Below are 115,343 nucleotides of genomic sequence, written 5' to 3'. Positions count from 1 at the left end.
TTAGCAGCCGATAAAAGAGCTCCAACACCGACTGCTGCCGCAGAATTTGCTGTACCGGTACGATCTATTTTAAATAATACGCTACAATCTTATGAAAGAATATTATTGAATAATACTAGCCGGTTAATGAAATATCACGAACAAAATATAGTAAATTACGATAAAATACACAGATATCTCTCTCACTATATAAATAATAGGCAGCAATTACTGGACGAAACCGGTTTTAATTTACTAGATGCTTTACCGTGCTTTATTGAACTACAAGAAACAAAGATTAAATCTTTTTCTAAAGAAAGAGTTAACCCTGCTAAAATAATCAATTACAAAACATTAGAATTAACACATCAAACAGCTTATCTATCAAAATCGGCAAATAATACTTTGAAAAACTTTGAGTATAAATTAGAATTAAATAGTACGTTACTTGCAAGCCTTGATTATCACAACGTATTAAAACGAGGTTTTGCTATAGTTAAAGGAGAAACTGGTAATTTTTTATCTTCTAAAATTACTGCTGCGAATGAAAAAATTTTTAATATTAAATTTTCTGACGGTGAAATTAAAGTAGTTCGTGCTTAAAGGCTTTGGTTTTTATCGTCATTGCGAACAGCCGTAAGCTGCGTGGCAATCTCATGAAATAATGATAAGCTCCTGAGATTGCTTCATCGCATTACTGCGTAATTCTTCTCGCAATGACGACTCGGATATCCACGCAACAACAACTGTTCGCAATGACGATAAAATATTGCTACAGAATGACATTTTAATTCTAAAAAAATACAGACCATGAAAAGTTTAAAGCTTTTTATTTTTATACTTCTCATTTCTAAAAATTTGTATGCTTTAAGCATAGGCACGAACGAACAACAAGCAATTTTAGAATGCGAAGGGACAGCTGATAAAAAAACTTTGATAAATGCATGATATGTAAATGAGCCTTATCAATCATTAATTGCTGCTTCAAACGGTCATACTACCGTTTCCGGTATGGATATAGAATTAATGAACGCTATTGCTGCAAAAATAGGTATCAATATTGAGTACAATCAAGATAGCTGGTATCAAGATCAATTAGATATTCAAAGCGGCAATGCCGACGGAGCTACTTATACTACTGAGAGGAGTTGCAATGGTTATTATTCACAAAATTGAGCCTCTAAGTTTTTGGGGACCGTTTTTTGCTTTCATTACAGCTAATTGCGGTGCAATATTACGAGATTTTATTATGAAAGAAAATTCAATTAAGAGGATACCAAGAGGAGTTAGTATTGAAATCACTGTATTTATGGGTTATAGCTTTTAGCATATTATTAGATATGTACAGTAGTAATCCAAATTATCATACAAATATTCAATGAATATAGTAATTGCCGGAGCATTTATTACTAGTCTCTTAGTTTATCATTTTGGTTTTCTTGAGTGGCGATTCCGTAATGCAAAATTAGAAGATATAGAAAAACAAACATGAAGATAGCTACTTGGAATATTAATTCCATAAAAACAAGACTTAATTTATTGCGTCATTTTTTATCTAAAGAAAATCCGGATATTTTATTATTGCAAGAAATAAAATGTGAAACCGCAAAATTTCCTTTTGATGCATTATCCGATCTACCTTATAATTCTTATGTTCACGGACAAAAATCATATAACGGTGTTGCTATAATTTCAAAGTTTCCTGCCGATGAAATAATTAAGGATTTTCCGAATAATGACTGCAGTGATCAAGCAAGATTCTTAGAAATAAAATTATCATTACCTATAGGGTTTTGTAATATAATCTCGCTCTATGCTCCTAACGGTTCATTTGTCGGTAGCGATAAATTTGTAGCAAAACTAGCATTTTATGATAATTTTATCAATTATCTATCAACTAAAAAATCTTTTGACGAAAAAACTATCATAGGCGGTGATTTCAATATTGCACCGTTCGATATAGACGTATATTCACCTAAGCTACTGGCTGAAACTACTTGTTTTACTGAGGTTGAACAAAAAAAATTACGCACTATTCTAAATTCCGGATTTGAGGATTTATACAGATTAATGCATCCGAGTAAGCAAGAATTTTCATGGTGGGATTATAGAGCCGGATGTTTTGAACAAAATAAAGGTATGAGGATTGATATGATTCTTGGTTGTAATAATACTATTGACTATTTAGAAAATTGCTATATGGATTATAATTTAAGGACTCAAGAAAAACCTTCAGATCATATACCGGTAATTGCGAGTTTTAAGGGATAGTCAATGTGGAATGTTGCTATCTTAGCCGTATGTCATTCCCGCGTATGCGGGAGTCCAAAAAAATAGCTTTAATATTGATATAGGAGTTACATAATTTGATAAAATAACCATATAAAAACAAGTTTTTATATGATTTTAATGGATTCCCGCCTACGCAGGAATTACATAGACCACTTTTTAAAAATAAATATATGTCTCCAAAATTCATGACATTTTACGAAAAATATATGATGATTGTCGGTACAATCGGCAATTTTATGTTCTATGTACAGGCTCATAAGATTTTCACCTGCCAATCTTCGGCTTCTGTTTCTATGCCCGCCTTTACTATAAGTGCTATTGCTCTTTGTAGTTGGCTTATATACGGCATATTAATAAAAAATACACCTATTATAATAGCAAATATAGTAGGTGTTATCGGGGCATTATTAGTTCTCTTAACCATAATAATATATTAATAATGACTAAGAAAATCATTACTTTAGTTGGTCGTCCGAATGTAGGCAAATCAACGCTTTTCAATAGATTAAGCATACGTAAAAAAGCTATCGTGCACGATTTGCCAGGCGTCACTAGAGATAGAAAATATACAGACGGCAAAATCGGCTCTTTTGAATTTTTGTTAATTGATACCCCAGGACTTGACGAGAATCCTAATAGTATTGGAGAGAGGTTAATGGAGCAGACTACTAAAGCAATTTTAGAGGCAGATTTAATTTGCTTTATGGTTGACAGTAGAAGCGGAATATTACCTGATGATAAGCTACTTAGTAGTTTTGTTAGAAAATATAATAAGCCGGCTATATTGGTAGTTAATAAATGCGAGAAAGCTTTTGATTTTGATAAAGAGTACTACAAATTAGGGTTTGATAGTATGATAGCTATCTCTGCCGAGCATGGCACAGGCTTAATTGATTTATATGACGAAATTATTGCCAAGTTACCTGAAGAAGAATCAATCGAAACAAATATAGCCGATCCAATTAAAGGAGATTGTTTGCAGATAGTAGTTAGTGGCAGACCTAACGCCGGAAAATCTACTTTTATAAACGCTCTTATTAATGATGAAAGATTATTAACCGGTCCTGAAGCCGGCATTACTCGTGAATCAATTGAAATTGATTGGCAATATAAAAATAATCATATTAAATTGATTGATACGGCGGGACTCCGCAAGAAATCTACTATTACAGAGTCTTTAGAAAAATTATCGGCATCGGATACTATTAACAGTATTAAATTTGCTAATACCGTAATCTTAATGATTGATGCTTTAGCTCCTTTAAAACAGCAAGATTTAAATATTGCAAGCCATGTGGTAAATGAAGGAAGAAGTATAGTTATAGTAGTGAATAAATGGGATTTAGTTAAAGAATCCGAAAAAGAAGCATTTCAGGAAGAATTTTATTATCAGATAAATACTCATCTGCCTCAGGTTAAAGGTATCCCCGTTCTATTCATTTCAGCAATAAATAAACAAAATATTGAACAAGTGCTAGATGCTTGTCTTAAAATTTATAAAATTTGGAATAAGAAAATAACTACTAGCAAATTAAATGAATGGCTTAATTTTACTACGGAAGCACATCTGCTGCCTTTACAAAAAGGCGGCAGAAGAGTGCGTGTAAAATATATGACTCAAACAAAAACCCGCCCTCCTACTTTCAAGCTATTCTCCAATAATCCAGAAAAGATTACCGATAGCTATACTAGGTATTTAGTAAACAATATGCGTGAGGCTTTTGACATGCCGGGCGTTCCTATTAGATTCATTTACGTAAAAACTAAAAACCCGTATGTGTAGTTTAAAATTAATTAATAACAGTTTAGTTATTAGCACCGAAAAATCTGAATTAGATATATTACTAGATAATATTACTGATTTGTCATCATGAATTTATTAAGTAATGATAAGACTAAAGGTAATGAAATATGGTAACTTATATACTTTAACCAAGCTGTAAATTAGATAAGTTCGCTATTCCAACTACACTTATTTTTTCTGTTTTTTTATATGTATTATTCCCGGCGGTAACAATATATAAATGTTCTAACTGCAAATCGGCAAGAACGGTATGCATTGATTTAGTAATCGGAGCATCAGCATTTTTTACTTCAAAGCCGTATTTCTTACCATTCTTAATAATTAATAAATCTAATTCTGCTCCTGTTTGCGTGCGCCAAAAAAAATACTCTGCATCCGTTTTAAATTTACGTATTAACTCCTCTATTACAAACCCTTCAAATGAAAGACCGCGTTTTGGATGAACATACCAATCATGTTCGTGAATCCCTAATAATGCATGTAGTATTCCGCTATCTCGTATATAGACTTTTGGTGCTTTCACTTGATGTTTTGAGATATTTTCATACCAAGGTTTTAATAACCGAATCATAAAAGTTTGCTCTAATATTTCAGTATAACGTTTGATAGTCATATCCGTTAAACCGAGCGACCTTCCAAGCTCGTTATAATTTAATAATTGCCCATGATTATGAGCAAGCATCATCCATAACTGCCTCATTACATGTGCATTAAGAGATATTCCTAAACTAGGCAAATCACGCTCGATAAAACTAGTGATGTAGCTATTACGCCATCTAAGCACTTTGGACATAATTTTTTGCTAAATATGATTTAGGAAAACCACCTCTTAACCATAACTCCCTAAAATCATTTATCTCTATTAAATTGAACGGAGTAAGCTCCGTATATTCAATACGGCCGGCTAATGATTCTGAAGATTGTCGCAATAATTCTCCAGAAGCACTACCTAATATTAAAAATTTTTTGTTTGAATAGTCAGCAAGAACTCTTAAATAAGGAAAAATTTCAGGTTGTCTTTGAATTTCATCAATTACTATTAAACCGTTTAAAGGCTCAAGAATTGTTTTAAGATTCTTAAATTGATCTAAGTGAGCTGGATCCTCAAGGTCAAAAAAGTAGCTCTTTTCATCTTCTTTAAGCTGTTTAATATAAGCGTGAGCTAAAAAGTAGTTTTACCATATTGCCTTGGACCGAGAATGGAACAAATAGGGAATATCTCAAGGGCACCTGTGATATGTGTTAAATAATAATTTCTTTCTATCATCCTTGTAATTTCATAATGACACTTTGAATTTACAATATAATTTTAATCAAATAATAGCAAGATGTTTCTAAGTCCTGTGCACTTTTGATTAATGGGACTGTTGCGAGATAATTTTTAATAGTAAAATGAGAGGAAAACAGATAAATAAATATTTAGCTCTGTCCAAATATTTTTAAAAAGAAATTCTGTTTAATATTGAGATAAAATTTATTCAATAGTATAGTAATTTAATAGAGATTTGTTTACAGAGTTAGGATTTTTATTAACAAATTTCTCTAAGCTATTAAAGTTGTTAAAACCACTAATCGTTTTAAATTAAAACATATGGCATTCATAAATTCAGAGAATTGATTTTTGGCAATTCCTATATATCTAACCCGTTTATTATCTTTTGAAAATACCCTCTCAAAAGGTGCTCTGATTTTCGTATAATATTTATCAAGGTCAAAATTCTTATCTTTCATATTATTTTTCTTTATTGAGCAAAGATGGAACCCCTTTTTAGCTGCTGCATTCTTGGCAGAGATTGTACAATAACCTTTATCAACATATGTAGCACCGGAGCTTGGCATAACATGCTTAAAACCTTTGCTATCAGTAACATTTGCAGGGGTAACTGCAACCTTATTGATCATTCCTGATTGAATATCGACACTCACATGTTTTTTATAACCATACCAAAATTTATTTGCTCCCTTACAGCCAATTTTAGCTTGTTTATCCTTTACAACCTTAGGCAGAGTCTCATTATTCAATTTATCATATTTTTGTGTTCTTAGTTTATCACGTTCCTCCCAAAGATTAGCTTTTGAGATTAAATGAGAAGCATCTACAAAGGTAAATACTTCACCCATATAGCCTTGTGCTCGTAGTTGATCTCGGAATTTTACAAATATTTTTGATAGTAAATTAGTGCCTATTTTTTTACGTATTTTACTAAATACACTATAATCAGGCGTCTTCTCTGTAAGAGCAAAATCACAAAACCATTTTGCCGCTGTGCTATCAGCTAAATAACGTTCCAATTCCCGATCCGATAAGTCTTCCATAAATTGCAGCAGCAAACATTTAAACAGCCTCACTATACCATAGCCTTTATAGTTAGCTTCGCATTCTACTGCTAATAACTCAGCTTCAACTGCTTTAAAATTGAATAAACTTTTGAATTTACGATATTGATGATCCACACTTATTAACTCATCTAAACTTACCATTATCATTTGATACTCAGACATATGAACATATTTTTTGTTTTTTTTAATTATACCTGCTATCCTCTCATCTCGCAACAGTCCCTAATGATTATAATTATTAGATCTTTTTAAGCGAAAATTAATAAGATTTTTGAAGGAATAGTTATGCATATTTCAAAAAAATTTGATAATTTCCAACTAAAAAGAGCCATAATTATGATTATTCTATTAAAAGTGCACAGGACTTAGGCTCCTCTACCGGATTTTCCTATCTCTCTTTGTCTTTCTTCTAATACCTTACTTGTATGCGGTCCTACCGCTTCTTTATCTTTACTAAATTTACTTTTTCCTAAATTAACTATAGTTTCTGCTACTACTCCTAGCACTTTTGGATCTGATAATAATTTTAACGCCAGCAATAATAATTTTACCGTATTCATGTTTGCTAAATTTATCGGCAATTTGAATTAATTCAGGTTTAGCGATTTTTTGTGCTTTATTATTGATTATATTTTCCGTAATTTGAACTAACCCCTTTTGATTATCAGGATTTTTTAAAATTGTACTAAATCGTGATTAAGAAGGGGTTTTACTTTGTCTGAAGTAATTTTGTCTAATACATTTATTTTTTCTGTTTCGGAAGTTTGAAAGTTTTTTGTTATTTTGCTAAGCCTCTTATTTAAAATAGGCGTGAGAAGATATGGGATAACTTTAGACTGTAAAAGAGTTTCTTTTGAACTATTGGATATAGTTTCGGAATGTAAAACAGAAGCACATTTTTTTATAAGCGATGCTGCATCTGCTATCATCTTGCAACCAGCTTCAATAGAACCTACACTATTGGTAGCACTTCTCGCTTTTCTGAGGTTATTAAGCTCCAATGCAAGATCAGGTAAAACTTGAAGTCTTCCAGGTAAACTGCAATGCACTAGGAACATTCCCGACTGCTTGGATAACACTTTGTATTATACCTAAATTATCTTTATTAAGATCTAGATATCGTTTATTTAACTCATCATATTTTTTGTTACCTGTGTCAGCTCCAAGCGCTAAATATCCAACTTGAACCCACGAAAGGTTTTTATATTCTTCATCAAGCTGTTGCCTTATATTATTAATGGATTCCTGCTCTTGCTCTTGGCTTTTAGACATTTAAATACCTTTATATAATTTAAGGGACTGTTGCGAGATGAGAGGATAGCAGGTATAATTAAAAAAAACAAAAAATATGTTCATATGTCTGAGTATCAAATGATAATGGTAAGTTTAGATGAGTTAATAAGTGTGGATCATCAATATCGTAAATTCAAAAGTTTATTCAATTTTAAAGCAGTTGAAGCTGAGTTATTAGCAGTAGAATGCGAAGCTAACTATAAAGGCTATGGTATAGTGAGGCTGTTTAAATGTTTGCTGCTGCAATTTATGGAAGACTTATCGGATCGGGAATTGGAACGTTATTTAGCTGATAGCACAGCGGCAAAATGGTTTTGTGATTTTGCTCTTACAGAGAAGACGCCTGATTATAGTGTATTTAGTAAAATACGTAAAAAAATAGGCACTAATTTACTATCAAAAATATTTGTAAAATTCCGAGATCAACTACGAGCACAAGGCTATATGGGTGAAGTATTTACCTTTGTAGATGCTTCTCATTTAATCTCAAAAGCTAATCTTTGGGAGGAACGTGATAAACTAAGAACACAAAAATATGATAAATTGAATAATGAGACTCTGCCTAAGGTTGTAAAGGATAAACAAGCTAAAATTGGCTGTAAGGGAGCAAATAAATTTTGGTATGGTTATAAAAAACATGTGAGTGTCGATATTCAATCAGGAATGATCAATAAGGTTGCAGTTACCCCTGCAAATGTTACTGATAGCAAAGGTTTTAAGCATGTTATGCCAAGCTCCGGTGCTACATATGTTGATAAAGGTTATTGTACAATCTCTGCCAAGAATGCAGCAGCTAAAAAGGGGTTCCATCTTTGCTCAATAAAGAAAAATAATATGAAAGATAAGAATTTTGACCTTGATAAATATTATACGAAAATCAGAGCACCTTTTGAGAGGGTATTTTCAAAAGATAATAAACGGGTTAGATATATAGGAATTGCCAAAAATCAATTCTCTGAATTTATGAATGCCATATGTTTTAATTTAAAACGATTAGTGGTTTTAACAACTTTAATAGCTTAGAGAAATTTGTTAATAAAAATCCTAACTCTGTAAACAAATCTCTATTAAATTACTATACTATTGAATAAATTTTATCTCAATATTAAACAGAATTTCTTTTTAAAAATATTTGGACAGAGCTAAATATTTATTTATCTGTTTTCCTCTCATTTTACTATTAAAAATTATCTCGCAACAGTCCCTTTAAAGGTTTATAAAATTTTACTTTTTAATTTTAAAAGTCATGGTTATCTTGCAATGGTTTTTTACTATAATTTTTCATTTACCGGTAAATCCATACTAACCTCTCCACACAATAAAACAATATTCTCCATTACCTGAGGATCTATATCCGGGTTGTTATACTCTTTATTTTTCTGAATCCAGTTGTAATAGTAAGGGTCAGGCCATAATTCCATGATTTTCGGTAAAGATTTTTGCTGTATAGTACCGACATTATACTCGAGTTTTAAAACTTCAGCCGGCATTCACCCTACATCACCGATAAAATATATTGCTGAGAAATGCAAAATCGATTTAATATTATTATCGGGATCTATATGGATTTATAATATTCACGTTGTACATCATTAAGCAATTTCGCTACTATAAGTGGTTTATCAAGATATTTTTCTATACTTACTAAAGCTATATTTTCTAAGTTTTCGGGGCATTGAACAATTTTATCTAAAGCCGTTAATTTTTCAAACTCTTCCTCTCCTATTTTTTCTTTTAGGTCTCTTTTATATTTTTGTTCTTTATCTGAAGGAAATACTAATTTATCATTTTTACAATCAACCAAAAAAGGAGTAGTAATAGGATATTTAATAAATAAATCTTTTAGTTTCATAATAATAAATTTCTTAATATATAAGGCTATAATATTAATCATTTTTATATTTCAAATAATATCCTCTAGACTATCTAGGTCATGCTTTACCAATCGTAACAACTTCGCTTCAGGGCTTAGATTTTTCACGGCCCATTTTTTAATCCAAGGTTCGGCGAGCTGCCACATATTAACATTACCGTCTAACTGTCTGCCTATCCCTTCCACCATTATTAAAGTCTTTTGCAATAGCAACAACTCCGGTTGTACTTCCATGCCGAAATCTTCCGTGATTTTAAATAAATGTGCAAGCAGCTTACCTATGGAAATATTTTTTATGGGCATCCCTACTATAGGCTCGGTAACTGCTCTACAACTTTGAGCGAATAAAGCTAAATCGGTATTTGATGGGATGTAGCCGGCTCTTAAATGTACTTTAGCAACTAATTTATAATCACGCCTTAAAAAGCCAAATAAACTTTCGGCAACGGCTAAACGATCTTTTTCTTTAAGTCTGCCCATAATACCGAAATCAAGTAAAATTATCTTACCTTGCTTATTCACTAAAATATTCCCTGCATGTAAATCAGCATGAAAAAATCCGTCTCTATAGGCTTGATTGAAAAACATTACGGCAAAATCCTGAGATATTTTTGCAGGCTCTAACCCCATTTCCTTTAGTAGCAAAGTATCATATATAGAAGCGCCGTCTAACCACTCGGTGGTTAATATATTTTCTGATGTTAAATCCCAATATATTTTAGGGATTATCACATTAATATCATTTTGCATATTATCCGTAAGCTCAGAAGCTGCTGCCGCCTCTAAACGTAAATCAAGCTCAAATTTCATAGTTTCATGAAATTTATCGACTACTTTAATCGGTTTGAGCCTTTTTGCTTTAGAAAATTTTGAGATAATTTTTGCAAGAAAATATAGCAGCTTAATATCTCTGTTATATTTTTTATGAATACCCGGACGCAAAATTTTTACCGCAACATATTCACCGGTTATAAGTTGTGCTTTATGTACCTGCGAAATTGATGCGGCAGCGATGGGGGTATAGTCGAGGTGTAAGAAAGGGAGGGCGTCATTGCAAGCAGCCGTAGGCTGCGTGGCAATCTTTTGTTTGCTTGCTGAGATTGCTTCGTCGACATAAATGTCTCCTCGCAATGACGTTATCAACCTTCTAGCCACCCCACCATCAAACGGAGGTAGCTTATCTTGCAGTAACCTTAAATAACCTGCTATCTCTGCTCCTACTAAATCGGCTCTTGTCGAAAGAGTTTGTCCAAATTTTATATAAATAGGTCCAAGATCACTTAAACAATCTATTAAGCGTTTGCCGTAATCTTCCCGTGATTTTTTTATTAACGAGACCGGAGCAAAAAATAAGGCTAATATATAACCGATAAACCTAAAATATTTAGGGCTTCTTGAATCAATTAAGATTTGTTTTTTACTGATGATACGAAAAATACGTATTAAATTAAAAAAATTACTTATCATCTATTATATACTCCGAAGTAAAATAAAGAGTAGTATACGAAGATCAACTTCAAGAAGAGCAAGGAGTTCACAAGTCGAGGAGCGGAGCGTATACTTGAGTACCACAGATCTTGTAGAACGACGTAGCCAATTTTTGAAGTTCATCGAGTATACGCACTGTGGATAGCAACTATTCCGCCACTTAGATTTTTATAACCGACTTCCTCAAAACCGGCGTCTTTAATCATTATTCTAAACTCGTCTTGTGAGGGGAATAAAGCTATACTTTCGACCAAATATTCATATGCCTCTTTATTACCCGCTATCATTTGACCAATACTCGGTATAATATTAAATGAGTAGAATTTATAGAAATCTTTTATGTACCCTTCCTTTACTTTTGAAAACTCAAGACATATAAACTTGCCCATTGGCTTTAAAACCCTACATGCTTCCTTTAAAGCCTTATTTATATCAGGTACGTTTCTAATACCGAATGCTATAGTATAATAATCAAAACTATCATCCGGAAACGGTAGTTCTTCAGCACTGGCTACAGTAAATTGAAGATTTTGAAATAAATTCAGATCTATTGCTTTTTTCTTAGCTTGCTTTAACATTTCTTCATTAATATCACTTAAAGTTAAAGAGATATTATTAACTCTATCTCTTGCTTTTTTAGCAAGTTTTAAAGCAATATCACCGCTACCGCTAGCAACATCTAATATATGAGAGTTAAGATTTGGAATTTGCCTAATAAATTCATCTTTCCATAAGCGATGTAATCCCAAACTCATTAAGTCATTCATTAAATCATACTTATCAGCGACATTAGAAAAAACGTTATTTACTAAACCTTGTTTTTTAGTGTAGTCTACTTTTTTAAAGCCAAAATTTGTTTGGTTCATAGTTTTTTATTATAAATATTAGTATCAAATGCCGGAACTTCCTGAAGTAGAAACTCTTAAAAACTCTCTAAAAGATAAGCTAATCGGGCTTATTATAGAAAATGTAGAGTTAAAAAGAGATAATTTACGTTATAAGCTATCCACGCTTTTAGCTATAGAAATCTTAAATACTAATATACTGGATGTTAGGCGTCGTGCAAAATATTTAATTATAGATTTTAATAATGATTATTCTTTAATAGTTCATCTAGGCATGAGCGGTAGATTTACTCTGCAATCTGCTAATTATAAAACTCAAAAACACGATCATGTGATTTTTGATTTAAGTAACGGCGAAAAGTTAATTTTCAACGATACTAGACGATTCGGTATGATTTATAGTTTTAAGACTGATCTCTTAGAAAAAGAATTTTTTAATGATTTAGGCATAGAGCCTTTTTCTGATTTATTGACGTTAGAATATCTAAAAGATAAGCTACAAACTAAAAAAATACCAATAAAAAACTTGATTATGGATAATAGAGTTATAGTCGGAGTCGGTAATATCTATGCTTCCGAAAGTCTTCATTTAGCTAGAATTCATCCGGATAAATCAGGTAGCGATTTAAGGGATGATGAAATAGAAAATTTAATTAAATCGATTAGAGATGTGTTAACTAAAGCTATAACTGCCGGCGGTACTACTCTTAAAGATTTTGTAAACGGCGATAACAAACCTGGTTATTTTACTCAGCAACTTACGGTTTACGGTAGAGAGGGACAAAGTTGTTTAAGCTGCTCTAGCACTATTATCAAGACAAAGCATTCAGGCAGAAGTAGTTTTTATTGTAAAACTTGCCAATATAGTTAATTGACTTGACATATTTTTTAAAACTATTTATAAAGCTCTTTATTATTTATTCAGTTAATAGCTGTAAAATATATGAAAGTAGACTCCTTGCATAACCTATCTTATAAAGAGGAGTTTGAAGGAGGCACGAAACGCAGCACCGCAGCATACAAAAAGGTACGTGAGGATGCGAGTATTGGATCGACGTATATCGCAGATACTTCAAAAGTTGGGAGTCAAATAAGTGGTGAGCCTGTACAGCGTATAAAAATACGTGAGCACAGACAAATCCCAAAATTTAACTTACCAAATCTTGAAGTATCAAAGGTATACAAATTACCTTTAGAAAGAGGTTATGCAAGGAGTCTAATAAAGCCGGTGATTATGGTAGGAGGTAACAGTAAAAGACTATGGCCTTTGTCATCTAAGGATAAACCGAAACAGTTTAAAAAAATATTGAGTGATCTAACTTTACTTCAGCAAACATTAAACTGAAATAAATTTTTAGGACAACCTACTATTATTATTTCCAAAAAATATGAATCAATCACTAAAGAACAAGCAACAGAAATAGATGTAGAAATAGCATTAATTACTGAGCCTTTACAAAAAAATACTGCCGTTTGTGCCATTATTACGGCATTATCGGCTACAGCACAAGGATTTGATATTGTAGTGTTACTACCTTCAAACCATCATATCATATAGCGGATGATATAAATTATCTTAATACCATAAATAAAGCTTTACATTATGTTACTGAATTCGGCATTTGCACTATGGGTATTCCTATAAATGTTATAAGTGCCAAGTATGGCTATATAAACACAGGATTATCAATTGCAGAAAATGTTTATCTAGTTGATCATTTCATTGAAAAACCTATATTAGAGCAAGCAAACATTTTCAAAGTAATGAATATTTTTGGAATTCAGGAATTTGTGTATACGATGTTAACTTCTTCTTAAACTTAGCAATGAACCTTCAACCTGATTTATTCTGTATTGCAGAAAAAGCATTTAATACTGCCGTAAAAAATGAGAATAGTTTGGCCATAGACAATGAGGCTTATAATGAAATCGCAGCAATTTCTATAGGCAATGCCATAATGGAATATATTTCGGGAATGGTCATGATAAAAGCCGATTTTGCTTGGAACAATCTTGGTACTTGGCATTCCTTATTACAGGTCAAACACCGGAATATAAACGATAATTATTGCGAGGGAAACGTAGTAACAAGCAATACTACAAACTCTTTCATTAGTTCTAATAATAAATTAACTACCGTAGTAGGTCTTGACAATGTCATAATTATCGATACTATGAAAACGGTCTTTTGGTTGCCGATAAATCAAAAATGAATGATCTAGAGAAAGCTACAATCCTATTTACTGCTCTTTTTAATGGAAAATCTGATTCATCACCGAATTATGAAATATATGAAAAAGCTTTTCTAAATAATATTTTATCTTCTGAAGAAATAAAATTAGAAACTATGAAGGGAAATAACGAAGCTTGTTATATTCTTGCTAAAACTTACGAAATAATTAATCGTAACCCCCAAGATGAATATAACTCTATGTTATTAACATTGATTGGAAGTAAATTAGGAAATACAGAATGTACACAGCTTGTTTATTCATATCCTATAAAATATACAAACTTTGAATCTACTGTTAACAATTTTATTCTATAGGACAGCTTAATATCACTTTTGATGATGCTATATTATCAACTGCTTACTCCGATACTTTAAATACTTCAATGTTAGAAGACTCAAATTATAATAATATGTATAACCTTGGTTGAACACCACTAATATTCAAGGCTATTGACATAGCGTTATTGCTTATATATCCTATTTTTATGAGTTTAAACCTCATCATTCAAATATAGCTAATCTTATAAACTTCAAAAATCTGTAAGTTATAGGAACAACTTAGTAATAAAGCGGTTCATTTTAGTTGAGTTACAACATGGAAAATACTACAGAAAAACAAATAATAATATCTGAAGTCAAAAATGATGAAGACATAGATGAAAAAGAGAAAAGGTTAAAAGCAGAAGATTCACGAAAGCAACTTAAAGCAATACTAATAACATTTGGTATTATTTTGACCGGTTTTTTAACTTTTACTTATTTCTTTTTTAATTACATCGAAGAAAAAGCGGAAGAATACAAACAACAACAACAAGAAATTCAAAAAACTAATAAGAGTTGAATATTAGATTACCACACTTCTCCTTTAATTATGATCTTGTTGTATGGCTACGATGTCATTCCAGCAAGGTATTGTTGCGTAGATCCCACCCCGTCATTGCAAGCGACTGAAAGGAGCGTGACAATCCAGAAAAAATAACACAAAAATGCTGTAAATCAGCATTTTTTACTGAATTGCTGCGTCAATTACTTACGTAATTTCCTCGCAATGACGAAAAAAACAATCCACGCAGGCAATGCCCGCTCGTAATGACTATTTTTAAGTTTAGATTGCTTGAAATTAGTTTTATCAAAATCATAGATAAAATCTTTGATAATAGGCACTATAAAATGTTTAAATTTTCTTCCGCTAAATACCCCGTAATGCCCTGCCCCTTTTTGTAAATGGTATCTTTGCATTGATTCAGGTATATTTGAACAAAGTTTTAAAGCAGCTTTTGTTTGCCCTACCGCTGCAATATCATCTAATTCCCCTTCAATACCGAGTAAAGCACATTTAGTAATATGTTTTAAATCGATCGGACGCTTCTCAGAAACTAATTTACCTCTTGCTAACGAAAATTGTTAGAATACTTCATCTATAGTTTGTAAGTAAAACTCTGCCGGCATATCCATACCTGCTAAATACTCATCATAAAATTAATAGTATGATCGGCTTTTTTATAGTCAGCATTTAATAAACTTTGCCATAATTCTAAATGTGAATCTATATGACGAAATAAGTTTAAACTCATAAAGCCGGCAAGTTGGAAGAAGCCGGGATATACTTTTCTACCATGTCCGGGATAGTTTGACGGCACCTGCATTGTAACCATTTGGCAGAACCATTCTAAACTTTTACTTTGAGCGAATTCATTAACTGCCGTGGGATTTTTTCTAGCATCTATAGGGCCGCCCATCAAAATCATCGAACTCGGCACATTTGGACTATTACTCTCCGACATTAAGCTAATGGCGGCAAGCAGTGGAACAGTAGGTTGGCAAACTGCCATAGTATGAACATTCGGTCCTATAAAATTGATAAACTCCATTACGTAATCAATATAATCATCCATATCAAAATGCCCTGCTTCAAGCGGCACATCACTGGCTTCCGTCCAATCTGTAATATGAATATCGGTATACAGTAATAATGCTTGTACTGTTGTTCTAAGTAAAGTAGCGTGATGTCCCGCTATGGGTGCTACTATTAATAATTGAGGTAATTCTTTTTTAAAACCTATTTTCTGAAAATGCCTTAGTTCACAAAAAGACTTTTTTAGTATAACTTTTTCATTAATGTTATAGGCTTTTTATCTCATGGGACTGTTGCGAGATAATTTTTAATAGTAAAATGAGAGGAAAACAGATAAATAAATATTTAGCTCTGTCCAAATATTTTTAAAAAGAAATTCTGTTTAATATTGAGATAAAATTTATTCAATAGTATAGTAATTTAATAGAGATTTGTTTACAGAGTTAGGATTTTTATTAACAAATTTCTCTAAGCTATTAAAGTTGTTAAAACCACTAATCGTTTTAAATTAAAACATATGGCATTCATAAATTCAGAGAATTGATTTTTGGCAATTCCTATATATCTAACCCGTTTATTATCTTTTGAAAATACCCTCTCAAAAGGTGCTCTGATTTTCGTATAATATTTATCAAGGTCAAAATTCTTATCTTTCATATTATTTTTCTTTATTGAGCAAAGATGGAACCCCTTTTTAGCTGCTGCATTCTTGGCAGAGATTGTACAATAACCTTTATCAACATATGTAGCACCGGAGCTTGGCATAACATGCTTAAAACCTTTGCTATCAGTAACATTTGCAGGGGTAACTGCAACCTTATTGATCATTCCTGATTGAATATCGACACTCACATGTTTTTTATAACCATACCAAAATTTATTTGCTCCCTTACAGCCAATTTTAGCTTGTTTATCCTTTACAACCTTAGGCAGAGTCTCATTATTCAATTTATCATATTTTTGTGTTCTTAGTTTATCACGTTCCTCCCAAAGATTAGCTTTTGAGATTAAATGAGAAGCATCTACAAAGGTAAATACTTCACCCATATAGCCTTGTGCTCGTAGTTGATCTCGGAATTTTACAAATATTTTTGATAGTAAATTAGTGCCTATTTTTTTACGTATTTTACTAAATACACTATAATCAGGCGTCTTCTCTGTAAGAGCAAAATCACAAAACCATTTTGCCGCTGTGCTATCAGCTAAATAACGTTCCAATTCCCGATCCGATAAGTCTTCCATAAATTGCAGCAGCAAACATTTAAACAGCCTCACTATACCATAGCCTTTATAGTTAGCTTCGCATTCTACTGCTAATAACTCAGCTTCAACTGCTTTAAAATTGAATAAACTTTTGAATTTACGATATTGATGATCCACACTTATTAACTCATCTAAACTTACCATTATCATTTGATACTCAGACATATGAACATATTTTTTGTTTTTTTTAATTATACCTGCTATCCTCTCATCTCGCAACAGTCCCCTCATGTTAATATGCTTCTTTTAGAATTTTTATACCTAAATGCATTGGAGCAATTTGTGCTCTAAGCCCCTCTAACATATAATATGTATAATTAGTACTTAAATCACAGTTAATCATAATTTATCCACAAATTTAAAAATAATTAATATAAATTTAGTTTAACACTAAAAATTCTCAGTACATTAATTTTAGGACTCACGGCTTAAATTTTTATAAATGCGTGATAATAATGGTCTATATATAAATATGTTTATTTTTTCTTCTTATTTTGCTTAGGAATTTTATTTACGTGGTCATTTAATATTAAACCAAGTACTATCATTTACTTTCTGTTTTTTATAGAATGTATCAATATTATTTATATAATTTTCAAAATCTTTATTCTCTTCTGCTAACCTATTAGCCATATTCCAATCTATTTCCGGTCTTTCTCTAGCAGGAATTGATATTTTACTATCTTCAGGATTTTCTATATCTACTAAAATAAATCCTATACCATGCCTAGTATCATTTTATCTACTTTCAATTAAATCAGCAGCAACTAAATAACCATAATGTGCCCATGAGGAATTTGATAAAGCCTGAAAAAAAGATTCTCGTAAATTACTACGATTGATAATTTTTTTGCTTAAAAAGACCAAAGCCTTGCTTGTTTTCATGCATAATATTTAGCACAATCTTTAATTAGTAAACTCCACTTTTCATTAAGAACTTCCATACCTACTCAATCTGGGGTAACCATTTATTATTACCTTTAGTTCCTTGTTTATTTAAAGAAAAATTATGTTTAATAGGCATATTATGAATCTTCAATTTGTTTTGAAGATATAATGCCAGTGCATCACATACTTACACTGCGGTTATTTTATCTTCTTTATTTGCATTTATTTTAGGTTCTGTGGCTTGTTCATTATTGACATAGTAATCAGGGTTTTGTGAATAATAACACTTTAGCTTAGGTTTTAGCTCTATTCTAATATTAGGTTCTTGTCTTCGTTCAGCAGAAAGCTTACTACTGCTAATTTCACCTGCATCAATTCCTATAATCTCCTTATCTTTTTCTTCTTGAGTCTTGCTTCGTCAATGTGATTTTCTATAAGCCATTCAGCTATGCCATAAGAAGTAAATTTCTGATCTTCATGTACTTTTAAAAAACCAATGATGGTATTTTTGCGATTAAATTCCATATTAAATATACTAATAATTGAAATGCTATAAAATATACATGTTATTTTAAAAATTTCAACTTTAAATTATCAAACTTGATGTTTTCATAAAGTATTATTTATATATTTTTCAAATTTAGAAAATAATGTTTTGAAGTTATGAGTAGTAACATTTGCTACTTCTTTTGATGTTATATTTTTGAGTTCGGCAACTTTTTCAGCGACATACCTAACAAATGCCGGTTCGTTTTGTTTGCCTCGCATAGGCGTAGGAGCTAAGTAAGGAGTGTCGGTTTCTATTAATAACCTATCAAGCGGTATATATTTGACTATTTCTTGTAAATCAGTAGCATTCTTGAAAGTTATAATCCCTGACATTGAAATATATAAACCGATATCTAGCATTTTTGCCGCTAGATTTTTTGAAGAGGTAAAGCAATGTATTAAACCTGGAAATGTGCTGTTACGCATTTCTGAGGTTAAAATGTCAATAGTATCTTCGTCTGCTTCTCTTGTATGAACAATAACAGGCAGGCGTGTACTAGACGCCGCATGTATATGTGCTACAAACAAATCTTTTTGTAATTTTTGATCGTAAGGCTGATGATAATAATCAAGCCCCGTTTCACCGATTCCGATAATTTTCGGATGCTGGGTTAGCATAATAATTGCCTCAGCATCTGAGTTCGGGAAGACGTAGTCTTGACGTAGCAATCTTGTCCAAGCTTCCTGAGATTGCCACAGCACTTGCAGTGCTTCGCAATGACTAATAAAAGAATTCACTTCACACGGATGCACCCCAACACTCGCAAAAACATTTTCATATTTTTCAGCTATCTCTAAAATAATAGGTAAATCTTCAATTTTAGTGCAGATAGTTTGCATATACTGCACATTATTTTCTAATGCTCTTTGGATGACAGAATCTAAAAGCACTGCGTCATACCATGGTTTGACTACGGTATCTAGAAAACAACTAATATTAGTTGTTTTAATACCCTCACTAGATCCCGCGATGCGATCGCGGGATGACAAGTTACTACGTAAATTAAGATGACAATGTGAATCTATTAACATATTATACTCTTAGTAGGTGTGTCATACTGCGGTCTCGCCACGGTATGACACACTATTCAAATTTTGGAAATATTATGGTAGGTTCTAAAATATTGCTACCCGCTGTTAAAGTATAATCACGTATTAAATGCTTAAATAGACGTTCTTCTTTATTTACCCCTAACTGATCAAGCATTTTATTTGCTGAACTCGGTATAAACGGCAGAAGCATTATCGCAATATAGCGTAAAACTTCTAGTAAAGCGTATAACACTTCTAACGTTTTATCTGGATCGGTTTTTTTCAAATTCCAGGGTGCTTCGCTATCAATATAGATATTTGCCTCTTCGGCCAAATTAATAATATTTTCAAGAATTTTATTAATCTCTGTTTTGTCCATCAATAAAATATTCTGCTCGACAAATTTACTTGCGGTTTTTAAAATCGGTAGCTCATATATTTTATCTATAACACCTTGCGTAAGCAAAGGCACTTTGGCGTCATTATTCTTATAAACAAAAGATGTAGTACGCTGTAATAAATTACCTATTTTGTTTGACAACTCGCTATTAATACGGGTAATTAAATTACTACGAGCAAAATTGCCGTCCGCACCAAAAGTTACTTCACGCATCAGAAAATACCTAACTTGATCAACACCGAATTCATCAATTAACTTAATCGGATCAATGGTATTACCAAGAGATTTAGAGATTTTCTGCCCCTCATTCGTCCACCAGCCATGAGCCATAATTGTTTTCGGCAGCGGAACTTCTGCAGCCATTAAGAAAGCAGGCCAATAGACGGCATGAAAACGCAAGATATCTTTACCGACTACATGTAAATCAGCCGGCCAAAACTTACCGTAATTACTTTGTTCATCAAGATAACCGAGTGCTGAAATATAATTAGTCAGTGCATCAAGCCAAACATAAATTACATGTTTTTCATTATTTGGCACTTTTATTCCCCAATTAAAAGTAGTACGCGATACCGATAAATCTTTTAAACCTGATTTAACAAAGCTAATTACTTCGTTACGCCTTGATATAGGTCTGATAAAATCAGGGTTTGCTTCATAAAACTCAAGCAATTTATCCTGCCATTTTGAAAGATTAAAGAAATAGCTAGGCTCTTTCACCCATTCAACTGGAGCACCCGTCGGTGCTAAACCGTCCCTCGTAAGTTCCGACTCATCAAAAAAAGCCTCATCTCGCACTGCATACCACCCTTCATAAAAACCTTCATAAATAGTGCCGTTATCTAGTAATTTCTGCCAAAAAACAGCTACAACTTCTTTATGCCTGTGTTCCGTTGTTCTGATAAAATCATCATTGGAAATATGCATAGCAGTCATCAGATGACGAAAACTCTCTGATGTTTGATCGGTAAATTTTTGTGGGTCAATATTTTTATTAATAGCTGCTTTTTCTACTTTCTGCCCATGTTCGTCAGTACCTGTTAAAAACATTACATCGAAACCTCGAAGTCGCATGAAACGAGCGATTACGTCACTTGCAACGCTAGTATAAGCATGACCGATATGGGGAATATCGTTAACGTAATATATAGGGGTAGTAATGTAGTAAGTATTGTTCATAAATGCTTTTTTATTAACTCATGTACTTCAAGTGGACTTAAATCTGAAGCTTTAATTGTTTTTATTCTCTCAGGAAATCTATTACTTAATTCTTTAAAGCAATAATAGATTTTTTTATAAAAATCTATACCTCTTATGTCAAATTTATTGTTCATATTTCGTGAATTGACTCTCTTAATAGCAGTATCCGGCTCTACGTCAATAAAAAACGTAATATCCGGCATAAGAGAAGGCATTAAAGTTTTGTGCAGATTATAAACTAAATCTATGCCGTTTTCTAGCCCTAATCCTTGATAACATGCAGTTGATTCAATAAACCTATCACATATTACAATATGTCCCTCTTGTAGAGCTGGTATAATTTTCCGTGCCATATGATCATAACGTGCTGCCATAGCTTGTAATAGCTCGGACATGGGTAGTAATTCTTCATGTACTAGAATTTCACGCATTTTTTCGGCTACAATAGTACCACCGACTTCACGAGTTAAAATAACGGGAGCATTTTGAGATTGTAAATATTCATAGAGCATTTGAGATTGAGTAGATTTGCCTATCCCTTCCCCTCCCTCAAATGTAATAAACTTTCCTTGTTTCAAATTATTCATTCATTACAATTACTTTAAGCTATAACTTTATAATCATATCTCTTAAAAAAATATTTACAAGGAAGATTACATACTTATATACTCCTACAAAACGAAGAGCTGTTATACGAAGATCAACTTGGGAAAGAGTAATCGGTCTGTAAGCCGAGGAGCGGAGCGTATATTAAACGTTCAGCATCCGAGGACTTACAAAGACATTGTCACCAATGTTCCAAATTCATCGAGTATAATCCATTATAAATTTTAAATTATTAATATATGAATAATTCATTAAGTAAAAGGGATTTTTCGATCCTAATCGGTAATGCGATGGATCATTTCGATACTGCACTTTATGGGTTTCTTGCTCCGCTACTTGCTGGTATTTTTTTTCCGAATCATGATAAAGGCGTTGCTTTAATACTTACCTATAGTGTTCTTGCTGCGTCTTTATTTACACGTCCCATAGGCTCTTATTTTTTTGGCGTAATTGCTAAAAAATACGGCGGTGTTTTTGCTTTATCTTACTCTTTAATCGGCGTTGCTTTAACAACTAGCCTAATCGGTTTAATACCTTCACATGCTCAAATAGGCTGGCTTGCACCGCTATTATTAGTGTTGCTTAGAACATTGCAAGGAGTATATTCCGAGGGTGAATGTGCCATTGCTAAATTATTTATTTTAGAGAATAAAGAAGAAAAAAAAGCGTTTAAAGCTTCTTACCTTTATCAAACATCTACTATGGTCGGTATTATTCTTGCTTCATTTATCAGTACTATAGTTTTAAATGTAGAGTATAATACATATTGGCGTTTATGTTTCATATTTGGCGGGCTTACAGCACTGATAGGTTATTTTTTAAGAAAGCGCGAGGATATTGTAGTCAAGCCCTCATTGTCATCCCGCGGCTTGACCACGGGATCCAATAAAAAAGATAAAATTACTTTACGTAATTTTTGGATACTGTGGTCAAGCCACGGTATGACACCTGGGTCCTCTCCTCGCAATGATATAGTATCATCACTATTACAAGACTTAACTACAATTTGGAACTGTAAACTAAGTATCTTACGCATTAGTTTTGCCATAGGTTTCTCATATATGACTTATATAGTGCCTTTCGTCTTTATGAATAGTTTTATTCCGCTTATCACTGATATATCACTCGAAATAATGATGAAATTTAATACTGAATTTCTGATTTTTGATATGATTATGATTCCGATAATAGGGCATCTAACAAAAAAGCTACATTACCTTAAAATACTAAACTGTACTCTTATTTTAATGAGTTTAAGCATAATTCCTTTATGGCTCTGCTTGAATAATGCATCTATATGGTATGTTAATTTTGTACGTATTTGGATTATAATACTCGGTGTCGGGTTCTTGGCACCTTTGAACTGCTGGCTAAATGATTTATTTAAAACTGCCGATAAATATATGTTAGTCGGTATCGGCAGTAGTATAGGTGCTTCATTAATCGGACGTCTTACTCCGTCAATCTGCCTAATGCTATGGTATGTAACCGGCAACTCTTTATCAATTGCGGTTTATATAACCGCAATATCGATGGTCACTTTATGGGCTGTTAGAGGAGTTGTTGCACGGATCAATGTCATTCCTGCGAAAGCAGGAATGACATCAAGAACATTATCTAATCCCGAACAAGACTGTTATTAGGAAAAGAATTTAATAAAACACCATACTCAAAACTAATCCGATATAATTATTAGCTCTGAATCTTGTCATACAATTGGCAGGATTTTCAATATCAAGAGTTGCTACTTGCAATATCAGTAAAATTAAAGCAGCTAAAATAGGTAAATAGTCGATATTATGATTAGCCATTTTTGTTGCTAGAATAAATAACAATATAAAACCTATATAACATATATAAAGCCAAAGCTTAAAATGCTTGTTCTCTAAATATATACTTAACGATTTCACTCCTATTTTCTTATCATCTTTTATATCCATATATCCGTAAATCGTATCATAACCGATGGCCCAAAAACAGCATGCTAAATACATAATAATCGCTGCTATATCAAGTGTATCCTGAACTGCCGCATAAGCTATTAAGGCCCCTAGCTTAAAGGTAAATCCCAAAAAGATTTGCGGGAAATACGTAATACGTTTCATTAACGGGTATAGGCTAATCATTATTACCGCAAAAAAACCTGTATATATGGCTGTTTTGTTTAAAAGTAGCAAAATACAAAGTGAGATAACGCTAAGCATAAAGAGTATCAAAATAGCATAAGAAACAGATAAAGCCTTGCTAGCTAAAGGTCGCTCTTTAGTCCTTGCAACATGCTTATCAAATTTTCTATCAAATATATCGTTAATAATACACCCGCTACTTCTAGCTGTTATACTACCTAAAATAAATAATGGTAATAAATGTATTAACTCCGTTCTTGAGGGGTTTGCAAGCAGTAACCCAAATAAAGCAGGAAAAAAAACCAGCAAATAAGCTACCAGCTTATCTGCACGCATTAATTTTAAAGTAAGCAAAAGTTTGTTCAGGATTAGCATATTAAACCTTAAATTTAAATAAATATGAATATTATAGATAATTTAAGATAAAATACACCACGAAATAAAGCTACTAGATTTTTATGGCTAAAAAATTAAAACATGATTCATTAGTAAAAATAATAATGAACGACCCGGTAGCAGCACAAGAATTTTTGGAATATTATTTACCCGATGATTTTAAGAGTTTAGTAGATTTATCAAAAATAACGGTAGAACAAGAAAGCTATATTGAGGAATCTTTAAATAAGAAATATAGTAATTAGCACCAATAATAAAGAAGAAGCATTTGTTTATGTATTAGTAGAAGCCCAATCAACAATTGATTATTGGACGGCTTTGCGGTTATGGAAATATACACTATTATTATGTGAAAGACATAAGCAAGGAAAGGATAAATTACCGCTAGTTTATAATTTAGTTATTTACAACGGTAAAGAAATTTATAATGCTCCAAGAAATCTGTGGAGTTTATTTACTGATAGTGTGATGGCAAAGAAATTAATGGCGGGAGATTATCAATTAGTAGATTTGCAAGCTATGACAGATGATGAAATCGTCAAGAAAAAACATTTAGGTATGCTAGAATATATGATGCAGCATATCCATATGCAGGATATGATAAAACTATGGGAGAAGTTTTTAACAGAGTTTAAGCATATTATAATATTGGATAAAGAAAAAGGTTATATTTACCTAAGATCGTTCTTATGGTATACTAACACAAAATTATCAAAACAAAAACAACCGGAATTAGTAGAAGTATTGGATACACATCTATTACCGCAAGATAAGGATACTATTATGAAAACTATCGCTGATACATATAGAGATGCAGGAAAGGTGCAGGGTATTGAGATAGGCAAAGCTGAGGGCGAACATAATAAGGCAGTAATTATAGCGAAGGAAATGTTCAGTCAGGGCTTTAAAATTCCTGTTATTGCCAAAATTACAGGTCTTCAAGAAACTTTTGTTCGCTCAATTGTAAATAAGTCATTAATCATGCAAGCACCACTTGCACAAATCCTAAATATCCATATCCTCCCAAAGAAAAGCATCTATTGTCATAATCACATATAACCTTTATAATAATATTCTTGAATCAACTACAAAATCTATGAAAGAATTTCCAAAAAATTATAATTTTACCGAAAATGAAAAAAAGTGGCAGCAAATTTGGCAAGAGAAACAAATTTATGCTTATAATCCAAACGTTGCAAAAGAAGAAACCTATGTAATCGATACTCCGCCTCCGACAGTTTCAGGGCAGTTACATATCGGTCATGTTTATAGCTATACGCAAACCGACTTTATTGTACGTTTTCAGCGTATGATGGGTAAAAATATCTTTTATCCTATGGGTTTTGACGATAACGGGCTACCGACCGAGAGACTTGTTGAAAAGCAGAAACAGATCAAAGCTTATAATATGGATCGATCTGAATTTATAAAAATTTGCGAAGAGGTAGTAGAAAATGAAGAAGAAAAGTTTAGAAGTCTATTTAACCAAATAGCTTTATCGGTTGATTGGAGTTTAGAGTACCAAACTATTAGTCCGTTATCACGAAAAATATCACAAATGTCTTTTCTTGATTTAGTACAAAAAGAGGAAATTTATCGTGCTAATCAACCGATTTTATGGGATCCGGTAGATGGTACAGCTCTTGCCCAAGCCGATATTGAGGATAAGGAAAAAACCTCTTTCATGAATTATATTACGTTTAAAACCGAGCAAGGAGACCCGCTTACTATAGCCACTACCAGACCTGAGTTATTACCGGCTTGCGTAGCCGTATTTTATCACCCTGACGATGAACGTTATAAGCATCTAGCAGGTAAATCAGCTATAACCCCACTTTTTAATGAGCAAGTTCCACTGCTTGCTGACCCTTTAGTACAACAAGATAAAGGTACGGGACTGGTAATGTGCTGTACGTTTGGTGATCAAACGGATATTACTTGGTGGAAGACGCATAATCTACCTTTAAAAACTATTATCACTAAAAAAGGTACAATAGACTTCCAACATGAAACTTCTATAGATGGGTTGAAAATTAAAGAAGCTCGAACAAAAATAATAGATATTTTAAAAGAACAAGAGTTGCTTATTAAACAAGAAGACATCACTCATACCGTTAAATGTGCCGAAAGGTCAGGTGCTCCTCTTGAAATACTAACTGTACCGCAATGGTTCGTTAAAACTATATCACATAAAGAAGAATTGCTTAAAAGAGCGAATGAGTTAAATTGGCATCCTAAAAATATGAAGATTCGTTTAGAGAATTGGATTAATGCCATTAGTTGGGATTGGTGTATAAGTAGGCAGCGTTATTTTGGTGTGCCTTTCCCTGTTTGGTACTCTAAAAGAGTAGGTGAGGAAGGAAAAATCTTATATGCCGATGTTACGCAGCTGCCTATCGATCCGTTAAAAGATTTACCTATGGGTTATAGTAAAGAGGAAGTAGAACCTGATTATGACGTAATGGATACTTGGGCAACAAGTTCCGTTTCGCCTCAACTTTCTACTCATGGGATTTCTGACGATTTCGCTGTTAATAAAGATAGGCACGATAAATTATTTCCGATGGATTTAAGACCTCAAGCACATGAAATTATCAGAACTTGGGCATTCTATACTATTTTAAAAGCTCATTTACACCAAAATACTTTGCCGTGGGAAAACATCATGGTAAGCGGTTGGTGTTTAGCTGAAGATCGAAGTAAAATGTCAAAATCTAAGGGCAATGTTTTAGTTCCTGAAAAACTGCTAGAACAATATGGTTCCGACGTGATACGTTATTGGTCGGCAAATTCAAAGCTAGGTGCTGATACCGCCTATTCTGAAGACGTTATGAAAAACGGCAAAAGGCTTGTTAACAAGCTATGGAATGCCGCTAAATTTGTTTTTATACATTTTGATAAACTGAAAGGTGAAGATAAAAAAGCGAGTTTACTCGATATTAAAGAAAAAATCACTAACGAGTTTGATAAATGGATGGTTAATAAGCTAGTGGAATTAGTTAAGCTAGCTACAAATGAGTTACAAAACTACGAATATGCAAATGCTATGCATCTGACGGAAAAATTCTTTTGGGTGATATTTTGTGATAATTATTTAGAAATAAGCAAAACAAGAAGCTATGATGAGGAACACAAAAATCCACAAGGACAATATAGTAGCATATTAACTTTATATCATGTTATGCAAACGTTACTGAAACTATTTGCACCTTTCATGCCGCATATTACCGAAGAATTATACCAAATATTATATAGTGAAAATTCTATTCATGTTAAAGGTAGCTGGGTTAATTACAGTGACTTAAATTATGAAATCAATGCAAAAGGAGCAGAAGGGCTGCTTGAAATACTAGATATCGTCAGAAAATTCAAAGCTGAGAAGCATCTATCTATAAAAGCTCCAATAAAATTGCTTGAAGTTAGCGGTATAGTATTATCTGCAGAATTAGCAGAAGATTTAAAAAACGTCACATCGGCAGAAGAAATACAATTTGAGATGAAAGATGATAAAATTAAAGTCAATATTATCCTTTAAAAATATTATAGGTTTAATATTAATTATATTTGCCGGTATATTTTTTTATGCTTATATATTAGAACATGACTGGCGATATGTAACCTTAAGTGATGAACAAGTGAAAAAATACAGGATTAGTGAGAAAAAAGCTATTGCCCTTTATCAGTTAATGAAAGACACTCATGAGCTACTTGGTAAGAATAATATTAATTATTGGATAGAAAGCGGCACTCTGCTTGGAGCCGTTAGACATCAAGGCATAATTCCTTTTGACGATGATTTAGATATCGGCATTATGCATGAAGACGAAATACGTTTGCAACAAATATTACCGCAATTTGAGCAACTCGGTTATACTGCTTCCTATGAGAGAGCTTATAATATATGCAAAAAAGCTTGTTTAGATATTTTCATTTTTCATAAAGAACAAAACAAATTTATATATACTAATTTAGCGGCTCGAAATAAGTATCCTAAGAGTTCATTTTATGATAATGAATTATATCCTTTAAAAAAATATAAATTCGGTAGTATAGAGGTTTACGGTCCCGCTGATCCTATAGGAAATCTAAATAGGCAATATCCAGAATGGGATAAGTATGCAGTGATAGAGCAGTCCCATAGCTTACATTTACCTTTGTTATCGAATATCGAGAAAAAAACTAAATTTATATTAACTCCGGAATTGTTAAAACCTGCTCAGCCTTTTAGTCCTTTAGAGGATAGAATAAACTTTTAAACAAATTGAGATAAAAAAGCCATAACCGGTTATTTTATATAGATTAAAAAATGTTATATCCGCATGGGAAATGTAATTTAAGATTCAAGGTGATAAAATTAAAGTCGATATTATCCTTTAAAAATATTTTACGCTTAATTCTTACTATTTTCGTCGGTATATTGTGTTATGCTTATCTACTAGAACATAATTGGCGATATGTAACCTTAAGTGATGAACAAGTAAAAAAATACAGGATTAGCAAGAAAAAAGCTATTGCCCTTTATCAGTTAATGAAAGACACTCATGAGCTACTTGGTAAGAATAATATTAATTATTGGATAGAAGGCGGCACTCTGCTTGGAGCCGTTAGACATCAAGGCATAATTCCTTTTGACGATGATTTAGATATCGGCATTATGCATGAAGACGAAATACGTTTGCAACAAATATTACCGCAATTTGAACAATTAGGATATCGTGTTAAACATAATAAAATTTATGTAATTTGCGGGGAAAGATGCTTAGATATTTTCGTATTTCATAAAGAAAATGATAAATTTGTTCATTTTAATCAAAGTATGCGTAATAAATATCCAAATGATTTTTTTTATGATTATGAGCTATATCCTTTAAAAAAATATAAATTTGGTAGTATAGAAGTATATGGGCCATCTGAATATAAAGAGAATTTGAATAGACAATATCTAGAATGGGATAAATATGCAATAATATACAGCCCTCATAGCTTAAATTTACCTTTTTTATCGAATATCGAGAAAAAAACTAAATTTATATTAACGCCGGAATTGTTAAAACCTGCTCAGCCACTCGGACCGCTAGAAGATAAAGTGAATATAGTCAATTCAGCTAAATTTAGTGGTATGTGCGAGGATACAGCTTATAATTAAATGTCGAATTGGCAATGACTATTTCGATATAAGCAACGAAATAGTCATATGATTTACATTTGCCTAGATTACCTTTTTTGCAAAAATTCATATCAAACAAGTTGAGATAAGAAAGTAATAGCCGGTACTATCCATAAATCCGGTTTATCAAAGCAAGAGCCCGAAATAGCTTGTTTATTTTGAATTACTTGAAAACTAAACTCAGGGTTAAGTAATTCATGAAAATATTTTAAGCTTGAAGAAACGGTTGAGTCACTTACTTTTGCTTCCACTAAAATCCACGGTTGGTTATCTTTTGTTATTACTAAATCGACTTCACGTTTTTGTTTATCACGCAGATAGTATAAACCAAAATCACCAAGCCCTGTTTCGTTCCAAAAATATACGGCTTTTAAAAGGTGAGAAGCTACAAGATTTTCAAATCTCGTTCCTATATCTTTTATTTGCGACCAATCCCAAAGGTAAATTTGTGGCTCTTTTATCAAACTTTTTACAACATTTTTAGACCAAGGTTTGATAGCAAAACAATAATAATGCTTTTCTAGCAAAGAGAGCCATCTTCTTATTGTTTGGTCTGAAACTCTAACTTTGTTAGCAAGGTTTGTATAGCTTATTAATGAGCCTGCTTGCTCATTTATAATGCTAGTAAGTAATGATAACGCATAAATATTGTTGATATCTTCAGTATTTCTTACATCTTCTCTAAATAATTGCTTGAATCTTTGATTACTCCATATTCTATGAAATTTAGCAGTTGCTTTTAAATAACTTTCTGCAAATCCTCCAAAATTTATTAAAGCTTTAAATTCATCTATAGTGATATTTTGGGGGCTTTTTATATAATCAATGTCATTATCAAAATTTTTAGCTATTTCAGATACCGATAACGGATGCACGGTTAAACTTATATAACGTCCCATTAGGCTATCACCGCCTTTTTTATATATATTTAATTTGGCACTACCTGTTATAATAAATTCAATATTTTCTCCGAATTTATCATAAAATCCTTTTACAAGACTTTTCCAATCTTTATATTTATGAATTTCATCTAATATTAAGCACGGTTTCTTATCGGATATAGTAGAAAGTAGATTTTTAAAAAGTTCGGTGTGTTTGTTTAAGATTTTATTTCTATCTTCTAGATAATCCCAATTTAGGTAAATTGAATTAGGATTAGGTTTAATTACTTGTTTTGATATTGTAGTTTTCCCTACTTGCCTTGCTCCACTTATAAATACAAGCTTACCGTAATTTGTTAGATATTCTTCAACTTGCTTTTTATATAACCTATCCATTATAATATTTCTATAAGTTTATAAAAATATTATAGGCTAATATCGAAATAGTCTTACTTGTAGTATTGAAATTGAGCATTGCCTAGAAAAAGTTGTTTTATAGTTTAGCCTTCCGATGTCATTCCCACGAAAGCGAGAATACTTTGTTGCGTGGACCAGTTTCCTAATTGTCATCCCGCGACTTGATCGCGGGATCCAGTTTAAAACATTAAAATTTTAGTATTTTAAGTTGTGTTTTTGGATATCGTGGTCAAGCCACGGCATAACACCGAACGGGTTTTTCAGTCCACACAACAAGACCTGCGCAGACATGACATAAAACGAGCCATGCAACAACACCTGCAGTAACTCGCAATGACTATATCAACCTTTTCTAGGCAATGCCAAAATAATTAGTGCAAATTATGCGGTACTTTAGTATTATTTAACATTAAACTTTGCTTCATTCTATGCCTTATTTATTACCAACTATTATAACTACGCTACTTATTTTATTAGCGCTAATAATTTGGTTTTATGTAAAAACTCAAACCTTAAGGACACAGCTACAATTTTTATCAGAGCAGAATCTAGAAATTAGCAATAATAACCAATTATTAAATCAAGAAAAGATAGGATATTTACAGAAAATTGAGCAATTGAAGTGTAAAATAGAATATCAAGCACAGACTATTAAGGATTCAGAAAAAATAAGAGAAGAGTCATTTTCATCGGCTAAAGCTGCGTTATTTGATTTAGGTCAAGATTTGTCTAAGCAATTAATAGCGATACATAAAATGGAAAACACGGCAGCAAGAGAGCTAGCCGAGAAAAATATCGCTACTGCTTCAGGAAAATTTAATAGTGAGTTTGAACGGTTAATTACGATGGTGGGAGCATTAAATAAAGATATAGAGCAATCAAAAGGTACGGTTGATTTGATAAAACAGTCTCTGCTTTCTCCGATCGGGGCGGGGCTACTTGCTGAGATTACCCTTGAGAATATCTTAAAATCTTCGGGCTTACGTCCTAATTTAGATTTCATTATGCAATACGGTCTAACTACCTCAGATAGCGGAAAGCTAAGACCTGATGCGCTCATTTTTCTTCCTTCCGGTAATTTAATGGTTATTGATTCTAAAGCTTCAAAGTTTCTTGTAGACGAGCAAGATAATAACATGAGTCTTAATAAAACTATGAATTACCATTTAAAATCTTTGGCGAATAAAGACTATGCCGCAAATATTTTAACTAATCTAAACAAAAAGGATCAGAGCTTTAACAATGTTATTACTTTAATGTTTTTGCCGACTGAACAAGCGGTTGAGAAAGTTATTGCAGCCGACCCTGAATTTTTACAAAAAGCTTGGGGCTGTAATATCTTTCCGGTAGGACCTAGCGGACTTATGAATATGCTATCATTTGCAAAATTTCAAATTACCGATCATCGCCGCTCAGAAAATTATAAGGTAATCATTGAAGAAGTGAGAAAGCTATTAAGCTCCATCGGTACTATAGCAGATTATTCTCAAAAGATCGGTAATAACCTGCATAATATGGTTACTAATTACGATAAATTTGCTGCCTCGTTTAATCGTAATTTTATGTCAAGAGTAAAGAATATTCAAAAACTCGGTATTGATTCAGGGAATAAAGCCATGCCGGCTACCTTAGAGCGTTATCAAATCGTTTCCTCTAAATCTGAGATTATTGAAGTGGAAGCAGAAAATCCACCACAAATAGCAGAAAAATTATAAATAAATTTTTCTCGTAATAGGTAATTTAAATGTTAAAAAAAACTTTCCATAATTTGTATAGCCATATTATTACTATGTGTAAGCATATAAGATTAAAGCTCCTAAAACAGAAAACAAACATGCTATAAGAGTGAGCTTTATTAATATGTGGCTGGGCTTTACAATAGACGAGCTACCGATGATAAAAGAAATCATTGAAGAAAACGGACGAACAATTGTTATAAATCATAACAATTATGACCTTATTATTGATAGTGTTTTTGGTCAAAGAACTATTAGTAATAAAGATAGTATAAAGATATTTTTTACCGGTGAATCCGTTAGACCAAAGCTAGAAAATTATGATATATCTATAGGTTTTGATTATATAGATCATCCAAATTATATAAGAATACCTTTATATATGTATTGTACTAATGACGTCAGTACTGAATATAAACGCTCAAAATATAATCCGAATAAAACGTATTTTGCTTGTTTCTTAGTCTCTAAACGGTATAGAAGATCCTGAGAACGACGGCTGCATAGCAAGAAATCGATTTTTTCATAAATTGTCGCTGTATAAAAAAGTAGTAAGCGGCAGTAAATATTTAAATACTGAATCTACAATTATACCAAAAGAAAAAACTCGTGAATGATTATCTAAATGTAAATTTGTTATTGCTTTTGAAAATAAAACATATGAGGGGTATGTTACTGAAAAACCTTTTCAAGCTTATTTAGCAGGAGCAGTACCTATTTTATATATTATGCAGATAAAAGTTATATAAAAGATGTAAACCCTAATGCAGTAATATTTGCTAAAGATTATTCAGAAGAAGATTTATATAATTATATTATTTCTGTTGATAAAGATGATGAAAACTATTATAAGATATATAATAATAAGCTTGTACCGACTTCAGAAAATAATTACCTTTATTAAATACAAATTAAAAACTATTTTTATAATATCAATTATAATTATTTGTTTATCATTGCTTTTTATATTTTTAAAAACTTATCAAATAGGTTCTGCTCCACTTGAAGCAAAAGATATTAAAATTTTTATAGTAAACCTACGCAGCACTGATAGATATAACAATATTAGTAAACAATTCGACAATAATAATTTATTCTATGAAAGGTTTAGTGCAGTAGACGGTTATAATTTATCTATAACAGATGCAGGGGGAAAAAGATTTACCGGCTTAGATGTAAAAAATAACCCTGCTCTTTTATCCCTTGATAACGGTTATACTGTACTTTGTCCTTCGGAAAATATAAATTATTATTCCGATAGCAAAATATTAAATCATACTTTAACGGCAAGTGAACTCGGTTGTTATTGTAGCCATAGAGAAATTTGGCTTAAAATGGTTAAAGACAATATACCTGATGCCCTAATAATAGAAGATGATGCTATACTAAATGATGATTTCCGTAATAAATTTTTAACAATGCTTAAGCATTTACCTACCGACTGAGATTTAATTTATTTGTCCTTGTCACATTCTAAAAACAAAATATTTTATAATATTGACAATAATCCGTATTTAAAGAAGATAGGTCATGGTGGTTACTTTAATACAACTACAGGTTATTTGATACACTTAAAAGCTGCTCAAAAACTTCTTGAATATAGCAAAAACTTTACTTTAGAGATTGATAATGTACCAAGCTTTTATGCATAGCGAAGTGCAGTCCTATGTCACCTCGCCTTTTTTAATACATGCAACACTTAATTCTGAAGATTCAATTATATTTGAAATGGGAAGAGCACATTAAATAACGTAAATTTTACAACCTTAATCGAGGTTTTGTGGACTTTCTAAAAAGATTTAATTTTGGCTATTTTTTGCTGCAAAATAGCAAATCAATTAGCAGTGTCCACAAAGCCTCTAAGCATGGTACTTCTTCTGTAGGATCAATATCAATCACTGTATCATCGTTTGTGCCTGAGGTAACCTTATTAAGCCAAATAAGGGTAGTAGCGGTTTTCTCGGCAATATTCTTGCCTGCACTACTAATTGCCTTGCCGACATTGAAATCCGATATAGCAGTTGTTAAAATATCTATTAAAGTTGCAAGACTTAAGAATTTTAAATCTTTAATAGACTCAAACATTATTAAAGGTACTATCGCTACGGTCAATCTTGCCGCATCATTATAGTAAAACTTTTGAAAAAACACATCATTAGTTAATTTTTTGCTGGTGATATTTTCTATAACTTTATTGCCGTAATATGTTGATACTAATAAAGAAGCAAGACGCAACAGATATAATCCAAAATCAGTGTGGCTATTGCCGCACATATAGCAGTACTCTTCCATCCATGATAGATACTAATGTCTGATTCAATATTGTTAAAATCTATATCTTGATTGGTAAGTTTATTATATATTGCCTGAAGTTTTATTTGCGTATTCTTATCTGTTTTGGAATGTTTATATAGTAACTGAAAATATGGTTTAATTTCTTCAGCTGTAAATTTCTTATGCTCAATTAAAGCCGGTACAATTTTATCATGCAAAAATTTAATTAATTTATTTTGCATAAAATTTGTAACTTTACTTTGTTCTTCTACTACTCCTGCAACTGTATACCATCGTAAAGCCTGTAATACAATTATACGATTAATAGTATCATTATTTAATAAATCAATAGGCTGCACCCCTAAATTAGCAGCATATCTAAAACAAATCGCAGTTGACGGCATCATTAGCAAAACTTGGAGTGTGATCAAATAAAAATTTAACATCTTCAGCATTGTCATTGTTATTTTCTAATGCTTGAAACATATTACTATTCATCTCTTTAGTTTGTCTATTTGATAAGACCGTACACCGGGAAAGATAATAAAATTTGTAGCATCGCAAGTCTAGTGGTCGGTAAAGCACATAATTCATACCAAGGATCCTTTTCGTCAATTACATATGAACGTAAAGCAATTACACCCACTATGGGACTGTTGCGAGATAATTTTTAATAGTAAAATGAGAGGAAAACAGATAAATAAATATTTAGCTCTGTCCAAATATTTTTAAAAAGAAATTCTGTTTAATATTGAGATAAAATTTATTCAATAGTATAGTAATTTAATAGAGATTTGTTTACAGAGTTAGGATTTTTATTAACAAATTTCTCTAAGCTATTAAAGTTGTTAAAACCACTAATCGTTTTAAATTAAAACATATGGCATTCATAAATTCAGAGAATTGATTTTTGGCAATTCCTATATATCTAACCCGTTTATTATCTTTTGAAAATACCCTCTCAAAAGGTGCTCTGATTTTCGTATAATATTTATCAAGGTCAAAATTTTTATCTTTCATATTATTTTTCTTTATTGAGCAAAGATGGAACCCCTTTTTAGCTGCTGCATTCTTGGCAGAGATTGTACAATAACCTTTATCAACATATGTAGCACCGGAGCTTGGCATAACATGCTTAAAACCTTTGCTATCAGTAACATTTGCAGGGGTAACTGCAACCTTATTGATCATTCCTGATTGAATATCGACACTCACATGTTTTTTATAACCATACCAAAATTTATTTGCTCCCTTACAGCCAATTTTAGCTTGTTTATCCTTTACAACCTTAGGCAGAGTCTCATTATTCAATTTATCATATTTTTGTGTTCTTAGTTTATCACGTTCCTCCCAAAGATTAGCTTTTGAGATTAAATGAGAAGCATCTACAAAGGTAAATACTTCACCCATATAGCCTTGTGCTCGTAGTTGATCTCGGAATTTTACAAATATTTTTGATAGTAAATTAGTGCCTATTTTTTTACGTATTTTACTAAATACACTATAATCAGGCGTCTTCTCTGTAAGAGCAAAATCACAAAACCATTTTGCCGCTGTGCTATCAGCTAAATAACGTTCCAATTCCCGATCCGATAAGTCTTCCATAAATTGCAGCAGCAAACATTTAAACAGCCTCACTATACCATAGCCTTTATAGTTAGCTTCGCATTCTACTGCTAATAACTCAGCTTCAACTGCTTTAAAATTGAATAAACTTTTGAATTTACGATATTGATGATCCACACTTATTAACTCATCTAAACTTACCATTATCATTTGATACTCAGACATATGAACATATTTTTTGTTTTTTTTAATTATACCTGCTATCCTCTCATCTCGCAACAGTCCCACTATACGAGAAACATAAGTAATTGCTATTTTACCTGAATGATTACTAACTAAAGCTGATTTTTCGGTTAACCAAGAAGCAATTTTGTGATCTTCATTATACTTATCACTAGCTTTTTCTATTCTAGTAAGACTTTGCTCTAATGAATTAAGATAATTTGCAAAATTTAAATGAGCTTTTTTTACTATATTAAACTCGTTTTCATAAGAGGAAGGCGCATTTAAAGTATTTGTAAGTAATATTGCTTTAGCTATATAGCGATATAAAAAATATTCTCTCGTCAGAGGATATGCCATAGCATCGATTTCTTTGGCTGCTTTAATCAAGTGTTCAGATTGATCTAAATTATTTTTTAAAAACACTTGGACTTTAGTAACTAGGGTAATAAACTCTAATGAATTTATATCCCCTATATCATCTAGCATAGCATCAATTATATTCTTGTTTTCTACTCCTATTAACTTCTGTAGCTTTATACATAAAAAATGATCTCGATTATTTAGCTCTTCAAAACAATGGCTCCATTGAGAATGATCAATATTATTATCTTGATACTTTCCGGTAGCAGCTACTTTACTTAACATTGTTTCTAAATATTGAGTATAAATCAAACTTTGATCTAGTGTCGGTAGATCTTTAAAATTTTTATCACAGAACCATATTTTCCATACCTCACCTAAATTAAAACTAGCAAATGCTGTAGTAGTTTTCCATAACCTTACGCCTAAATTTGATATATCATTATAATATTGTATTATTACTTCTAGTTTATTACTCATAATTTCAATTAAATAAATATTAAAAATATAAACATCTCTTAATATTTATTCAAATCTTTTATATATAATCATTTATAATCTTTAATTATTTTATTATGAGATAACATTAAAGTCACACACGAGCAACCCCAGTTTATGATAAGAGAGAAGAGGATTGGGTTATAAAAGTTTTTAACCAAAAAAACAATAGTTGTGGACATAACATATCCTTTTTTATCTTCTATTGGCAACAGGATCTGATTAATGATATAAAAAATGTCAGTACCTGAATCGTTTATATTGAGAATACTAGTAACAAGAGCTAACGGCTTTATTGGATCATATATTACAGCTGAATTATTAAAGAATAATTATAAAGTAATATGCTGTGTTCGAGATGTTGAATCGACCAGGAAAAATTCCCTACTGCAGAAGTGATATACTGTGATTTTAATATAGACCTAACACCACAAAGCTGGATAAATAGATTAAATAACATAGATATAGTTATTAATGTGTCAGGTGTGTTAACGTCTAGTCATGCAATAATATTGACAATGTTCATGTCAATGGTCCAAAGGCTCTATTTAAGGCTTGCACCCTTACTAACGTACAAAGAATTATTCATAATAGACTGGGTAATTTTACAACCGTCTCTTGTTTACGCAAGCGGTTGTTATGGTGGTACCTCGCTATTTAGGGCTCTTGCAACATTACCGTATTTTATTCCTTTAATAGGTGATTGTTTACAACAATTTCAACCTATTCATATTGATGATTTAACGAAAGTAATTATTCACTGTATAGAAAGGGAAGGAAAAATCCACACATTATTAAAAATAGTTGGACCAGACATAGTGACCATGAAGGATATCTTGCTTGGATTCAGAAGATGGCTTGGAGTCAATCCTGGAAGACTAATAAAAATTCCTTTAATATTCATTAAAATAGCAGCTAAATTAGGGGATTGTCTAAAAATAGGACCCATTAATTCTACTGCGTATAATATGTTACTTCAACCTAATATTGCTGATAAAAAAGATTTTATCGATTTTACTTCTATAATCCCTAGAAACTTGCAACAAGGTTTTGCAACCAAACCTTTAACCGTACAATCCATATGGCACGCTAGGCTTTATTTTTTAAAACCTATAATAAAAATTGTCTTAGGACTATTTTGGATAATGACAGGAATTATTTCAAGCATTTGTGTTTGTGATGCTAGTATGCAAATTATAATATCACTAGGATTTGATAAACAAATAGCACCTTACATATTATATGGAAGCTGCTTTACAGATATTATTCTTGGCATTCTACTAATTATCAAAAATACAACAAATAGGATATGTAGTTTACAAATTTTATTAATACTATGATTTGAATGCAACGGCATATGCAGCTCGCACTACAGTTATAGCTGATCTTCTTTTTACTACTCCAACTGTGATAATTCAACCGGTTAGCGGCATAATATTAGTAAATATGCTTGGCTATAATTATTCTGATTTATGGCTTACCTTAACTTATATCAGATACATAATCGCCGGTAGTTGTTGGCTTCTGGTGGTATGGATTCAAATTCCACTACGAAATATGGCACTTGAAGCATTAAAACCGCAAATTCCCCTACCGGAAAAATATTATAAATTATTTAAATTATGATTCTACCTAGGCTGGCCGGCATTTATCAGTTTGAGTATTATTTTTTTCTTAATGGTATTTAAACCGCTATAATACTAGTTTAGGATAAATTTTATACTAAATTAGTATTGTCCCGTGGTCAAGCTGGCGTTGTTGTGTGGATACCCACCCATCATTGCGAACAGTCGTAGGTCTTGTTGCAGGCTTGTCTATGTCATTCCCGCCTACGCGGGAATGACATAGAGAAGAAATAATATTTACGCCGGTATATCTGCAATAATCGGTTGTTTTTTGTTTGATTTTGTAGAAATGAGAGAGGTCATTATCGGTTCGACTAAGCCGTTAACTACCTCTTTTGTAATAGTAACACGCTGTTTTTTTAGCTCGGCAACTTTATACATACTATCAAGCAAAAGATGCTCAAGTATTGAACGAAGTCCTCTTGCCCCCGTCTTTTTAGCTAGAGCTTTTTCGGCAATAGCTTCTAAGGCTGAATCATCAATTACAAGCTCAGCATCATCAAGCTCAAATTGTTTCTGATATTGCTTTACTATGGCGTTCTTAGGCTTAGTTAAAATTGTAATTAAAGCTTCTGTGTCTAACTCATCTAAAGTAGTAACGATGGGTAATCTACCGATAAATTCAGGAATTAAACCGAATTTAGTTAAATCCTCAATCTCTAGGGATTTAAGAATCTCACTATTATTTTTCTCTTTATCTATATTTACGTTAGCTGCAAAGCCTATAGAACTATTATTAGTTCTTGAGGTTATAATGCTATCAATCCCCATAAAAGCACCACCGCAAATAAATAAGATATTTGAAGTATCTAACTGTACGAAATCTTGTTGTGGGTGTTTCCTACCGCCTTGAGGAGGCACGGAAGCAACTGTTCCTTCCATAATTTTAAGTAATGCCTGCTGTACTCCTTCACCCGATACATCCCGTGTAATAGAAGGATTCTCCGATTTACGGGCAATTTTATCAACCTCGTCAATATAAATTATACCTTTTTGTGCTTTTGCTATATTAAACTCAGCTGCTATCAATAAACGTAGTAATATATTCTCAACATCTTCACCGACATACCCGGCTTCCGTTAAAGAAGTAGCATCCGCCATAGTAAAAGGTACGTCTAAAATTTTAGCAAGCGTTTGAGCAAGTAAAGTTTTTCCTGAACCAGTAGGACCGATCAGTAAGATATTCGACTTATTAAGCTCAACGTCATTATTGCCGGATTGTACATATTCAAGCCTCTTATAATGGTTATAAACCGCTACTGCTAAAATCTTTTTCGCTTGATCTTGCCCAACTACATAATCATTTAGAATTCCACATATTTTTTGCGGTGTTGGAATTGAAGAAGTAATTTGCTTTAAAGCAACTTTATTTTCTTCTTTCATAATATCTGTACATAAATCTATACATTCATCACAAATAAATACTGCAGGACCTGCTATCAGTTTTTTTACTTCATGTTGTTTTTTACTACAAAACGAACAAATCAATGCTTTTTTATCAGCTTCTACTACCATTAACTTTCTTTTTTATGTTTATTTTAACAATTCTTACTATAGTACTCTTGCGTACATATAATAATCTTTATGCTCATTTGCAACTATTTCGTATTTTTTAAGAATTCCTTCCATAGCAAAACCGCATCTCTCAAGAAGATTAATTGAACGAAAATTATCAGTAATTACTGTTGCTTGTACTCTTATAATACCAATATAATCAGCAAATTTTAAAATATTCTTTATAGATTTTAACATCATACCTTGACCCCAAAAATTAGGATCTAGATCATAACTTATTTCTGCTCTATGATGCTCTAGATTTATTATATTAAAACCGGCAGTACCTATTAATTTATTATCGTCTTTAATGGCAATTCCCCAATAAAAACTTCTATGATTTTTATATAAACTAGACCAATAACGTATTTCCTCTCCGGCTTCTTCTACGTCTTTAGGCCTATTGCTATCAGTTATATAAATAGCCATTTCCGGCTTACTCATATAATTAAAATAATCTTGTGCATCCTCCGCGGCTAACTCTCGTAAAACTATATCGTTTAAATCAAGCACAGGAAAAGGGGCATATAAATGTCCTCTATTTATCATATATACTAACTATTTTTCTGTATAATATAAATATTGCATATTTATATTATACAGAAGATTTTTAAATAATGAGTATACAAGGTGAAAACGGTTTCCACCTTGTATACAAATTTACTTCATATTATTTTATTATTAATTTTATTTATGAGTATATATCTATAATTATACATACTTAATCGGGTCTTGTACATTATTCTTTTTAAAAGCATCAAGTCGTGCAATGCATGATAGACATTGACCACAAGATACACCGTCTTCTGTTGGATCATAACATGATATTGTTTTACTATAATCTACTCCAAGCTCAAGCCCTTTTTGAATTATTTGCTCTTTGGTCATATTTATTAAAGGAGCATGGATAGTAATTTTTTCTCCATTTACTCCTACCCTAGTTGCTAAATTTGCCATTGCTTCAAAAGATTTTATATATTCAGGACGACAATCAGGATAGTTAGTATAATCATTAGTGTGTACCCCAATAAAAATATCTCTAGCTCCTATAACCTCAGCAACGCCTAGTGCGTAGCTTAAAAATATTGTATTACGTGCCGGTACATAAGTAACCGGTATGTCACTTGGTAATTGATCTGTGTTTTTAAATTTTGGTACATCTATATTATCATCAGTCAATGCAGAACCGATAAATGACTGCAAATCAATATTAATAACCCTATGTTGTTTTACATTATAATCTTTAATTAATCCTTGGATTTTTTGGACTTCCGGACTATTGCGTCTATGATAATTAAAACTTAGAGCATAAATTTCATAATCCATTTTGCTAACTATCTCAAGAACCGTAGTAGAATCAGGTCCACCGCTTAATAAAATAACTGATTTTTTTTTCATTGTTTTACCGATAAAGTTAATTTTTGAGATACTAAAGCATTTAAACTAATTTTTGCTCTAAGTGCTTCAAGTACTAAAGCTCGATGCACACGTTTATCTACTCTAACATTAAACTGTCCGCTATACTCTTTCCTAGACGGAGCTAAGGGGATAGATTGATTATGACTTATATAACTTTCTTTCATTAAAGTCCAAGCTTGTTGTAATTCTTGCAGTGCTTTTTCAGGCGAATGGCCAAAAGCTGATACATTCGGTAGCTCTTCAAACCTTGCTAGCCAATCTCCATCCGTATCTTTAAAAAGTTCTATAGTAAACCCATCAAATGTATCATTTGTTTTCATCTTCATTTCCTTTTGCAAAGTTTAAAAATGGTCGAACTTGATATTCTTTTGCCATATTTCCAAAAGTGTGAATAGATAACCTATTTCCTTTGGGCAAGTACCAAATCTGATGGCTACCTTTTTGCCTATCTTTAACCCAACCGCACTTAGTCATTAAAGTATGAATCAGAGAAACTTAATCCTTTAGGATTTTGTTTAGCTTTATTTATAAGTTTTATATACTGATTCATGTTGTAACTATATATAGTTATAATATATAAGTCTAATAATATATGTTAATACAATAAATATTCTTGACTAACTCCTTCTGATAATCTAAATTTACGTTGTTAATTTATGGCGGGTGTAGCTCAGTTGGTTAGAGCATCAGGTTGTGGTTCTGAGGGTCGCGGGTTCGAATCCCGTCACTCGCCCCATATTTTGGAATTGTTGTGTGGTTACCAAATCATCATTGCGAAGAAAATTACAAAGTAATTGACGAAGCAATCCAGTAAAAAAATGCTAAAATTAGTACTTTTTTATTATTTTTCTGGATTGCCACGTCGCTTCGCTCCTTGCAATGACGATTTGACATCCATGAAACAACGCCTACAGTCGCTCGCAATGACATTTTTTTCTTATGGATATCAAACTTTTATATAGACTAGCTAAATATCTAAGGTTCTATAAAAAAGATTTGATCATCGTTATGATCTCTTTACTTAGCGTATCAGCTTCATTATTACTAATCGGTAGTGTTTTTAGAAATTTAGTTGATAAAGGCTTGAGCAAAGACCATATTTTATCGGTTGATAAATCTATATTATATATTTGTTTATTAATTATCATCTTAAGTATTGCCAGTTTTTTTCGTTCATATTTTATCAATAATGTTGCTGAAAAGGCAGTTACTCAAATAAGAAAAGAAGCTTATAGTAATTTAATTAATTATGAAATTGAAGAGTTTGAAGAACTAAAAATCGGCGATATAATTTCACGCCTAACAAATGATATAGATCAAATATCTACTCTCATTGTTAATTTCTTATCTTTTCTTATTCGCAATTCGGTGATGCTAATTGGCGGCATTACATTAATGTTTTTTGAAAGCTTTAAACTCGCTTCTATAGTAATTATTACCATTCCTATCTTATTAATTCCTTTAATTAAATTCGGCAAGCATGTTAAGGTTTTATCTAAAAAAGCTCTAGAATCTAAGTCACTTTTAGCATCGGATATTGATGAAACTTTTAATAATATTAGAGCTATTTATGCTTTTAACCATCAAATAAACAAAATTGCCGATTTTGACACTAAATTACAAAACTATTTAATATATTGCAAAACCCGTTTAAAAATTCGTGCTTTATTCTTTGCGATTTCAATAGCCGTTATATTTCTTGCGATTACTTTAGTCGTTTGGATCGGAGCTTCAGATATAGTGAAAGGTCATTTATCTGCGGGACAAATTATCTCGTTTATTTATTATGCGATTATCGCCGGAGTTAGCTGTGGCGGTATTTTTGAGCTACTAAGCGAAATGCATTTACCTGTTACAGCCCTTGAGAGAATAATTACAATTATAGATAAGACACCTATAGCACATAATAATTATTTAGAATTAAATAATTCCGATCCAATATCGATAGAATTCAAAAATGTTGATTTTACCTATCATTCAAGACCTAATTTAAGGATTATTAATAATATGTCTTTGAAGATAAATGCCAATACATTTCTTGGTATTGTAGGTAGATCAGGTGCAGGAAAAAGTACTGTGATACAGTTACTGCTGCGTTTTTACCGGCAAGAAAACGGCACTATCCTTATTAACAATCAAGATATAACTCTTTTAAATCCTGCTGAAATTCGTAAATTAATTGCCTATGTTCCTCAAGAGGCTAGCATTTTTTCCGGCACTATAAAATCAAATATTATATTCGGTAATAATGAAGCAAGCGACGACGAAATAAATGAGATAATAAAAATTACAGGAATAGAAGAATTTGCTGCTAAACTTCATAACGGTATAAATGCTAAAATCGGTGAAAGAGGGGTTAGATTATCAGGAGGACAGAAACAAAGAATAGCTATTGCTAGAGCATTACTACGCATGCCGCAAATTTTGCTTCTTGATGAGGCAATGAGTGCTTTAGATACGATGAGCGAACAGAAATTACTAGAGTCTATAAAAAAAATAATGAAAGGGAACATTATTATATCAATTGCCCATCGAATTAGTAGTATAGAATCAGCTGATTATATTTTAGTAATAGATAAAGGAGGAGTAGTCGCTGAAGGATCACATAATGATTTATCTAAAAACTCAGAAATTTATCGAAATATTTGCAGAGAGCAGTTAACAATATAAAGGGGTATGTCATTCCTGCGAAAGCAGGAATCCAGTCAACCTTAATGTCATACCACGACTTGAGCGTGGTATCTTAGGGCATACTGTGACACAAGATCCCGTGGTCAAGCCACGGTATGATACTGAACGCTTTTTACTGGATTCCCGCTTTCGCGGGAATGACAATAAAGTATATAATTGATATATTTGTTACAATAAAAGTTCCTTAGTATAAAAAATTTAAATGTTTAATATAATTTAGCTTGAAAGCTGCCCTGACTTTGTTATAATCGTAATTACAAAACAAAAAAGGTTTACAAAATGAAAAATTCATTAAAGATTTTATTAATTCTAGCTTTCGCGAACTCAGTATTTGCTTCATCAATGCAAATGCCTGCCCCAGCTTCAGTGACAACAACCCAAATACAAGCTATGAGTACTGACGATCAACAAGCTTGGGTTGCTAGTTTAACAGCAGATCAGTATAATATGTTAAGTCCTGATGTCCAAAAGTGGGTAATGGAGAATACTACCGATACTCAAAAACAAGCTTTAGGAATTAATCAGTAATATTTTAATTAATTTTTAAAATTGATAGGGGACTGTTAACAAAATAATTTTAATTGATAATTAAAAAGAATTTTTAGCAAAAATTAATAAGAGTTTTGAAGGAATAGTTAATCATATTTCAAAAAAGCCTTATAATTTGTAGTAAAAATAAATTTAATTAGCTTTAAAATTTATTTTGTTAATAGTCATACATGTTAGGAATTATTATTCTTAACATATATTACTAAAAGTTTCTGCTTGCACTTCCTTTCAGTCTTTCTGTTATCGTGTCATGTATATACTCCTGATAAATAAAAATTTCTAGACGAGCATAAATATTCATTTATTCTTTCTTTAGTAAAACAATACACTCATTATTGTAAGCTATAAGAATATAGAAAGCTAATTTGTTGTGTGGCTTTGCTGCCATTCCTGCGTCCTTATTTATGTCATTCCCGCAAAAATGTTGTTGCGTGGAATAAAGCAATCTTGGGAAGAATTCCTGAGATTACCATGCTCACTAACGTTCGCTCGCATCGGTTTTTCCATCATTGCGAGAAAATTTACAATAGTAAATTAATGACGACTTGGTATCTATGCAACAATGCCTCGCAGGGATGACATCGCGTAGGCTTTCGGCTTCAATAATACTTTGCTAAAATAACCTCAAACTAACAATTACTTATGAAATTAATTATTACCGTAATCATCATGGAAATACTCGCTGGAGCGGAAATAGATTTATTTGTTCCAAGTTTTCCTGAAATACAAAATACATTCAACCTTTCAACTTTTATGACAGAGTTACTACTTGGTGTTAATCTAACTGCTTATTGTATTACTTCGCTTATAGTCGGTAATTTAGGAGATAGGTACGGACGCAAACCAATTATTATACTCGGTTTACTAATTTTTAATCTTGGTAGTTTATTTTGTGTATTTGCAAATAATTATGCAGCTATATTATTTGGAAGATTTTTGCAAGGATGCGGGATATCATCGGTTGCAGTGCTAGTATATGTTGTTCTTGCCGATATTTATTCGGTACAAGAACAGCAAAGATTCATGGGCATTTTAAACGGCACTATTGCCCTTGCTATGGCAATAGCACCGGTTATAGGTAGCTACGTCAATTTATTTTGGGGCTGGCGTGGCAATTTTGTTTTGTTGCTTATAGTAGGTTTGATCAGCCTAATTCTTGGTATATTATTTATTCCAAAAAGAGAAGTTAATAAAAAAATACGTATTTCTTTAAAAGAATATATACCTATCTTCAAATCGCCAAAAGCTATATATTATATACTTACAATGATATTTCTTGCACAAGGATATTGGATATTTATTGGGATTGCTCCTATTTTATATATGCAAGATTTAGGTGTAACTTTAGAATATTTCGGACTTTATCAAGGAGCAATGGCAGCTCTATTCTCAATTATGAGCTTTTCAAGCGGTTATTGCTTTAAAAAATTCGGTATTAAAAATTGCTTCTATTTTGGAGTTATATTTATAATACTATTTCTACTAGGAAATAGCATATTAGTTGTATATAATATTAATAATCCTTTAACCATAACAATAGTTACTTTATTATTATCTCTTGGCGTGATATATCCGATTAACATATTATGGCCATTGCTTTTAGAAGCTATTCCGGACGGTAAAGCTCGTATGACGGCTATTTTCACTGTGGCTAGATTGATTTTAACGGCATTTGGGCTGCAATTAGTAGGATTTTTATATAACGGTACTTTTACTCCTCTTGGCATTACTATATCCAGTGTTACGCTATTTGGGTTAGTAACATTACCTAAATTATTTAAGTACGATAAAGTCTTTGAGATTTCTAGTAACGTGTAGATGTCTTTATGTCATCAATTGTGTCGTCATTGCGAGGAAAAACTGTAAGTTTTGACGAAGCAATCTCAGGAATTTGTTATTATTTCATAAGATTGCCACGCAGCCTACGGCTGCTCACAATGACAAAAAGCTGATTCACACAGGAATAACCTAGAAACGGATGTAAGAAAAAATAAACAAATGATCAATAACAATTTTATCTTCAAGATAGCTTTCAGATATTTTAGAGCTAAGAAAAATGAAAAGTTTGTTTCTATTATTTCTGCCTTTTCTTTAGTGGGCGTAATGATCGGCGTTGCAGCATTGATAGTAGTCATGTCCGTTATGAACGGTTTTCATATAGAGCTTACTAAAAATATTATCGGCTTAAATGGGGATATAGTGATAAATCGGCAAGGTGGTAGTATTGATAACTATGAAGAGATTAAAGCCAAACTCCTAAAACAAGATTATGTAAAGCATGTAACATTCATTGCTCACGGTCAAGCTTTGGCTCTTGGTAAAAGTAATAATAGTGGTGTGCTTGTTAAAGGTATGAAATTAAAGGATCTAAGTGTAAGAAATGAAATTTTTAAAAATGTAAATTTTGGTAGTTTTGATAATTTTCATGGCAAAAACGTAATAGCACTCGGAGAACAATTAGCAAGCAATTTAGGCGTAACCGTTGGGGATAAGATTAGATTAATTTCACCGAATTCAGTTTCTACAACCTTTGGCAGTATGCCAAGATCAAAAGAATTTAAAGTTATAGCAATTTTCAATAGCGGTATGTATGATTATGATTTGACAACGATATTAATGCCGCTTACCGCAGCACAAAATTTCTTATCTCTCGGCAACGATATTAATTTAATCGAAATTAATAGTCTAGATCCCGATAAAGCTCTCACATATTCATATAAAATACAATCACTATTAGGTCCAACCCTATATGTATTTAATTGGCAAACCTTAAATTCACAATTTTTAAGTGCTCTTGCTGTTGAACGTACGGCTATGTTTACTATTCTATCTTTAATTATTACGGTTGCCGCATTTAATATTATTTCAAGCTTATTTATGCTTGTTAAAGATAAAACTTCAGATATTGCAATTCTTAGAACTATGGGAGCAAGCACTAAGCAAATAATGCTTATTTTTATCTATAACGGAATGTTTATAGGATTACTTGGCACAACACTAGGTGTAATCCTTGGTGTTACCTTTTCTTACAATATTCAAACTATCAAGAATTATTTGGAGCGTATAACCGGTACTAAAATTTTCGAGGCAGCTATTTATTTTCTTTATAGTTTACCTTCAAAAGTAAGAGCTGAGGATATTATTTTGATTACCTCTTTATCTATAATATTGTGTTTTCTTGCGACAATTTATCCTTCTTATAGAGCCTCAAAATTAAATCCCGTGGATGCCCTAAGATATGAATAATACAGTCCTCATTTTAAAAAATATCTCAAAACATTACAGCCAAGGCAAAACTATTGTTAGAGTACTAGATGATCTTAATCTAACGGTTAATGAAGGTGAATTAATCGCTATAATAGGTTCTTCAGGTAGCGGCAAATCAACTTTATTACATATTGCCGGCTTGCTTGATAAACCTACAAACGGTCAAGTCATCATACCAAATAGCAAGTATCAAAAATATCATCTCATTCGTCTGCATTATTTAGGTTTTATCTATCAACAACATCACTTACTTAAAGATTTTACCGCTCTTGAAAATGTTATTATGCCAAGGCTTATTAGTGGTCTTGATCAAAAAGAAGCAATAGAAGATGCAACAAAGATATTAGATGATTTAGGGCTTGGGAAAAAACTCTATAATATGCCCGGAGAATTATCGGGAGGAGAACAACAACGGGTCGCTATAGCTCGGAGCTTAATTAATAAGCCGAAAATTATTTTAGCAGATGAACCGACAGGTAATTTAGATCCCAAAACTACAAATGAAGTATTTAATTTATTTTTAAAAGTAGCAAGAGAACAAAATACCGCAATTATTATGGTAACACATAACCATGAATTAGCACATAAAATGGATAAATTATATAAGCTAAAGCACGGATTATTAAATATAGCTTGATTTAAAGCTCAAAAATTCTAATAATTATATGTAGGTTCTGTGAAGATTTCTAAAAAGATTTAATTTTGGCTCTTTTTTGCTGCAAATTACAAGATTTTTTTGAAATATGAATAACTATTCCTTCAAAAACCTTATTAATTTTTGCTAAAAAATATCTTAAAATAGCAAATCAATTAGAAATTTTCACAGAACCTAATATTCTTTTAATAAAGGTTAGTAATGGCTGAGCCTATTATATTTACTCTTTTACTTGGAGATGAAGATCGGATATCAGAGAAAATAAACAAGCAGGAAACTCAAAATACACTGCCTATTATCCGGCTAGAAGTTAATAAAGCATCACATATACCCGATAAAGAACGTATTTTTTCGGAGATCTTACAAGAATCCCACAAAAAGGGCAAAACACCGATTTTTAATATTCAACTTAATAACAATAATATACAACCTATTTTTAAGGTACAAGATTTAATTAATTTACAAAATTTAAATATAAAAACTACTATTACTTTTGATCAATATAATTCATTACCCCAAAATTCTGAACTAGCAGCTTATTGGAAGCAAATTATGAAAAAAGTTGATCATGTTTTTTTTACAAATGAAGCAGATCAAAATTTATCTATAGCCGATGGTATAGTACCAAAAGATAAAGCCACTACAATTACGGATATAAGTTTAGTAACATCTGTTTTTAACAATCTTGTATATGATCGTAAAATTGATCAATTACTTTCCGGTACAATACCTGATAAAGAAAAGCTAGATAAAATAATAAAAAACGCTAAAAATCAAGGCGGTAGAGTGATTATAGGAACTTGGCCTCTTTCTGCAGACGAAGCAACAAATCTTATCACTGCTAAATTCGGTATTACCTCTGAAGATCAAATTTACGGATTGAAACTCGAAATTAATGAAATCTTAAAAGATTCAAATAATGCTGCTGGAAACTTAAAAAAATATGTATCACAAATATCTAGGCAATTTCAAAAAGATTTAGGTAAAACTGAGGTAAATCCTATTGACTTTAATTTTAATACAAAGAAAGTTATGAATGATAGACCTAAGGATATACAAGTAGAACAAACAACATCATATGAACCTCCAAAAGCAAACCAACCACAACCGCAAGGTTTTTTTAAAAGAATTTTTAACTATTTTAAAGATATAATAACTAGTTTTAAAGAAGCAATATTCGGCAAAAAAGAAGAACCTAAAACTCACGAATCAACAACTCCAACTACGGAAGCAAAGCCGACAATAACAGAAGAACCACTAACCACTGTTGCATCTTCTATAAATCCACCACAACAGCAAGCTCCCGCTAATAATCAAAAACCATGGGAAAAATTAGGAATTCCACAGGAAATGTATAAGGAATCTCTAAAAGCAGAACAACAATTAGCCAAACCAGTAATAGAGCCAAAACAGCAGATACCTGAAAAAAAATCATCACTGGTTATAAATACTGAAGATCAAGTTGGTGTTTATAATACAGGAAATATAAAACAACCTACTTATTTATACACTGAAGATGATATAAAAAATATATTGGAAGCAAATATAGATAAGAATATGTGCTCTATATTTCATCATGCCTCTTTAGAAGAGCCGGAAATACTAAAAGATACTCTTCGTGTTACAGTAGAGGGTTTAATACTAGATAATAAGCCTGCAATTATACCACTAAATACAGGACATGAACATTGGTTACTCTTAATGGCTAGTAAAGATGATAAAGGTAATATAAAATTTATGTATAATGATCCCTATGGTGAGCCATTGGAATCTCGACCAAAAGTAACAGAATATATTACCGAAATTTATCCCGATGCAAAAATAACAGACCTAAATACCAAGCAACAAGAAAATGTATATGATTGCGGAGTTTTCGTATGCGATAGTGCGATAAAACTCTCTAAAGGGCAAAAAATTCTAACTACTGAAGAATCTAAAGACCAAGGTATAAATTTAAGGAAAACTCAAGCTAATACATTATTAATACAGCAACAAGCAATAGCGATTGGACACAAATCACGCAAGACATCATCTACAAATAACAAATTTCACAATCTTATTAACAGCCGAAAAACAAAAGATACTGAAAGGAGTCGTTGATAACAAAAAAACATTAGGCAAAATCTATAATTACTAATATAATTATTTATGAGTCTATAATAAAATTTGTGTAAGTTGCAAAAAAAGCAGTAAGAGATTACTGTAAAAAGAAGTAACTAAAACAAAGGGAAATTATGGCTAAAGAAATAGGTAAAGATAAAGAAAAATTAAACATAAGTAATCAGCTAGTAGAAGAATTATTATCAAAAGCAGACCCATCAGAGTTATTTGGTCGAGATGGTTTATTTCAACAGCTAAAGAAACAAATAGTTGAGAAAATATTAGCAAGTGAGTTAGATCATGAATTGGGCTACTCAAAGCATAGTAAAGTAGAAAAAGTAGACAATAATCGTCGTAATGGTAGCTATGAAAAGACAGTAATTGATGATGATGGTCGTAAGTTGACATTAGAAGTACCAAGAGACCGGGAAGGTGAGTATAATCCACAATTAATACCAAAAGGGCTGAGGAGATTTAATGGATTTGATGAGAAGGTAATTTCACTTTATGGTAGAGGTATGACAGTCAGTGAGATTCGTGGTCACTTAGAAGAAATATATCAAACTGAAGTATCTAGTGATTTAATATCAACCATAACAGATGGAGTACTAGAGGAGGTAACTAGGTGGCAAAATCGCTATTTAGATAGGATATACCCAATATTGTATTTGGATTGCATATATGTTAAATCTAGAGATAATCATATAGTAATAAATAAAGCTGTATATTTGGCAATTGCGGTTAATATAGAAGGCAAGAAGGAGTTATTGGGCATTTGGATAGGAAAAAATGAAGGCTCTAAATTTTGGATGCAAGTATAACTGAATTAAAGAATCGAGGTGTAGAACAAATTTATGTTGCTTGCGTTGATGGTTTAAAAGGTTTTTCTGAGGCTATCAGTAGCATATTTCCTGCTACTATAGTACAACTATGTATAGTGCATATGGTACGCAATTCAGTAAAGTACGTGTCACATAAGGATTTAAAAGAGGTAACATCAGATTTAAAACAAATTTACACGGCAAATAACGAAGAAATGGCTCGTTTAAAACTGCAACAATTTAGTGTAAAATGGGATAAAAAATATCCAGTAATTTCTGATATTTGGCAGCGTAGTTGGTCAGGAATAATACCATTTTTTGCCTTTCCTGAGGAGATTAGAAAGGTGATTTATACCACGAATACCATAGAGTCTATAAATCGTCAAATTAGGAAAATTATTAAAAATAAAGGTGTATTTCCAGATGATAAATCAATTCAAAAGATAATATTTTTAGCCTTGCAAAATGCGGCTAAAAAATGGACTATGCCTATAAAAGATTGGTCATTAGCTTTAAATCAATTTGAAATACTTTGTGGGAATTTTAAATATGATTTATTGGAAAATAAAAAATGAACTTACACAAAAAAAATGATTGACTCTTATTTATAGTTAATTTATATTTTAACAAGGAATGACTACCATACTTGTGATCGTTATTATAATAATGATCGCCTTATCTGCTTTATTTGCCGCTACCGAAACTGCTATTACCGCTTCTTCCCCAGGGAAGATTCATAAGCTTAAAATCGCCGGTAATAAGCGTGCTAAAACAGTTTTAGAGGTTCTTAAGAAAAAAGAAAAGGTCATAGGAACTTTATTAATAGGTAATAGTTTAATCAATACTGTTTGTACCACTATTGCTACTACTCTCTTTATTAGCTTTCTTGGAGATAATGGACCCATTGTTGCTTCCGGCGTTATGGCTTTTATAATTATTGTTTTTGCCGAAGTAGTACCGAAAGCAATAGCCGTTGCTAAACCTGAACAATTAGCATTAAAAATGGCTTCAACTATCGTAATATTTTTAAAGCTTTTCAAACCTATTAATATTGCTCTTGATTACATTACAAAAATATTTTGCTTCATATTTCGTATTAATTTAAATCCTCAAATATCAGGAACGGAAGAAGTAAGAGGCGTGATTGAGCATTACCATCAAGAAGGCGGAGTTTATAAATCTGATCGTAATATGCTCGGCGGGATATTAGATATACGTAATATGACGGTATCGGAAATTATGACTCACAGAAGTAGTATTATAGCCCTTAATATCGACCTACCTCATGAAGTGATAATTAAAACTTTATTATCGGGTGCTCATACACGTATACCTTTATGGCAAGATAATAGAGATAATATAATAGGAATTCTCAATCTAAAAGATTTGCTTAAAGCATTATACGAAAATAATAATGATGCAAAAAAAGTGGATATTAATAAACTTCTAACCCCACCTTGGTTTATCCCTGAGAATGCACTTGTAGTAGACCAGCTACATGCATTTAGAGAACGTAATAATCATTTTGCTTGTGTTGTAGATGAATATGGTACTCTACTAGGTATTATTACTCTTGAAGATGTTATAGAAGAAATAGTAGGACCCATTACTGATGAACATGATAGACTTAATAATGAAATTATCAAGAAGTCTAATACCGAGTTCATTATAAAAGGAACTACGACTATTAGAGATATTAACCGAGAACTTGATTGGAATTTATCGGATGAAGATGCAAACACTATAGCAGGATTAATAATCCATAAAATTGCTAGAATTCCAAATCAAGGGGAAATAATTGAAATATTTAATTTAAAGGTAATTATTTTAAAGAAAATTGCCAATAAGATTGATAGCGTAAAAATTACCGTATTACCTACTACCGAGGAAACAATAAGCAGTGAGTGAAATCGGTAATTTTTTACTGCTAACAACGATGTGCTTGTCGGTTATCGGTTTGTCTTTTGTCTTTTATGTCATTCCTGCGAAAGCGGGAATCCATAAAAAATCTCTATTTTATAGACTGGATTCCCGCTTTCGCGGGAATGACAACTACCTCATTACTTGCCCCTTCTACATAGCTGCCTCATGTACTATACTTGCCTTTTTTACCCTAGTCTATGCTTTTATTATCTCTGACTTTTCACTACAAAATGTTTTCTTAAATTCCAGTACTTTAAAACCTTTAATATATAAAATAGCCGGTAGTTGGTCGAGCCACGAAGGCTCAATGTTATTATGGTTTTGTTTATTACAAATCGTTAGTTGCTGTTATATATTTTTACTTGAAGATAACCGTCTTAAATTTTTATCTATTATTATTCTATCAGCCATACAATTATTTTTTAGCAGCTTTATTTACTTTACCTCCAATCCTTTTAACGTGTTTTCTTTCGTTCCTAAAGAAGGGTTAGGCTTAAACCCGATGCTACAAGATATTGCTTTGAGCATCCATCCTCCTCTACTTTATTTAGGCTATGTTAGCTATGTAGTACCGTTTACTATTGTTTGTGCCTCTATGTCATTCTCATACCCACTTATGTCATTCCCGCGGAAGCGGGAATCCATTAATGACAGAAGACTTCTCAAAACATTTTCCAATATCGGTATCTTATTTACTACCATAGGAATTAGCCTTGGTTCTTGGTGGGCATATAGAGAACTCGGCTGGGGCGGATTTTGGTTTTTTGATCCGGTAGAAAATATTTCACTATTTCCTTGGTTATCCGGAATTATGCTCCATCATTCTATAATTGTAACAACAAAAACCGGACGTATGCAAAACTGGACAGTAATTTTATCCATCATTACTTTTTTATTAGTAATATTTAGTGCTTTTTTAGTACGTTCAGGTTTTATTACCTCAATTCACTCTTTTGCATTCTCACCTGAGAGAGGAATATACTTGCTTGGAATATTTTTGATTATGGGGATTGGTAGTATTGGGTTGTATACTATCACATCATTGCGAGGAAATGCATTAGAATTGACGAAGCAATCTCAGGAAACTAACCGAGATTGCCACAGCCACTTTCGTGGCTTCGCAATGACGAATTGTGGAAACTCCATACTCCTCGGTAATATATTCCTCCTTCTTAGCCTTATTGTGCTAATAGCTGCCACACTTTATCCGACAATTTACTCTTTATTCGACGATAAATCTATTATTATTAGTGAAACATTTTTTGTTAATAATTTTATTATATTCGTTATCCCTATTCTTGGTACCATAGGATTATTTACTACCAGAAGCTCTATTAAAAAACATATTATAATTCTAATATTATCTCTAGTAATTACTTATTTAATATCATTAAAAGTAACATTTAGTGTTATATCGATTTTAACTATAATCGCATCTATATTTCTTATGCTTCATAATATTCATTATCTTTTGGTTAAAACTAATTATTGTAGAAATAGACTTAAAGCAAGTAACGCTAGTATGATCCTTGGGCATTTTGGTTTTGCACTAATTAGTTTTAGTATTACTATGAATACATTATTACAAAGTGAAATGGATTTTACCGGCAGAGTAGGAATAAGTAAAACATTTAACGAATTTAAAGTAACATTGCAAAATATTAAGTTTGCTCAAGGTAAAAATTATTATAGACAAATTGCTGAATTTTGGCTTGAGGATAATAGCCGTAATATAACTATATTAAAGCCGGAAAATAGGCTTTATATAGTTGAAAAGAGTTTATCGCAAGAAAGTGATATATACTCTTGCTTATCATATGATCTTTACGCAGTTTTAAGTAATATAGACGGCGATATAATCCATGCTAAAATATATTACAAGCCAACGATGAGCTTTATTTGGCTTGGAATTATTCTTACCGTTTCCGGTTTTTTTATTGCACTAATCAGAAAAAATTCTAGCTAATTTGAACCATCACATTTAAGGTTTAAAATTTTTATACTATTCGGATGATCAGCTCCGAATTGTTCTATCTGATTATTACGGAATTTTTCATACCAAAATTTCTTAGGTAAAGTACAACTAGCTTTAGCGGCTGCAAAATACATATTACTTATTTCATACACATTTTTCATATTTTCTTTATAGTTATTCCAATATATATTTTCAGCAGTAGCATAAGTATCTACCGCCTCCTCATTTTGATTAAGTAACACTAGTGCATCCCCTTCAGCAACAAACGTTTTTGCCAACTCTATATCCGGTGATATAATAATCTCTTTGTTAGGTCTAGTTGGATCATTAAGAAAAATTGCTTTAGCTTTTTTATTCTAGAGCTTCGGTAACATCACCTAAACCTAGTTTTGCTCGTGATTTTTGGGTAAAAATTCGTCCAAATACTTGATTTTCCTCTTTTTTACTTGACTTATTCATATCATATACTTCTTCTAATAAAGAAAGAGCTTCCTGATGTTTCTTAAGATTATTTAATACATCTAATTTAATGAGATATGAACCGGTAAGAAATAAATCTTGAGGTTTCATCCCGTTTTCGGTACAAGCATTTATAGTATCGTCAATTCTTCTTAATGCTTCATAATTTTTACCTTGGATATTAAATAATTTAGCTTTTGCATAATATATAGTTGCTATGTCAGTTTGATCTACTAGATTTTGATTGAACATATCTTCCATCATTTGGATATTTTTTTCTGCTTCTTCTAGATTTCCTAGCTAAATATTGGATATAGCCGAACCGAAAACTACATTACATTTTATGGAATCATATCCTTTCACTTCATCAAATACCTGCTTAGCTTTCGTATCATATTCAATTGCTTTTTTAGGATCTGACCAAGTTCTATAATACCACCCTATGCGTCCTAAATATGCAGCATAAGCAAATTTTTCTTCATTATTCATTGTCCATAATTTAAATTTACCTTTTTGATCGTTTTTATCAAACCAATTTACTAATTTTTTTGAGTTATATAAATCGGAAGAATTAGCATATTGTATTAATAAATTTATAACTCTAAAATTTTATATATCGATATATCGTATTTTTCTGCATTTTTTGTAATTAATCCGGTATAGTTTTAGCATTTCTAAAAATACGCCCCTTTACTAAACTTTTAGGTATAGAATTTAAAAGATTAGTAACACTCGTTTAAGATATTCTTTATTTCCTTTATCTCCATTTATTTGTAATATTTTTTTAGCTATAACATCATGCATTTTAAATATCGGATTAACTTCATTAGGTTCAATATTAGAGATCAAAGCAAATTTAGAAAACTGATAAATATCATCATCTAGACTATGCTTATCTTCAGTAATAGAATTTAATAATTCTTTTGAAAAACTTTGATTATTAAACAATGCTATCCCATCTAGTAATCTCTTGGCACTAGGCTTTAATTCATTGCTAACAAGTTTTATATTTAGCTCAATTTTATCCTTAGAGGCTTTTATCTTTTTCTTGTATTGCTCTAAGTTTAAACCTTGTATTTGATTTAATATTTGTGCTCCTTGAACTATGAGAATCGGATAACCTCCAAATGCTTGAGTCAAAAAATTTATTAATTCCGGATTTTTATTTTCCAATATATTTTTTTGCAAGTAATACAGCTTCCGGCTTAGTGAAAGCGTTTGCTTTGATTATGTTAGATAATAATTCATCGTCTTGGGAACAAAATATAATATTACCGTTATACTCCCAATTAATAAAATCCTCTATTTTCTTATTCTCGCCTATTTTTAAATTATCAAGCACCAATAACCATTTATCTTTACTTGCTAGATAAACCATTAAATCTTTCTTCATCACTGCCATATCTTCTGAAATCACCGGTGATCTTACCTCGGTATTAATAGTTTTAGATAATTTGAGTAATTGCTGCTCTATATTTAGATTACAATCAATCAACCAAATTATGTTATAGTTATCTTTATTTTCATAAGCGTACATTCTAGCAAGCTGCGTTTTACCCATATCGCTTACCCCTACTACACTAGATTGCTTATATTTATTAAGATTTTCTTTTAGTTTTTCCAATTGGGATACATGATTTATAAAATAGCTAACCGGTACAATTAAATTGGATATTTGACTTTGAGCAAATATACTTCCGCTTATTAGAAGCATAATAATCACTTAAGTTTGTAAAATTAAAAGCTCGATTTATCTCGCTTTTTTCTGGATCCCTGCCTACGCGGGGATGACATATAGTAGGTTTTGAGCCATGCAACAAGGCATGTAGGCAGGAAGCAAGAACAAACAAAGCCCCCTTTTTTCAAAGAGGGCTTTTTTCTTGAGGAACTTATAAACTTGCTAATCGGGAGCGATTAGAAGTTTACACGGACTTTTAGAGTACCTTGATGTGCAGTATATTTACTTGCAATCTGAGCATCGTAACCGATTCCGTACTCCATCTTAGCACCAGATCTTATACTTGCACTTAAACCTAAATTATAAGATGTTTTAGCGGCTCTGTCAGGCTGGCTGATACACGGAGTAACTTGTCCGTCTAATACAGACTGAGTTTTAGATAATCTACCGGTTACTTTGTGAACCACAAAAGCATGAACTTCCGGATATACCGCAAGATCAGTTATGTTCATAGTACCGCCGGCTACTTTAGCACCTACTATTAAATCGGTTCTATCGCTAAACTTGCTGTTAACTTGCTTGTTTGCAACTGTTGTACCGGTTTCTTTGTAGTTTTCGTCAGAAGACTTTAAGTAGCTAAGCCCTGCCATTGGAGTTACTAACACACCTTGCATTGCATTGTAATCATAACCGACTGTTAAGTTACCACCGAATGTCATGTTATCGTAATTACCGGCAGCAATTTGCTTGCTCATATTACCGTTAGCATCGAAGAAGTAACGCTGACTTTTGTTCTTCACTTGGTTTAAGCTAAATATTGCACTACCTTGAGCAAAGAAGTTCTTAACAAGCTGCTGGGCACCATATAGAGAGAATGAGAAACCGTTAACGTCGGTTTTATCACCTTTCTTATAATCTTGGTGTTTTATATCAGTTTTAGTGATACCAATAGCAGCACCGATCATTAAGTTATCGTTAGCTAGCGTATCTAAACCGATTACAATACCGGTGGTTTTAGCTTTATAACCAGCTAAACCACCTTTCTTACTTTGATGTGCATCAGTATAGAAAGGTTTTGCCCATATACCGTAAGCTATATTATCAACAGCCTCGTCACCTGCAGCAACCGCAGCCGGTATTGCTTCCGCTTCAGATCCAACCATTTCAGGAGTACCTAAATATCTAAGAGCACCTAATCTGTTACCAAGTTGAGCTTGGATATCTTTAGCTACATCTAATTGTGCATTAGTTATGGCCGCATTTGTATCGGTAACGATAGTTCCGACAAAATTAGCAGAATCAGCACTATTTTTAGCTAAAAGAAGATTATTATATGCTGCAGTATTAGTTGCATTTACAAATGTTGTAACGTTCTGACCTACACCCGGTGCACCTCCAAACGGACTATTTGCGATATCATTAGTAACTACGTTTTCTGCATTGTTAGTACGCGTTATTACATAATCTTGGTTAGCAGCACGTATTAAACCGTAATTTACGAAACGATTACTGCCGGTTACAGCAAAGTTAGGACCTCCTAAAGTACCGTTAAATCTAGCACCACCTTGGATTAAAGTATAAGTTTGTGTACCACTGAAATTTGCATTGGCATTATCTTGTACGTTAATGGTTGTAGTTCCTGTAGTTGTTGCATTAACTTGCGCACCTTCCGCGATAACGATGTGACCTATATTACCGTTTGCTAATGTTAAAGTAGTTTCAATAGAAGTATTATTTCCCCATGTTGAAGTACCACCTGCAAATGTTAAAGTATTTGTAAGAAGATCGATTTTACCGTTAATAGCAGTAGTACCGCCGCCTAAAATTACATTAGAATTTACAATACCTAAATTATAAGTACCAAAGTCTATGACTTGTGAATAAATATTTCCTTGTAATCCTGCACCATTATTACTACCTGTAAATCTAACAGAAGCTACAGGAGTATCTGAATCACCTATATTACCGACGAATGCATTACCTAAATAAGTTACAGTACCGTTATTAGCTTTAGTAGTAACAATCATACTTGTAGAATTAGAAAATATACCGTCAGTAAATCTTACATTAGCGTTACCGTTAACACTTCCAAGAGTAATTTTACCGCCAAAATCTGTTCCGGCTATACCGCCTGTAGTAACAGTTACACCATCATTAATTGTTGTGTTAGTTGCAATAATATTACCTAAGTTGTTATAGTCTGTAGTAAACGTTACTTGCTTGAACTGTGAAGCGCCAATACCTGTGCCTAAGCCATAAACTGTACCAGGGGTATTAGGAACACCACCGCTAAGTGTGACAGTACCTTGATTATTGTTTATAGTACCGATACCTGCATATAATGTAGTAGCATTAACGATTATGCCGTTATCGCTTCCAAGACCTAGACCTACGATATTATTTGGATCACCGATTACTTGACCGTCAGCGATGACACTATCAACACCTAAAACAATCACGCTAGGAACATTAAAACCTTTAGCTGTTTCATTACCTACGGTACTTTTAATTGTTAAAGGAATTGTGTTGCCTGCATCATTGAATGGAATGCCGCTAGGTAAGAATAAAACTGCACCTAAACTTGAATTTTCAAAAGCAATCGTATCAGTCACGGCACCATGATAATTACCTGCATTACCTATCTCATTAACCACTACGTTACCGGGACCAGAAACCGTTATTTGTTTTAAAGCATCAACAGGTACAGCTTGTTTGTTTAATGTTACGTTAATAGGACCGGTATTAACGAATTCTACTATACCGGTACCATCGGCAGATGCAACAAAGTCTGCAGTATAGTTACCACTAATTTGTAAGGTAGAATTAGCTGCAATTGTAGTGTTACCGTTAAATGTTGCATTACCTAAGAACTTAACAGTAGTACCGTTATCTAATGCTACAGTATTAAACTTATTACCTTGCTGTCCACCGACTGTACCGCTTACTATATTTTTTCCACCGGCATTAAAGACAAAAGAACCTACGTTAGCATCGGTAGTAGTAATATTAGTAGCATATAAATTTACACCTTCACCAACATTTAATACAGTATCAGCATGAGCCCCTTTAGATCCAAAATTAATTTCTGCAAGTGGATTTGCAGCACTACCTAAATTTGTACCGGCTGCAAGAGTTGTATTATTATTTACAACAGGATTAAATATTATTTTACCTTGACCGGCAGCATTTGTAGTTCTTGTTATTAAATAATTATTATGAGCGAATTGTACTGAACCGTTATTTCCAATAACTAACTCGTTAATAGCAACATTACCGCCATTTAAAGCTGTTTTACTTGAGCCAATATTAAATTGTCCAAGAGTTTTATTATTACCAATAGTACCGATTGTACCGCTAATAGTTAAAGTTTGAGCATTTGTTAGGCTACTCGCATCAACAACGCCTGTTTGATCAGTAGCTATAGCTAAATCACAATCAACTACAATATTATTTTGCGTGCTTGTTAATTTAATAGTACCACCGTTAGCTTGGAAATCAATCGTTCCACCGTTAGCACCGATAATATTTGCTCCACCAAGTGTTAATGTTTTTGTAGCATCGTTAGCTAAAGTAATGCCTTGTAACGCAGCACCGCCGCCACCGTTCCCTATATCGCCGGTAATTGTAGCACTACCGTCTAAGGTAATAGCACCGGCTGCAAGAACACCGCCGACAAGAGCAGTTTGGTTAACTTTACCGTTTATAACTGTACCATCAGCAAGTTTAAAGACAGAACCGGCATTTCCTAAACGTAACTCGGCAGTATGTGTTCCTGATAATTGGACAACTCCGACACCTGATGCTTCAATTGCTGTAATATTATTTGTCACCGCAACATTTGCATCTGCACTAGCACTTGCTAAAGTACCGTTAGCATCAAAAGTTATCACACCTGCAGTGTTACCGGGATTGCTAGCATCACCTGTAAAATTACCGGTAAGGGTCATAGTATTAGGAACTGTAATCTGTGCTGCAAGATTACCGAAATCAGTAGTACCAAAGTTTGAGTTTTGGGTTATTGCAACTTTAGAAGCTGCTGTTTTAAAGGCAGTAGTACCGTCTATACCAACGTCAACTATGTGTCTAAAATTTACTTGTCCATTTGCATTAGCACTTTGTATAACCATGTCTTTAGCATAAACTTGTCCATCGATTGTTGCTACCTTACCATTATCTACGCTAACAACAAATCCTGCAGCTCTACCTGCGCCATTATTAGTACCTATTACTGCATTAGCAGGGCCGGCATTAGCTATAAGTTGACCGTCTACTGCAACAGTGTTCAATTCGATAATACCTTTTAGATTACCGCCTAAACTTCCTGTAACGTTAAAGTCGGTAGCAGCACCATTCTTACTTAATAATACTAATCTACCCGTACCGTCTGTTCCATTAAAATTAATAGTAGTACCACCTGCTTGTAAATTTAAAGCATTAGCATTAGTAGCATCAGTATTGAACATGAAACCTTGACCGTCACCGATATTAATTGCCTTAACAGTAGCAAAACTTTTATCTGAAACTTGAATAAATCCATTAGTAACATTTAATGTACCGTTAGCACCATTAGCTATTAAAGCATTACCTGCAAGTATAAGAGGAGCTTTTTGAGTTGTAGGATTTGCTAAATTAAATACTAATGTAGAAGCCGCAGCACCGAAGTCTATTGTTCCTACACCGCTAAGATCATTATTGGCAATAGCAGCACCACCATTAAATTGTGCAACAATATTTTGAGCATTGTGTGTAGCAGCAGCTTGTACATTAGTAATACCTTGACCTGTTATAGTAAGAGTTTTACCGGCATCAAGCGTAAGGTTAAAGAAGTTAGCGTTATGAGCAACATTATTGATGAACCCTAAGGTAGTATCTTCACTCACTGTCACTGCTAAATGGTTTGCATTATTTAAAAACAAACCGTTAAAACTACCAGCTGGAGTATTTAAATTAATACCATTATTAACATTAGCAGTAATAACTGCATTTAGAGCAACTGCAACATTTGCAAGATTGACAGTTTGGTCAAATCCCGCACCATCAACAGTTGTAGCAACTCCGTTTGTTGTTCTATTCTGCTGTATAGCAGCACCCATAGCTGAACCTGCAAAACTGGCTACTATGGTAGCTGTAGAAGCAGTTACCAACCCTGCGGAAATTAATTTTTTTAGAAAATTTGGTTTTTGAGCCATAATTTTTGTCCTATATTTAAGTTAAAATTTAGTACCTAGTATTAAAACAAACTTATCAAACGTGAGTCAAGATATCCCACATTTGATAAGGAAATAACCTAATATTTTGTTTCAATAGTCTCTAAACTACGAGCTGAGCATACTATATATTGTATATAATTACAAGCATCGCTATAGTTTTTTTATAAAGTTTTAATAAATGTTATATTTTTACCACATTGGCGTTATTCCTTATCAGGGTCATCCCGTGGCTTGACCGCGGGATCCAAAAAAAATAACTTAATAAGTATACATTTTTGATTTTTTTAGATGGATACCGCTACAAGCTTGCAGTATGACACCAAGAATTGGATCCCGTGGTCAAGTCACGGGATGACATATTTTCGTCTCACGGGATGACGAACTAATGATCCCCCTAATCTTTGTTAAATATTAGCACTTCAGCAGTATTTGCCCATTTTAGCATTTCGTCGTATTTAGTATGCCAAATACGCATAATTTCTTTTTCATATTCTACAATTTGCTCTTCTAATCCTTCAAATTGTTTCACCATTTGACGTGCTTTAGAAAATATCGTGTCATTAGTAACGTCAAAAACTTTTTTCAAATGACGGTCTTGTTCTTCTTTATAATTTAAATGAGCTGCTCTACCAAGCTCGGCATCTTTATGCATATTTTCACTTCTTATCTGTATTTCAAAATTACGTTTAGAGTGTAAAAGCTGCATTATATTATGAAGAGACTGATAGCCGTTGCTTTTTGGTCTATTGATATAATCTTTGGTGTATAACCAATCTAAATGCGGAGAACTCTTAACTACGTCCAAAGCATTATAGCATAGAGCTTTAGATTTAACTATAATCCTACATGCAATTAAGTCTTTCAATGCATCAATCGGCACTTCTTTCCTTGTCATCTTTTTTAAAACAGAATAAGGTTCTTTAAGACGCATATATATCTCATTTCTATATCTGCTTTATTTAAATCTTCTTTAAGCAGATTAATAATATCACAAATCAAATCCCCTCCTGCTATCTAAAATTCTCTATATCTCTATTCTTAGTAAATATTACCTATAGCTTTTAGAACTTAAATACACAAGACTGTTCATAACACTATTCAAGTAATTTATAAAATTAATTCTTTAACTAAAAATTAAAAAACAGATTAATAGTAAAAATAAATTTTTTCAATATAATTATTTAATTAATTTTAACTTAGATTAATTGGATAAGTTCCTTAATAGCCATTTTACGGCTAAATACCTGCCGTTGTGCAGTTCCGTTGTCATCCCGTGGCTTTATGACCACGGGATCTTACATCACAGACTATGTCCTAAAATACCGCGGTCGAACCGCGGTATGACATTAAATGAATAATAGCATTAAGCAATAAACAAGTCAGAAAATTTATCTATAGAACTTTCCGAAACACTACATAGAACTTCAGACATTTTGTTAAATTCTCCGGTACATTCAAGCACTATATCTACGCCTGCATCTAAAACTTCTTTGGTCATATCTGCCATACTACCGCTTAAAGCTTTCATATCTATTGCATCGGAAATAATAAGCCCTTTAAAGCCGATATTATTTTTAATATAGTCTATCACTTTTTTTGATAGGGTGGCAGGATTCTCAGGATCAAGAGCTTTATAAATTATATGTGCCGTCATAGCAAGTTTAATATTATCGTGCTTCGCGAGCTCCTTAAATACTTTAAAGTCTGTTTTTGCTAACTCTTCTATATCAGCATCGACAATAGGTAATTTTTTATGGCTATCCACCGTAGCTCTACCATGGCCCGGAATATGTTTTATACAAGCCCCAACTTTCTCTTCTTGTAATCCGTCTATAGCAGCTAAACATAAAGGCACGACTACTTCCGGCTCCCCGCCGAAACTTCTATCGCCGACTATCTTGTCTGCTCCTTCGTGGATCAAATCCGCTACCGGTGCAAAATCTAGATTAATTCCTACTTCTCTCAGCTCTTTCGCAATATCACTATAATTTTGTTTACATGCTTGGGGATCAGTAAAAGTTTGAGCAGCCGGAGCGTCATAAAAAGTCGGTGCTATGAGCCTTTGTACCCTACCGCCTTCTTGATCTATAGAGATGATAGTATTTTCCCCTAATACTTCTTTTATATCTGCAATAAGCTTAATAAGGGCTTCTTTAGCCTGCGCACCGTTATCATTCTTTCTAATATTACGACGGAATAAAATTACACCTAAAGGATTATGCTCTTCAAATAATTCTCTTTCGGCATCGGTTAATTCAGGACCAGATATACCTATAATTACTGGCTTTACCATTTGTCTTATTGTCATAATATGTTTCTTTCTTTTCTTTAAAACGTGATATGACAAGTACTATACGCACGTCATCGAGGAATCGGCAAGAATTTTTTTTATTTGAAGAGACAAATTATGGAAATTGGTAAGTAATATATCGATTCTAGAGGTAGAAAGATATGTAATATCTTTATTTAAAGATTTTTGGAGTAGATCAATATCATTAGCAGTATAATATTTTCTATTATTTATTTTATAATTAGATAAATCAGGGCTTTTTGTCTCTAGATATCTTAATTGATGTAAAGCAATATTTAAATGCTTAATCACTTCACTAGCAGAATAATATTTTTTTGTTAGCTTATTGTTTGTCATATACTCCGAATACAGATTTTGTTGCATGGCTCGTTTTATGTCATTCCCGCGTAGGCGGGAGTCCCCAAAAATAACCTTAATATTGATACACATTATTGACAAAATAAACCTAAAAAAACAAGTTTTTTATAGGTTTTACTGGATTCCCGCTTTCGCGGGAATGACATAAAAAGCATTTTCCGATACATGCAACAAGCCAACAAATTATAACGAAGTTCATCGAGTAGATTCATTAATTAAAGCTTTTAATTTAGAAGAAGGGACAAAACGTAAATTCTTTTTTGATTCTATAATTACCGGTGCTTTGGTATGAAAATTTATTCCGGGACGTGGATTTTTTTGTTTAACCTCAAAGCTACCAAAATTCTTTAAAGTTAATTTTTGCTCTTTTGCTATTTCTAAAATATTAGAAAAAACCGTATGAACTATTTCCTCGCATAAATTATTTGAAAAACCCAATTTAGAGCTTAACATAGCTGCAATTTTTTCTTTGGTAATAGTCATAAATAATACCGGTTTTTAATGGTATATTGTCCGCAGTCATTGCGAGGAGAAACTATAAGTTTCGACTAAGCAATCTCAGGAGTTGATCCTACTTTATGAGATTGCCGCGTCGATGCTACGCATCTCCTCGCAATGACGTTAAAAAATTACGACTTTGCTTTTTCTTTATCGTTATTATATTCGTTAATATTTTTATTTAGCTCTTCTAATTTATCCACTAGGTGCTGACGTATTTTTTCTTGCTTCTTGCTGCCTGCTTTTTTATAATCTTCCATTTTTGCTTTTACAGCATCTATAGATTTTTGCAGTTCTTCACCTTTTTTATCTTTCTGATCTTTCACATTCTTTTTTATCTCTGCAACGCTTTGGGCGATCTGATAATAAGTATTGCTTAAGGTCTGATTAAATTTATCGGCTTCCATTTGTGCTAGGTTTGTTAAATTGTCTTTTAATTCCTGTAAGTTTTCGGTAATTGTTTTTGTACTGCTTGTAGCTACTTCTTCAGTTTGCACTTCATTTGCTTTTGTGTCATCCTTGGTAGGCAAATCTGCAAAAATACTAGGTGTTAATAATAAAGTAGCGGTAGCACCTAATGTTATTAAAATTTTTTTCATTATATTCTCCAATTATTTATGTTTATTATTATATTGTTCAACTTTCTTACTTAAATCATCAAGTTTTTTTACAAGAGTTTGTCTATATTCTTCCACTTTATCATCTTTAATTTTCTGATAATCCTGTAACTCTTTCGTTAAATTTTTATATTGCGCTTTTATAGTTTCTAAAGAATGGTCTTTACTATCCTTAGCATATTCCTCTAAATCATTAATTTTGACGGATAATTTATCCTCTACTTCATGACATTTTTTATTAAAATCGACAGTAATAATTTTAGCAGAGTCCTTAAGATTTTTATGTAATTCTTCAAGTGCTGCACTTATAGTTCTTATAAAACCTCTTTATTGAAATAGTTAATAAAAATTAAACTTAAGTATTATATACCGGTATCATAAATAATATAATTATAAAAAGCAATTTTAAAAAGTACATATTGAATATATAGTTATTGTATCAAATAAATTTGAGGGTGTTATGACATTAGAACTAGGAAAAAAAGTTCCTGATTTATCTTTACACATAGGTCAAGATAACGTAATTAAACTATCGGATTTAAAAGGAAAATTCGTAATATTATATTTTTATCCGAAAGACGATACACCTGGATGTACTATTGAAGCACAAGATTTTAACAAGCTAAAACCGGAATTCGATAAACTTAATACGGTAATTATCGGAGTATCCAAAGATAAGCTTGACTCTCATGATAAATTTAAAGAAAAATATAGTTTAGGATTTGATTTAGCCTCTGATGCAAATTCAAATTTATGCGAACAATTAGGGGTATGGATAGAAAAATCAATGTTCGGTAAAAAATATATGGGTATTGATAGAGCTACGTTTTTACTTGATAAGGAAGGCATAGTTAAGCATATTTGGCGGTCGGTAAATGCTAAAAATCACGCTCAAGAAGTACTTGAGAAATTACGGACTATGCTTTCTTAAAATGTCATACCGTGGTTCATCTTTTTGTCATTGCGAGGAAATTGCATAACAATTGACGAAGCAATCTCAGGATATTTGACGAGATTGCCACGCAGCCTACGGCTGCTCGCAATGACGTTTCATTTCTTCCATCTATTGTGAAACCAAAACCATTGAGAAGGATTTTGCTTAACCCATTCTCCTAGCATTTGATTAATATTAAGCATAATATTATAGCAATCGGCTTTATTATCGCCGGTTTGCTCAAACTTTAATTGCGGGTGAACTATTACTTTAAAATAACTGCCTTTAGTTCTAATGATTTGGCAAGGTATAATTGGATATTTATACTGCAAAGCAATTTTAGCGATGGCGCTTGCAGTCATAGCAGGATGCCCTAAAAAAGGCACTTCAATTCCATCGTTCATTTTTTGATCAACAAGCATAACAATAGATTCACTCTCCTTGATAGCCCTGACTAAAGCTCTGCTACCTTCAGGACCTTTCGGTATAAGTCTTAATTTATCACCGGCACGACTTTCATTAACCAACTTGTTAACATACGGGTTATTTGCTTTACGATAAATTACGGCAACTTTCGGATAAAATTTATGAAGAATCTTAATACTAATATCCCAATTGGCAAAGTGACCGCTAAATAATAAAAAAGGTTGTCCTTCAAGTTTTTTAATATTTTCTATGCCGATTATTGCGATTCTACGCTCTAACTCGGCTTCATCCATCTTGCTAACATATGTAAATTCACCGATAAACCTACCGAAATTATCCCAAGTTTGATCTATGATTTTTTCAACATCACACATATCGCCGAATACTACTTTAATATTTCGTCTAGCAATTTTATTAACAGCAAATAATATACCGACTTTTCTTGCTATAAAACTACAAATATCCGCTGCTTTATCTACACCGAATATTCCTATTACTTTCAGGAATATAACAACGATAAAATACTCAATTAAATATCTAAGCTTTTTTAAAAATTTTTTCATTTAATAAATCAGGATGGTTTATAGATAATTCTACATCTAGACAGACAATATTATTATTTAAATCATTAAACTTAACATGATCTTTTCTTGTAGTAACTAAGGTAGCATTATGCTCTTTAGCTAATGAATATAAATTTTCTAAATCTGCTTGTAAATAATTATAATGATCAGGAAAAATTTTGTAACCGGTTATATTTAATCCGTAATTTTTTAAAGTCGCAAAGAAACGCTCAGGATTACCGATACCGCTAAAAGCAAAATAATTTTTAGTTTTATCTATATTATTTGAAGGAACTATTTGAGCATTTATTAACTTATTGACATAAGGAGTTAAAATATTCGGTATTTTATCTTGGTGGCTACTGACTAAAAAAATTAAATCAGCTGCATCAAGGGCTTTATTTGGATATTGTCTTAAAGGACCGGCAGGAATTAGAAAACCGTTGCCGAAAAGCCTTTGGCTATCTACTGAGACTATAGTAAAGTCTTTATGAAAATAAGGATTTTGTAGGAAATCATCAACTATTATTATATCAGGTTTAAGCTCGTTAATTAACGGCACAATCTCTTTAATATTTTTAGTAGCAATAACTGCTCCGTACTTTGCAAGTATTACCCCCTCATCTCCTACCTCTAATGCTGTATGTCCTTGATGTATGGTAGTTGCACTTTTAAGGTTACTACCATAAGCCTTAGTTACTATTACAAAACTTACATTTCTAGCTTTTAGTAATTTGGCTAGATACATTACTATCTGCGTCTTACCCGTACCTCCTACGCTACAATTACCGACACAAATAACTTTAGCAGGCAACATAATAGGACGTGCTAAACTAGCTCGTAAATAGCCTAAAAATTGATATATCAAGCTTATAGGCAAAAGCAAATAAGCTATAATATTTCGCTTCTGCCAAAATTCAGGATATAAAAGTTTGATCATAGTTTAACATTTACGGTAGTTAAAAATAAAGTCAAATGGATTGATTGCTTTATTATCTAACAGAATTTCAAAATGCAAATGTTCACCCGTTGCATTACCAGTGCTTCCTTGTATACCGATAAATTGACCACGCTTAATTTTATTTCCTTCCTTGACTGACATTTCTTTTAAATGAGCATATTTCGTAACAAATTTGCGTCCATGTTTAATCTCAACAAAATTCCCGTAATCAGGTGCTCTAGCGGCTTTTATAACAATTCCGCTTGCTGCTGCATATATCGGTGCTGCTTTTTTAGCTTGTAAATCAATACCGCTATGGAAACATTTCTTTTTTCTTTTCTTTTTATGAGGACTTGTCCTAGTTCCGTAATGGCTAGTAATTTTCGGCTCATATTCCGGCATCATAAGCGGTATTGTACTAATTATTTTATCAAGCTTGGTTAATTCTGAGATATTATTCCTATGAGTTTGTTTTTTTGCAAAATAGCTAGCTTCCGGTTTAGAGAGAAACTTATATTTTGAATTTAGTTTTGTTACAACTGCCTTTATATCAGCTATTTTTATTTCGGCTGCTTTATTAAATTCTGCCGGGTTTTTATTATGTAATTTGTGTAAAAAAATCTTATTTTGTTTAGGGTTATTAATTATTAGACCTAAGTTTTTTGCATATATACATTTGCTATTTTTGTTTGTTAAATCATACTGTACTACTAAATCCGCATGGCTGATTTTATATTTTTGCTTTAATTGAGATGAAGTAGTAGCAAGTAACGTAGTATCACTAGATTTTTTAATACTGCTACAACCTTGAACAAGAAAAACTATAAACAGTAAAAAGATATATTTTTTAAAAGACATTAAAGATAAATGTATGTAAATTTCAAATTAAGAGTACCACTTAAAATATTCTGTTAATTTCTCTAATTCTCCTCTAATATTTGGAGGGTTAATTAACATTAACCCACACTTTACCATATTTTTATCACTATTTAAAAGCTCATATTCAATAATCATAGTTTCTTTAAATCGGATATTTTTGTAATTATGGTAAAAATCACGGACTAAAGATAAATCTTTTATAGGATACCAAATTAAGACAGTATTATTAAGAACTCGTAGCTTAATTTTTTTAAGTGCTTCAAGTAATTTTTGAAACTCATTTTTTACTTCAAAAGGCGGATCAAGAAAAATTAATCCTCTATTCTCTTTAAATGGTAGCAAAGCTTTGATAGCATTATAAGCATCTATATTATGCGTATCATTTGGTAATAATTTTTTTAAACTTAAATAATCGCTTGGATGAAGTTCGCAGGCAATTAAGCGATCATTTGGTCTTAATAATTGTTTAATTATAAAAGGTGAACCTGGGTAGTGACTTTTGCTTGCTATATTTATTATATTTAAAAAAGTTTGTAAGAGCTGAGGAATAGGATCGGTAGCTTGCAGTAATTTATTAATTCCCGTATCGCTTTCTAGAGTTTTAGAAGCCGCCTCCGAGTTTAAATCGTAAAGACCTAGACCAGCAAAAGCATCTAAAACCGCAAAAGGTTTTTCTTTTTTCTTGAACTGTTCTAAAATATTAATTAGGACTAAATGTTTGACTATATCGGCAAAATTGCCTGCATGATAAATATGACGATAGTTCATTTTAAATTAATCATAAATTTCACTTCTATGAGTAACTCGCGTGCATGGCTCTATGTCATTCCCGCGAAAGCGGGAATGACATAGAGCATATACTTTATAAACCATATTTCTTTTTTAAGAATTCCGTTGCTTCTGCTGAAGTAAGTAATTTATTATTATTGCTTCTTGCTAAAGCAGTTTCTGCATCTTCTCTATCTTCTTTTAGTTCACGTAAATAATTTTAATGGCTTCTCGTATTAGTTTAGATTTAGGCATCTCGTCTAATTTAACTACAGTAATTATATATTATATCATAGTATAATTTACTGTGCAATCTTTCGTAAAAGCAGTGTAGATTAATACTATAGCCTTTAATTAGATATTCTTTAAGTAAGTTAGTAGCCCATTTTCTGAAAGCGATCCCTCTCTTAGAATTTACCCTATATCCTACTGATATTATCATATCTAAATTATAGTATTCTACTTGGTATGTTTTACCATCAGCGGTAGTATGTGCAAAATTTGCACATACTATATTGTCTAGTTTTCTTTCTTTTAGAATTTTATTAATATGTTTTTTAATAACTATTCTATCTTTGTCAAAAAGTTTAGCATTGCCTAGAAAAAGTTGTTTTATAGTGTAGTTTAGCTTTCCTATGTCATTCCCGCTTTCGCGGCAATGACATCGAGTTTTTTATTTACTATCATTTAGTTAGCAATGCCTTGCTTTAAACATTTTTTATAAGCGTAAGCCATTCTTCTTCATCAATAATTTTAATATTAAGCTCTTTAGCTTTTTTAAGTTTACTGCCTGCATCAACGCCGGCTACCACTAAATCCGTGTTCGATGATACGCCAACTGCAACTTTAGCCCCAAGCTTCTCAGCCGTTGCTTTAGCTTCCGCTCTAGATATCGTCGGTAAACTACCGGTAAATACGACTATCTTGTCCGTTAAACTACTCTGTTCTCTAGTCTCTTTATAATCTTCAATACTTAATATTTCACCAAGTTTTTTGATAAGCTCAATATTTTCTTTAACATCAAAAAAATCAATAATATCTACTAAAATCTTATCACCGATTCCTTCTAAATTGTTTAGTTTTTGATAAATATCAGGCTCATTTGTTCTAAGCAATTCCATTTGAGCTATAAAATTATTATAGCTGCCAAATTCTCTAGCAAGTAATTTAGCATTTTGTTCACCGATATGCCTTATGCCTAATGCATATATAAATCTTGGCAAACTAACGTTTTTTGATTTTTCTATATTTTTAAAAAGATTTTCTACTGATTTTTTACCCCATCCATCCATATTTTCAAGTTTTGCTAAGCTAGAGTCATTTTTTTCTTTTAAAAAGAAAATATCTAAAGGATTACTAATCAATCCCTTATCTATTAAAAACTCAACTTGCTTACGCCCAAGCCCCTCAATATCCATAGCATTTTTCGATACAAAATGACGGATACGCTCATAATTCTGAGCAGGGCAGTTAAGGCCATTATCACAGCGTATAATAATATCTTCAGGCGTATAATGCAACCTAGAATTGCATGATAGACAAAATAAAGGAGTATCAAACGTTGCTGTATCATTAGGACGTTTATCAAAATCAACTCCCATGATTTTAGGAATAACGTTACCAGCACGTTGCAGGAATACATAATCCTTAATCCGCAAATCTTTTCGTGCAATTTCTTGGAAATTATGTAATGTTGCTCTGCTAACAGTTACCCCACCTATTTCTATGGGTTCAAGTTCGGCTACCGGCGTTAACGTACCAGTTCTACCGACCTGTACAGTAATAGAAAGTAACTTTGTTTGTCCTATTATTGCAGGAAATTTATGAGCGGTAGCAAAGCGTGGACTTCGTGCAATAAAGCCCATTCTATTTTGCAGTGCAAAATCATTTAGCTTATATACTACTCCATCAATTTCATAAGGTAAATTTTCTCTGTTTGTTTTGAGATATTCGTAAAAGGCGAAAATTTCTTCTTCAGAACTCGCAAGTTTAGATATTTCATTAATGTTAAAGCCGCATTCTTTTAATTTTGTAAGTAATTGATCTTGTGAAGAAGCGATATTCTGTTCAGTTACCCCTCCTGAATATACAAAATATTTGAGTGGTCTTTTAGCCGTAATAGAAGCATCAAGCTGACGAAGTGATCCGGCAGCAGCATTACGAGGATTGGCAAATTTATCCTTGCCCTGCTCTTCTTGTTCTTTATTTAGATTTAAAAAATCTTGTTTTTCAATATAAATTTCCCCTCGTACTTCTAAAAACTCCGGAACATTATCTATTTTATGAGGAAAATTTTTGATTGTTTTAATATTTGCTGTTATATCTTCACCGACATATCCGTCACCTCTTGTAGCTCCCGTTGTAAACACCCCGTTTTTATAAACAGCAGAAAAAGACAAACCATCTATTTTAGGTTCACAAAAGATAGGAGCAAACTCATTAAGGCGTAAGAAATTTTTTATACGGTCTACAAAATCTCTCACATCTTGCTCATCAAAAACATTACTGAGAGATAGCATAGGCACTTGATGCGTAACTTTAGCAAATTTATTTGCTATTTTAGCCCCTACTTTTTTGCTAGGACTATTTTCTAAAATTAAATGAGGAAATTTTTGTTCTAACTTGAGATTGGTATTAAATAGCTGATCATACTCGCTATCAGAAACTAAAGGATTATCTTCTATATAATAAGCATGGTTATACGCTGCTATTTTATCAGCGAGTTCTTCTAGTAATTTTTGTGCTTCCTCTTCAGATATTAAATCAATATTTTGCATTAGTAGTTCATACTTTTATTTTAATTTACAATCAAATCCAATTCCTAAAATTTTTATTTTCTTCAAAATCGCTAATTGCTCGTTTTAGTCTTTCAGCATTTTTAGGACTTTTGAACAAGTATAGTTTCCTCCATAGCATTATGATCTTCAAGCGACATAATAACCACCGGTTTTTGTTTTTGTCTAGTTACAATCACTGAAATGTGATCTGCACAAACTTTTTTCATAACATAACCTACTTAAGTACGTTTACATGTAATAAGGCATGTTTTATAACTAGTCACTTTAAGAATCAAAATCAAAATCTTTACCTAGTTTAATATATGCTCTAATACGGCTCATGAGATTTTGGAAATATGTTAAATTATGCCATGTCATTAGCATAGAGCCAAGTATTTCACCGATTCTAACTAAATGATGTAGATAAGCTTTACTATAGTTTCTACAAGCAGGACATAGGCAATCATGTTCTAGCGGCTTGTTATCATCGGCATATTTGCTATTGCGGATATTTACCGTACCGTATTTCGTAAAAGCCTGACCGTTGCGACCTGAGCGTGTCGGGATTACGCAGTCAAACATATCTATACCCCTGCTAACCGCACCTATAATATCAGCAGGCTTACCGACTCCCATTAAATAACGCGGTTTATTTTGCGGCAGAAAATCAGGAGCATAATCAAGTACTTTAAACATAAGCTCCTGCCCCTCACCTACTGCAAGTCCACCTATAGCATAACCCTCAAAATCAAGTTCTACTAGATCCTTAGCCGATTGCTCACGTAATTCTTCATAAACGCTACCTTGAATAATACCGAATTGTGCATAGCCTTCCCGCTTCACAAAAGCATTACGTGATCTATTCGCCCATCTAGTCGTAAGCTGCATAGAAGTTTTAGCTTCTTCAAAGGTTGCAGGGTAAGGCGTACATTCATCAAAAGCCATAGTGATTGTGCTACCGAGCAGATATTGTATTTCGGTAGAACGCTCAGGAGTTAACATATATTTATCGCCGTTAATATGAGAGCTGAAACTTACTCCCTCTTCGGTTATCTTGCGTAACTTCGATAGCGACATTACCTGAAAACCGCCAGAATCGGTTAATATCGGCTTATCCCAATTCATGAATTTATGTAAGCCACCAAGCTGTACTATACGTTCAGCAGTCGGCTGAAGCATTAAGTGGTAAGTATTGCCAAGCAATATATCCGCCCCCGTTTCTGCTACCGATTCAGGTAGCATTGCCTTAACCGTTCCTCTAGTTCCAACTGGCATAAAAGCGGGAGTACGCATCTCACCGTGTGCGGTTACGATAATACCGCTTCTAGCTTTTTTATGCTGATGATGAATATTAAAAGAAAATTTTGACACTGATAATCACTTATTTTTAAAAGCAATATCTTAGCATACTATAGTTTATCCTGGAATATAAAAATTAAGATTAAAAGCAGGTATCACCTAAAAGCAGTTGTTTTATGCTGTAATTTAGCCTTCCGATGTCATTCCCGCGTAATGATAATCTGTTCAACTCTAAATAATTATAGTCATTGACTTATTTTAATTACTTCTATAGATTACTTTTCTTAAATGATAATTAAACTCTGTCCTTCATAATATAATCTAATTTATAAGAGTTAAAATATGGAAAATAAAGAAGAAGAAACTTTAACCTCTGAGTTAGATGAAGAGGAGGAAAAGCGTTGAAAAGCTCAAAATGCAAGGAAAGAGCTTAAGTTAATATTAATAACATTTGCTATTATTCTCACTAGTTTTTTAACTTTTTGTTATTTCTTTTTTAACTATATAGAAGAAAAAGCAGCAGGGTATAAATTACAGCAAGAACAAGAAGCAAAAATAAATAATAACACAAAATGAAATTGTTTAAATACAATGTAACCAAAAGCTATTAATCTATTTAAAGTTAAAAAATTATTTGTTATTACAATTTTTAAACTTTTGCTTTAATTGTAATCAACTATTATTAATATAAATAAAATAACTTTTATGGAAGCTATAAACTCTTGGAAAGAAAAGTTTGAAATCTGTGTTTATGCTAAAAAGCTACTTGATAAACTCGAATATTTAAACACTAAAGTAAAAAATCCTGTTGATATAGAGGAAGTTAAAACAGGTATCTACTACGCTCGTAAATATCATGGTTCACAAATGCGTCAGTCAGGCGATCCGTATTATTGCACCCGATCGAAGTAGCGATTATGCTTGCAGAGTTTGTAGCAGACGAAGCGCCTAAGCTTTTTACTTCTAATATGATAAATGCTGCTCTACTTCACTATACTATTGAGGATACAGAACTTACTGAAAAGATGATCATCAAAATTTTTGGTAAAGAAATAGCAAAACATGTAGAAGGTTTAACTAGAATTAAACCGCACGGACAAATCAGTGTCGAGGAAAGCTTAAACCTATTAATTAAGCAAAAAAGATATGATACCGCACTTATAAAATTATTTGATCGTATTCATAATGTACAAACATTAGCAGCTAAATCACCTGAAAAAGCGAAGCAGATCATTGTGGAAACATTTAAGAAGTTTCTAGTTGTTGCTATACATTTAGAGTGTTATGAAATTGAAGAAAAGTTTAATGAAATTTGCTATAGGTTTTTATACAAAGATAAATTTTTTCAACAAAAATAAATATCATTATTCACTATGAATAACCTACTTCTTTTTCCAACTTTTGAAAATGATTTAGACCAAACATACAAATTATAAGTAATGGAACCATCACAACAAACAAACCATATTGCCCCAAATATTTGGTTAAATATATAAATTCCAAACTAAGTGATTATACACATTAAGGCTCTAGAAACAGCATATATTATACTACTGTAAAGCGTTTAAAAACCGGAAAATGCCTAAAAAAGATTGAAACAGCAGGAACAGTATCAAATGAACATATTATCAAACCTATTTGAATTAAAAGAAGCTGGAAAGGTGTAGTTGTACTTTTTAAAAGGTATGGTGCAAATAGAATAAATATAAAGAGTAAAGCTAATTTTACTCTAAGAATTTTTAAAGGATCTATTTTATAACTTAGAAAACATATTAAAGACATACTAGCTAGGTGGAACATTGAAATAATAAAATTATGATGAATAACCTGAGCTGCACTATATCCAAATGCATTCTTTAAAACTTCACCACAAGTAATATAAGTATAGTAGAAAATATGGGCCAAGCACAACTCATTATGAAAAAATATATAGTTGTCTTCTTATTAGGTTTTTGGTAAAAAATCTCATTGTTTTTTAATTCTTTTTTGTCGATATTTGCTTTTTCATATTTTCGTAAAAGTCTAGCACTTGCATCTACACAATCAGGCTTTTCTCTAAGATGAGCTCTAGCGTAGCCTCTCACAACTGCAATAATTGCACCTATCCAAATGGCAAGACGCCAATTAAATCCTTGAGTAGTAACTAAAGATACTATAGCTAAAGCTACAGTTGTCCCAATTACTGATGCTACGGCGATAAAAGAAACTACGGGATATTGTATAGGTGGTTTTGTAATTTCAGTTAAATAAAGTTCTGCTACTACTATTTCACCTACAGACGCTATACGGGACTGTTGCGAGATAATTTTTAATAGTAAAATGAGAGGAAAACAGATAAATAAATATTTAGCTCTGTCCAAATATTTTTAAAAAGAAATTCTGTTTAATATTGAGATAAAATTTATTCAATAGTATAGTAATTTAATAGAGATTTGTTTACAGAGTTAGGATTTTTATTAACAAATTTCTCTAAGCTATTAAAGTTGTTAAAACCACTAATCGTTTTAAATTAAAACATATGGCATTCATAAATTCAGAGAATTGATTTTTGGCAATTCCTATATATCTAACCCGTTTATTATCTTTTGAAAATACCCTCTCAAAAGGTGCTCTGATTTTCGTATAATATTTATCAAGGTCAAAATTCTTATCTTTCATATTATTTTTCTTTATTGAGCAAAGATGGAACCCCTTTTTAGCTGCTGCATTCTTGGCAGAGATTGTACAATAACCTTTATCAACATATGTAGCACCGGAGCTTGGCATAACATGCTTAAAACCTTTGCTATCAGTAACATTTGCAGGGGTAACTGCAACCTTATTGATCATTCCTGATTGAATATCGACACTCACATGTTTTTTATAACCATACCAAAATTTATTTGCTCCCTTACAGCCAATTTTAGCTTGTTTATCCTTTACAACCTTAGGCAGAGTCTCATTATTCAATTTATCATATTTTTGTGTTCTTAGTTTATCACGTTCCTCCCAAAGATTAGCTTTTGAGATTAAATGAGAAGCATCTACAAAGGTAAATACTTCACCCATATAGCCTTGTGCTCGTAGTTGATCTCGGAATTTTACAAATATTTTTGATAGTAAATTAGTGCCTATTTTTTTACGTATTTTACTAAATACACTATAATCAGGCGTCTTCTCTGTAAGAGCAAAATCACAAAACCATTTTGCCGCTGTGCTATCAGCTAAATAACGTTCCAATTCCCGATCCGATAAGTCTTCCATAAATTGCAGCAGCAAACATTTAAACAGCCTCACTATACCATAGCCTTTATAGTTAGCTTCGCATTCTACTGCTAATAACTCAGCTTCAACTGCTTTAAAATTGAATAAACTTTTGAATTTACGATATTGATGATCCACACTTATTAACTCATCTAAACTTACCATTATCATTTGATACTCAGACATATGAACATATTTTTTGTTTTTTTTAATTATACCTGCTATCCTCTCATCTCGCAACAGTCCCTATACCTTGAATTGCACGGCAAATTGTGATTAATACAGCAGCAAAATAACCTACTTGTTCATAAGTAGGAGCATTTGCCATAATTATACAGGATAAAGCCATTAAGGTAGATAATAACAGTAGATTTTCGCCCTAATTTGTATCACCTATTCGACCAAAAACATATGCTCCTAGTGGTCTAAATATAAAGGTAGAACAAAAGGTAAAGGCAGAGAGAAGAGAAGCTGCACTCGAATCATATTTAGGAAAGAACAATTCATTTAACAATACTGCTAAATGGACGTACAACATTAAATCAAAATACTCAAGAAAAGTAGCTGTAGATAAAATTCCCGTGGCTTCTTTTTGGTCGCTTGTTAAACTTCTCTGTTCTTTTTCATAGCCTAGCATAAATTCTTTACAAAAAATTAAATTGTAAAGAAATTTATACTGTTTTATATAAAAGTCAATAGAAAATTTCGCTTTACACGATAAATAAGAAAAGGAAGTGCAATTTAATATATTTCGTGAATTGATAGAGAAAAGCTATAATATATTGCGATGTTTTTTATAGTTGTAATTATATAGATTTCACTGTATTCCCCAGTAAATAGTAACGTTAAAAGCAAGAAACAAACTAATAATTAGTACTTTAAATTTACTTTACTTTATTTTATTAGCATGATAGATATGTGATATAATTGAAAGAAAAAATAAATAATATACAGCAATGGTTCATTTTTAGATTGAAAAACAAAATACTGTACTATCATTGGTAGTTATAATTAAATATATTCAAAATATGCTTTTTCAATCACTAAATTTATACTCTATCTTAGTTGCAGGTCTTACAGCTACTGTTATCGTGTTGATGCGTCAATTATCTTATTACAAACAGCAAATTATTAATAAGGATTTAAAAATAATACCTGCATATTTTGATAAAAAAATGTTATATAAAATTCTTAATAATAACTGCGATAGATATTCTGCTCTTGAAATGATTAAATCATATTTTAAGTTGAAAATCGCAAGATCGTTATCATATGAAGAACTTGAAAATGATAAGCAATTAAGCGAATTATTTAGAGATTATTTAAACTATTTTATTGATGATTTTATATCAAAATCCGATAAATCAGTTGCAGTAAATAAAGTGTTTAGTATACAAGATGAACATAACAATACTCATAAATCATATGCGTTTTTAGAGAAAAATAAAATATCGGACAAAACACATAAAATGCTTATATATGTCAAAGTGCCTTATATAATGACCCAAGACGACGAAGAAAGCTTAAACACTTTCATACACTTGGCTAAGATAATGTAGATTGCCCAAAAACAAAATCAGACACTCAAATGACAAATTTAAGAGTGAGCTTAACGAAGTCGTATAAGCGAATCTTACAAAATTCGGCATCAAGAGCTTAATATAGAAATTATTCCGCTTTGCATAAGAAAATAAAATTCCAGACTATCCGAACAATCACAATAATTAGCAATAATTATTAAAACTAAACCTAGAATATTAAAAAAATAGACAAATGGTTTGCCATAAGATTTCTCTTCTTGTTTAATGCTACTTTTTAATAATTCATATATTAGAGATTTTAACATTGAATTACCTATTTCATAAGAATAGCGAGCAATACACCTGCACCAAAAGCGTAAGCGAGATTCCGCAAAGGGTGGTCACGTGTCGACTCACATAAATCCGCTACATTAGCTTTACCTTTATCCATTACTTTATCTTTATAATGTTCCATAACGGGATGATAAATTACCTAACTGCTCATCTAGAATATCTCCGGATTTACCTTTTAAATTACGTAATCTTGACACTAAGCTTTCAATATCTTTTTTGATACCTTCGACATCTGCTGTAGCAGAGTTTGAATTTGATTCTTTTATAATTTACTCCTTTATTAGTTTACATTTTGTTAAGCAAATTATTTTGCCTACAAAACTTATACGATGCTCCTCTTATAAGAACTTTACAATAGCTTAAATAATAAAAAAACCGAATCTAAACTAGATTCGACTAAATTTAATGATTTTTTATTTCGTATTACTTCTACTTACTACCGAATGAAGAAACAATTTTATTAATTAATGATTCAATATTAATTGCTGATTGAGTATATTTTATCTCTTCATTAGCCGCTAAATTTTCATCGTCATTACCCGGTACAATTGAAATATATTTACCTCCAAGTAACCCGCTGGTGACTACTTGGGCTTTAGAATCTTTAGGTATTTTAACATCATCATTAATATTTAGATATACACTTGCATCAAAGCTATTTGGATCTAAAGTAATTTGCTTTACACTACCGATTTTTATACCTGAAATCATTACGTCGCTTCCAACTGCTATCCCTTCCGCACTTTGGAAATGAGCAGTTACCTGATAGCCTTTTGAGCTAGTTATAGAACTACCTGTTTTGTAGGCAAAAATCAAAAATAGCAAAGCAATAATTAATACTACAAAGCCTATAATTGTTTCAATAATGTTCTGTTGCATTGTTTTTTATATTTTATTAATTAATTACGGTTGCCATCTATTATATTTAAGATTTGATGTTTTAGGCAGCTTTTTAACTATTTTATTATTCTTTTGCCATGGAAAAAGCTGAATATTTTTTGGTATCTCATTTACTAAATGATGTAACCAAGCGTGCCAACTTGGCGGAATTTTTGTAGGTTCATTTACATTTTTATAAATAACAAACCTCCTTGGACGCCCTAAATAATCAATATTACGGCTTTCATAATATTGATTCAAAAACTCATCTTCTCCTACTTTTTTGTGAAAAAAAGTAATAAAAAACTTATCTATCCACGACATTTTAAAATTTCTATAGCAGTTTCTCTTCCTTGCACTGCAAGTTTATCGGCAGCAATATTACCGCTATTATTTGCATGACCTTTTACCCATTTCCAAATAATAGTATGTTTACTCAATTCTGCGTATAATTTTTGCCATAAATCGGCATTTTTAACGGGTTCATTGTTGCTTTTACACCAATTATTTTTTATCCAATTATGAATCCAAGCGGTAATTCCTTGTTGCAAATATTTACTATCGGTATAAATCTCAATATTACAAGATTTTTTTAAAATCCTCAAGGCTTCAAGTGCTGCCGTAATTTCCATACGATTATTAGTCGTATCTAACTCATACCCAAATACTTCTTTGCTAGTATCATTAAATTGAAGCAAAGCTCCCCACCCTCCGGGACCTGGATTACCCGCACATGCACCATCAGTATATATCACTACTTTTGAATCCATAATATGCATTAACTAGGTTTAGGTTTAGAAGAATTACGAAACTTATCTAACATTATAACATTTGGACTTGAAGATGATGAAGTCTGATAACTTTTATTATTACTTATTTCCTCTTCATGTTGAGGATTTTCATGTATATTTAACGACTGATTAAAAGTGAGACTGTAATTATTATTGGAATCAACAAAGCTAATAAGTGCATCAAAAGGTACGTAAATTATTTCTTTAACACCGTCAAAACTTACCGTTAAAGAAAAGCCCGTATCATTTACTATTAAATTTTCAAACTGATATTGCAGTACTATTGTTATCTGTTTCGGATATGCCTGTTTAACTTTTGAAGGTAAAATTACCGCAGGGTTATCGGTTCTGTACGATATGTATATTAACTGATCCCAATATAAATTTTCATGCTGAATTTTTGTTAGAATTTTTTTCACAAATTCTAGCATATATTCATGCACAAATTTTTTATATTCAATATTCATACGAGAAAAATAAATAAAAATAGGTCGACGAAGTTTAATTTGAACAGTTTACGTCATTACGAGGAAAAACTGTAAGTTTTGACGAAACAATCTCAGGAGTCCTACTTTATGAGATTGCCACATTCTCTACGTTCGTTTGCAATGACAAGATCAACCGTTTTTAGGCAATGCCAATTTTTTAAATTAAACAAGTAAGTGAGGGTTTTTCTGTTGCCCGGCACACCCTCCAGCCGCGTAGGATTAAGCTGCTAAAGCTAAACGCCCTACAGAACGATTATTATCGTTTGCGTTTCTTTGTTTTGACCCATATGGCATAAGCCATCGGCGGAATCATCCCGAGTAAAAGCAATCTTTTTATTAGGCACGTCGATCCTATTTCGCCCCCCAAAAATACTCGATGAACTTCGTATTGTCTACTCTTTAAGAGTTATTACATATTTAAACTTTTCTAAATGACGTAGCTAATAAAGAGAAATTTGAAGGCGACACGGAACGCAGAACCGCAGGGTACACGCAAGTAATGTGAGGATTCGAATACCGGAGCGACGTACAAATTACCTTTAGGAGCAAGTTATTTAGAAAGTTTTGGTGGAGGCGTCGGGTACTGCCCCCGAGTCCGCAACCTCTATTCTAAATTACGTTTATTACTATAGCTATATTAGCACCAAATATTATGCCTTAATTTGATTAAAATGTAAAGGTCAAATAAGAATTCTAGATTTATATTAAAAATGGACTTATAATAAATGTTTAGAATTCTAAATTAAAAACTTAATTATGCTACCAAATCTTGGAATTATTGCCGGCAGAGGTTCATTACCTTACTTAATAGCAGGTAATTATACAAAGCAAGGCGGTAATTGCTATATCGCGGCAATTAAAGACGAAGCTGATATAGATCAAATTAAAGATTTTGAATATAAGATTTTAAAAATCGGTATGGTCGGGGAAGCTATAAAATATTTTAAGGAGCATAAGGTAAAAAATATTATTTTTATCGGTGGAGTTAATAGACCGAATTTTAAAAATTTAGCCGTAGATAAAATAGGCGGTTTATTGCTTTTCAAAATAGTTGGGCAAAAAATTCGAGGAGATGATAGTTTGCTAAAAACAGTAGCGGATTTTTTTGAAAGTTACGGTTTCAAGGTAATTTCAAGTAATGAAATATATAAAAATCAACAAGATAACTCCAATATTATAACCGATACTAACCCTATAAGTTCAGATAAAAATGATATTGAGCTTGGAATAAAATTATTGAATCATCTAAGTGCATTCGACATTGCACAATCGGTTATAGTTGAAAGTGGCTACATACTTGGTATAGAGGCTGCCGAAGGAACGGATAATTTAATAACGAGATGTGCAGATTTACGTAAAAATCCTCATGGAGGAGTATTAGTAAAAATAGCGAAATTAGGTCAAGATAATAGACTAGATATGCCGACGATCGGTCCTAATACTATAAAGAATCTTGCTAAATATAATTACAAAGGGATAGCGATTCAAAAAAATAACGTAATTATAGTCGAAGAAGAATTAACTATAAAACTCGCTAATGAACATAAAATTTTTATAACAAAATGTTAGCAATAGGTATTACCGGTAGCTATGCATCGGGTAAAACTTTTATGTTGGATTATTTAGCAGAAAAAGGATATAAAACTTTTTGTGCCGATAGATGCATAAAAGAATTATATCAAGATGTAGTTTTGCAAACTCAGATTTTAAAATTACTACCTGAACTTGAGTCTTTCAATATTGGAAAAATCAGTAATTTAATTTACAATAACGACCTAGCTAGAGAAAAACTACAAAATTTTATTTACCCCTTACTAATAGATAAACTCATTTTCTTTAAAAAAGAAAATGCTAATTCCAAATTTGGCTTTGCCGAAATACCGCTGCTTTATGAAGCTAAATTTGATAAATATTTTGATTTTGTCGTAACAATATACTGCTCTGAAGAAATAAGAATGCAAAGAGCAATAACGAGATCTTCGTTTGATATAGAAATTTATAATAAAATCAAAGAAATTCAACTATCACAAGAGAGCAAAATAGCAAAAGCAGATTTTGCTATAAATAGCGGCGTTGATATGTTAGACTTGGAAAAACAAATAGCGAAGCTAATAAAGGATTTGAAATGTCGAGTTTAAGAGAAATAATTTTAGATACCGAGACTACGGGACTTGACCCACGACAAGGTCATCGAATCGTTGAGATCGGTGCTATTGAGATGGTAAATAAGGTATTAACAGGCAGGAATTTTCATTTTTATATTAATCCTGAGCGAGATATGCCGTTTGAGGCTTATAGAATTCATGGCATATCCGGCGAATTTTTAAAAGACAAGCCTCTATTTCATACAATAGCCGATGATTTTTTAGAGTTTATTTCAGATAGCAAACTGATTATTCATAATGCTCCTTTCGATATTAAATTTCTAAATCACGAATTATCATTATTAAAAAGAACCGAAATTAAACTCTTGGAACTAGCAAATACTATTGATACTTTAGTAATGGCTAGAAGCATGTTTCCAGGCTCAAAATATAATCTTGATGCATTATGTAAAAGATTTAAAGTTGATAATTCAGGTAGGCAGCTTCACGGAGCTTTGAAAGATGCAGCATTACTTGCAGAAGTATATGTAGAGTTAATGGGCGGTAGACAATCCGCTTTTAAAATGGTTGATAAATCTGCCAGAATAAATAATTTAGCAACTAATCAAGTAAATAACAAAACAGAGCAAGCTACTATTGTTATTAAACCTACAAAAGAAGAGCTGCAAAAACATAAAGAGTTTCTCAGTAGGATTTTAAAAACTGCTTAGTAAAACGTCATTGCGAGGAGAGGCAAAGCCTCGACGTGGCAATCTCAGGGATTTTATATTATTTCATGAGATTGCCACGCTCCTTTTAGTCGCTCGCAATGACGATTATCAACAATCCCCTTAAAACTTATCTATGAAAACAAATTTTCTTGTATTTATAACCTTTACAATACTTATCTCTTTAGGCTTTTGGCAGCTTAGTCGTTTAAAAGAAAAGAAATTATTTTTAGCTTCAATGCAAGCTAACCTAACCTCACCTGCAATTAATTTAGCAGAAATTCAAGACGGTTTACCTTATCACAAAGTAAAAATTACCGGTCAATTTTTGCCTAATAAAGACATATATTTATACGGTAGAAGGTCAATGTCGAGTGCAAAAGACGGATATTATTTAGTTACTCCTTTTAAAACCATAGAAGATAAAGTTATTTTAGTAGCACGAGGTTGGTTCAGTAATCGCAATAAAAATATTATCACGCAAGCTACAAACGACCGGCAGCACGAGATTATCGGTGTTACCATGCCATCAGAAAAAACTCGTATCTACTTACCTGCTAACGATATAAAAAATAATGTGTGGCTAACGCTAAATTTAAAAGAAACATCCAAAGTGTTAGGCTTAGATCTTGAGAATTTTTATATTATTGCGGAAGGAAAAGATATTAGCAATCTAGATATTTTATTACCTCTTGCAATAAATCATTTAGCAGCAATCAGAAATGACCATTTAGAATACGCCCTAACTTGGTTTGGACTTGCTATTTCTTTAATCGTAATATATGTAATTTATCGGCGTCGTTATATGGCTGTGGATGTCATCCCGCGAGCTTGTAGCGGGATCCAGAAAAATAATTAAAAAGACTGGACCCCGTGGTCAAGCCACGGGGTAACAGTAGAAAATCGATACATAAATGAGTGATTTACAAAGAGAAGCATCCGATCCTAATTACTCCGTTTGGGTATCGGCATCTGCCGGTACCGGTAAAACCAAAATCCTAACCGATCGATTTTTACGTCTGTTAATAACGGGCGTAGAGCCTTCCAATATTTTATGCCTTACTTTTACTAATGCTGCAGCTATAGAGATGCAAGTAAGGATTAATAGCAAACTTAAATATCTTTCTCTTTGCAACGCCGAGAAACTAGAAGAAGCACTTTTCTTAATGAGCGGCAATAAGCCATCGCCGCAAGAAACAGAAAACGCAAAAACTTTATATGATAAAATACTAAATAGCAATAAGCTTTTAAATATCTATACAATTCATGCTTTTTGTCAAAAAATCCTTAACACTTTTCCCTTAGAAGCCGGCATAACACCAGAATTTAAAATCCTTGAAGAAACTAAATTACAAGATATCTTCCTAAATATCAGAAACGAAATTTACTTAAGCGATGAACATAATGACTTAATGAAAATTTTACTTAACCGATTTCATGAAATAACTCTGCAAGATATTTTTACCGAGATAATCGAGCAGAAAATTAAATTCAGAAAGTTATTTATAAATAAGCAAATTCCCAAAGAAATATCTAATAAAAGATTAGCGTTAGGGGAATTAAATAATATTTACGATAAGGTAAAAAACTTATTTGCCGAGTATGATGTGGAGATAGCACCGAAAGAAATTTTTTTTACCAAAGATGGGAAAAAACGACAAAGCCTTTTATCGAAAGAATTAATAAGGAAATATCCTAAATTATTACTAGAACTAGAAAAAATTACCTCTGAAATTTACCGATTAGATGAGCTGCGTCGCATAGAAGAGCTAGAATATCATACGAACTTACTTACTAAACTTGCGCATATTATTTTAAAAAAATACGATTCATATAAGGAAGAAAATAATTTACTCGATTACGACGATTTAATTTACTACACCGAGAAATTACTAAATAATAAAACTACTCATAAGTGGTTGCTGCATAAGCTTGAAAGCGAGATAAATCATATTCTTGTCGATGAAGCACAAGACACAAGCCCCCCGCAGTGGAATATTATTACTACTTTAATAACAGAGTTTAATGCTGTAGAGAGGCCAAATAATAGTGTTTTCATAGTCGGCGATGATAAACAATCGATCTTCAGTTTTCAAGGGGCTGATCTTCATAATTTCAACTTATTAAATGAGAGACTAAAAGCAAATCTTACAAATGCTAATAAGAAATTCAAAAATATCACCCTTGAATATTCTTATAGATCATGTACAGAGATTTTACAATTTACTTATAATGTTTTAAAAAATATAAAATCCAATTACCCGAGTTTATTCCTTTCGAATAATCCTTTAATATCCTCATTTCGTACACATCAAGGCTCTGTAACGGTTTGGCCATTAGTGACGAGTGAAAAACAAGAAGAGCTTTTTTGGGCACTACCTGCAGATTATGAAAATTCTAAATCTGCTGCCGATTTACTCATAGAAAAAATCGTAAATTTTATAAAAGAACAAATAGAAAGCGAAGAAATTTTACCGTCTACTGCAAACAGAATATCTGAAAAAGATTTCATGATATTAGTTAGAAAGAGAGATGCATTTAGTAATAATCTGATCAAAGAACTTAGCAAAGCTAAGCTTAAAGTTGAGGTAAGCGATAGAATGAACCTTAAGGAAAATCTAACTATAATGGATTTAATTTCATTAGCTAAATTTGTGTTACTACCTGATGATGATTTAAATCTTGCCTGTTTACTAAAATCACCGATTATTGGAATAAGCGAGCAGCAATTATACAAACTTCTTGTAAATAAAAGTGAGAATAGCTTATGGGATATACTCTCTTCACATGAGGAGATATATAATAAGTTAGATTCTCTAATTGAAATTTATAAAATATCGATTGTTGAGAACTTCTTTGATTTAGTGGTGCATAATCTAAATTTACGAGAGATTTACGATGATGATAGTGATGATATGATAAATGAGCTATTAACATTAAGCAAAAACTATGCAAATGATATAGATAATTCACTGCAAGGATTCGTTGCTTGGTTTGAGAATAACGATATCTATATTAAACGTGATATGGAGCATTCAGACAAAATAAGAGTAATGACCGTCCACGGCTCTAAAGGGCTTGAAACTCCTATTGTTATATTATGCGATTCTACTACTTTACCGATAAGCAGCAATAAATTTATTTGGGATGATAAAGGAGAAATGTTTTTCTCTGCTAATGCTGCCGATACTCCTGAGTTTTTGCAAGAGCTGAAAGAAGCTGAAAAATTAAAAGATTTGCAAGAATATATAAGACTACTCTACGTTGCAATGACAAGAGCTAAAGACAGGCTGATTATATGCGGTTTTAGTAATAAATCTACCACTCCTGAAAATTGCTGGTATGAAATAGCCAAACAAACTTGCGATAAATTTCTCAATTAGTAGCTGCTATATTAAATATAATATACTATTAAGACGCACATATATTTAAATAGCGTCTTATGTTAAAAATTTTAGAAAGTTTCTTTGAAAATAAAGCAAGAATTAAAATAGAAAGGTTAAACAATTACCATCCCTGCATTATGCTTATGAAAAAGGTAATAAGGAATAATACTTAAATTTTTTTCTTTTAAGGCTTGTTTATACTTTGTTATTTTAGAAATAACAACTACAACAAGAAAAATAAAAATACTTATTAACATAGGATATAAGATATTTAACTGATCAAACATCATTAATTTCACAGAATTTAGTTAGATACTACATAATAGTAGTAACATTTATTTAAATTTCAACTTAAATATTTTTTATTTCAATTTAACTCCTATATCTTAAATTTAAATCATTTATAGATATTGTCATAAGAAAATTAATAAGATTTTTATTGAAACCGCTACTTATAAAATAGATAGCATAATAATTTATGCATTATGATAATGATCATGCCCTAATAAATCAGATTTAAGAATACCACAATTATATTCATATAAATCTAAATAAGCTTGTAATTCATGAACATTTTGTTCTATTTTTTCATAATTATATTTATATGAATATGAGTTTTGGAATTTTTCAACTAATTTACCTTTATTAACAACTTTTTTATAAGCATCTTCTTTAAAAAACCCATCTTTTTGTTCTTCACTACGAAAGTAATCCTTAAATTCACTATGTTTTTTTCGGTAAATTATAGATAAATTCTGCAAATTTTTCTAATTGAATATTGGTAATTAGAGTAAATACCAAACCTATATTTTCTTTATATTGGTTAACTCTTGAAATTTCATGCTCTATTGTATCTTTTTGTTCAATTTCAATAACATTATTAGATAAAATAACTAAATCTTTTTTATTAACCTCTTGCTTTTCAGATTCCTTTAGTTTTATATTCAGTATTTCCTCTTCTAATGCCTCTTTACTCAATAATTTTTTAAATGCAGCAAGCCACGGACCAAAAGCTGTACTTTCTAACTTTTTAAAATATTCTTTTAACTTCATAACTAATTTCCTTGTTTATATTTTCTTAGTTTAATTTATAGTACTAGTTGGAAGTAATCAAGTTATAGAGCTAAGAAAAATTAATACTTTTGTAAAAATTATATATAGCGTAACAATTGAAAAACAGTTTTAAAATGCTTAAAATAATTTGACTATTTTAGAAAATTTTAATAAAATCTATTAATAAACTCAATCGATAATACAAAATATGAAAACAGCTTTTATCTTCCCCGGTCAAGGGTTGCAATTGATCGGCATGGGAAAAGATTTTTATGATAATTTTAAACCCGCCAAAGAAACTTTTCAAATCGTTGATGAAGTACTAAACCGAAAACTCACCGATATAATTTTTAATGGACCTTCTGAAGAACTTACCTTAACCACTAACGCACAACCGGCATTAATGGCAGTATCTATGGCAATAATAAATATTATCAAAGCTGAAACCAGTAAAAGTTTGGATAGTCTTTGTGATTATGCTGCCGGTCATTCGCTAGGTGAATATAGTGCTTTATGTAGCACCGAAAGTATTAACCTTGAGACAGCAGCAAAACTACTTCATATACGTAGTACATCTATGCAGGAAGCATGTCCTGAAGGTGAGGGAAGCATGGCGGCTTGTATCAATATTCCGCTTCAAAAACTTGAAGCAATATTAGAAGAGATCAACAAAATAAATTTATGCCAAATTGCCAACGATAACATCGAAGGACAAATAGTTATTAGCGGCAAGACCACAGCTATAGATCATGCTATTAGTATAATTAAAGATTTAGGTTATAAAGCGATAAAGCTGAAAGTCAGTGCTCCATTTCATTGTAGCTTAATGAAACCGGCAGAAGAAAAAATGCGAGTAGCTCTTGATAAAGCTGTAATTAATAAACCTCTGATACCGATAATCCAAAATTATACCGCAAAACCTACTCTAGATCCTACAGAAATCAAACAAAATTTAATGCTTCAGATATGCGGGCGAGTTAGATGGCGTGAAACTCTAGAACTATTTCACCAATTAGAAATCGCTCATATAGTAGAAATAGGGGCAGGAAGCGTACTAACAAATATGCTCCGGAAAATTAATTATCCATATAAGTTAAGTAATATAAGTAATTTAGAAGAACTACAGCATTGTTTAGATAACGTTAGTCAATAACTGTCTCTAATAACTTCTGATTCATAAAGTTTTTAAATTAACTTAATATTATTATATGCAAATTAGTTTTAGTTTTTTTAAGCAATTGCTAGAATTATTCACTAGTGATTGGCAGAGCTATTTAGACAAGGTAATAGAGGATTTTACAATTTAGCCTTAACAGATACTAATGATACATTTTTAAAAGAAGAATGTTATAAAAAAATTGCTCTTATCCAAAAAGACATTAAAGAAGGTGAATATCCATGGTATGTTGCTCCTTTTAATAAAATAGATCATGCAAGTTTATTACTTACCAATATTCATATATTAGAGCTTGATTATCTAAATCAAAATACGGTAAAAGCAGTAAACAATATGCTGCGAAATAACTTCAAAGATATATATAATCCGGAAATTTATATTATTGCTAATTATGAAGAACCTATAATTAAAAACTATACAATAATAGATAAAATAGCCAAAGGTAAAGTTATTACCTTTGAAGATTTAAATATTAAATATGTAGATCACACGGATGAAGAGTTACAATATATTGGTGATATAGTAAATGATATTAGAAAACTAGACAGCGAGTTAGTAGCAGATATTCAAATATCATCAAATTTATTTATCAATTTTATTTTGTAGATTTTCTTATTACTCAGTGTACAATCATTTTTATGGTTGCATATTTTGAAGAATTACACAATTTTCATCAAAATTTAGATAACCTCAATTTTTTAGTACCGTTACAAAAATATATTCCCGAATGCCAACCAAAAGACTATAAGAGTTTTGTCAAGCTTAAAGCAATAACTTGGAATAGATTTTTAGTTAAATATCAGAAATTATTTGAGAACATTCAGAACATATTATTTAGCATCTGTAGTGATAGTGAGAATTTTGTAAAATTGTTAATTTCAGACTCTTATCATCTTAGCTTAAACAAGCGAATCGAAATTATAGAGTACTTAATAGATAAATATAAAAATGATACTAAATCTATTTATTACATAACCCAACAACTTTTTGATATTTGTGATGATAACACGGATATTAAAACTATCGAAGCCAAGGCTAAACAGTTTTACAAATATATTGAATATTTCCGTAGTTGGGATGATTTACCTAGTTATTGGTATATGGACTTTAAAGGGCTACCCGGGTGTGATAAGGAAGCTTTGATTATGAGCAATTCCGTAAAGCCGGGAAATGATTATATTGAGTTAGAAAAATTATAAAATAATTCTAGAAATTTTGCTTATTAGATGATATAAAGTAAAGCCATATAACCGGAGAGATGGCCGAGTGGCCGAAGGCGGCGGTTTGCTAAACCGTTATACGGGTCATACCGTATCGAGGGTTCGAATCCCTCTCTCTCCGCCAGTCTGTACAGTTAGCCAATTCTTGTAGTGCTATCTAAGTATAATCTTTATCACCAAGCATATTATAGATTTCCGGCATATATTTATGTTTCAGCCAAATCTCAAGGCTACCGATAATATAAAGGTTATTTTTAGCTCTGCTAATACCGACGTTTAAGACGTTTTGCTTTTGCGTCATTATATTTCTTGCACCTTTATCAAGAGGATGCTGAGCTCCTAGTAGTATTATTACCGTATCGTTTTCTGTGCCTTGAAATGCATGAATAGTGCCGATATTTTTATATCCAAATGCTTGAATTGTTTTCTCATATCTTGAATCGTCATATTATTTCATTCAATTTTCTACGAATAGATTCGCTGTAATCTTTATACATTGTAATAATGTAAATTTGTTGAGCAAATCATCCCCTTTTTTCTCTTTTAATACTTGGTTTTAATAACTCTAGTAATTTTTGAAATTCGGCTTCCGATTCATATTTATAACGTTGAACCTTATTATCTTTTATATCTATCCATTTTGAAGTACCTAAAATCGTTCTAATATCAGAGTTACAGTCAGAGGTAGCAAAAATCATTTTGTCACCGTAAGCTATTTTTTACATATTTTAAACATCAGATTTTGGCATCTTCTATGCACTAATAAAGGGAAACCAACCGTAACATCATCTATTTTTGTTTGATATAAAGAATTACGGTCAGCTAGGTTTTGCAATGAAACTTCCGAAGGTGACCACTCAGGATATGAAATCTTAAAATGTTCACATAATTTGTTCATTAAATCTTGCTTTAATATAGAAATAGGATCTGTTTGTAGCGGATCACCGACTACTACGACTTTTTTTGATTTTTAAATAGCACTAGCTGCGTATTGTGGCGGTATCTGCTCTGCTTCATCAATAAATAACCAAGGAATTTCATTATGTTCGGATGTTGCCAACATTTTATCGAATGAGTGAAAAGTTGTAGACACAACAGGTATGACCATAAAGAAATTTTGCCAAGCAATTTTGTTTATCTTAGGGTCACCCGATGAATGCACTGCCATATCAAAGAAATATTTCAGGCTATGCCCCAAATTATCAGCATTAGCATTTATAAATATCTCATGTAATCTTACAGCACTTATGAATAATTTTGATCTTAATTTTTCAAACTCTTTATCAAAGTAAGGAGTGACTTTATTTAAATCTTCAAAATTTTCTTGCCAATTTTTCCAAAATAAATTTTCTTCAAAATCCTTAATATTGAAATATTTATCTTTTAAACTTACGATAGCCAAGCTTATATAGTCGTTAAGCTGTTTTATTTCTTCTACAGAAGCTTCAATTTTCTTAATTGCAGCTTTAATATTCTTAATATCAGTTTTTATCTGGTCAATTTCTTCTGAAGATTTATTTTTTAGCTTAATTAAATCCCGTTTTTGCTCATAGCAAGAATTGTATTTTGCGGTTTTAAAAAATGCATGAATTTTTTCAAAAAAAACAAATTTAATAATTTTATTTCACAATCAATTTCAAGTATTTTAGAGCTTTTATAATCAAGCTCTAATTCTAACTCATTTTGCTCTTCTTTTTTTCTGCATATATCACTCCTAAATCCTCTTCCTTAATTAACTCTCTTTTCTTTTTATTAAATTCAATAATTGATACAATATTTTCATAAACTTCATGAATTTCACTGTATAAATTGTTAAAATCAGCACACGCTTCTTTCCATTCATTATTAATTTCATCTATAGAATTACAATATTCAGGTTTAAAATGTGCAGGGGCTTTATCTTTACATTTATTATTAACTAGCAGATTAAGATATTGCAGTATTGTATGTTTTTCATCATTCTTATCATCGTTTTCTTCTTCATCTTTATATTTCCAAAACTTATTTGAAAATCTCTTTTTATTTCCATGATTACCGAGCACCGCAGCAAATATACCCCTATCTTTCTCTTTTTCCTCTTTCAATAAAAGTTATTTAAAATAACTTAAATCTTTATGATATAGCTTATCTATTTTACTATATAACGATATTTCTTTAGATATATTTTCAACGGCATTGTTATTAGATGATGCAACAACTATACCGTAAGTTTGTAATTCCGTTTTTAAAGAATTAACATGATAATCAAAATTTGGTGTATGTAAGGAAGATTTTTTATTTTGAAACCCGTCCTTAGGATCTTCTAAAGTTGCTAAATAAGATCAAAAAGTATAGTGGTTTTACCTGTACCAGGCGGACCATTAACAGCAAAAAGCTTTCCTGAAAAAGAGGGTAATACCAAATTAATCGCAGCAGCTTGCAGTGCCGCAAGAGAGTGACTCGGCGATGAACACCAACGCGTCGGTTGCATCATAAATGGAGATAACAGTTCTTGTAGACTTTCTTGATGCTTTAAAACATCTATGGAATCCGGCTTATCTTCTTTACCGAGATATTTGACAATTGCTGATTCCGAGTCAAATTTTTCTATATTACTTCGTACAAAATCTAATGGTCTTAGAAAAAAACTATTAAACATTTCTAAGGAAGGAGTGGCAAAATTATAAATTACCGGTTTATCTTTTTTCTTTTTATGCGAGGTAACTCTTCTTACACATATTTCAGAGCGGCTAAATAAATATTTTTTGTCAATTTCTAACTTCTGTACTACAAGATCAATCATAAGATTAATCATTTTTAAATCTAGAGTTTTAACTCAAGAATCTTGCTTTTTATCCTTAAAATATATTCTCTCACTTTCTGAAAATACTTCCTTTATTAGGCTGTTATTATTATCTACAAAATTTGGTAAATCTTTTAATTCTTTTTCTTGGAACTCTTCTCTCATGATTCTACCGAGAACATAAGCAACAGTAGAGATAACCATAAATCCTTCAATATATTTACCGTTTTCATCTATAGTTAAACCAGCAATAGGTGTTTGTCGGTTGCTCTTGCTTATCCTGATGGTTATTATAATCATTTAAGAACTCTTGATCTAATTTAGTTATATTTTGGATTTTCTTTAAAATATCAAGTGCAGCTTCCGACCATTTTAAATAACCGAGATAAATATGCCAATGAACTGCTACTTCATTTTTCTCAAGATCAATACCGAGTTTTGTTTTATCCAGTTTTTCAAACTAAGCATCTTTTAAGAAAAAAGTGTTTCTTTCTTATCCAGTTTGCAACTAAAACTACCTTTTTTATCGGTATGTTCTCTAATAATTGCAAAATATCTATTTAAATTTTCGTTTTTATTAGGAGTTAGTACTTCAATAATCTTCCATACACCGAGGATAGATTTGCTTTGTTCATCAGATTGATTGTACATCAAAAGAAGTTTACACTTAAAATAGAAATATCCTAAGTATGAAACTAGAAGAAGTAAACAACTTTTTAATGTTACTGTTTATAGCATATAAAGAGGTGTATAATTAACACAATTATCACCAAATTATTAATGATTTTAATAAAATTTAGTATTTTTATAAATTCATTTAATATATTTCCTTAACCCAAATAGGATATAATAAATGCAAAATAATAAGGAAATTATTAAATATATAGTGTCTAGCATTTGGTCTTCTTGGAATCCTATAAACTGGTCACCAAGCATGCAATTAGCTACCTTAAGTTATATATTGTCTTGTTTAATTGATGGGAATGATGCATATCCAATTGAAGATGCACAAATAATAAATAATGACCAGGAATGGCTTAAAAGCAATCAAACTTATACCTTTTATAATACCCAATTTCTAATCTTCTCTGTTATATGGAACTTGCAAAAGAGATACCTATATGCCTAAAAAGATTAAAAATATTTCATCAATTTGATGATGAGAATTATATACCCAATGAAGCGTTAGCATCTCATAAGCTCATAAATAACTTTTCTAATTTATTGAAGCATTTTAAACTAACTCCTCTTATAGATTCTACTGATTTTAATCCTAACTATTTTATGGTATGGAGTTGGGCAAAAAATTTAGGGAATATTCCTAAATATTTTGGTCAAAAACTAAAGCGTGTTTGTAATAATATAGAAGAAGCAGAAAATTATTGGGAGAGTTATGAACCGGAGGCATTCTCTCATTTTTCTACCTTTCATGAGTTTATAAATACAATAACACATTGTAATTATGCATTATTAGGTTGTAGAGATATTAGATCAGATATATATTACAATGAACTATAGTTAATTCAGATGAATACAACTTTCTTCTTTAGCAAATAAAGCAATTAATGCCTATATAGTTAAATGCACATTTAAACCGCTTCAACGCACATAGCCATACCCATACCGCCACCGATACATAAAGTAACTAAGCCTTTTTTAGCTTTAGCTCTTCGTAAGCCGTGTATCAGAGTAATCAGTACACGTCCGCCGCTTGCCACGATCGGATGACCGATTGCTATTGCTCCACCGTTAACATTAACCTTCTCCATATCCCATTTCATTTCACGGTTTACATAAATACTTTGAGCGGCAAACGCCTCATTAACCTCGATAACTTCCAAATCATTAACGCTCCAACCTGCTTTACTTAAAGCTTTTTTGGATGCAGGAACAGGGGCAGTACCCATAATACTTGAATCAACACCGGCTGAAGCATAAGAAACAATACGAGCTAGCGGCGTTAAATTATGCTTTTTCAAAGCTTCTTCGGAAACTACCATAAGACATGCCGCACCGTCATTAATAGAGGAAGCATTACCCGCTGTAACTACACCGTTTTTATCAAAAGCAGGACGTAATTTACTCAGAATTTCAAGGCTGGTATCAGGTCTTACTGTTTCATCATGATCAAACAAACTAGTAGTTTTTTTAATCGTTACTTCGATAGGTAAGATTTCATCTTTAAAAACTCCTGCTAGCTGTGCTTTAGCTGCTTTCTTGTGAGAGCTTAAGGCAAACTCGTCCTGCTGTTGTCTGCTAATATTAAACTGTTTCGAGATATTTTCGGCTGTAATACCCATAAATACTCCTGAAAATACATCGGTTAATCCGTCATACTGCATTAGATCAACCATTTTAATATCGCCGAATTTAGCTCCTGCTCTGATATAGCTACCGTGCATACCGAGCGACATATTCTCCTGCCCACCTGCTATAACTATTTCATTATCACCCGTCATAATTGAATTTGCTGCAAGTGCTACGCTTTTAAGACCTGAGCCGCATACTTTATTAATCGTATAGCCCGGCACTTCTTTCGGTATTCCCGCATAAATCAGAGTTTGCCTAGCCGGATTCTGCCCGCTACCGCCGGTTATTACCTGTCCAAGGATTACCTCACCTACTAAAGCTGGATCGATTTTGCTGTTTTGCAGTATATCCTTTATTAAATGAGCAGCAAGCATAGGTGCAGCTGTTGTACTAAGGTTACCTATAAACGAGCCGAAAGCAGTCCTTTTCGCATAAGTTATATAAACCGGTTTTGTCATAATGTGTACTCCTTAAACAATTTATCTAGTTTATCATTTATTAAATAACTAATATGTTCGCCTGCTACATCTATAAGCTTAGAGTTTTTTAATAATTTTTCAAAGGTAAAATAGAAGATTTATGTACTATTTGATCATCTTCTGCTGCTACTATATATACAGGACAATGAATTAAACTCGGATCAATAATAAAATTATCGATTTTCCATTTAAGATTTATAAACATATTTTCATCTAATATATTTTGTGTAATTTGATTATAAACCTCCTTAGATATACTATTTTACCTGACATAAGCCAATTCTCTATTCTCAATGCTAATTCTTGCTCCTTATCGGAAGTTATAGAGAAAAAATTTTTTAATTTAGCATTGAAATAATCAGGGAATAAAAGAAAAAATAAAATTTGAATATGAATTTTAGGAATTATCGGTAAATTGTCTATGCCACTATCTAGTTTTAAATATCGATGCAACATTCTTATATAGAAAAAATGAGAAAAATCCCACGGGCAGGTAAGTAAAGTCAGAGTTTTGATAAATTTAGGCATAAGTACGTTTGTAGCTATCGCAAGGTTACCGCCGATACAATGACCTATTAAATTAATGTCTTTAATTTTCAAATTATCTATTACTTCGATTATTTTATGCACATAGTCGTCTAGTAAATATTTAGGTTCCTCAATCTCTAGCCAATCTATTAAATAAACTTCACCGTAGCTTCTCAAATTTTCAATAAAACTTTTGTCACGAGCTAAAAAAAATATTTCCAGTGAGTTGAAGATAGAGAGGATGATTAGGAAAGTTTTGATTTCATCCTGACTTCTTTCTATGTCATTCCCGACTTCCCCTTTGTCATTCTCACGAAAGCGGGAATCCATTTTTAATTTATTTTTACTGGAACCTGTGGACAAACCACGGGATAACACCGAGTAATACAACACCCTATAATGCTCTGTTTGCATTACTATTTTACCTGATTTTAAATATTTATTACCTAAATTATGTGTCTTTGTATAATTATTATAAAGGTCAAAATATTCCTGTAGTTTATTACTATCTAGGCATTGAGAGTATCTAATCTTATATTAGTAATTCTTGACAAAAGGCTAAATATATTGTATAAGTTCAGCACCTTCAGAATGTAATAACAAGTATATAGGCTCTAAAGTTTTAGGGGAAATACATAAAATCTTGAAGTGCTTAAGTTTTTTTTTTGTCCTTAGGGATTTATAATGTTAAGTACCTCATCACGATCGTTTAAAAACAAATTCAGAGCGGTATTTTGGCCTGTGCATAATTACGAACTCGGAAAGTTTATTCCGATGAGTACCTTAATGTTTTGTATTTTGTTTAATCAAAATGTTTTACGAATCTTAAAAGATAGTATTTTAATCTCCGAGATTAGTGCAGAAATAGCAGGTTTTGCTAAAGTTTATTGCGTTACGCCTGCCGCTGCTTTATTCGTGATTATTTATGCTAAAATGATTAATTATCTTACTTTTGAAAAGATCTTTTATTATTTAAGTGCATTTTTTATCAGCTTTTTTGTTTTATTCACTTTTGTAATTTATCCTAATATTCATATTTTTCATGTACATCCCGATAATCTAGCTGACTGGATGGAACGTTATCCTCATTTTAAGTGGTATATCTCATTAGTAGGTAATTGGGGTTATATAGTATATTATAGTCTTGCCGAGCTTTGGCCTAATATTTTTTACGTATTATTATTTTGGCAGTTTGCTAATAAACTTACTACTACCGAAGAAGCAAAAAGATTTTATACTCTCTTTTCGCTATTCGGCAACTCTTCTTTAATATTAGTTGGCTTTTTAATGATGAATCTATCATCGGAAGATACTATTATTAAGAAGTTTATGAGTATTTCGGATAGTAAAATCACTTTAGTTCAAGTATCCACGACAATTGTGGCAATTGTTGCTATTATTTGTTGTTTGTTAGTTAGATTTATTAGCAAGAACGTTTTTACTAATCCGTTATTTTATGCTAAAGCAAAAAGCGGTAGCTCAACTTCAGAACGTATGGGGCTAATTAAAAGCTTTAAATATATTGCGAAATCAAAATATTTATGGCTACTTTTAATTTGTTCGGCAGCTTTCGGATTTGCTATTAACTTAGTCGAAGCCGTATGGAAAGCAAAAATTAAGGAATTATATCCGACTGTAAATACCTATGCTGAATTTAACAGTCTGTATATACTTTGGACAGGCGTGGCAATAATGGTTATGACCATCATCGGTAATAATATTATGCGTATGCACAACTGGTTTGTAGCAGCAGTTATTTCACCGGTTATAATAATGGTGACCGGCATTTTGTTCTTTGTACTTATCGTATTTGACCAACAAATTTTATCATTATTTGATGGAGCAATTTTAATGTCACCTCTTGCTCTTGCCGTTTCAATCGGTGGCATTCAAAATATTTTAGCTAAAGGTACTAAATATTCTATATGGGATACTTCAAGAGAAATGTTATATATCCCTCTTGATGAGGAGCTTAAAACCAAAGGCAAAGCTGCGGTTGACGTGATAAGTGCAAAAGTCGGCAAATCCTCTAGCGGTCTTGTGCAATCTATTATTTTTACTTTAGTTCCAACCGCTACTTTTACCTTAATCTCACCAATTCTAATGGTGGTATTTACTTTTGTATGCTTAGCATGGATTTATGCAGTAAGAAAAATATATTTTGAATATCAAAAAATAGCATAAAATAAATTATTGTCATCCCGCGACTTGATCACGGGATCTAAGGATACAATCTGTGACCAAGATACCGTGGTCAAGCCACGGTATGACACCGAACGCGTTTTTTGATCTACGCGGGTAATGCTCTTTTTAGCTAGGAACCTTATAGCATAAAACTATCGATGTTACTATGAATCAATCTCTACTAAAGCTTTAGTCTCTATACTAAGAAAATCTCAAAATCCTTTAAGATATTTTCAACATCTTTTAAGATAGGATCAAATTCGTCTTTACTTTGAGAAGAAGGCAGTTTAAATGAAGTTAGGGTAACTTTTTCACTCTTTATAAAATTATGAGGCTGAGGCTGATCCTTAAGTTTAATAGTAACAACTTCGCCTGCTAGAGAGTTCGGATGTCTGTTCTCATTAATTGAATCTGGATGCGTAATTTCTAGGTTTTTTGGAGTATTATCTTCCTTGTTCTTACTACGGAATGAAAAAATTCTAGATGATGGCATTTGATTTACATTTTATTTAAAAAACGCTATTTATTATAGGGCAATAATTTATATTTAACAAGCAGGATGGTTAATTGTCATAAACTTTTCTATCATTCTAGTAACGGAACGTTCTAGTTCAATATCTAATTTTGAATAATCAGAAAAGTTAAACCATTTAAGTTCATTCGATTCGTTATTTTTTATAAAATTATCATTATTTACTGTTTTTAGTAAAAATCGTACATCATAGTGATAATGAGCAGGCTCCTTATGAGTTTGCGGAATATAATGGGTGTCTATATCAAAAATCTCCTTATTTATCGTTTTGATTTCATTAATTCCGGATTCTTCTATAGCTTCTTTAACCGCTACATTTAATATATTACTATCTCCATCACAATGACCGCCTGGTTGAAGCCACTTATCAAGCTTTTTATGGTGCATCAATAAAAATTTAGTTTTATCATTATTAAGTAAAAAAGCCGAAGCAGTGAAATGTCCTATTTGTAAATCTCAGCTAAAAGGGTTTTCATATTCATTTAAAAATTCAAGCATTTTTGTTTTTGTAACAATTTCTTCAGGATATGTACTACTGTAATTTTGTAGTTTAATATGTAATTCATTCATAATGATAATTTTTTATGTATAGAGCTTCGATATTTAACTCAAATTTCTCTGCTAAGTCAAATGAAAATAATGTCATAAAATTATATTGTCCATGTTTCATGGTAATTATCATTGACAATTAGTTAAATTTTAGTTATATATCGCATAACTAAAATTTAATATTAACTAATTAGGTTTATTTTTATGCTTAACAAAATAGTCGAGTTATTTAGAAGTGATGATACCACCCCCTTGGTATGGTAAGATTGCAGTAGTAGGAGCATGTGCTGTTGGAATTTATGTGATAGCAGGTGATTTACTTAAATCTCCGGCTTTTATTCTCAAATGTGGTGCCGATGTAGTAGCAACAATGGGAGCAATTCTAGCATATGAGCATTATACAGACGCAACTTCGTAAGAAAGTCCGATGGAATTGATAGGAAATGAAGCACAAGCTGCAATATAATAATAAAATATTTTTAACGAATTTAGAGGACACACCGACTCTAAATTCGTATTCATTTACCATTCAAACCGTTTTTTAGTCTAATTTTGACTTGTTTTAAAGAACGAGGAGTTGCGTCCGTAACTTCAATTTCAATATTTTCTGAAATATCTATTCTAGTACCGATAGCCGGAACACTACTGACTCTAGTCAATACTAATCCACCTATCGTATCAAACTCATCATAATCATTTTGTAGCTTTTCTCCTATTATTTCTTCAAGCACTTCTACTTCAACACGTGCATTTGAAATAATTGTTGAGTTATTAATAACCTTGAAATTATCGCTATCTAATTGCTGATCATGCTCATCATCTATTCGTCCTACTATTTCTTCTATAAGATCTTCAATAGTAACTAAACCGTCAGTACCGCCATACTCATCAACAACTATTGCAATATGTGTTCTCTCACGACGCATTTTTGCTAGCAAATCTAATAATTTCATAGAAGGAGCTGCAATTATATGCTTACGTATAAGCTTTTTTAAACGACCGTTTTGCTTTGTAGCCAATGCTTTAAATAAATCCTTGATATGAATGAACCCTACTACATTATCCAAAGTACCGTCATATATAAGAGTTCGTGTATGTGGGACTTCTAACTTAATAGACTCACTTAATTCTTCTAGATTCGTAGTTAATTTTATTGCCGCAATATCGGAACGCGGTACCATTATATCTTCAATAGTTTTATCTTCTAACTCCAATAAATTAGCTAAAATATTACGCTCGTCTAAAGTCATTTTTTGGCTATTAATTTTAAGGCGTTTTATGACACCAAAAAAATTATCGGGCGTTTTTGTTTTTCTAAAAAAATTTTTTATCGGAGAGAATAATTTTCGTACAGTAAAAATTAACTTATTATTTTGATTTTTTTTACTAGAATCTTCTTTTTTTGAAGATTTTAACATAAATTTTTTTATTTAGTTAATAAGGGGGGAAAATACCGAAATATGATAATATTTCAATTTCTAGATTTTCCATAATATTTGCTTCTGTGTCATTTTGATGATCAAAACCAATTAAGTGTAAAATACTATGTATTAAAAGATGAATAAAATGATTCTCAAAAGTTTTGTGCTGCTCGCACGATTCATTATATATTACCTCATAACAAAATGCTATATCACCTAAATGCATATAATCAGAGTCACCTAAAAATTCAAGTTTAGAATATAAATCCTGCCAATTTAATTCGTTGCTTGGAAAAGAAAGAACGTTAGTAGCTTTTTCTATATTACGAAATTGTTTGTTTAAGGTCAATATTTCTGCAGCATTTGTTAGTAAAATTGATAATTCAAATTGTTTTATTTTACTAAAATTATCAAACCGCAATAAAATATTTTGAGTTATTTTTTTGATTAAACTCTTATTGATCTGCTTATGCTCACGCCATTTGTTGTAGTTTCTTACAATTTCTACGTTTATCATTGTACCAAATATTGAATAAATAGTCGTTATAGACTTAGCTGTAATTTAAGAACATATTTTAAAAGCTGTATATCTTCATTAGAGATAACGTTAATTTTAGATTTTAATCTTAATTTGCTTACTGTCATTATTTGATCAGTCATGGCTTTACCTTTTTTGCTACCTATCATTACGTAGGCTTCACAAGGATAGCATTTATCGATGTTACTAGTTAAAGGTATTACTTGAACACGATTTAATGAAGCATTTGAGTAATTATTGCCGGTCTTACCTTAGCGACTTCCCACCTAACAAAGGATTAAAGTCGACCACCATACCTCAGCTCTTTTCATAAAAATCGCGTTCTATTAACTTTTCTACCCACTCATTGGCCTTCTCCTCAGCTTTTGTATCTTGAGCCATGGCTTTGTAAGCGGCTCCAAGCTCCTCATTAATTACATAAGGTTTTACAAGTTGCTCAATAAATTTGCTAATTTTACGTTCACCTATTACAGAATAAAGCCTATAATAAACCGCTTAATCTATAGTAATTGTCAATTTCTTCTGCATAAAATACTCGTATACACGTGTGTTACACGTATGATATCATATATATAAATTAATCAACATGAGGATTATTTACTTTAGTAAACAAAGATAATAGCTATGAAAACTGACCACACAGGCAATAAGATGATATTTTAAGACACCAGTTTTTGTTGGTAATTCTCTTTTAATTTTTGAAAATCCTCATCGGCATGGTATGAAGAACGGGTTAGCGGGCTTGCCGAAACCATCAAGAATCCTTTTGTTTTTGCGACTCGCTCTAGATATTTAAACTCTTCCGGCGTAACATATTTTGCGACCTCAGCATGATTTTTGGTAGGCTGCAGATACTGCCCGATAGTTAGGAAATCAACCTTTGCTTCTCTTAAATCATCTATAACCTGTACTACTTCATTTATTTCTTCCCCAAGTCCTACCATCATACCGGATTTTGTAAAAATTTCAGGAGATAATTTTTTGATATTATGAAGTAAACTTAAAGAATTATAATATCTAGCCCCCGGTCTAATCGTTTTGTATAAAGACGGTACTGTTTCGACATTATGGTTAAAAACGTCAGGTTTTGCGTTTGCTATTATTTCAGCTGCTCCTTCTTTTCTTAAAAAATCGGGTGTTAGAATCTCAATAGTAGTATTTGGCGATGATTTTCGGATTTCGCTAATACACTCCGCAAAATGTGAAGCTCCGCCATCCTCAAGATCATCACGATCGACGGAAGTAATTACCACATGCTTAAGATTTAGCTTTTGTACCGCCTCCGCTAACCTTTGCGGTTCATGCGGATCAAGTAAATCCGGTCTACCCGTTTTAACGTTACAAAACCTACAGGCTCTAGTACAAACCGAACCTAAAATCATCACAGTTGTATGTTTTTTTGACCAGCACTCACCAATATTAGGACAAGCAGCTTCCTCGCACACAGTATTTAATCTCAGATTCTTTATTAAATCTTTTGTATTATAGTACTCTGTAGAATTAGGAGCTTTTACTTTTATCCAATCAGGTCGTTTATTTAAATTAGCCATAAAACGGAAATAATTTAATTAATTTTGTCACTTCATTTAATACTTTCTGCTCAAGATCGCTATTATCTTCATTATTTTTTAAGCCGTCTAAAATATCTGCTACCATATGACCGACTAATACAAAATCCTTTTCTTTAAAGCCTCTAGTAGTACATGCGGGAGTACCAAGGCGAATACCTGAAGTGATAAAAGGCGAAGTTTCATCAAACGGGATAGCATTCTTATTACACGTAATCCCTGCTCTATCCAAAGAATTTGCTGCAAGCTTACCCGTGATTCCGTCTTTACACAAATTCACTAAAACAATATGATTATCGGTACCACCTGTTAATATATCATATCCTCTTTCTTGCAAGCTACTTGCTAAAGCTTTAGCGTTACTTATTACCTGCTGAATATAACTTTTATATTCAGGCTGCAAATTTTCTAAAAAAGCTACGGCTTTTGCAGCGATTATATGCATTAACGGACCACCTTGTAGTCCTGGAAATAATGCAGAATTTATTTTGTGACCTATCTCTTCATCGTTAGATAAAATTAAACCGCCTCTTGGACCTCTAAGTGTTTTATGAGTAGTAGAGGTAACAGCGTGAGCGTAAGGAATAGGGCTTTGATGCTCACCTGTGGCAACAAGTCCTGCAATATGAGCAATATCTGCCATAAAGTAAGCTCCTACTTTATCCACGATTTCTCTAAATTTTGCAAAATCAATATTACGAGGATAAGCAGAAAAACCGGCTATAAGTAATTTTGGTTTATGCAAATCCGCTAAGCGTTCAATCTCATCATAATCGATTAAATAAGTCTCTTTATTTACGCTATAAGAAACGGCATTAAACCATTTACCGGACATATTAGGAGCTGCACCGTGCGTTAGATGCCCACCGCTATCTAAGGACATACCAAGAACCGTATCACCCGGCTGTAATAAAGCAAGATATACAGCCTGATTTGCTTGTGATCCTGAATGAGGTTGGACATTTGCATATTTGCAGTTAAAGAGTTTTTTTACTCGTTCTATAGCTAAATTTTCAGCTTTATCTATTTCCTCGCAACCGTTATAGAATCGCTTACTTGGGTATCCTTCGGCATATTTGTTAGTCAGAAGCGACCCTTGAGCTTCAAGCACAGCAGGACTTACGAAATTTTCTGATGCAATAAGCTCGATTACGCTACTTTGACGTAGCTTTTCATGCTTTATTATTTCATTAATCTCTTTATCCGTTTCGTGTAAATTATTATTAAAAATATTCATTCATCCTCATATTTTTTTGGTTTTGTTGTGTGGATATCTAATCGTCATTGCGAGGAAAAATTGAAAATTTTGACGAAGCAATCTCATACCAAAATCCTAAGATTGCCACGCAGCCTACGGCTGCTCGCAATGACGGTTATTTATAAAATTAATCGCAATCTCAAGCCCCCGTCCATCTATTGAATGAGCAAGAGACGTTAATTTATGTCCGCTATGTTCTATATGCAGCTTAGATAAATAGTTTGAAGCATTATACATCTCGCTAACACCGACCACCTCATCTAATTCCCCATGAATCAAGCATATAGGAGTAAGCTTATTATTAACGTCCATAGGTGGAATTAATGCACCCGAAAAACCTATAGTACAGAAAAACGGCTCTTTTTGAACTAGTGTTAAATATAACCCTATCATCGTACCTTGAGAAAAGCCAATAATGATAGTATCTTTGTTGGTTAGATTTAACTCGTCCTGCTTTTGCTTTATTATATCTTCAACCTTAGAAATATTATTTGCAATTAGCTTTGCCATAATATGCGGGCCGCGGTCTTGCAAACTAAACCATTGTCTACCATAAGGCATCATATCATAAGCCTCAATACCATGCGGGGAAATAAAATGACAATTGGGTAAATAATTTTTGATATAAGGCACAAGTCCTATTAAATCATGTCCGTCCGAGCCGACACCGTGCAGTAATACTACTAGCTTCTTCGGCGGCTGCTCTTTACTTTCTACTTCGGGGTATTCTAAATATTTGCTCATGTTTTTATATGTTTATGTACTTAAAATATTAAGGTTGAGTAGTAGTATACGAAGGTCAATTTCAAAAAGAGCAAGGAGTCTGCAAGGCGAGGAGCGTATACTGAATACGTGAGCACCGCAGAACTTGCTAGACGACTACGCCAATTTTTGAAATTCACCGAGTATACGCTTTCAACATCTTCTCAAGTTCTCCACTTTGATATAACTCTCTAGCAATATCACACCCGCCGACTAATTCTCCGTTAATGTATAATTGTGGGAATGTCGGCCAGTCGCTAAATTTTTTTAAATCTTCACGTAATTCAGCATCAAAAAGTACATTAATATCACGAAATTCTACACCTAATTTATTCAAAATAGCTACTACGGTTCCTGAAAATCCGCATGCAGGCGACTTTTTAGTACCTTTCATGAACAATACTACTTTATTATTTTTTATTTCATTTTCTATAAATTTAAAATTTTTATTTTCTAGCATTTTAAGACTCAATAATTTATCTTCTAAAATACACTTTCTATAGCAATATATGCAAGCACAAATAGTTAATAAAATTTTTGAGATTTTTAGCAAGAATAATCCAAATCCGAAAACCGAATTAATATATAAGAATGATTTTACCTTATTAGTAGCGGTAATATTATCTGCTCAATCCACCGATATATCAGTAAATTTAGCAACTAAATCTTTATTTGAAACTTATGATACACCAGAAAAAATTTTAGAACTCGGCGAAGAAGGACTTAAAAAATATATAAAATCTATCGGACTATTTAACAACAAAGCAAAAAATATTATCGCATTATGTAAAATATTGATAAGCAATTATCAAGCTTCAGTACCGAATGATTTTAAGGCATTAATTAAACTACCGGGCGTTGGCAGAAAAACTGCTAATGTTGTACTAAATTGCTTATTCGGCATGCCTACAATGGCAGTTGATACGCATGTCTTTAGATTAGCCAAAAGAATCGGGCTTGCTAAAGGCGGTACTCCTGAAATAGTAGAAAAAGAGCTACTGCAGATTATCGATAAAAAATGGCTAACGCATGCCCATCACTGGCTAATTCTGCACGGCAGATATATATGCAAAGCTAAAAAACCCGATTGCGACATCTGCCCTATTAAAGAGTATTGCGATTATTATTTTAACCTTAAATAAGAGTTATAATAAATCTTATAAATTACCAATTATTTCTGAATAATCTTCATGTTCTATAGAATTAGGTTTAGGATCAAGTGTTGCTAATGTTTCTAAATGACAAGCAACGAACGGTGCACCTTTTACCTTGCCCCCTGAATAGATACAGATGTTTGCAAAACCAAGCGAATTCTCCTTCCATTTGTGCACTAGTTAATTCATGTAATATATTACAGTTTTTATCATAAAGACTAAATAAAGTTTTGTCATTATCCTCAATAAGTTTTATAGGGGTTTGTTTATTATCTAAATTTTCTTGCTGATGTCCTATATGGGACTGTTGCGAGATAATTTTTAATAGTAAAATGAGAGGAAAACAGATAAATAAATATTTAGCTCTGTCCAAATATTTTTAAAAAGAAATTCTGTTTAATATTGAGATAAAATTTATTCAATAGTATAGTAATTTAATAGAGATTTGTTTACAGAGTTAGGATTTTTATTAACAAATTTCTCTAAGCTATTAAAGTTGTTAAAACCACTAATCGTTTTAAATTAAAACATATGGCATTCATAAATTCAGAGAATTGATTTTTGGCAATTCCTATATATCTAACCCGTTTATTATCTTTTGAAAATACCCTCTCAAAAGGTGCTCTGATTTTCGTATAATATTTATCAAGGTCAAAATTCTTATCTTTCATATTATTTTTCTTTATTGAGCAAAGATGGAACCCCTTTTTAGCTGCTGCATTCTTGGCAGAGATTGTACAATAACCTTTATCAACATATGTAGCACCGGAGCTTGGCATAACATGCTTAAAACCTTTGCTATCAGTAACATTTGCAGGGGTAACTGCAACCTTATTGATCATTCCTGATTGAATATCGACACTCACATGTTTTTTATAACCATACCAAAATTTATTTGCTCCCTTACAGCCAATTTTAGCTTGTTTATCCTTTACAACCTTAGGCAGAGTCTCATTATTCAATTTATCATATTTTTGTGTTCTTAGTTTATCACGTTCCTCCCAAAGATTAGCTTTTGAGATTAAATGAGAAGCATCTACAAAGGTAAATACTTCACCCATATAGCCTTGTGCTCGTAGTTGATCTCGGAATTTTACAAATATTTTTGATAGTAAATTAGTGCCTATTTTTTTACGTATTTTACTAAATACACTATAATCAGGCGTCTTCTCTGTAAGAGCAAAATCACAAAACCATTTTGCCGCTGTGCTATCAGCTAAATAACGTTCCAATTCCCGATCCGATAAGTCTTCCATAAATTGCAGCAGCAAACATTTAAACAGCCTCACTATACCATAGCCTTTATAGTTAGCTTCGCATTCTACTGCTAATAACTCAGCTTCAACTGCTTTAAAATTGAATAAACTTTTGAATTTACGATATTGATGATCCACACTTATTAACTCATCTAAACTTACCATTATCATTTGATACTCAGACATATGAACATATTTTTTGTTTTTTTTAATTATACCTGCTATCCTCTCATCTCGCAACAGTCCCCTAAAGCATTTTTAACTTTCTTGACGACATCAGATAACTCCTCCTTAGGATTCTTAGCAAATTTATTAAGCTCTATCGTATGTAACTCTATATCTTTAAAATATACTAAACCACTTTTTATTTCCTTTAACTGAAAAGAATTATGATATTCATCTGTATCTGTAATACTGGTAAAGTTAAGTATGTGTATCCCTATTGTTTTATTTAATGCCGCATAATCTGATCCCTCTTTCAGTTGCTCCGTATACATTTTCGCCCAGTAATACAAAGCTCTTTTATCGTAATCCGCTTCATCGGTTACTTGGATTTCGATATTATACCTTTTACTGCTTTCACTTTTGGCTTTTATATCAAGTATAGATAGTTTATCGGCTTTAAAATTCTTTGGATTATACGGATTAAGTAATGTTACTTCTACAATCTGATCTTTCTCACTTACTATCACATTAATAAGCGATATCAATAAATCTTTAATTCTCTTCTACTCCAAAGATTTTTTTAAACGCTAAATCTACTCTAGGATTAACTTTTGACATATTATTATGTTACTGAATGTGATTTTTCTCTTTATTTTAGCATATTCTGAGGTAAATATTCTACTATAAATTTATATTAAATCTTTTGCTTATTCACCAATCTATATATCTCTTTTTTACTATAAACATCTTTGAATTTGTCATAAACAAGTTCGGTAGTAGTTTTGCTACTTAAGTTTTTACTTAAGCAAAGTTCTATAAATTTTTCTAAATTTTTGTGTTGGTTTTGTTCCTGTATATTTCCTGAAATCAACAATACTATCTCACCTTTTAAAATATTATTTTGATAGAACTTTATTATTTCATCTATATCCCCTGTTTTTATTTCTTGATACAGTTTAGTTAACTCACGAGCTACACATATTTCTCGGTTTCCTAGTATTTCCTTAGCTACCGATAAAGTATTTATCAAACGAGGGGCCGTTTCAAAAAAAATCAAAGTAGCCTTAAGATTTACTAGTTCAGAAAAAATCTTTTTCTTACTTTCTATAGTTTTAGGTAAAAACCCGTGAAATAAAAATCGATCAGTAGGAAGAGCCGATAAAGTTAGAGCAGTAACCGGTGCAGATACTCCCGGTACTACGTCTATATGACAATTAAGATTGCGTATACCTCTAACTAACTTATAGCCGGGATCGGAAATTAAAGGAGTCCCTGCATCAGAAATTAAGCTTATTATATTGCCCGATCTTATTAAACTTATGATATTTTCTCTATCTTTCTCGTCACTATGATCATTATAAATTTGTAATTTTGTATGAATGTCATGTTTTGCTAGCAATTTTTGTGATATTCTAGTATCCTCGCATAAGATAATATCCGAATTTTTTAAAGTCGATATAGCACGAAGCGTTATATCTTCAAAATTACCGATCGGTGTTGAAACAATATATAATCCCGGTTCGGAAAGATATCTAATCATAGTTTTTTAATTTTAAGTAACATTATGGCTAGTATAAAACATAAACTACGAATCGTTCTATCATTTTTTTGCTTTATATATTTAACGTCCTGTCAAACTCCTAAAGAAGAACCTATAAGTTTTCCTAAAAAAGAACAAACAGACATTGAGATTGCAATTTTAATGCCAAATCAGGGTCCTGATAGTATTGTCGGGAAACAATATAAAGATTTAATTAAAATGGGACTTAACGACGGAATCAAATCTTACATACATGTTACTTCTTACGATGGTTCAGACGAAAAAAACGTTTTAGCCGCTATGGATAAAATAGTAGCACGTAAAACTAAGATTATTTTAGGTCCTCTATATTCTAACTTTACCTCTCTAATAGCAGAAAAAGCAAAGGCAAATGATATTATTATAATAACTATGTCAAATAATCCGGCTCTTGCAGAAGATAAATTATTTGTATTCGGTCATGCACCTTTAAAACAACTGATACGTATCATTAATTATTACGCAAGTAACGACCATAAAGATTTTATGGCATTATTACCTAAAGGGAAGCATTCGCAAACTATTAGTCAAGTAATGCAAAATATATTGATTCAGAACAATGCATCATTATCACGCACTGAATTTTATGAGGATAATCCTGAATCTATAGCAAAAGCCGCAAGAAATATTTCAGACAATACCGATATTATAAATGAACGTAGCGACACGACAAAACCGGTTATTTATCTATCAGACGATCCAAAAAATTTAAACCTACTCACTGATAGTATTCGTAAATATAATTTAGATAAAAAGGCTATTTTAATTGGTGATAATCGTATTGATATCGATTACCCTGAAAATATCGATATTAGCTTTACTGGCTCTTTAAATTTACTGAATAGCAACGTTCCGGATAGGGCAAAAGACTTAGGTATTAACCATATAGGCTTCATGCATCTTCTTTCTTATGATTTAGGACGTATGACTGCAAACTATATAGGCAATGAATTTGCATCTGAAAGGTTTTTAAATAGAATGAACAGTAGACAACCTTATATAGGTTTATCCGGTAATATTTATTTCATCGATGGAGTAGCTCAGAGACGATATGATATTATTAGGAAAGAGAATGGGATATATTCTACTGTTTCAGGAAATTAGGACGTTGTTGTATCTTAGTCACTCAGTGACCTGACCATGTGTTGTACGAATGTTCAGGATATCATTCCCGCGGAAGCGGGAATCCAGAGTAAAGCGAAATAAATCGAGCTTTTCAAAAAAGCTTTAAAGTACTGGATTCCCGCTTCCGCGGGAATGACATTGAGTAGGTTTTTCAAGCCATGCAACAAGGCTGGTCAAACCACGGGATGACAAAGGGACACTAAAGATTAATTATTTATTTTTATCATTATCACTACCGTCGTCTTTCATGCCGTCTTTAAAAGCTTTAAGACCTTTAGCAAGATCGGACATGACTTGCGGTAATTTGCCAGCACCGAATAATACAAAAATAATTAATAAAACTATTAATAAATGGCTAAAGCTCATTCCCATGATATTTTTGCTGTATAAGTTAAAATTTAATTATATAAGATATTATAGCTCTAATCTAGGATAAAATAATTAAAGAAATGTTTACTAAAAAACAATTTTCAGAATTTTTTGCTACTTTTTTTTATATTGGGAAAATAAAATACTGCCCAGGCACTTTTGGATCGATTGCTGCTTTCCCTCTAACTTATTTCTTAATATATTTTATTGTTAATAACAAAATAATCATTCCTTTCTTAAGTCTTACTTTCGGTGAAGCTCAACTTGTCAGTATATTTATTATAAGCTTTAGCCTATGTTTGATACTCTTAATACTCGGCACTTATTTTACTAAAATATATTTAAATTATACAAATTCAGAAGACCCTAAAGAAGTGGTCATTGATGAAGTAGTAGGGCAAATGCTAACTATTGTTTTAGTATTTTTTTCCGCTTTATTTGCTAATGAATCGTATTTAATTAAATATTTTAGTCCGCTAACAATAAATATTATATTACTTTTCGTATTACCTTTTTGTCTATTCCGATTTTTTGATATAGTAAAGCCCTGGCCTATTAATTGGTTGGACAAAAATATTAAGGGCAGTATCGGCGTTATGCTTGATGATTTGCTAGCCGCAATATTTGCTGCGGTAACTCAATACGCAATTATATTTGTGTTAATAGATATTCGACAATAGATTTGCTATAAAAAAAGATCATTGACTAATTTCTAATATAATAATATGATACGATAAATTTTTAAAGAGATAGTTTTCATGTTCGCAGTTATAAAAGCAGGTGGAAAACAATATAAAGTAGACAGAAATAGTATTATTAAAGTCGAAAAAATTGATGGAGAACTTGGCTCTAAAATTCAGTTTGATCAAGTTTTAATGATTGGCGAATACTCAAAGCCTTCTTTTATTGGGACTCCAATAGTTAAAGGGGCTATCGTTACGGCTGAAATTACTAACCAACTTAAAGATAATAAAATTATAGTCTTTAAGAAAAAGCGTAGAAAAAATTATCGTCGTAAAGCCGGTCATCGTCAAGAATTGACGGAATTAAAAATATTAGATATTATCAAACAATAATAATAACTTAAAAGGAATTATAAAATGGCAACAAAAAAAGCCGGTGGTAGTTCTAGAAACGGAAGAGACTCGGCCGGTCGAAGGCTGGGAGTTAAAAAAGCCGATGGACAATATGTAATACCCGGTAATATTATAGTTAGACAACGCGGCACAAAAATTCATCCTGGAATGAATGTAGGGCTTGGCAAAGATCATACAATATTTGCTTTGATAGAAGGTAGAGTAGAATTTTTAACTAAGCGAAATCATAAAATCGTGAATGTTAAAGAAATTGCCAGTGCTTAAGTATTGCGGTTTGATCTACTAGTGTTACGTGGAACGGAAAATGCTTTTTATGGCATTGTTGCGTTGATTGGTAAAATCCACTTGGTCACCCCGTGGCTTGACTACAGGGTCCATAAAAACAATTTAAAGTACTAATATTATTAGTATTTTAAGCTGGATCCCGCGATCAAGTCGCGAGATGACAATTGAAAACCGTTCCACACAATAATGTCTGTAAGTGAGCTAGATGACGACAGACGGAAATTAATTATATAACATAATATTCTATTAGGCTTTCTTTACTTATGGCCTTAATAATTCAAAAGTTCGGTGGCACTTCCGTTGCAAATATTGATAGAATAAAAAAAATCGTTCCTATCATAAAAACCGAAATAGCTAAAAATAACCAAGTAATTATAGTAGTTTCGGCTATGGCAGGTGTTACTAATCAACTTGTCACATTGTGTAATGAAGTATCAAGCCTTAACAACATTTCTCAATTTGCAGAATATGATGTAGCACTTTCTAGCGGTGAAATAGTCACTGCTTCATTACTAGCGCTCGCTCTTCAAGAAGAAGACATAAAGGCGCGATCATTTCTAGCTTGGCAATTACCGATGCTCACCGATAATAATCATAG

Annotated in this window: 124 protein-coding genes, 2 tRNA genes, 1 other RNA gene and 15 pseudogenes (2 of these 142 running past the window's edge); 60 read left to right on the top strand and 82 right to left on the bottom strand. The window is 31.9% G+C overall.

Features of this window, described 5'->3' with window-relative positions; genetic code table 11:
* The 7 genes from xseA to der form a co-directional block, all read left to right on the top strand.
* Positions 1–582 carry the end of an exodeoxyribonuclease VII large subunit gene (gene xseA / locus C4Q30_RS07080; RefSeq protein ID WP_103897595.1) on the top strand. 753 nt of this gene lie to the left of the window's left edge, so the window shows 582 of its 1,335 coding nt (coding positions 754–1,335); the start codon falls outside the window, past its left edge; the stop codon is at positions 580–582.
* Positions 583–789: 207 nt separating this feature from the next.
* Positions 790–927 (top strand): hypothetical protein, encoded by a 138-nt coding sequence (locus C4Q30_RS10030; protein WP_245207537.1) that lies wholly within the window; start codon positions 790–792, stop codon positions 925–927.
* 63 nt (positions 928–990) lie between these two features.
* Positions 991–1,155, top strand: coding sequence for a type 2 periplasmic-binding domain-containing protein (locus C4Q30_RS10025; protein ID WP_245207536.1), 165 nt, complete (start codon positions 991–993; stop codon positions 1,153–1,155).
* Positions 1,133–1,306, top strand: a complete 174-nt coding sequence (locus tag C4Q30_RS10020) for a hypothetical protein (RefSeq protein WP_245207535.1) — start codon at positions 1,133–1,135, stop codon at positions 1,304–1,306. The genes C4Q30_RS10025 and C4Q30_RS10020 overlap by 23 nt, the downstream gene beginning before the upstream one ends.
* Positions 1,307–1,467: 161 nt before the next feature.
* Positions 1,468–2,250, top strand: a complete 783-nt coding sequence (gene xth / locus C4Q30_RS07070; RefSeq protein ID WP_103897594.1) for an exodeoxyribonuclease III — start codon at positions 1,468–1,470, stop codon at positions 2,248–2,250.
* Positions 2,251–2,441: 191 nt separating this feature from the next.
* Positions 2,442–2,708: a SemiSWEET family sugar transporter gene (locus tag C4Q30_RS07065; protein WP_014014659.1), complete on the top strand. Its 267-nt coding sequence runs from the start codon at positions 2,442–2,444 to the stop codon at positions 2,706–2,708.
* A gap of 2 nt (positions 2,709–2,710) precedes the next feature.
* A complete protein-coding gene (der, locus tag C4Q30_RS07060) occupies positions 2,711–4,054 on the top strand; it encodes a ribosome biogenesis GTPase Der (protein WP_103897593.1) in 1,344 nt (447 codons plus the stop codon).
* A gap of 145 nt (positions 4,055–4,199) precedes the next feature.
* Here the strand turns inward: der and C4Q30_RS10565 are convergent.
* The 5 genes and pseudogenes from C4Q30_RS10565 to C4Q30_RS10000 all read right to left on the bottom strand — a co-directional run bounded on the left by C4Q30_RS10565 (position 4,200) and on the right by C4Q30_RS10000 (position 7,687).
* A pseudogene (locus tag C4Q30_RS10565) lies at positions 4,200–5,342 on the bottom strand (ATP-binding protein).
* Between the two features lie 275 nt (positions 5,343–5,617).
* Complete coding sequence (locus tag C4Q30_RS07050) at positions 5,618–6,631, bottom strand: transposase (RefSeq protein ID WP_209445201.1); 1,014 nt, start codon at positions 6,629–6,631, stop codon at positions 5,618–5,620.
* 149 nt (positions 6,632–6,780) lie between these two features.
* The gene (locus C4Q30_RS07045; RefSeq protein ID WP_085065745.1) at positions 6,781–6,975 is read right to left on the bottom strand and encodes a hypothetical protein; all 195 of its coding nucleotides are present in this window, start codon (positions 6,973–6,975) and stop codon (positions 6,781–6,783) included.
* Between the two features lie 114 nt (positions 6,976–7,089).
* Positions 7,090–7,464 carry a hypothetical protein gene (locus tag C4Q30_RS10005; RefSeq protein ID WP_245207533.1) on the bottom strand — a complete coding sequence of 125 codons (375 nt, stop codon included), beginning with the start codon at positions 7,462–7,464 and terminating at the stop codon, positions 7,090–7,092.
* Positions 7,424–7,687: a hypothetical protein gene (locus C4Q30_RS10000; protein WP_245207532.1), complete on the bottom strand. Its 264-nt coding sequence runs from the start codon at positions 7,685–7,687 to the stop codon at positions 7,424–7,426. Before C4Q30_RS10000 ends, C4Q30_RS10005 begins: the two co-directional genes overlap by 41 nt.
* A 30-nt stretch (positions 7,688–7,717) precedes the next feature.
* Between C4Q30_RS10000 and C4Q30_RS07035 the strand changes: the two genes are divergently transcribed.
* On the top strand, positions 7,718–8,731 hold the full coding sequence (locus C4Q30_RS07035) for a transposase (RefSeq protein ID WP_209445201.1): 1,014 nt from the start codon (positions 7,718–7,720) through the stop codon (positions 8,729–8,731).
* Positions 8,732–8,979: 248 nt separating this feature from the next.
* On the opposite strand, the gene C4Q30_RS07030 is transcribed toward C4Q30_RS07035, so the two are convergent.
* The 4 genes from C4Q30_RS07030 to ubiE all read right to left on the bottom strand — a co-directional run bounded on the left by C4Q30_RS07030 (position 8,980) and on the right by ubiE (position 11,935).
* Complete coding sequence (locus tag C4Q30_RS07030) at positions 8,980–9,198, bottom strand: hypothetical protein (RefSeq protein WP_103897592.1); 219 nt, start codon at positions 9,196–9,198, stop codon at positions 8,980–8,982.
* 68 nt (positions 9,199–9,266) lie between these two features.
* Positions 9,267–9,602 (bottom strand): hypothetical protein, encoded by a 336-nt coding sequence (locus tag C4Q30_RS07025; protein ID WP_103897591.1) that lies wholly within the window; start codon positions 9,600–9,602, stop codon positions 9,267–9,269.
* Positions 9,603–9,611: 9 nt separating this feature from the next.
* Positions 9,612–11,048, bottom strand: coding sequence for a 2-polyprenylphenol 6-hydroxylase (ubiB, locus tag C4Q30_RS07020; RefSeq protein ID WP_103897590.1), 1,437 nt, complete (start codon positions 11,046–11,048; stop codon positions 9,612–9,614).
* Positions 11,049–11,188: 140 nt separating this feature from the next.
* Positions 11,189–11,935 (bottom strand): bifunctional demethylmenaquinone methyltransferase/2-methoxy-6-polyprenyl-1,4-benzoquinol methylase UbiE, encoded by a 747-nt coding sequence (gene ubiE / locus C4Q30_RS07010; protein WP_103897589.1) that lies wholly within the window; start codon positions 11,933–11,935, stop codon positions 11,189–11,191.
* A gap of 28 nt (positions 11,936–11,963) precedes the next feature.
* Between ubiE and mutM the strand changes: the two genes are divergently transcribed.
* The 6 genes and pseudogenes from mutM (at position 11,964) to C4Q30_RS06985 (ending at position 14,988) form a co-directional block, all read left to right on the top strand.
* Complete coding sequence (gene mutM / locus C4Q30_RS07005) at positions 11,964–12,785, top strand: bifunctional DNA-formamidopyrimidine glycosylase/DNA-(apurinic or apyrimidinic site) lyase (protein ID WP_103897588.1); 822 nt, start codon at positions 11,964–11,966, stop codon at positions 12,783–12,785.
* Between the two features lie 72 nt (positions 12,786–12,857).
* Positions 12,858–13,546, top strand: a pseudogene (locus tag C4Q30_RS10555) (palindromic element RPE1 domain-containing protein); the annotation flags it as partial.
* Positions 13,544–13,732: a hypothetical protein gene (locus C4Q30_RS09175; RefSeq protein WP_209445244.1), complete on the top strand. Its 189-nt coding sequence runs from the start codon at positions 13,544–13,546 to the stop codon at positions 13,730–13,732. The pseudogene C4Q30_RS10555 and the gene C4Q30_RS09175, both read left to right, overlap by 3 nt.
* Positions 13,733–13,740: 8 nt before the next feature.
* Positions 13,741–14,127, top strand: coding sequence for a hypothetical protein (locus C4Q30_RS09990; protein ID WP_198913026.1), 387 nt, complete (start codon positions 13,741–13,743; stop codon positions 14,125–14,127).
* Positions 14,124–14,462: a hypothetical protein gene (locus C4Q30_RS06990; RefSeq protein ID WP_103897587.1), complete on the top strand. Its 339-nt coding sequence runs from the start codon at positions 14,124–14,126 to the stop codon at positions 14,460–14,462. The genes C4Q30_RS09990 and C4Q30_RS06990 overlap by 4 nt, the downstream gene beginning before the upstream one ends.
* Before the next feature lie 280 nt (positions 14,463–14,742).
* Complete coding sequence (locus tag C4Q30_RS06985; RefSeq protein WP_103897586.1) at positions 14,743–14,988, top strand: RP671a family tick cell line-upregulated protein; 246 nt, start codon at positions 14,743–14,745, stop codon at positions 14,986–14,988.
* A gap of 257 nt (positions 14,989–15,245) precedes the next feature.
* Here C4Q30_RS06985 and phaZ read toward each other — a convergent pair.
* The 6 genes and pseudogenes from phaZ to tmk all read right to left on the bottom strand — a co-directional run.
* Positions 15,246–16,279, bottom strand: a pseudogene (gene phaZ, locus C4Q30_RS06980) (polyhydroxyalkanoate depolymerase); the annotation flags it as partial.
* Between the two features lie 191 nt (positions 16,280–16,470).
* Positions 16,471–17,484, bottom strand: coding sequence for a transposase (locus C4Q30_RS06975; protein WP_209445201.1), 1,014 nt, complete (start codon positions 17,482–17,484; stop codon positions 16,471–16,473).
* Positions 17,485–18,003: 519 nt separating this feature from the next.
* Positions 18,004–18,150 (bottom strand): hypothetical protein, encoded by a 147-nt coding sequence (locus tag C4Q30_RS09165; protein WP_209445217.1) that lies wholly within the window; start codon positions 18,148–18,150, stop codon positions 18,004–18,006.
* A gap of 612 nt (positions 18,151–18,762) precedes the next feature.
* The gene (locus tag C4Q30_RS06965; protein WP_103897585.1) at positions 18,763–19,734 is read right to left on the bottom strand and encodes a TatD family hydrolase; all 972 of its coding nucleotides are present in this window, start codon (positions 19,732–19,734) and stop codon (positions 18,763–18,765) included.
* 52 nt (positions 19,735–19,786) lie between these two features.
* Positions 19,787–21,313 carry a methionine--tRNA ligase gene (gene metG, locus C4Q30_RS06960; protein WP_014121017.1) on the bottom strand — a complete coding sequence of 509 codons (1,527 nt, stop codon included), beginning with the start codon at positions 21,311–21,313 and terminating at the stop codon, positions 19,787–19,789.
* The gene (tmk, locus tag C4Q30_RS06955) at positions 21,310–21,921 is read right to left on the bottom strand and encodes a dTMP kinase (RefSeq protein ID WP_103897584.1); all 612 of its coding nucleotides are present in this window, start codon (positions 21,919–21,921) and stop codon (positions 21,310–21,312) included. Before tmk ends, metG begins: the two co-directional genes overlap by 4 nt.
* 258 nt (positions 21,922–22,179) lie before the next feature.
* Between tmk and C4Q30_RS09985 the strand changes: the two genes are divergently transcribed.
* The gene (locus tag C4Q30_RS09985; protein ID WP_103897583.1) at positions 22,180–23,583 is read left to right on the top strand and encodes an MFS transporter; all 1,404 of its coding nucleotides are present in this window, start codon (positions 22,180–22,182) and stop codon (positions 23,581–23,583) included.
* A gap of 9 nt (positions 23,584–23,592) precedes the next feature.
* Here C4Q30_RS09985 and ubiA read toward each other — a convergent pair whose 3' ends face one another.
* A complete protein-coding gene (gene ubiA, locus C4Q30_RS06940) occupies positions 23,593–24,441 on the bottom strand; it encodes a 4-hydroxybenzoate octaprenyltransferase (protein WP_103897582.1) in 849 nt (282 codons plus the stop codon).
* 83 nt (positions 24,442–24,524) lie between these two features.
* Here ubiA and C4Q30_RS06935 point away from each other — a divergent pair.
* The 4 genes and pseudogenes from C4Q30_RS06935 (at position 24,525) to C4Q30_RS06920 (ending at position 29,608) form a co-directional block, all read left to right on the top strand.
* Positions 24,525–25,521 (top strand): annotated as a pseudogene (locus tag C4Q30_RS06935) (Rpn family recombination-promoting nuclease/putative transposase).
* 37 nt (positions 25,522–25,558) lie between these two features.
* Positions 25,559–27,997, top strand: a complete 2,439-nt coding sequence (locus tag C4Q30_RS06930; protein WP_103897581.1) for a valine--tRNA ligase — start codon at positions 25,559–25,561, stop codon at positions 27,995–27,997.
* Complete coding sequence (locus tag C4Q30_RS06925; RefSeq protein ID WP_103897580.1) at positions 27,966–28,718, top strand: LicD family protein; 753 nt, start codon at positions 27,966–27,968, stop codon at positions 28,716–28,718. Before C4Q30_RS06930 ends, C4Q30_RS06925 begins: the two co-directional genes overlap by 32 nt.
* A gap of 89 nt (positions 28,719–28,807) precedes the next feature.
* Positions 28,808–29,608, top strand: coding sequence for a LicD family protein (locus C4Q30_RS06920; protein WP_103897760.1), 801 nt, complete (start codon positions 28,808–28,810; stop codon positions 29,606–29,608).
* Between the two features lie 92 nt (positions 29,609–29,700).
* On the opposite strand, the gene C4Q30_RS06915 is transcribed toward C4Q30_RS06920, so the two are convergent.
* Positions 29,701–30,906, bottom strand: coding sequence for an ATP-binding protein (locus C4Q30_RS06915; protein ID WP_103897579.1), 1,206 nt, complete (start codon positions 30,904–30,906; stop codon positions 29,701–29,703).
* A 449-nt stretch (positions 30,907–31,355) separates the two neighbouring features.
* Here C4Q30_RS06915 and C4Q30_RS06910 point away from each other — a divergent pair, with 449 nt between their 5' ends.
* The 5 genes from C4Q30_RS06910 to C4Q30_RS09975 all read left to right on the top strand — a co-directional run bounded on the left by C4Q30_RS06910 (position 31,356) and on the right by C4Q30_RS09975 (position 34,315).
* Positions 31,356–32,642 carry a DNA recombination protein RmuC gene (locus C4Q30_RS06910; protein WP_103897759.1) on the top strand — a complete coding sequence of 429 codons (1,287 nt, stop codon included), beginning with the start codon at positions 31,356–31,358 and terminating at the stop codon, positions 32,640–32,642.
* Positions 32,643–32,787: 145 nt separating this feature from the next.
* Positions 32,788–33,153 carry an alpha-1,3-fucosyltransferase gene (locus C4Q30_RS06905; protein WP_103897578.1) on the top strand — a complete coding sequence of 122 codons (366 nt, stop codon included), beginning with the start codon at positions 32,788–32,790 and terminating at the stop codon, positions 33,151–33,153.
* Between the two features lie 148 nt (positions 33,154–33,301).
* Positions 33,302–33,412 (top strand): glycosyltransferase family 10 domain-containing protein, encoded by a 111-nt coding sequence (locus C4Q30_RS10735; RefSeq protein WP_103897758.1) that lies wholly within the window; start codon positions 33,302–33,304, stop codon positions 33,410–33,412.
* A gap of 207 nt (positions 33,413–33,619) precedes the next feature.
* Positions 33,620–34,108, top strand: a complete 489-nt coding sequence (locus C4Q30_RS09980) for a glycosyltransferase family 25 protein (RefSeq protein WP_198913047.1) — start codon at positions 33,620–33,622, stop codon at positions 34,106–34,108.
* A gap of 12 nt (positions 34,109–34,120) precedes the next feature.
* Positions 34,121–34,315 (top strand): glycosyltransferase family 25 protein, encoded by a 195-nt coding sequence (locus tag C4Q30_RS09975; RefSeq protein WP_198913046.1) that lies wholly within the window; start codon positions 34,121–34,123, stop codon positions 34,313–34,315.
* Between the two features lie 157 nt (positions 34,316–34,472).
* On the opposite strand, the gene C4Q30_RS09970 is transcribed toward C4Q30_RS09975, so the two are convergent.
* From C4Q30_RS09970 to C4Q30_RS09155, 3 genes are all read right to left on the bottom strand, one after another.
* Positions 34,473–34,937 carry a hypothetical protein gene (locus tag C4Q30_RS09970; protein WP_245207531.1) on the bottom strand — a complete coding sequence of 155 codons (465 nt, stop codon included), beginning with the start codon at positions 34,935–34,937 and terminating at the stop codon, positions 34,473–34,475.
* Entirely contained in the window at positions 34,877–35,368 is a 492-nt protein-coding gene (locus C4Q30_RS09965; RefSeq protein WP_245207530.1) for a hypothetical protein, read from the bottom strand. Before C4Q30_RS09965 ends, C4Q30_RS09970 begins: the two co-directional genes overlap by 61 nt.
* 400 nt (positions 35,369–35,768) lie before the next feature.
* On the bottom strand, positions 35,769–37,568 hold the full coding sequence (locus tag C4Q30_RS09155; protein WP_209445216.1) for a transposase: 1,800 nt from the start codon (positions 37,566–37,568) through the stop codon (positions 35,769–35,771).
* 255 nt (positions 37,569–37,823) lie between these two features.
* On the opposite strand from C4Q30_RS09155, the gene C4Q30_RS10550 reads away from it, so the two are divergent.
* The 3 genes from C4Q30_RS10550 to C4Q30_RS06865 are packed head-to-tail and all read left to right on the top strand — an operon-like array spanning position 37,824 to position 39,212.
* Entirely contained in the window at positions 37,824–37,985 is a 162-nt protein-coding gene (locus C4Q30_RS10550; protein WP_342447537.1) for an NAD-dependent epimerase/dehydratase family protein, read from the top strand.
* A complete protein-coding gene (locus C4Q30_RS09960; protein WP_245207529.1) occupies positions 37,982–38,926 on the top strand; it encodes a DoxX-like family protein in 945 nt (314 codons plus the stop codon). The genes C4Q30_RS10550 and C4Q30_RS09960 overlap by 4 nt, the downstream gene beginning before the upstream one ends.
* Before the next feature lies 1 nt (position 38,927).
* A complete protein-coding gene (locus C4Q30_RS06865; RefSeq protein ID WP_103897577.1) occupies positions 38,928–39,212 on the top strand; it encodes a DUF2269 domain-containing protein in 285 nt (94 codons plus the stop codon).
* A gap of 236 nt (positions 39,213–39,448) precedes the next feature.
* Here C4Q30_RS06865 and clpX read toward each other — a convergent pair whose 3' ends face one another.
* The 5 genes from clpX to C4Q30_RS06840 all read right to left on the bottom strand — a co-directional run bounded on the left by clpX (position 39,449) and on the right by C4Q30_RS06840 (position 42,658).
* Positions 39,449–40,726, bottom strand: a complete 1,278-nt coding sequence (gene clpX / locus C4Q30_RS06860; RefSeq protein ID WP_014121025.1) for an ATP-dependent Clp protease ATP-binding subunit ClpX — start codon at positions 40,724–40,726, stop codon at positions 39,449–39,451.
* Between the two features lie 36 nt (positions 40,727–40,762).
* On the bottom strand, positions 40,763–41,314 hold the full coding sequence (locus tag C4Q30_RS06855) for a GNAT family N-acetyltransferase (protein ID WP_103897576.1): 552 nt from the start codon (positions 41,312–41,314) through the stop codon (positions 40,763–40,765).
* A 162-nt stretch (positions 41,315–41,476) separates the two neighbouring features.
* The gene (gene queC, locus C4Q30_RS06850; RefSeq protein ID WP_103897575.1) at positions 41,477–42,163 is read right to left on the bottom strand and encodes a 7-cyano-7-deazaguanine synthase QueC; all 687 of its coding nucleotides are present in this window, start codon (positions 42,161–42,163) and stop codon (positions 41,477–41,479) included.
* Positions 42,160–42,504, bottom strand: coding sequence for a type II toxin-antitoxin system HicB family antitoxin (locus C4Q30_RS06845; RefSeq protein WP_024704340.1), 345 nt, complete (start codon positions 42,502–42,504; stop codon positions 42,160–42,162). The genes queC and C4Q30_RS06845 overlap by 4 nt, the downstream gene beginning before the upstream one ends.
* On the bottom strand, positions 42,491–42,658 hold the full coding sequence (locus C4Q30_RS06840; RefSeq protein WP_016917381.1) for a type II toxin-antitoxin system HicA family toxin: 168 nt from the start codon (positions 42,656–42,658) through the stop codon (positions 42,491–42,493). Before C4Q30_RS06840 ends, C4Q30_RS06845 begins: the two co-directional genes overlap by 14 nt.
* A 185-nt stretch (positions 42,659–42,843) precedes the next feature.
* Here C4Q30_RS06840 and C4Q30_RS06835 point away from each other — a divergent pair.
* From C4Q30_RS06835 to C4Q30_RS06780, 10 genes and pseudogenes are all read left to right on the top strand, one after another.
* Positions 42,844–42,920, top strand: a tRNA-His gene (locus tag C4Q30_RS06835).
* Positions 42,921–43,123: 203 nt separating this feature from the next.
* Complete coding sequence (locus C4Q30_RS06825; protein WP_103897574.1) at positions 43,124–44,854, top strand: ABC transporter ATP-binding protein; 1,731 nt, start codon at positions 43,124–43,126, stop codon at positions 44,852–44,854.
* 300 nt (positions 44,855–45,154) lie between these two features.
* Positions 45,155–45,403 carry a DUF2673 domain-containing protein gene (locus C4Q30_RS06820; RefSeq protein ID WP_103897573.1) on the top strand — a complete coding sequence of 83 codons (249 nt, stop codon included), beginning with the start codon at positions 45,155–45,157 and terminating at the stop codon, positions 45,401–45,403.
* A 663-nt stretch (positions 45,404–46,066) separates the two neighbouring features.
* Positions 46,067–47,242: a multidrug effflux MFS transporter gene (locus C4Q30_RS06815; protein ID WP_103897572.1), complete on the top strand. Its 1,176-nt coding sequence runs from the start codon at positions 46,067–46,069 to the stop codon at positions 47,240–47,242.
* Positions 47,243–47,422: 180 nt separating this feature from the next.
* Positions 47,423–48,670, top strand: coding sequence for a lipoprotein-releasing ABC transporter permease subunit (locus tag C4Q30_RS06805; protein WP_103897570.1), 1,248 nt, complete (start codon positions 47,423–47,425; stop codon positions 48,668–48,670).
* Entirely contained in the window at positions 48,663–49,328 is a 666-nt protein-coding gene (locus tag C4Q30_RS06800; protein ID WP_103897569.1) for an ABC transporter ATP-binding protein, read from the top strand. Before C4Q30_RS06805 ends, C4Q30_RS06800 begins: the two co-directional genes overlap by 8 nt.
* Positions 49,329–49,547: 219 nt before the next feature.
* Entirely contained in the window at positions 49,548–51,446 is a 1,899-nt protein-coding gene (locus C4Q30_RS06795) for a Ulp1 family isopeptidase (protein ID WP_103897568.1), read from the top strand.
* A gap of 134 nt (positions 51,447–51,580) precedes the next feature.
* Positions 51,581–52,842, top strand: a pseudogene (locus C4Q30_RS06790) (IS256 family transposase).
* A 58-nt stretch (positions 52,843–52,900) separates the two neighbouring features.
* On the top strand, positions 52,901–54,175 hold the full coding sequence (locus tag C4Q30_RS06785; protein WP_103897567.1) for an HlyC/CorC family transporter: 1,275 nt from the start codon (positions 52,901–52,903) through the stop codon (positions 54,173–54,175).
* Positions 54,168–56,156 carry a heme lyase CcmF/NrfE family subunit gene (locus tag C4Q30_RS06780; protein WP_103897566.1) on the top strand — a complete coding sequence of 663 codons (1,989 nt, stop codon included), beginning with the start codon at positions 54,168–54,170 and terminating at the stop codon, positions 56,154–56,156. The genes C4Q30_RS06785 and C4Q30_RS06780 overlap by 8 nt, the downstream gene beginning before the upstream one ends.
* On the opposite strand, the gene C4Q30_RS06775 is transcribed toward C4Q30_RS06780, so the two are convergent.
* The 11 genes and pseudogenes from C4Q30_RS06775 to C4Q30_RS06735 form a co-directional block, all read right to left on the bottom strand.
* A complete protein-coding gene (locus C4Q30_RS06775) occupies positions 56,153–56,443 on the bottom strand; it encodes a hypothetical protein (RefSeq protein WP_014410997.1) in 291 nt (96 codons plus the stop codon). The genes C4Q30_RS06780 and C4Q30_RS06775 overlap by 4 nt on opposite strands.
* A 73-nt stretch (positions 56,444–56,516) precedes the next feature.
* Positions 56,517–56,888 carry a tetratricopeptide repeat protein gene (locus C4Q30_RS09140; protein ID WP_245207528.1) on the bottom strand — a complete coding sequence of 124 codons (372 nt, stop codon included), beginning with the start codon at positions 56,886–56,888 and terminating at the stop codon, positions 56,517–56,519.
* 36 nt (positions 56,889–56,924) lie between these two features.
* Positions 56,925–57,113 carry a hypothetical protein gene (locus C4Q30_RS09955; RefSeq protein ID WP_245207527.1) on the bottom strand — a complete coding sequence of 63 codons (189 nt, stop codon included), beginning with the start codon at positions 57,111–57,113 and terminating at the stop codon, positions 56,925–56,927.
* A 225-nt stretch (positions 57,114–57,338) separates the two neighbouring features.
* Positions 57,339–57,797: a hypothetical protein gene (locus C4Q30_RS09950; protein WP_245207526.1), complete on the bottom strand. Its 459-nt coding sequence runs from the start codon at positions 57,795–57,797 to the stop codon at positions 57,339–57,341.
* On the bottom strand, positions 57,787–58,338 hold the full coding sequence (locus C4Q30_RS06765; protein WP_245207525.1) for a hypothetical protein: 552 nt from the start codon (positions 58,336–58,338) through the stop codon (positions 57,787–57,789). The genes C4Q30_RS09950 and C4Q30_RS06765 overlap by 11 nt, the downstream gene beginning before the upstream one ends.
* 200 nt (positions 58,339–58,538) lie before the next feature.
* Positions 58,539–63,491, bottom strand: a complete 4,953-nt coding sequence (ompB, locus tag C4Q30_RS06760) for an outer membrane protein OmpB (RefSeq protein ID WP_103897565.1) — start codon at positions 63,489–63,491, stop codon at positions 58,539–58,541.
* A gap of 415 nt (positions 63,492–63,906) precedes the next feature.
* Positions 63,907–64,511 (bottom strand): annotated as a pseudogene (locus tag C4Q30_RS06755) (bifunctional (p)ppGpp synthetase/guanosine-3',5'-bis(diphosphate) 3'-pyrophosphohydrolase).
* A 364-nt stretch (positions 64,512–64,875) separates the two neighbouring features.
* Positions 64,876–65,820, bottom strand: coding sequence for a beta-N-acetylhexosaminidase (gene nagZ / locus C4Q30_RS06750; protein ID WP_024704343.1), 945 nt, complete (start codon positions 65,818–65,820; stop codon positions 64,876–64,878).
* 42 nt (positions 65,821–65,862) lie between these two features.
* Positions 65,863–66,159, bottom strand: a complete 297-nt coding sequence (locus C4Q30_RS06745; protein WP_103897756.1) for a MerR family transcriptional regulator — start codon at positions 66,157–66,159, stop codon at positions 65,863–65,865.
* 216 nt (positions 66,160–66,375) lie between these two features.
* Positions 66,376–66,663, bottom strand: coding sequence for an HU family DNA-binding protein (locus tag C4Q30_RS06740; protein WP_014014705.1), 288 nt, complete (start codon positions 66,661–66,663; stop codon positions 66,376–66,378).
* Between the two features lie 146 nt (positions 66,664–66,809).
* Positions 66,810–67,277, bottom strand: a complete 468-nt coding sequence (locus tag C4Q30_RS06735; protein WP_103897564.1) for a hypothetical protein — start codon at positions 67,275–67,277, stop codon at positions 66,810–66,812.
* A gap of 478 nt (positions 67,278–67,755) precedes the next feature.
* Between C4Q30_RS06735 and bcp the strand changes: the two genes are divergently transcribed.
* Positions 67,756–68,226, top strand: a complete 471-nt coding sequence (gene bcp, locus C4Q30_RS06725) for a thioredoxin-dependent thiol peroxidase (protein WP_014014707.1) — start codon at positions 67,756–67,758, stop codon at positions 68,224–68,226.
* Between the two features lie 119 nt (positions 68,227–68,345).
* Here bcp and C4Q30_RS06720 read toward each other — a convergent pair whose 3' ends face one another.
* The 4 genes and pseudogenes from C4Q30_RS06720 to rlmJ form a co-directional block, all read right to left on the bottom strand.
* The gene (locus C4Q30_RS06720) at positions 68,346–69,218 is read right to left on the bottom strand and encodes a lipid A biosynthesis lauroyl acyltransferase (RefSeq protein WP_014014708.1); all 873 of its coding nucleotides are present in this window, start codon (positions 69,216–69,218) and stop codon (positions 68,346–68,348) included.
* Entirely contained in the window at positions 69,193–70,158 is a 966-nt protein-coding gene (gene lpxK, locus C4Q30_RS06715) for a tetraacyldisaccharide 4'-kinase (protein ID WP_103897562.1), read from the bottom strand. The genes C4Q30_RS06720 and lpxK overlap by 26 nt, the downstream gene beginning before the upstream one ends.
* 3 nt (positions 70,159–70,161) lie before the next feature.
* Entirely contained in the window at positions 70,162–71,016 is an 855-nt protein-coding gene (locus tag C4Q30_RS06710; protein ID WP_103897561.1) for a M23 family metallopeptidase, read from the bottom strand.
* A pseudogene (gene rlmJ / locus C4Q30_RS06705) lies at positions 71,016–71,805 on the bottom strand (23S rRNA (adenine(2030)-N(6))-methyltransferase RlmJ). Before rlmJ ends, C4Q30_RS06710 begins: the two are co-directional and overlap by 1 nt.
* 44 nt (positions 71,806–71,849) lie before the next feature.
* Between rlmJ and C4Q30_RS09135 the strand changes: the two are divergent.
* Positions 71,850–72,023 carry a hypothetical protein gene (locus C4Q30_RS09135; protein ID WP_209445215.1) on the top strand — a complete coding sequence of 58 codons (174 nt, stop codon included), beginning with the start codon at positions 71,850–71,852 and terminating at the stop codon, positions 72,021–72,023.
* 47 nt (positions 72,024–72,070) lie between these two features.
* On the opposite strand, the gene rhuM is transcribed toward C4Q30_RS09135, so the two are convergent.
* The 4 genes from rhuM to tgt all read right to left on the bottom strand — a co-directional run bounded on the left by rhuM (position 72,071) and on the right by tgt (position 75,953).
* A complete protein-coding gene (gene rhuM, locus C4Q30_RS06695; RefSeq protein WP_121539703.1) occupies positions 72,071–72,319 on the bottom strand; it encodes a RhuM family protein in 249 nt (82 codons plus the stop codon).
* Positions 72,320–72,512: 193 nt separating this feature from the next.
* Positions 72,513–74,582, bottom strand: a complete 2,070-nt coding sequence (ligA, locus tag C4Q30_RS06690; protein ID WP_103897559.1) for an NAD-dependent DNA ligase LigA — start codon at positions 74,580–74,582, stop codon at positions 72,513–72,515.
* Between the two features lie 101 nt (positions 74,583–74,683).
* Positions 74,684–74,809: a type II toxin-antitoxin system Phd/YefM family antitoxin gene (locus C4Q30_RS10300; RefSeq protein WP_280641682.1), complete on the bottom strand. Its 126-nt coding sequence runs from the start codon at positions 74,807–74,809 to the stop codon at positions 74,684–74,686.
* A 58-nt stretch (positions 74,810–74,867) separates the two neighbouring features.
* A complete protein-coding gene (gene tgt / locus C4Q30_RS06680) occupies positions 74,868–75,953 on the bottom strand; it encodes a tRNA guanosine(34) transglycosylase Tgt (RefSeq protein WP_103897558.1) in 1,086 nt (361 codons plus the stop codon).
* A 270-nt stretch (positions 75,954–76,223) separates the two neighbouring features.
* On the opposite strand from tgt, the pseudogene C4Q30_RS09945 reads away from it, so the two are divergent.
* A pseudogene (locus C4Q30_RS09945) lies at positions 76,224–76,457 on the top strand (RP671a family tick cell line-upregulated protein).
* Positions 76,458–76,586: 129 nt separating this feature from the next.
* Positions 76,587–77,239, top strand: a pseudogene (locus C4Q30_RS06670) (HD domain-containing protein).
* A gap of 498 nt (positions 77,240–77,737) precedes the next feature.
* Here the strand turns inward: C4Q30_RS06670 and C4Q30_RS09940 are convergent.
* The 3 genes and pseudogenes from C4Q30_RS09940 to C4Q30_RS09935 all read right to left on the bottom strand — a co-directional run.
* On the bottom strand, positions 77,738–78,241 hold the full coding sequence (locus C4Q30_RS09940; protein ID WP_245207524.1) for an MFS transporter: 504 nt from the start codon (positions 78,239–78,241) through the stop codon (positions 77,738–77,740).
* A 109-nt stretch (positions 78,242–78,350) separates the two neighbouring features.
* Positions 78,351–79,289, bottom strand: coding sequence for a transposase (locus tag C4Q30_RS06650; protein ID WP_280641661.1), 939 nt, complete (start codon positions 79,287–79,289; stop codon positions 78,351–78,353).
* Positions 79,290–79,362: 73 nt separating this feature from the next.
* A pseudogene (locus C4Q30_RS09935) lies at positions 79,363–79,761 on the bottom strand (MFS transporter); the annotation flags it as partial.
* 361 nt (positions 79,762–80,122) lie between these two features.
* On the opposite strand from C4Q30_RS09935, the gene C4Q30_RS06635 reads away from it, so the two are divergent.
* Complete coding sequence (locus C4Q30_RS06635; protein ID WP_103897556.1) at positions 80,123–80,683, top strand: hypothetical protein; 561 nt, start codon at positions 80,123–80,125, stop codon at positions 80,681–80,683.
* Positions 80,684–80,775: 92 nt separating this feature from the next.
* Here the strand turns inward: C4Q30_RS06635 and C4Q30_RS06630 are convergent.
* The 7 genes and pseudogenes from C4Q30_RS06630 to ssrA all read right to left on the bottom strand — a co-directional run.
* A pseudogene (locus C4Q30_RS06630) lies at positions 80,776–80,970 on the bottom strand (hypothetical protein); the annotation flags it as partial.
* Positions 80,971–80,978: 8 nt separating this feature from the next.
* A pseudogene (locus tag C4Q30_RS10545) lies at positions 80,979–81,264 on the bottom strand (hypothetical protein).
* Between the two features lie 163 nt (positions 81,265–81,427).
* Positions 81,428–81,877 carry an outer membrane lipid asymmetry maintenance protein MlaD gene (gene mlaD, locus C4Q30_RS06620; RefSeq protein WP_004997581.1) on the bottom strand — a complete coding sequence of 150 codons (450 nt, stop codon included), beginning with the start codon at positions 81,875–81,877 and terminating at the stop codon, positions 81,428–81,430.
* A 24-nt stretch (positions 81,878–81,901) separates the two neighbouring features.
* Complete coding sequence (locus C4Q30_RS06615; RefSeq protein WP_017442576.1) at positions 81,902–82,201, bottom strand: NADH-ubiquinone oxidoreductase subunit NDUFA12 family protein; 300 nt, start codon at positions 82,199–82,201, stop codon at positions 81,902–81,904.
* Positions 82,189–82,656, bottom strand: a complete 468-nt coding sequence (gene rnhA, locus C4Q30_RS06610; protein ID WP_004997577.1) for a ribonuclease HI — start codon at positions 82,654–82,656, stop codon at positions 82,189–82,191. Before rnhA ends, C4Q30_RS06615 begins: the two co-directional genes overlap by 13 nt.
* Positions 82,656–83,135: an SspB family protein gene (locus C4Q30_RS06605; protein WP_014014721.1), complete on the bottom strand. Its 480-nt coding sequence runs from the start codon at positions 83,133–83,135 to the stop codon at positions 82,656–82,658. Before C4Q30_RS06605 ends, rnhA begins: the two co-directional genes overlap by 1 nt.
* A gap of 194 nt (positions 83,136–83,329) precedes the next feature.
* Positions 83,330–83,838, bottom strand: a transfer-messenger RNA (tmRNA) gene (ssrA, locus tag C4Q30_RS06600).
* A gap of 74 nt (positions 83,839–83,912) precedes the next feature.
* Between ssrA and C4Q30_RS06595 the strand changes: the two genes are divergently transcribed.
* From C4Q30_RS06595 to C4Q30_RS06575, 5 genes are all read left to right on the top strand, one after another.
* Positions 83,913–84,725 carry an LpxI family protein gene (locus tag C4Q30_RS06595; RefSeq protein WP_103897555.1) on the top strand — a complete coding sequence of 271 codons (813 nt, stop codon included), beginning with the start codon at positions 83,913–83,915 and terminating at the stop codon, positions 84,723–84,725.
* Positions 84,719–85,294 (top strand): dephospho-CoA kinase, encoded by a 576-nt coding sequence (gene coaE, locus C4Q30_RS06590; protein WP_103897554.1) that lies wholly within the window; start codon positions 84,719–84,721, stop codon positions 85,292–85,294. Before C4Q30_RS06595 ends, coaE begins: the two co-directional genes overlap by 7 nt.
* Complete coding sequence (gene dnaQ / locus C4Q30_RS06585; protein WP_103897553.1) at positions 85,282–85,971, top strand: DNA polymerase III subunit epsilon; 690 nt, start codon at positions 85,282–85,284, stop codon at positions 85,969–85,971. The genes coaE and dnaQ overlap by 13 nt, the downstream gene beginning before the upstream one ends.
* Positions 85,972–86,104: 133 nt before the next feature.
* Positions 86,105–86,827, top strand: coding sequence for an SURF1 family protein (locus C4Q30_RS06580; protein WP_103897552.1), 723 nt, complete (start codon positions 86,105–86,107; stop codon positions 86,825–86,827).
* Between the two features lie 55 nt (positions 86,828–86,882).
* A complete protein-coding gene (locus tag C4Q30_RS06575) occupies positions 86,883–89,351 on the top strand; it encodes a UvrD-helicase domain-containing protein (protein ID WP_103897551.1) in 2,469 nt (822 codons plus the stop codon).
* 479 nt (positions 89,352–89,830) lie between these two features.
* Here the strand turns inward: C4Q30_RS06575 and C4Q30_RS06570 are convergent, their stop codons facing one another.
* Positions 89,831–90,115 (bottom strand): hypothetical protein, encoded by a 285-nt coding sequence (locus C4Q30_RS06570; RefSeq protein ID WP_103897550.1) that lies wholly within the window; start codon positions 90,113–90,115, stop codon positions 89,831–89,833.
* On the bottom strand, positions 90,078–90,407 hold the full coding sequence (locus C4Q30_RS06565; RefSeq protein WP_103897549.1) for a hypothetical protein: 330 nt from the start codon (positions 90,405–90,407) through the stop codon (positions 90,078–90,080). The genes C4Q30_RS06570 and C4Q30_RS06565 overlap by 38 nt, the downstream gene beginning before the upstream one ends.
* A 208-nt stretch (positions 90,408–90,615) precedes the next feature.
* On the opposite strand from C4Q30_RS06565, the gene fabD reads away from it, so the two are divergent.
* The 4 genes from fabD (at position 90,616) to C4Q30_RS06535 (ending at position 92,928) form a co-directional block, all read left to right on the top strand.
* A complete protein-coding gene (gene fabD / locus C4Q30_RS06560; RefSeq protein ID WP_103897548.1) occupies positions 90,616–91,560 on the top strand; it encodes an ACP S-malonyltransferase in 945 nt (314 codons plus the stop codon).
* A gap of 108 nt (positions 91,561–91,668) precedes the next feature.
* Entirely contained in the window at positions 91,669–92,190 is a 522-nt protein-coding gene (locus tag C4Q30_RS09930; protein WP_245207523.1) for a hypothetical protein, read from the top strand.
* Positions 92,191–92,453: 263 nt separating this feature from the next.
* A complete protein-coding gene (locus tag C4Q30_RS06540) occupies positions 92,454–92,783 on the top strand; it encodes a hypothetical protein (protein ID WP_103897547.1) in 330 nt (109 codons plus the stop codon).
* Positions 92,784–92,836: 53 nt separating this feature from the next.
* Positions 92,837–92,928 (top strand) — tRNA-Ser (locus C4Q30_RS06535).
* A gap of 33 nt (positions 92,929–92,961) precedes the next feature.
* Here the strand turns inward: C4Q30_RS06535 and C4Q30_RS09925 are convergent.
* The 9 genes and pseudogenes from C4Q30_RS09925 to C4Q30_RS06495 form a co-directional block, all read right to left on the bottom strand.
* Positions 92,962–93,153: a P-loop NTPase family protein gene (locus tag C4Q30_RS09925; protein ID WP_245207575.1), complete on the bottom strand. Its 192-nt coding sequence runs from the start codon at positions 93,151–93,153 to the stop codon at positions 92,962–92,964.
* Between the two features lie 175 nt (positions 93,154–93,328).
* Positions 93,329–93,502, bottom strand: coding sequence for a hypothetical protein (locus C4Q30_RS08875; protein ID WP_198913044.1), 174 nt, complete (start codon positions 93,500–93,502; stop codon positions 93,329–93,331).
* A 14-nt stretch (positions 93,503–93,516) separates the two neighbouring features.
* Positions 93,517–93,702, bottom strand: coding sequence for a hypothetical protein (locus C4Q30_RS09920; RefSeq protein WP_245207522.1), 186 nt, complete (start codon positions 93,700–93,702; stop codon positions 93,517–93,519).
* 417 nt (positions 93,703–94,119) lie between these two features.
* Positions 94,120–94,427 (bottom strand): annotated as a pseudogene (locus tag C4Q30_RS10540) (hypothetical protein); the annotation flags it as partial.
* Positions 94,428–94,477: 50 nt separating this feature from the next.
* A complete protein-coding gene (locus C4Q30_RS06515) occupies positions 94,478–94,888 on the bottom strand; it encodes a hypothetical protein (RefSeq protein ID WP_024704350.1) in 411 nt (136 codons plus the stop codon).
* A 227-nt stretch (positions 94,889–95,115) separates the two neighbouring features.
* Positions 95,116–95,586: a hypothetical protein gene (locus C4Q30_RS06510; protein ID WP_245207520.1), complete on the bottom strand. Its 471-nt coding sequence runs from the start codon at positions 95,584–95,586 to the stop codon at positions 95,116–95,118.
* 33 nt (positions 95,587–95,619) lie between these two features.
* Complete coding sequence (locus C4Q30_RS06505) at positions 95,620–95,886, bottom strand: hypothetical protein (protein WP_103897546.1); 267 nt, start codon at positions 95,884–95,886, stop codon at positions 95,620–95,622.
* The gene (locus C4Q30_RS10535; protein WP_010977702.1) at positions 95,816–96,037 is read right to left on the bottom strand and encodes a hypothetical protein; all 222 of its coding nucleotides are present in this window, start codon (positions 96,035–96,037) and stop codon (positions 95,816–95,818) included. Before C4Q30_RS10535 ends, C4Q30_RS06505 begins: the two co-directional genes overlap by 71 nt.
* A gap of 20 nt (positions 96,038–96,057) precedes the next feature.
* The gene (locus tag C4Q30_RS06495; RefSeq protein WP_103897545.1) at positions 96,058–96,237 is read right to left on the bottom strand and encodes a hypothetical protein; all 180 of its coding nucleotides are present in this window, start codon (positions 96,235–96,237) and stop codon (positions 96,058–96,060) included.
* 444 nt (positions 96,238–96,681) lie between these two features.
* Between C4Q30_RS06495 and C4Q30_RS06490 the strand changes: the two genes are divergently transcribed.
* Positions 96,682–97,104 (top strand): hypothetical protein, encoded by a 423-nt coding sequence (locus C4Q30_RS06490; RefSeq protein ID WP_103897544.1) that lies wholly within the window; start codon positions 96,682–96,684, stop codon positions 97,102–97,104.
* 71 nt (positions 97,105–97,175) lie between these two features.
* On the opposite strand, the gene C4Q30_RS06485 is transcribed toward C4Q30_RS06490, so the two are convergent.
* Both C4Q30_RS06485 and C4Q30_RS09130 read right to left on the bottom strand, forming a co-directional pair.
* Positions 97,176–98,354, bottom strand: coding sequence for an acetyl-CoA C-acetyltransferase (locus C4Q30_RS06485; protein ID WP_103897543.1), 1,179 nt, complete (start codon positions 98,352–98,354; stop codon positions 97,176–97,178).
* Positions 98,351–99,434, bottom strand: a pseudogene (locus C4Q30_RS09130) (alpha/beta fold hydrolase). The gene C4Q30_RS06485 and the pseudogene C4Q30_RS09130 overlap by 4 nt, the downstream one beginning before the upstream one ends.
* A gap of 153 nt (positions 99,435–99,587) precedes the next feature.
* Between C4Q30_RS09130 and tlc5 the strand changes: the two are divergent.
* The gene (tlc5, locus tag C4Q30_RS06470; protein ID WP_103897542.1) at positions 99,588–101,087 is read left to right on the top strand and encodes a GTP/GDP exchange transporter Tlc5; all 1,500 of its coding nucleotides are present in this window, start codon (positions 99,588–99,590) and stop codon (positions 101,085–101,087) included.
* Positions 101,088–101,283: 196 nt separating this feature from the next.
* Here tlc5 and C4Q30_RS06460 read toward each other — a convergent pair whose 3' ends face one another.
* From C4Q30_RS06460 to C4Q30_RS06450, 3 genes are read right to left on the bottom strand one after another with little or no spacing between them, the layout of a single operon-like run.
* A complete protein-coding gene (locus C4Q30_RS06460; protein WP_103897540.1) occupies positions 101,284–101,580 on the bottom strand; it encodes a hypothetical protein in 297 nt (98 codons plus the stop codon).
* Between the two features lie 54 nt (positions 101,581–101,634).
* Positions 101,635–102,066, bottom strand: coding sequence for an NUDIX hydrolase (locus C4Q30_RS06455; protein ID WP_077181656.1), 432 nt, complete (start codon positions 102,064–102,066; stop codon positions 101,635–101,637).
* Positions 102,067–102,075: 9 nt separating this feature from the next.
* Positions 102,076–102,189 carry a hypothetical protein gene (locus tag C4Q30_RS06450; protein WP_014014742.1) on the bottom strand — a complete coding sequence of 38 codons (114 nt, stop codon included), beginning with the start codon at positions 102,187–102,189 and terminating at the stop codon, positions 102,076–102,078.
* A gap of 217 nt (positions 102,190–102,406) precedes the next feature.
* Here C4Q30_RS06450 and C4Q30_RS06445 point away from each other — a divergent pair, with 217 nt between their 5' ends.
* Positions 102,407–102,586 carry a hypothetical protein gene (locus C4Q30_RS06445; RefSeq protein WP_103897539.1) on the top strand — a complete coding sequence of 60 codons (180 nt, stop codon included), beginning with the start codon at positions 102,407–102,409 and terminating at the stop codon, positions 102,584–102,586.
* Positions 102,587–102,686: 100 nt separating this feature from the next.
* On the opposite strand, the gene tlyC is transcribed toward C4Q30_RS06445, so the two are convergent.
* From tlyC to grxD, 7 genes and pseudogenes are all read right to left on the bottom strand, one after another.
* Positions 102,687–103,586 (bottom strand): hemolysin C, encoded by a 900-nt coding sequence (tlyC, locus tag C4Q30_RS06440; protein ID WP_014014744.1) that lies wholly within the window; start codon positions 103,584–103,586, stop codon positions 102,687–102,689.
* Positions 103,587–103,602: 16 nt separating this feature from the next.
* Positions 103,603–104,106, bottom strand: coding sequence for an rRNA maturation RNase YbeY (gene ybeY / locus C4Q30_RS06435; protein WP_010977713.1), 504 nt, complete (start codon positions 104,104–104,106; stop codon positions 103,603–103,605).
* A 26-nt stretch (positions 104,107–104,132) separates the two neighbouring features.
* A pseudogene (locus C4Q30_RS06430) lies at positions 104,133–104,354 on the bottom strand (type II toxin-antitoxin system PemK/MazF family toxin); the annotation flags it as partial.
* 432 nt (positions 104,355–104,786) lie between these two features.
* Positions 104,787–105,677 (bottom strand): lipoyl synthase, encoded by an 891-nt coding sequence (gene lipA, locus C4Q30_RS06425; protein WP_014121060.1) that lies wholly within the window; start codon positions 105,675–105,677, stop codon positions 104,787–104,789.
* Positions 105,670–106,932, bottom strand: coding sequence for a serine hydroxymethyltransferase (gene glyA, locus C4Q30_RS06420; RefSeq protein WP_103897538.1), 1,263 nt, complete (start codon positions 106,930–106,932; stop codon positions 105,670–105,672). The genes lipA and glyA overlap by 8 nt, the downstream gene beginning before the upstream one ends.
* A 114-nt stretch (positions 106,933–107,046) precedes the next feature.
* Positions 107,047–107,697: an alpha/beta hydrolase family protein gene (locus C4Q30_RS06410; RefSeq protein ID WP_103897537.1), complete on the bottom strand. Its 651-nt coding sequence runs from the start codon at positions 107,695–107,697 to the stop codon at positions 107,047–107,049.
* A 154-nt stretch (positions 107,698–107,851) separates the two neighbouring features.
* Positions 107,852–108,175, bottom strand: coding sequence for a Grx4 family monothiol glutaredoxin (gene grxD, locus C4Q30_RS06405; protein WP_024704355.1), 324 nt, complete (start codon positions 108,173–108,175; stop codon positions 107,852–107,854).
* A gap of 49 nt (positions 108,176–108,224) precedes the next feature.
* Between grxD and nth the strand changes: the two genes are divergently transcribed.
* Entirely contained in the window at positions 108,225–108,857 is a 633-nt protein-coding gene (gene nth, locus C4Q30_RS06400; RefSeq protein ID WP_103897536.1) for an endonuclease III, read from the top strand.
* 15 nt (positions 108,858–108,872) lie between these two features.
* Here nth and C4Q30_RS09125 read toward each other — a convergent pair whose 3' ends face one another.
* The 4 genes from C4Q30_RS09125 to rsmI form a co-directional block, all read right to left on the bottom strand.
* The gene (locus C4Q30_RS09125; RefSeq protein WP_209445243.1) at positions 108,873–109,046 is read right to left on the bottom strand and encodes a hypothetical protein; all 174 of its coding nucleotides are present in this window, start codon (positions 109,044–109,046) and stop codon (positions 108,873–108,875) included.
* 305 nt (positions 109,047–109,351) lie between these two features.
* Entirely contained in the window at positions 109,352–110,365 is a 1,014-nt protein-coding gene (locus C4Q30_RS06390; protein ID WP_209445201.1) for a transposase, read from the bottom strand.
* Positions 110,347–110,835, bottom strand: a complete 489-nt coding sequence (locus C4Q30_RS06385; protein ID WP_209445214.1) for an Rpn family recombination-promoting nuclease/putative transposase — start codon at positions 110,833–110,835, stop codon at positions 110,347–110,349. Before C4Q30_RS06385 ends, C4Q30_RS06390 begins: the two co-directional genes overlap by 19 nt.
* Before the next feature lie 149 nt (positions 110,836–110,984).
* Positions 110,985–111,830, bottom strand: coding sequence for a 16S rRNA (cytidine(1402)-2'-O)-methyltransferase (gene rsmI / locus C4Q30_RS06380; protein WP_103897535.1), 846 nt, complete (start codon positions 111,828–111,830; stop codon positions 110,985–110,987).
* Between the two features lie 24 nt (positions 111,831–111,854).
* On the opposite strand from rsmI, the gene C4Q30_RS06375 reads away from it, so the two are divergent.
* A complete protein-coding gene (locus C4Q30_RS06375) occupies positions 111,855–112,973 on the top strand; it encodes a penicillin-binding protein activator (protein WP_103897534.1) in 1,119 nt (372 codons plus the stop codon).
* Between the two features lie 231 nt (positions 112,974–113,204).
* Here C4Q30_RS06375 and tatA read toward each other — a convergent pair whose 3' ends face one another.
* Positions 113,205–113,366: a twin-arginine translocase TatA gene (tatA, locus tag C4Q30_RS06370; RefSeq protein ID WP_004997483.1), complete on the bottom strand. Its 162-nt coding sequence runs from the start codon at positions 113,364–113,366 to the stop codon at positions 113,205–113,207.
* A 77-nt stretch (positions 113,367–113,443) separates the two neighbouring features.
* Here tatA and C4Q30_RS06365 point away from each other — a divergent pair, with 77 nt between their 5' ends.
* The 4 genes from C4Q30_RS06365 to C4Q30_RS06350 form a co-directional block, all read left to right on the top strand.
* Positions 113,444–114,043 (top strand): phosphatidylglycerophosphatase A family protein, encoded by a 600-nt coding sequence (locus C4Q30_RS06365; RefSeq protein WP_103897533.1) that lies wholly within the window; start codon positions 113,444–113,446, stop codon positions 114,041–114,043.
* Between the two features lie 78 nt (positions 114,044–114,121).
* A complete protein-coding gene (gene rplU, locus C4Q30_RS06360) occupies positions 114,122–114,439 on the top strand; it encodes a 50S ribosomal protein L21 (protein ID WP_103897532.1) in 318 nt (105 codons plus the stop codon).
* Positions 114,440–114,463: 24 nt separating this feature from the next.
* The gene (gene rpmA, locus C4Q30_RS06355; protein WP_103897531.1) at positions 114,464–114,724 is read left to right on the top strand and encodes a 50S ribosomal protein L27; all 261 of its coding nucleotides are present in this window, start codon (positions 114,464–114,466) and stop codon (positions 114,722–114,724) included.
* Positions 114,725–115,008: 284 nt separating this feature from the next.
* Positions 115,009–115,343, top strand: partial view of an aspartate kinase gene (locus C4Q30_RS06350; RefSeq protein WP_103897530.1) — the beginning only. Its footprint extends 880 nt past the window's final position; the window shows 335 of its 1,215 coding nt (coding positions 1–335); the start codon lies at positions 115,009–115,011; its stop codon lies off the right edge, out of view.

The organism is Rickettsia fournieri (assembly GCF_900243065.1).
GTDB lineage: Bacteria > Pseudomonadota > Alphaproteobacteria > Rickettsiales > Rickettsiaceae > Rickettsia > Rickettsia rickettsii.
Note: the sequence above shows the minus strand (reverse complement) of the source record. Positions and strands in the feature narration are given on the sequence as shown.

Bases quoted from the DNA above. Each gene is read 5' to 3' on its own strand.
- C4Q30_RS10030 (WP_245207537.1), top strand. From the start codon at position 790: ATGAAAAGTTTAAAGCTTTTTATTTTTATACTTCTCATTTCTAAAAAT.
- C4Q30_RS10025 (WP_245207536.1), top strand. From the start codon at position 991: ATGGATATAGAATTAATGAACGCTATTGCTGCAAAAATAGGTATCAAT.
- C4Q30_RS10020 (WP_245207535.1), top strand. From the start codon at position 1,133: ATGGTTATTATTCACAAAATTGAGCCTCTAAGTTTTTGGGGACCGTTT.
- xth (WP_103897594.1), top strand. From the start codon at position 1,468: ATGAAGATAGCTACTTGGAATATTAATTCCATAAAAACAAGACTTAAT.
- C4Q30_RS07065 (WP_014014659.1), top strand. From the start codon at position 2,442: ATGTCTCCAAAATTCATGACATTTTACGAAAAATATATGATGATTGTC.
- der (WP_103897593.1), top strand. From the start codon at position 2,711: ATGACTAAGAAAATCATTACTTTAGTTGGTCGTCCGAATGTAGGCAAA.
- C4Q30_RS07045 (WP_085065745.1), bottom strand. From the start codon at position 6,975: ATGAATACGGTAAAATTATTATTGCTGGCGTTAAAATTATTATCAGAT.
- C4Q30_RS10000 (WP_245207532.1), bottom strand. From the start codon at position 7,687: ATGTCTAAAAGCCAAGAGCAAGAGCAGGAATCCATTAATAATATAAGG.
- C4Q30_RS07030 (WP_103897592.1), bottom strand. From the start codon at position 9,198: ATGCCGGCTGAAGTTTTAAAACTCGAGTATAATGTCGGTACTATACAG.
- C4Q30_RS07025 (WP_103897591.1), bottom strand. From the start codon at position 9,602: ATGATTAATATTATAGCCTTATATATTAAGAAATTTATTATTATGAAA.
- ubiB (WP_103897590.1), bottom strand. From the start codon at position 11,048: ATGATAAGTAATTTTTTTAATTTAATACGTATTTTTCGTATCATCAGT.
- ubiE (WP_103897589.1), bottom strand. From the start codon at position 11,935: ATGAACCAAACAAATTTTGGCTTTAAAAAAGTAGACTACACTAAAAAA.
- mutM (WP_103897588.1), top strand. From the start codon at position 11,964: ATGCCGGAACTTCCTGAAGTAGAAACTCTTAAAAACTCTCTAAAAGAT.
- C4Q30_RS09175 (WP_209445244.1), top strand. From the start codon at position 13,544: ATGGGTATTCCTATAAATGTTATAAGTGCCAAGTATGGCTATATAAAC.
- C4Q30_RS09990 (WP_198913026.1), top strand. From the start codon at position 13,741: ATGAACCTTCAACCTGATTTATTCTGTATTGCAGAAAAAGCATTTAAT.
- C4Q30_RS06990 (WP_103897587.1), top strand. From the start codon at position 14,124: ATGAATGATCTAGAGAAAGCTACAATCCTATTTACTGCTCTTTTTAAT.
- C4Q30_RS06985 (WP_103897586.1), top strand. From the start codon at position 14,743: ATGGAAAATACTACAGAAAAACAAATAATAATATCTGAAGTCAAAAAT.
- C4Q30_RS09165 (WP_209445217.1), bottom strand. From the start codon at position 18,150: ATGAAAACAAGCAAGGCTTTGGTCTTTTTAAGCAAAAAAATTATCAAT.
- C4Q30_RS06965 (WP_103897585.1), bottom strand. From the start codon at position 19,734: ATGTTAATAGATTCACATTGTCATCTTAATTTACGTAGTAACTTGTCA.
- metG (WP_014121017.1), bottom strand. From the start codon at position 21,313: ATGAACAATACTTACTACATTACTACCCCTATATATTACGTTAACGAT.
- tmk (WP_103897584.1), bottom strand. From the start codon at position 21,921: ATGAATAATTTGAAACAAGGAAAGTTTATTACATTTGAGGGAGGGGAA.
- C4Q30_RS09985 (WP_103897583.1), top strand. From the start codon at position 22,180: ATGAATAATTCATTAAGTAAAAGGGATTTTTCGATCCTAATCGGTAAT.
- ubiA (WP_103897582.1), bottom strand. From the start codon at position 24,441: ATGCTAATCCTGAACAAACTTTTGCTTACTTTAAAATTAATGCGTGCA.
- C4Q30_RS06930 (WP_103897581.1), top strand. From the start codon at position 25,559: ATGAAAGAATTTCCAAAAAATTATAATTTTACCGAAAATGAAAAAAAG.
- C4Q30_RS06925 (WP_103897580.1), top strand. From the start codon at position 27,966: ATGATAAAATTAAAGTCAATATTATCCTTTAAAAATATTATAGGTTTA.
- C4Q30_RS06915 (WP_103897579.1), bottom strand. From the start codon at position 30,906: ATGGATAGGTTATATAAAAAGCAAGTTGAAGAATATCTAACAAATTAC.
- C4Q30_RS06910 (WP_103897759.1), top strand. From the start codon at position 31,356: ATGCCTTATTTATTACCAACTATTATAACTACGCTACTTATTTTATTA.
- C4Q30_RS06905 (WP_103897578.1), top strand. From the start codon at position 32,788: ATGTGGCTGGGCTTTACAATAGACGAGCTACCGATGATAAAAGAAATC.
- C4Q30_RS09970 (WP_245207531.1), bottom strand. From the start codon at position 34,937: ATGTGCGGCAATAGCCACACTGATTTTGGATTATATCTGTTGCGTCTT.
- C4Q30_RS09155 (WP_209445216.1), bottom strand. From the start codon at position 37,568: ATGAGTAATAAACTAGAAGTAATAATACAATATTATAATGATATATCA.
- C4Q30_RS10550 (WP_342447537.1), top strand. From the start codon at position 37,824: ATGTCAGTACCTGAATCGTTTATATTGAGAATACTAGTAACAAGAGCT.
- clpX (WP_014121025.1), bottom strand. From the start codon at position 40,726: ATGGTAGTAGAAGCTGATAAAAAAGCATTGATTTGTTCGTTTTGTAGT.
- C4Q30_RS06855 (WP_103897576.1), bottom strand. From the start codon at position 41,314: ATGATAAATAGAGGACATTTATATGCCCCTTTTCCTGTGCTTGATTTA.
- queC (WP_103897575.1), bottom strand. From the start codon at position 42,163: ATGAAAAAAAAATCAGTTATTTTATTAAGCGGTGGACCTGATTCTACT.
- C4Q30_RS06845 (WP_024704340.1), bottom strand. From the start codon at position 42,504: ATGAAAACAAATGATACATTTGATGGGTTTACTATAGAACTTTTTAAA.
- C4Q30_RS06840 (WP_016917381.1), bottom strand. From the start codon at position 42,658: ATGACTAAGTGCGGTTGGGTTAAAGATAGGCAAAAAGGTAGCCATCAG.
- C4Q30_RS06825 (WP_103897574.1), top strand. From the start codon at position 43,124: ATGGATATCAAACTTTTATATAGACTAGCTAAATATCTAAGGTTCTAT.
- C4Q30_RS06820 (WP_103897573.1), top strand. From the start codon at position 45,155: ATGAAAAATTCATTAAAGATTTTATTAATTCTAGCTTTCGCGAACTCA.
- C4Q30_RS06815 (WP_103897572.1), top strand. From the start codon at position 46,067: ATGAAATTAATTATTACCGTAATCATCATGGAAATACTCGCTGGAGCG.
- C4Q30_RS06805 (WP_103897570.1), top strand. From the start codon at position 47,423: ATGATCAATAACAATTTTATCTTCAAGATAGCTTTCAGATATTTTAGA.
- C4Q30_RS06800 (WP_103897569.1), top strand. From the start codon at position 48,663: ATGAATAATACAGTCCTCATTTTAAAAAATATCTCAAAACATTACAGC.
- C4Q30_RS06795 (WP_103897568.1), top strand. From the start codon at position 49,548: ATGGCTGAGCCTATTATATTTACTCTTTTACTTGGAGATGAAGATCGG.
- C4Q30_RS06785 (WP_103897567.1), top strand. From the start codon at position 52,901: ATGACTACCATACTTGTGATCGTTATTATAATAATGATCGCCTTATCT.
- C4Q30_RS09140 (WP_245207528.1), bottom strand. From the start codon at position 56,888: ATGATGGAAGATATGTTCAATCAAAATCTAGTAGATCAAACTGACATA.
- C4Q30_RS09955 (WP_245207527.1), bottom strand. From the start codon at position 57,113: ATGAATAATGAAGAAAAATTTGCTTATGCTGCATATTTAGGACGCATA.
- C4Q30_RS06765 (WP_245207525.1), bottom strand. From the start codon at position 58,338: ATGCTTCTAATAAGCGGAAGTATATTTGCTCAAAGTCAAATATCCAAT.
- ompB (WP_103897565.1), bottom strand. From the start codon at position 63,491: ATGGCTCAAAAACCAAATTTTCTAAAAAAATTAATTTCCGCAGGGTTG.
- nagZ (WP_024704343.1), bottom strand. From the start codon at position 65,820: ATGACAATAAGACAAATGGTAAAGCCAGTAATTATAGGTATATCTGGT.
- C4Q30_RS06745 (WP_103897756.1), bottom strand. From the start codon at position 66,159: ATGACAAACAATAAGCTAACAAAAAAATATTATTCTGCTAGTGAAGTG.
- C4Q30_RS06740 (WP_014014705.1), bottom strand. From the start codon at position 66,663: ATGACTATTACCAAAGAAAAAATTGCAGCTATGTTAAGCTCTAAATTG.
- C4Q30_RS06735 (WP_103897564.1), bottom strand. From the start codon at position 67,277: ATGAAAAAAATTTTAATAACATTAGGTGCTACCGCTACTTTATTATTA.
- bcp (WP_014014707.1), top strand. From the start codon at position 67,756: ATGACATTAGAACTAGGAAAAAAAGTTCCTGATTTATCTTTACACATA.
- C4Q30_RS06720 (WP_014014708.1), bottom strand. From the start codon at position 69,218: ATGAAAAAATTTTTAAAAAAGCTTAGATATTTAATTGAGTATTTTATC.
- lpxK (WP_103897562.1), bottom strand. From the start codon at position 70,158: ATGATCAAACTTTTATATCCTGAATTTTGGCAGAAGCGAAATATTATA.
- C4Q30_RS06710 (WP_103897561.1), bottom strand. From the start codon at position 71,016: ATGTCTTTTAAAAAATATATCTTTTTACTGTTTATAGTTTTTCTTGTT.
- C4Q30_RS09135 (WP_209445215.1), top strand. From the start codon at position 71,850: ATGGCTCTATGTCATTCCCGCGAAAGCGGGAATGACATAGAGCATATA.
- ligA (WP_103897559.1), bottom strand. From the start codon at position 74,582: ATGCAAAATATTGATTTAATATCTGAAGAGGAAGCACAAAAATTACTA.
- C4Q30_RS10300 (WP_280641682.1), bottom strand. From the start codon at position 74,809: ATGAAAAAAGTTTGTGCAGATCACATTTCAGTGATTGTAACTAGACAA.
- C4Q30_RS06650 (WP_280641661.1), bottom strand. From the start codon at position 79,289: ATGGTAAGTTTAGATGAGTTAATAAGTGTGGATCATCAATATCGTAAA.
- mlaD (WP_004997581.1), bottom strand. From the start codon at position 81,877: ATGCAACAGAACATTATTGAAACAATTATAGGCTTTGTAGTATTAATT.
- C4Q30_RS06615 (WP_017442576.1), bottom strand. From the start codon at position 82,201: ATGTCGTGGATAGATAAGTTTTTTATTACTTTTTTTCACAAAAAAGTA.
- rnhA (WP_004997577.1), bottom strand. From the start codon at position 82,656: ATGCATATTATGGATTCAAAAGTAGTGATATATACTGATGGTGCATGT.
- C4Q30_RS06605 (WP_014014721.1), bottom strand. From the start codon at position 83,135: ATGAATATTGAATATAAAAAATTTGTGCATGAATATATGCTAGAATTT.
- C4Q30_RS06595 (WP_103897555.1), top strand. From the start codon at position 83,913: ATGCTACCAAATCTTGGAATTATTGCCGGCAGAGGTTCATTACCTTAC.
- coaE (WP_103897554.1), top strand. From the start codon at position 84,719: ATGTTAGCAATAGGTATTACCGGTAGCTATGCATCGGGTAAAACTTTT.
- dnaQ (WP_103897553.1), top strand. From the start codon at position 85,282: ATGTCGAGTTTAAGAGAAATAATTTTAGATACCGAGACTACGGGACTT.
- C4Q30_RS06580 (WP_103897552.1), top strand. From the start codon at position 86,105: ATGAAAACAAATTTTCTTGTATTTATAACCTTTACAATACTTATCTCT.
- C4Q30_RS06575 (WP_103897551.1), top strand. From the start codon at position 86,883: ATGAGTGATTTACAAAGAGAAGCATCCGATCCTAATTACTCCGTTTGG.
- C4Q30_RS06565 (WP_103897549.1), bottom strand. From the start codon at position 90,407: ATGAAGTTAAAAGAATATTTTAAAAAGTTAGAAAGTACAGCTTTTGGT.
- fabD (WP_103897548.1), top strand. From the start codon at position 90,616: ATGAAAACAGCTTTTATCTTCCCCGGTCAAGGGTTGCAATTGATCGGC.
- C4Q30_RS08875 (WP_198913044.1), bottom strand. From the start codon at position 93,502: ATGATTTTTGCTACCTCTGACTGTAACTCTGATATTAGAACGATTTTA.
- C4Q30_RS09920 (WP_245207522.1), bottom strand. From the start codon at position 93,702: ATGAACAAATTATGTGAACATTTTAAGATTTCATATCCTGAGTGGTCA.
- C4Q30_RS06510 (WP_245207520.1), bottom strand. From the start codon at position 95,586: ATGATTGATCTTGTAGTACAGAAGTTAGAAATTGACAAAAAATATTTA.
- C4Q30_RS06505 (WP_103897546.1), bottom strand. From the start codon at position 95,886: ATGATTATAATAACCATCAGGATAAGCAAGAGCAACCGACAAACACCT.
- C4Q30_RS06495 (WP_103897545.1), bottom strand. From the start codon at position 96,237: ATGTACAATCAATCTGATGAACAAAGCAAATCTATCCTCGGTGTATGG.
- C4Q30_RS06490 (WP_103897544.1), top strand. From the start codon at position 96,682: ATGGAACTTGCAAAAGAGATACCTATATGCCTAAAAAGATTAAAAATA.
- C4Q30_RS06485 (WP_103897543.1), bottom strand. From the start codon at position 98,354: ATGACAAAACCGGTTTATATAACTTATGCGAAAAGGACTGCTTTCGGC.
- tlc5 (WP_103897542.1), top strand. From the start codon at position 99,588: ATGTTAAGTACCTCATCACGATCGTTTAAAAACAAATTCAGAGCGGTA.
- C4Q30_RS06460 (WP_103897540.1), bottom strand. From the start codon at position 101,580: ATGCCATCATCTAGAATTTTTTCATTCCGTAGTAAGAACAAGGAAGAT.
- C4Q30_RS06450 (WP_014014742.1), bottom strand. From the start codon at position 102,189: ATGAATGAATTACATATTAAACTACAAAATTACAGTAGTACATATCCT.
- C4Q30_RS06445 (WP_103897539.1), top strand. From the start codon at position 102,407: ATGATACCACCCCCTTGGTATGGTAAGATTGCAGTAGTAGGAGCATGT.
- tlyC (WP_014014744.1), bottom strand. From the start codon at position 103,586: ATGTTAAAATCTTCAAAAAAAGAAGATTCTAGTAAAAAAAATCAAAAT.
- ybeY (WP_010977713.1), bottom strand. From the start codon at position 104,106: ATGATAAACGTAGAAATTGTAAGAAACTACAACAAATGGCGTGAGCAT.
- lipA (WP_014121060.1), bottom strand. From the start codon at position 105,677: ATGGCTAATTTAAATAAACGACCTGATTGGATAAAAGTAAAAGCTCCT.
- glyA (WP_103897538.1), bottom strand. From the start codon at position 106,932: ATGAATATTTTTAATAATAATTTACACGAAACGGATAAAGAGATTAAT.
- C4Q30_RS06410 (WP_103897537.1), bottom strand. From the start codon at position 107,697: ATGAGCAAATATTTAGAATACCCCGAAGTAGAAAGTAAAGAGCAGCCG.
- grxD (WP_024704355.1), bottom strand. From the start codon at position 108,175: ATGCTAGAAAATAAAAATTTTAAATTTATAGAAAATGAAATAAAAAAT.
- nth (WP_103897536.1), top strand. From the start codon at position 108,225: ATGCAAGCACAAATAGTTAATAAAATTTTTGAGATTTTTAGCAAGAAT.
- rsmI (WP_103897535.1), bottom strand. From the start codon at position 111,830: ATGATTAGATATCTTTCCGAACCGGGATTATATATTGTTTCAACACCG.
- C4Q30_RS06375 (WP_103897534.1), top strand. From the start codon at position 111,855: ATGGCTAGTATAAAACATAAACTACGAATCGTTCTATCATTTTTTTGC.
- tatA (WP_004997483.1), bottom strand. From the start codon at position 113,366: ATGGGAATGAGCTTTAGCCATTTATTAATAGTTTTATTAATTATTTTT.
- C4Q30_RS06365 (WP_103897533.1), top strand. From the start codon at position 113,444: ATGTTTACTAAAAAACAATTTTCAGAATTTTTTGCTACTTTTTTTTAT.
- rplU (WP_103897532.1), top strand. From the start codon at position 114,122: ATGTTCGCAGTTATAAAAGCAGGTGGAAAACAATATAAAGTAGACAGA.
- rpmA (WP_103897531.1), top strand. From the start codon at position 114,464: ATGGCAACAAAAAAAGCCGGTGGTAGTTCTAGAAACGGAAGAGACTCG.